General features: G+C 72.3%; 84 protein-coding genes, 1 pseudogene and 1 riboswitch. Of the genes and pseudogenes, 36 read left to right on the top strand and 49 right to left on the bottom strand.

Annotated features, from left to right (window positions below; genetic code table 11):
* Positions 1 to 321: 321 nt before the first annotated feature.
* Entirely contained in the window at positions 322 to 1,674 is a 1,353-nt protein-coding gene (locus tag ACFY30_RS38610) for a class II 3-deoxy-7-phosphoheptulonate synthase (protein WP_390849813.1), read from the bottom strand.
* Positions 1,675 to 1,786: 112 nt separating this feature from the next.
* Between ACFY30_RS38610 and ACFY30_RS38605 the strand changes: the two genes are divergently transcribed.
* Together ACFY30_RS38605 and ACFY30_RS38600 are read left to right on the top strand one after the other, a co-directional pair.
* Positions 1,787 to 1,843, top strand: a complete 57-nt coding sequence (locus ACFY30_RS38605; protein WP_078912442.1) for a trp operon leader peptide — start codon at positions 1,787 to 1,789, stop codon at positions 1,841 to 1,843.
* Between the two features lie 99 nt (positions 1,844 to 1,942).
* On the top strand, positions 1,943 to 3,823 hold the full coding sequence (locus ACFY30_RS38600) for an anthranilate synthase family protein (RefSeq protein WP_390849812.1): 1,881 nt from the start codon (positions 1,943 to 1,945) through the stop codon (positions 3,821 to 3,823).
* On the opposite strand, the gene ACFY30_RS38595 is transcribed toward ACFY30_RS38600, so the two are convergent.
* From ACFY30_RS38595 to ACFY30_RS38575, 5 genes are all read right to left on the bottom strand, one after another.
* A complete protein-coding gene (locus ACFY30_RS38595) occupies positions 3,775 to 4,770 on the bottom strand; it encodes a 2-hydroxyacid dehydrogenase (RefSeq protein ID WP_390849811.1) in 996 nt (331 codons plus the stop codon). The genes ACFY30_RS38600 and ACFY30_RS38595 overlap by 49 nt on opposite strands.
* A gap of 99 nt (positions 4,771 to 4,869) precedes the next feature.
* Entirely contained in the window at positions 4,870 to 5,898 is a 1,029-nt protein-coding gene (locus tag ACFY30_RS38590; protein WP_390849810.1) for a 6-phosphofructokinase, read from the bottom strand.
* A gap of 69 nt (positions 5,899 to 5,967) precedes the next feature.
* Positions 5,968 to 6,684, bottom strand: a complete 717-nt coding sequence (locus ACFY30_RS38585; RefSeq protein WP_390849809.1) for a response regulator — start codon at positions 6,682 to 6,684, stop codon at positions 5,968 to 5,970.
* Positions 6,681 to 7,904, bottom strand: coding sequence for a MacS family sensor histidine kinase (macS, locus tag ACFY30_RS38580; protein ID WP_390849808.1), 1,224 nt, complete (start codon positions 7,902 to 7,904; stop codon positions 6,681 to 6,683). Before macS ends, ACFY30_RS38585 begins: the two co-directional genes overlap by 4 nt.
* A gap of 31 nt (positions 7,905 to 7,935) precedes the next feature.
* Complete coding sequence (locus ACFY30_RS38575) at positions 7,936 to 8,694, bottom strand: lysophospholipid acyltransferase family protein (RefSeq protein ID WP_390849807.1); 759 nt, start codon at positions 8,692 to 8,694, stop codon at positions 7,936 to 7,938.
* A 158-nt stretch (positions 8,695 to 8,852) separates the two neighbouring features.
* On the opposite strand from ACFY30_RS38575, the gene ACFY30_RS38570 reads away from it, so the two are divergent.
* Complete coding sequence (locus ACFY30_RS38570) at positions 8,853 to 9,632, top strand: alpha/beta hydrolase (protein WP_390849806.1); 780 nt, start codon at positions 8,853 to 8,855, stop codon at positions 9,630 to 9,632.
* Positions 9,625 to 10,242 (top strand): hypothetical protein, encoded by a 618-nt coding sequence (locus ACFY30_RS38565; protein ID WP_390849805.1) that lies wholly within the window; start codon positions 9,625 to 9,627, stop codon positions 10,240 to 10,242. Before ACFY30_RS38570 ends, ACFY30_RS38565 begins: the two co-directional genes overlap by 8 nt.
* Here ACFY30_RS38565 and ACFY30_RS38560 read toward each other — a convergent pair.
* The 6 genes from ACFY30_RS38560 to ACFY30_RS38535 form a co-directional block, all read right to left on the bottom strand.
* On the bottom strand, positions 10,239 to 10,985 hold the full coding sequence (locus tag ACFY30_RS38560) for an endonuclease/exonuclease/phosphatase family protein (protein WP_390849804.1): 747 nt from the start codon (positions 10,983 to 10,985) through the stop codon (positions 10,239 to 10,241). The two genes, ACFY30_RS38565 and ACFY30_RS38560, sit on opposite strands and share 4 nt — an antisense overlap.
* 134 nt (positions 10,986 to 11,119) lie before the next feature.
* A complete protein-coding gene (locus tag ACFY30_RS38555) occupies positions 11,120 to 12,073 on the bottom strand; it encodes an ROK family glucokinase (RefSeq protein WP_390849803.1) in 954 nt (317 codons plus the stop codon).
* 119 nt (positions 12,074 to 12,192) lie between these two features.
* The gene (locus ACFY30_RS38550) at positions 12,193 to 12,690 is read right to left on the bottom strand and encodes a DUF5304 domain-containing protein (RefSeq protein ID WP_390849802.1); all 498 of its coding nucleotides are present in this window, start codon (positions 12,688 to 12,690) and stop codon (positions 12,193 to 12,195) included.
* Positions 12,691 to 12,772: 82 nt separating this feature from the next.
* Entirely contained in the window at positions 12,773 to 13,939 is a 1,167-nt protein-coding gene (locus ACFY30_RS38545) for an ArsA family ATPase (protein WP_390849801.1), read from the bottom strand.
* A gap of 173 nt (positions 13,940 to 14,112) precedes the next feature.
* Positions 14,113 to 14,550 (bottom strand): SRPBCC family protein, encoded by a 438-nt coding sequence (locus ACFY30_RS38540; RefSeq protein ID WP_390655801.1) that lies wholly within the window; start codon positions 14,548 to 14,550, stop codon positions 14,113 to 14,115.
* Positions 14,551 to 14,667: 117 nt separating this feature from the next.
* On the bottom strand, positions 14,668 to 15,423 hold the full coding sequence (locus ACFY30_RS38535; protein ID WP_390849816.1) for a metallophosphoesterase: 756 nt from the start codon (positions 15,421 to 15,423) through the stop codon (positions 14,668 to 14,670).
* 338 nt (positions 15,424 to 15,761) lie between these two features.
* Between ACFY30_RS38535 and ACFY30_RS38530 the strand changes: the two genes are divergently transcribed.
* Positions 15,762 to 17,558, top strand: a complete 1,797-nt coding sequence (locus tag ACFY30_RS38530; RefSeq protein WP_390849800.1) for an AMP-dependent synthetase/ligase — start codon at positions 15,762 to 15,764, stop codon at positions 17,556 to 17,558.
* Between the two features lie 17 nt (positions 17,559 to 17,575).
* On the opposite strand, the gene ACFY30_RS38525 is transcribed toward ACFY30_RS38530, so the two are convergent.
* Entirely contained in the window at positions 17,576 to 19,156 is a 1,581-nt protein-coding gene (locus ACFY30_RS38525) for a GMC oxidoreductase (RefSeq protein WP_390849799.1), read from the bottom strand.
* A gap of 127 nt (positions 19,157 to 19,283) precedes the next feature.
* Positions 19,284 to 20,426 (bottom strand): glycosyltransferase family 4 protein, encoded by a 1,143-nt coding sequence (locus ACFY30_RS38520; protein WP_390849798.1) that lies wholly within the window; start codon positions 20,424 to 20,426, stop codon positions 19,284 to 19,286.
* 131 nt (positions 20,427 to 20,557) lie between these two features.
* Between ACFY30_RS38520 and ACFY30_RS38515 the strand changes: the two genes are divergently transcribed.
* Complete coding sequence (locus tag ACFY30_RS38515) at positions 20,558 to 21,796, top strand: glycosyltransferase 87 family protein (RefSeq protein WP_390849797.1); 1,239 nt, start codon at positions 20,558 to 20,560, stop codon at positions 21,794 to 21,796.
* A gap of 102 nt (positions 21,797 to 21,898) precedes the next feature.
* Here ACFY30_RS38515 and ACFY30_RS38510 read toward each other — a convergent pair whose 3' ends face one another.
* The gene (locus ACFY30_RS38510; protein WP_390849796.1) at positions 21,899 to 23,227 is read right to left on the bottom strand and encodes an MATE family efflux transporter; all 1,329 of its coding nucleotides are present in this window, start codon (positions 23,225 to 23,227) and stop codon (positions 21,899 to 21,901) included.
* A gap of 85 nt (positions 23,228 to 23,312) precedes the next feature.
* On the opposite strand from ACFY30_RS38510, the gene ACFY30_RS38505 reads away from it, so the two are divergent.
* Positions 23,313 to 23,843, top strand: a complete 531-nt coding sequence (locus ACFY30_RS38505; RefSeq protein WP_390849795.1) for a PadR family transcriptional regulator — start codon at positions 23,313 to 23,315, stop codon at positions 23,841 to 23,843.
* On the opposite strand, the gene ACFY30_RS38500 is transcribed toward ACFY30_RS38505, so the two are convergent.
* The 5 genes from ACFY30_RS38500 to ACFY30_RS38480 all read right to left on the bottom strand — a co-directional run bounded on the left by ACFY30_RS38500 (position 23,831) and on the right by ACFY30_RS38480 (position 29,281).
* Positions 23,831 to 25,048 carry a hypothetical protein gene (locus ACFY30_RS38500; protein WP_390849794.1) on the bottom strand — a complete coding sequence of 406 codons (1,218 nt, stop codon included), beginning with the start codon at positions 25,046 to 25,048 and terminating at the stop codon, positions 23,831 to 23,833. The two genes, ACFY30_RS38505 and ACFY30_RS38500, sit on opposite strands and share 13 nt — an antisense overlap.
* A gap of 39 nt (positions 25,049 to 25,087) precedes the next feature.
* A complete protein-coding gene (locus ACFY30_RS38495) occupies positions 25,088 to 26,110 on the bottom strand; it encodes an NlpC/P60 family protein (RefSeq protein ID WP_390849793.1) in 1,023 nt (340 codons plus the stop codon).
* A 263-nt stretch (positions 26,111 to 26,373) separates the two neighbouring features.
* Complete coding sequence (locus ACFY30_RS38490) at positions 26,374 to 27,414, bottom strand: NlpC/P60 family protein (RefSeq protein WP_390655792.1); 1,041 nt, start codon at positions 27,412 to 27,414, stop codon at positions 26,374 to 26,376.
* A gap of 212 nt (positions 27,415 to 27,626) precedes the next feature.
* Complete coding sequence (locus ACFY30_RS38485; RefSeq protein WP_390849792.1) at positions 27,627 to 28,970, bottom strand: NYN domain-containing protein; 1,344 nt, start codon at positions 28,968 to 28,970, stop codon at positions 27,627 to 27,629.
* 71 nt (positions 28,971 to 29,041) lie between these two features.
* Positions 29,042 to 29,281: a hypothetical protein gene (locus ACFY30_RS38480; RefSeq protein ID WP_055541554.1), complete on the bottom strand. Its 240-nt coding sequence runs from the start codon at positions 29,279 to 29,281 to the stop codon at positions 29,042 to 29,044.
* Positions 29,282 to 29,461: 180 nt separating this feature from the next.
* Between ACFY30_RS38480 and ACFY30_RS38475 the strand changes: the two genes are divergently transcribed.
* Both ACFY30_RS38475 and ACFY30_RS38470 read left to right on the top strand, forming a co-directional pair.
* The gene (locus ACFY30_RS38475) at positions 29,462 to 30,196 is read left to right on the top strand and encodes a rhomboid family intramembrane serine protease (protein ID WP_390849791.1); all 735 of its coding nucleotides are present in this window, start codon (positions 29,462 to 29,464) and stop codon (positions 30,194 to 30,196) included.
* A complete protein-coding gene (locus ACFY30_RS38470; protein WP_089101146.1) occupies positions 30,193 to 30,474 on the top strand; it encodes an Lrp/AsnC family transcriptional regulator in 282 nt (93 codons plus the stop codon). The genes ACFY30_RS38475 and ACFY30_RS38470 overlap by 4 nt, the downstream gene beginning before the upstream one ends.
* A 55-nt stretch (positions 30,475 to 30,529) precedes the next feature.
* Here the strand turns inward: ACFY30_RS38470 and ACFY30_RS38465 are convergent, their stop codons facing one another.
* From ACFY30_RS38465 to ACFY30_RS38440, 6 genes are all read right to left on the bottom strand, one after another.
* Positions 30,530 to 31,891 (bottom strand): aminotransferase class V-fold PLP-dependent enzyme, encoded by a 1,362-nt coding sequence (locus ACFY30_RS38465; RefSeq protein WP_390849790.1) that lies wholly within the window; start codon positions 31,889 to 31,891, stop codon positions 30,530 to 30,532.
* 165 nt (positions 31,892 to 32,056) lie between these two features.
* Positions 32,057 to 32,173: riboswitch (SAM riboswitch) on the bottom strand.
* Positions 32,174 to 32,249: 76 nt separating this feature from the next.
* On the bottom strand, positions 32,250 to 33,314 hold the full coding sequence (trpD, locus tag ACFY30_RS38460; RefSeq protein WP_390849789.1) for an anthranilate phosphoribosyltransferase: 1,065 nt from the start codon (positions 33,312 to 33,314) through the stop codon (positions 32,250 to 32,252).
* 143 nt (positions 33,315 to 33,457) lie between these two features.
* Entirely contained in the window at positions 33,458 to 35,095 is a 1,638-nt protein-coding gene (locus ACFY30_RS38455; protein ID WP_390849787.1) for a cytochrome bc complex cytochrome b subunit, read from the bottom strand.
* Positions 35,092 to 36,153 carry a Rieske 2Fe-2S domain-containing protein gene (locus ACFY30_RS38450; protein ID WP_390849786.1) on the bottom strand — a complete coding sequence of 354 codons (1,062 nt, stop codon included), beginning with the start codon at positions 36,151 to 36,153 and terminating at the stop codon, positions 35,092 to 35,094. The genes ACFY30_RS38455 and ACFY30_RS38450 overlap by 4 nt, the downstream gene beginning before the upstream one ends.
* Positions 36,150 to 36,962 (bottom strand): c-type cytochrome, encoded by an 813-nt coding sequence (locus ACFY30_RS38445; RefSeq protein WP_390849784.1) that lies wholly within the window; start codon positions 36,960 to 36,962, stop codon positions 36,150 to 36,152. The genes ACFY30_RS38450 and ACFY30_RS38445 overlap by 4 nt, the downstream gene beginning before the upstream one ends.
* A 76-nt stretch (positions 36,963 to 37,038) precedes the next feature.
* Entirely contained in the window at positions 37,039 to 37,659 is a 621-nt protein-coding gene (locus ACFY30_RS38440; protein ID WP_390655784.1) for a heme-copper oxidase subunit III, read from the bottom strand.
* Positions 37,660 to 37,837: 178 nt separating this feature from the next.
* Between ACFY30_RS38440 and ACFY30_RS38435 the strand changes: the two genes are divergently transcribed.
* On the top strand, positions 37,838 to 38,239 hold the full coding sequence (locus ACFY30_RS38435; RefSeq protein WP_390655783.1) for a hypothetical protein: 402 nt from the start codon (positions 37,838 to 37,840) through the stop codon (positions 38,237 to 38,239).
* Positions 38,240 to 38,244: 5 nt separating this feature from the next.
* Here the strand turns inward: ACFY30_RS38435 and ACFY30_RS38430 are convergent, their stop codons facing one another.
* The 4 genes from ACFY30_RS38430 to coxB form a co-directional block, all read right to left on the bottom strand.
* Positions 38,245 to 39,507: an Ig-like domain-containing protein gene (locus ACFY30_RS38430; RefSeq protein ID WP_390849783.1), complete on the bottom strand. Its 1,263-nt coding sequence runs from the start codon at positions 39,505 to 39,507 to the stop codon at positions 38,245 to 38,247.
* A gap of 131 nt (positions 39,508 to 39,638) precedes the next feature.
* Positions 39,639 to 40,037 (bottom strand): cytochrome c oxidase subunit 4, encoded by a 399-nt coding sequence (locus ACFY30_RS38425; RefSeq protein WP_390655781.1) that lies wholly within the window; start codon positions 40,035 to 40,037, stop codon positions 39,639 to 39,641.
* Positions 40,034 to 41,770 (bottom strand): cytochrome c oxidase subunit I, encoded by a 1,737-nt coding sequence (gene ctaD, locus ACFY30_RS38420; protein ID WP_390849782.1) that lies wholly within the window; start codon positions 41,768 to 41,770, stop codon positions 40,034 to 40,036. The genes ACFY30_RS38425 and ctaD overlap by 4 nt, the downstream gene beginning before the upstream one ends.
* The gene (gene coxB, locus ACFY30_RS38415; RefSeq protein ID WP_390655779.1) at positions 41,767 to 42,726 is read right to left on the bottom strand and encodes a cytochrome c oxidase subunit II; all 960 of its coding nucleotides are present in this window, start codon (positions 42,724 to 42,726) and stop codon (positions 41,767 to 41,769) included. Before coxB ends, ctaD begins: the two co-directional genes overlap by 4 nt.
* 272 nt (positions 42,727 to 42,998) lie before the next feature.
* On the opposite strand from coxB, the gene ACFY30_RS38410 reads away from it, so the two are divergent.
* Complete coding sequence (locus ACFY30_RS38410) at positions 42,999 to 44,351, top strand: cysteine desulfurase/sulfurtransferase TusA family protein (protein ID WP_390849781.1); 1,353 nt, start codon at positions 42,999 to 43,001, stop codon at positions 44,349 to 44,351.
* A 148-nt stretch (positions 44,352 to 44,499) separates the two neighbouring features.
* On the opposite strand, the gene ACFY30_RS38405 is transcribed toward ACFY30_RS38410, so the two are convergent.
* The gene (locus tag ACFY30_RS38405) at positions 44,500 to 45,474 is read right to left on the bottom strand and encodes a carbohydrate kinase family protein (RefSeq protein ID WP_390655777.1); all 975 of its coding nucleotides are present in this window, start codon (positions 45,472 to 45,474) and stop codon (positions 44,500 to 44,502) included.
* A gap of 130 nt (positions 45,475 to 45,604) precedes the next feature.
* Between ACFY30_RS38405 and ACFY30_RS38400 the strand changes: the two genes are divergently transcribed.
* Together ACFY30_RS38400 and ACFY30_RS38395 are read left to right on the top strand one after the other, a co-directional pair.
* The gene (locus ACFY30_RS38400) at positions 45,605 to 45,814 is read left to right on the top strand and encodes a hypothetical protein (RefSeq protein ID WP_390849780.1); all 210 of its coding nucleotides are present in this window, start codon (positions 45,605 to 45,607) and stop codon (positions 45,812 to 45,814) included.
* Positions 45,815 to 45,933: 119 nt separating this feature from the next.
* Positions 45,934 to 47,712 (top strand): hypothetical protein, encoded by a 1,779-nt coding sequence (locus ACFY30_RS38395; protein WP_390849779.1) that lies wholly within the window; start codon positions 45,934 to 45,936, stop codon positions 47,710 to 47,712.
* 71 nt (positions 47,713 to 47,783) lie between these two features.
* Here the strand turns inward: ACFY30_RS38395 and ACFY30_RS38390 are convergent, their stop codons facing one another.
* Positions 47,784 to 48,140 (bottom strand): iron-sulfur cluster assembly accessory protein, encoded by a 357-nt coding sequence (locus tag ACFY30_RS38390; protein ID WP_030582488.1) that lies wholly within the window; start codon positions 48,138 to 48,140, stop codon positions 47,784 to 47,786.
* A 287-nt stretch (positions 48,141 to 48,427) separates the two neighbouring features.
* Here ACFY30_RS38390 and nadA point away from each other — a divergent pair, with 287 nt between their 5' ends.
* The gene (gene nadA / locus ACFY30_RS38385) at positions 48,428 to 49,624 is read left to right on the top strand and encodes a quinolinate synthase NadA (RefSeq protein ID WP_390849778.1); all 1,197 of its coding nucleotides are present in this window, start codon (positions 48,428 to 48,430) and stop codon (positions 49,622 to 49,624) included.
* A gap of 15 nt (positions 49,625 to 49,639) precedes the next feature.
* On the opposite strand, the gene ACFY30_RS38380 is transcribed toward nadA, so the two are convergent.
* The 6 genes from ACFY30_RS38380 to ACFY30_RS38355 form a co-directional block, all read right to left on the bottom strand.
* Positions 49,640 to 51,865, bottom strand: a complete 2,226-nt coding sequence (locus tag ACFY30_RS38380) for a serine/threonine-protein kinase (protein ID WP_390849777.1) — start codon at positions 51,863 to 51,865, stop codon at positions 49,640 to 49,642.
* A 118-nt stretch (positions 51,866 to 51,983) separates the two neighbouring features.
* Positions 51,984 to 55,112, bottom strand: coding sequence for an efflux RND transporter permease subunit (locus tag ACFY30_RS38375; RefSeq protein ID WP_390849775.1), 3,129 nt, complete (start codon positions 55,110 to 55,112; stop codon positions 51,984 to 51,986).
* Positions 55,113 to 55,272: 160 nt separating this feature from the next.
* Positions 55,273 to 55,956 (bottom strand): response regulator, encoded by a 684-nt coding sequence (locus tag ACFY30_RS38370; protein WP_390655771.1) that lies wholly within the window; start codon positions 55,954 to 55,956, stop codon positions 55,273 to 55,275.
* The gene (locus tag ACFY30_RS38365) at positions 55,953 to 57,176 is read right to left on the bottom strand and encodes a sensor histidine kinase (protein ID WP_390849774.1); all 1,224 of its coding nucleotides are present in this window, start codon (positions 57,174 to 57,176) and stop codon (positions 55,953 to 55,955) included. The genes ACFY30_RS38370 and ACFY30_RS38365 overlap by 4 nt, the downstream gene beginning before the upstream one ends.
* Positions 57,177 to 57,286: 110 nt before the next feature.
* The gene (locus ACFY30_RS38360; protein WP_390849773.1) at positions 57,287 to 57,565 is read right to left on the bottom strand and encodes a hypothetical protein; all 279 of its coding nucleotides are present in this window, start codon (positions 57,563 to 57,565) and stop codon (positions 57,287 to 57,289) included.
* Positions 57,566 to 57,603: 38 nt separating this feature from the next.
* Positions 57,604 to 58,401, bottom strand: coding sequence for a PspA/IM30 family protein (locus tag ACFY30_RS38355; protein WP_390849772.1), 798 nt, complete (start codon positions 58,399 to 58,401; stop codon positions 57,604 to 57,606).
* A 310-nt stretch (positions 58,402 to 58,711) separates the two neighbouring features.
* Between ACFY30_RS38355 and ACFY30_RS38350 the strand changes: the two genes are divergently transcribed.
* The 3 genes from ACFY30_RS38350 (at position 58,712) to ACFY30_RS38340 (ending at position 61,241) form a co-directional block, all read left to right on the top strand.
* On the top strand, positions 58,712 to 59,308 hold the full coding sequence (locus tag ACFY30_RS38350) for a DUF3043 domain-containing protein (RefSeq protein WP_390849771.1): 597 nt from the start codon (positions 58,712 to 58,714) through the stop codon (positions 59,306 to 59,308).
* An 83-nt stretch (positions 59,309 to 59,391) separates the two neighbouring features.
* Positions 59,392 to 60,102: a class I SAM-dependent methyltransferase gene (locus ACFY30_RS38345; protein ID WP_390655767.1), complete on the top strand. Its 711-nt coding sequence runs from the start codon at positions 59,392 to 59,394 to the stop codon at positions 60,100 to 60,102.
* Between the two features lie 68 nt (positions 60,103 to 60,170).
* Positions 60,171 to 61,241 carry a S1C family serine protease gene (locus ACFY30_RS38340; RefSeq protein ID WP_390849770.1) on the top strand — a complete coding sequence of 357 codons (1,071 nt, stop codon included), beginning with the start codon at positions 60,171 to 60,173 and terminating at the stop codon, positions 61,239 to 61,241.
* A gap of 49 nt (positions 61,242 to 61,290) precedes the next feature.
* Here ACFY30_RS38340 and ACFY30_RS38335 read toward each other — a convergent pair whose 3' ends face one another.
* Entirely contained in the window at positions 61,291 to 61,503 is a 213-nt protein-coding gene (locus tag ACFY30_RS38335) for a hypothetical protein (protein WP_055633266.1), read from the bottom strand.
* A 114-nt stretch (positions 61,504 to 61,617) separates the two neighbouring features.
* Here ACFY30_RS38335 and ACFY30_RS38330 point away from each other — a divergent pair, with 114 nt between their 5' ends.
* Entirely contained in the window at positions 61,618 to 62,826 is a 1,209-nt protein-coding gene (locus tag ACFY30_RS38330; RefSeq protein WP_390849769.1) for a bifunctional adenosylcobinamide kinase/adenosylcobinamide-phosphate guanylyltransferase, read from the top strand.
* A gap of 32 nt (positions 62,827 to 62,858) precedes the next feature.
* Here the strand turns inward: ACFY30_RS38330 and ACFY30_RS38325 are convergent, their stop codons facing one another.
* A complete protein-coding gene (locus ACFY30_RS38325; protein ID WP_390849768.1) occupies positions 62,859 to 63,782 on the bottom strand; it encodes a class I SAM-dependent methyltransferase in 924 nt (307 codons plus the stop codon).
* A gap of 150 nt (positions 63,783 to 63,932) precedes the next feature.
* Here ACFY30_RS38325 and cobT point away from each other — a divergent pair, with 150 nt between their 5' ends.
* The 3 genes and pseudogenes from cobT to ACFY30_RS38310 all read left to right on the top strand — a co-directional run.
* The gene (gene cobT / locus ACFY30_RS38320; protein ID WP_390849767.1) at positions 63,933 to 65,033 is read left to right on the top strand and encodes a nicotinate-nucleotide--dimethylbenzimidazole phosphoribosyltransferase; all 1,101 of its coding nucleotides are present in this window, start codon (positions 63,933 to 63,935) and stop codon (positions 65,031 to 65,033) included.
* 62 nt (positions 65,034 to 65,095) lie between these two features.
* Positions 65,096 to 66,826 (top strand): phosphatidylglycerol lysyltransferase domain-containing protein, encoded by a 1,731-nt coding sequence (locus ACFY30_RS38315; RefSeq protein WP_390849766.1) that lies wholly within the window; start codon positions 65,096 to 65,098, stop codon positions 66,824 to 66,826.
* Positions 66,823 to 67,518 (top strand): annotated as a pseudogene (locus tag ACFY30_RS38310) (hypothetical protein); the annotation flags it as partial. The gene ACFY30_RS38315 and the pseudogene ACFY30_RS38310, both read left to right, overlap by 4 nt.
* A 13-nt stretch (positions 67,519 to 67,531) precedes the next feature.
* Here the strand turns inward: ACFY30_RS38310 and ACFY30_RS38305 are convergent.
* Positions 67,532 to 68,287 carry a hypothetical protein gene (locus ACFY30_RS38305; RefSeq protein ID WP_390849765.1) on the bottom strand — a complete coding sequence of 252 codons (756 nt, stop codon included), beginning with the start codon at positions 68,285 to 68,287 and terminating at the stop codon, positions 67,532 to 67,534.
* 73 nt (positions 68,288 to 68,360) lie between these two features.
* On the opposite strand from ACFY30_RS38305, the gene ACFY30_RS38300 reads away from it, so the two are divergent.
* Complete coding sequence (locus tag ACFY30_RS38300; protein ID WP_390849815.1) at positions 68,361 to 69,140, top strand: adenosylcobinamide-GDP ribazoletransferase; 780 nt, start codon at positions 68,361 to 68,363, stop codon at positions 69,138 to 69,140.
* A 103-nt stretch (positions 69,141 to 69,243) separates the two neighbouring features.
* On the opposite strand, the gene ACFY30_RS38295 is transcribed toward ACFY30_RS38300, so the two are convergent.
* From ACFY30_RS38295 to ACFY30_RS38280, 4 genes are all read right to left on the bottom strand, one after another.
* Entirely contained in the window at positions 69,244 to 70,071 is an 828-nt protein-coding gene (locus ACFY30_RS38295; RefSeq protein ID WP_390849763.1) for an endo alpha-1,4 polygalactosaminidase, read from the bottom strand.
* Positions 70,068 to 71,528 carry a hypothetical protein gene (locus tag ACFY30_RS38290; protein ID WP_390849814.1) on the bottom strand — a complete coding sequence of 487 codons (1,461 nt, stop codon included), beginning with the start codon at positions 71,526 to 71,528 and terminating at the stop codon, positions 70,068 to 70,070. Before ACFY30_RS38290 ends, ACFY30_RS38295 begins: the two co-directional genes overlap by 4 nt.
* Positions 71,529 to 71,581: 53 nt before the next feature.
* Positions 71,582 to 73,120, bottom strand: coding sequence for a GT4 family glycosyltransferase PelF (gene pelF / locus ACFY30_RS38285; protein ID WP_390849762.1), 1,539 nt, complete (start codon positions 73,118 to 73,120; stop codon positions 71,582 to 71,584).
* A gap of 151 nt (positions 73,121 to 73,271) precedes the next feature.
* Positions 73,272 to 75,308 (bottom strand): hypothetical protein, encoded by a 2,037-nt coding sequence (locus ACFY30_RS38280; protein ID WP_390849761.1) that lies wholly within the window; start codon positions 75,306 to 75,308, stop codon positions 73,272 to 73,274.
* A gap of 408 nt (positions 75,309 to 75,716) precedes the next feature.
* Between ACFY30_RS38280 and ACFY30_RS38275 the strand changes: the two genes are divergently transcribed.
* The 7 genes from ACFY30_RS38275 to ACFY30_RS38245 all read left to right on the top strand — a co-directional run bounded on the left by ACFY30_RS38275 (position 75,717) and on the right by ACFY30_RS38245 (position 86,344).
* A complete protein-coding gene (locus ACFY30_RS38275) occupies positions 75,717 to 77,255 on the top strand; it encodes a leucyl aminopeptidase (protein WP_390849760.1) in 1,539 nt (512 codons plus the stop codon).
* A gap of 379 nt (positions 77,256 to 77,634) precedes the next feature.
* Entirely contained in the window at positions 77,635 to 79,023 is a 1,389-nt protein-coding gene (lpdA, locus tag ACFY30_RS38270) for a dihydrolipoyl dehydrogenase (RefSeq protein ID WP_390655755.1), read from the top strand.
* Between the two features lie 59 nt (positions 79,024 to 79,082).
* Positions 79,083 to 80,846: a 2-oxoglutarate dehydrogenase, E2 component, dihydrolipoamide succinyltransferase gene (gene sucB / locus ACFY30_RS38265; protein ID WP_390849759.1), complete on the top strand. Its 1,764-nt coding sequence runs from the start codon at positions 79,083 to 79,085 to the stop codon at positions 80,844 to 80,846.
* A 241-nt stretch (positions 80,847 to 81,087) separates the two neighbouring features.
* Complete coding sequence (locus ACFY30_RS38260) at positions 81,088 to 81,711, top strand: GntR family transcriptional regulator (RefSeq protein ID WP_390655753.1); 624 nt, start codon at positions 81,088 to 81,090, stop codon at positions 81,709 to 81,711.
* Positions 81,712 to 81,983: 272 nt separating this feature from the next.
* Complete coding sequence (gene aceE, locus ACFY30_RS38255; RefSeq protein ID WP_390849758.1) at positions 81,984 to 84,686, top strand: pyruvate dehydrogenase (acetyl-transferring), homodimeric type; 2,703 nt, start codon at positions 81,984 to 81,986, stop codon at positions 84,684 to 84,686.
* A gap of 77 nt (positions 84,687 to 84,763) precedes the next feature.
* Positions 84,764 to 85,768 carry a helix-turn-helix transcriptional regulator gene (locus tag ACFY30_RS38250; protein ID WP_390849757.1) on the top strand — a complete coding sequence of 335 codons (1,005 nt, stop codon included), beginning with the start codon at positions 84,764 to 84,766 and terminating at the stop codon, positions 85,766 to 85,768.
* 57 nt (positions 85,769 to 85,825) lie between these two features.
* Complete coding sequence (locus ACFY30_RS38245) at positions 85,826 to 86,344, top strand: DUF4240 domain-containing protein (RefSeq protein WP_390656189.1); 519 nt, start codon at positions 85,826 to 85,828, stop codon at positions 86,342 to 86,344.
* A 16-nt stretch (positions 86,345 to 86,360) separates the two neighbouring features.
* Here the strand turns inward: ACFY30_RS38245 and ACFY30_RS38240 are convergent, their stop codons facing one another.
* Entirely contained in the window at positions 86,361 to 86,609 is a 249-nt protein-coding gene (locus tag ACFY30_RS38240; protein ID WP_390849756.1) for a hypothetical protein, read from the bottom strand.
* Between the two features lie 72 nt (positions 86,610 to 86,681).
* Positions 86,682 to 87,560 carry a peptidoglycan recognition protein gene (locus tag ACFY30_RS38235; protein WP_390849755.1) on the bottom strand — a complete coding sequence of 293 codons (879 nt, stop codon included), beginning with the start codon at positions 87,558 to 87,560 and terminating at the stop codon, positions 86,682 to 86,684.
* 190 nt (positions 87,561 to 87,750) lie between these two features.
* Here ACFY30_RS38235 and ACFY30_RS38230 point away from each other — a divergent pair, with 190 nt between their 5' ends.
* Entirely contained in the window at positions 87,751 to 88,935 is a 1,185-nt protein-coding gene (locus tag ACFY30_RS38230) for a MarP family serine protease (RefSeq protein ID WP_390849754.1), read from the top strand.
* 3 nt (positions 88,936 to 88,938) lie between these two features.
* Here ACFY30_RS38230 and ACFY30_RS38225 read toward each other — a convergent pair whose 3' ends face one another.
* Positions 88,939 to 89,433: a GNAT family N-acetyltransferase gene (locus ACFY30_RS38225; protein WP_390849753.1), complete on the bottom strand. Its 495-nt coding sequence runs from the start codon at positions 89,431 to 89,433 to the stop codon at positions 88,939 to 88,941.
* Between the two features lie 71 nt (positions 89,434 to 89,504).
* Here ACFY30_RS38225 and ACFY30_RS38220 point away from each other — a divergent pair, with 71 nt between their 5' ends.
* Both ACFY30_RS38220 and ACFY30_RS38215 read left to right on the top strand, forming a co-directional pair.
* On the top strand, positions 89,505 to 90,404 hold the full coding sequence (locus ACFY30_RS38220; RefSeq protein WP_390849752.1) for a TIGR01777 family oxidoreductase: 900 nt from the start codon (positions 89,505 to 89,507) through the stop codon (positions 90,402 to 90,404).
* 672 nt (positions 90,405 to 91,076) lie between these two features.
* A complete protein-coding gene (locus tag ACFY30_RS38215; protein WP_390849751.1) occupies positions 91,077 to 92,534 on the top strand; it encodes an NAD(P)/FAD-dependent oxidoreductase in 1,458 nt (485 codons plus the stop codon).
* 86 nt (positions 92,535 to 92,620) lie between these two features.
* Here the strand turns inward: ACFY30_RS38215 and ACFY30_RS38210 are convergent, their stop codons facing one another.
* Complete coding sequence (locus ACFY30_RS38210) at positions 92,621 to 94,114, bottom strand: regulator (protein ID WP_390849750.1); 1,494 nt, start codon at positions 94,112 to 94,114, stop codon at positions 92,621 to 92,623.
* Between the two features lie 245 nt (positions 94,115 to 94,359).
* On the opposite strand from ACFY30_RS38210, the gene lipB reads away from it, so the two are divergent.
* The 4 genes from lipB to ACFY30_RS38190 all read left to right on the top strand — a co-directional run bounded on the left by lipB (position 94,360) and on the right by ACFY30_RS38190 (position 97,603).
* Complete coding sequence (lipB, locus tag ACFY30_RS38205; protein WP_390849749.1) at positions 94,360 to 95,178, top strand: lipoyl(octanoyl) transferase LipB; 819 nt, start codon at positions 94,360 to 94,362, stop codon at positions 95,176 to 95,178.
* Between the two features lie 134 nt (positions 95,179 to 95,312).
* Complete coding sequence (gene lipA, locus ACFY30_RS38200) at positions 95,313 to 96,299, top strand: lipoyl synthase (RefSeq protein WP_390849748.1); 987 nt, start codon at positions 95,313 to 95,315, stop codon at positions 96,297 to 96,299.
* A gap of 288 nt (positions 96,300 to 96,587) precedes the next feature.
* Positions 96,588 to 96,791 carry a hypothetical protein gene (locus ACFY30_RS38195; RefSeq protein WP_390849747.1) on the top strand — a complete coding sequence of 68 codons (204 nt, stop codon included), beginning with the start codon at positions 96,588 to 96,590 and terminating at the stop codon, positions 96,789 to 96,791.
* Between the two features lie 110 nt (positions 96,792 to 96,901).
* Positions 96,902 to 97,603, top strand: coding sequence for a DUF4191 domain-containing protein (locus ACFY30_RS38190; protein WP_390849746.1), 702 nt, complete (start codon positions 96,902 to 96,904; stop codon positions 97,601 to 97,603).
* Positions 97,604 to 97,756: the final 153 nt, after the last annotated feature.

Raw genomic sequence — 97,756 nt, 5'->3', positions numbered from 1 at the left:
CACCCCCCTGGGTGTGGGGCTCCTCTTCCTGCGCAACGGCCTGCTGCTCACCGCCGCCCTCAGCGCGGCCGTGGGCCGGTGGCGCTCGACGGTGCCGAAGTCCACCCCCGCGCCCCCCCCCCCGGGCCCCCCCCCCCCCCGCGGGGCCCCCCCCCCCCCAAACCGCCCCCCCCCCCGGGTTTTTGTTTTTTTCCGGCGCTCTGTTTTTTGGTTTCCAAAAACCAACCCCCCCCGGGGCCGGCTTTTTTTACTTGGGGGGGGGGGGCGTGTTTTGTTTGCCCCCCCCCCCCCCACTTCATGTCCCGGTGACGGACGCGACCGTCACTGGTCCCTGTACATCTCCGCGACGAGGAACGCCAGGTCGAGGGACTGGCTGCGGTTCAGCCGCGGGTCGCAGGCCGTCTCGTAGCGCTGGTGGAGATCGTCGACGAAGATCTCGTCGCCGCCGCCGACGCACTCGGTGACGTCGTCACCGGTGAGCTCGACGTGGATGCCGCCCGGGTGGGTGCCGAGGGCCTTGTGGACCTCGAAGAAGCCCTTGACCTCGTCGAGCACGTCGTCGAAGCGGCGGGTCTTGTGACCCGAGGCCGCCTCGAAGGTGTTGCCGTGCATCGGGTCGGTCACCCAGGCCACGACCGCGCCGGAGGCGGTGACCTTCTCGACCAGCTCGGGCAGCTTGTCGCGGACCTTGTCGGCGCCCATGCGGACGATGAAGGTCAGCCGGCCGGGCTCGCGGTCGGGGTCGAGGCGCTCGATGTACTGCAGCGCGTCCTCGGCCGTGGTGGCCGGGCCGAGCTTGATCCCGATCGGGTTGCGGATCTTCGAGGCGAACTCGATGTGCGCGTGGTCCAGCTGGCGGGTGCGCTCGCCGATCCACACCATGTGCGCGGAGACGTCGTACAGCTGCCCGGTGCGGGAGTCGACGCGGGTGAGCGCCGACTCGTAGTCCAGCAGCAGCGCCTCGTGCGAGGAGTAGAACTCGACGGTCTTGAACTCCTCCGGGTCGGTCCCGCAGGCCCGCATGAAGTTCAGCGCGTTGTCGATCTCCCGGGCGAGCTGCTCGTAGCGCTGGCCGGAGGGGGACGACTTCACGAAGTCCTGGTTCCAGGCGTGGACCTGGCGCAGGTCGGCGTAGCCGCCGGTGGTGAAGGCACGCACCAGGTTCAGCGTGGACGCCGAGGCGTGGTACATGCGCTTCAGGCGCTCGGGGTCCGGGACCCGGGCGGCCTCGGTGAAGTCGAAACCGTTGACGGAGTCGCCGCGGTAGGTCGGCAGGGTGACGCCGTCGCGGGTCTCGGTCGGCTTGGAACGCGGCTTGGAGTACTGGCCGGCGATCCGGCCGACCTTCACGACCGGCACCGAGGCGGCGTACGTCAGCACGGCGCCCATCTGGAGCAGCGTCTTGAGCTTGTTGCGGATGTGGTCGGCGGACACCGCGTCGAAGGCCTCGGCGCAGTCGCCGCCCTGGAGGAGGAACGCCTCTCCCTTGGCGACGGCCGCCATCCGGGCGCGCAGCTGGTCGCACTCGCCCGCGAAGACGAGCGGCGGATACGACTCCAGCTCCGCAACGACTGCGCGCAGAGCCTCGGGGTCGGGGTACTCGGGCTGCTGCGCCGCGGGCAGGTCTCGCCAGGTGTTGCCAGCGCCGGGGCTGGTCTTAGCGTTCACGGTCACGCCCTCAACATTACGGGGTCGTGTCGCGTCGTTTTCTCCCGGCTCGACAGGTGAGACGGTGTCCCGCTCACCTGTGGACGCGACCCGCCGCCCATGGGGTAGGGTGCGGCGCATGTTCGCGCTTTCGACCCAGAACTGGTGGTGGACCGCTCATCCGGCGGCCCACTGACTGCGCGTACGCAAGACTTCGCGAAGGCCGCCCGAGGGGCGGCCTTCGGTGTTTCCGGGGTCGTTCCTCTCCACCTCCCAGCGAGAGAGACCCCGACCGATGAACCTTCAGGACCTGCCGCACGACACCCGCCCCTTCGCCCTCCTGCGCCGCCGCACGCCCGGCCACGACGAGCACACGGTCGAGCTGCTGATCGGTCCGGTCGCCACGTACGACCGTCTCGCCGACCTCCCCGACGAGGGTCTGGCCCTCGTGCCGTTCCGCCAGATCCGCGAGCGCGGCTTCGACGTCCGGGACGACGGCACGCCGCTGTCCGTCCTCGTCCCCGAGGAGCGCCACGCCGTCCCGCTCGCCGAGGCGCTGGACCGGCTCCCCGCCCATGACGTGCGGGTCGAGGGCGGGGGCTTCGACGTCGCCGACGAGGAGTACGCCGAGATCGTCGGACGGGTGCTGCGGGACGAGATCGGGCAGGGCGAGGGCGCGAACTTCGTGATCCGCCGGACGTACGAGGGTGAGATCCCGGGGTTCTCCCGCGGAGACGCCCTCGCCCTCTTCCGGCGGCTCCTCGAAGGCGAGCGCGGCGCCTACTGGACGTTCGTCGTGCACACCGGGGAACGGACGCTCGTCGGGGCCAGCCCCGAGGTGCACGTGCGGATGTCCGGCGGCACGGTCGTCATGAACCCGATCAGCGGAACGTACCGCTATCCGGCCGGGGGACCCTCGCCGGAGCAGCTGCTCGGCTTCCTCGCGGACGGCAAGGAGATCGAGGAGCTGTCGATGGTGGTCGACGAGGAGCTCAAGATGATGTGCACGGTCGGCGACATGGGCGGGGTGGTGATCGGGCCCCGGCTGAAGGAGATGGCGCACCTCGCGCACACCGAGTACGAACTGCGCGGGAAGTCCTCGCTGGACGCCCGGGAGGTCCTGCGGGAGACGATGTTCGCGGCGACCGTGACCGGCTCGCCGGTGCAGAACGCCTGCCGGGTCATCGAGCGCCACGAGGTCGGCGGGCGCGGCTACTACGCGGGCGCCCTCGCGCTGCTGGGCAGGGACTCCGGCGGTGCCCAGACCCTCGACTCCCCCATCCTCATCCGGACCGCCGACATCGACGCGGCCGGGCGGCTGCGGGTGCCGGTCGGCGCCACGCTCGTACGGGGTTCGGACCCGGCGGGCGAGGTCGCGGAGACGCACGCGAAGGCGGCCGGGGTGCTGGCGGCCCTCGGCGTACGGCCGGGCAGGCCCCGGTCGGAGCACACCCGTCCCCGGCTGGCCGACGATCCCCGGGTGCGGGCCGCGCTGGACGGTCGGCGGGCCGCGCTGGCGCCGTTCTGGCTGCGGATGCAGGAGCGGACGCACGACCTTCGCGGGCACGCGCTCGTCGTCGACGGCGAGGACACGTTCACCGCGATGCTCGCGCACGTGCTGCGCTCCAGCGGCCTCGAGGTGTCCGTCCGGCGCTACGACGAGGCCGGGCTGCGGGAGGCGGTGCTCGCGCACGAGGGGCCGCTCGTGCTGGGCCCCGGCCCCGGTGACCCGTGCGACCTGACCGACCCGAAGATGCGCTTCCTGCGGGAGCTGACCTCCGTGGTGCTCCGCGGGCACCGGCACGGTGTGCTCGGCGTCTGCCTCGGCCACGAGCTGATCGCGGCGGAGCTGGGGCTGGACATCGTGCGCAAGGAGGTGCCGTACCAGGGGGCGCAGACGGAGATCGACCTGTTCGGGCGGCCCGAGACGGTCGGCTTCTACAACAGCTTCGTGGCCCGCTGCGACGACGAGGCGCTGGTGGAGCTCGCCGCGCACGGCGTCGAGGTGAGCCGGGCGGAGAACGGGGAGGTGCACGCGGTACGGGGCGCCGGGTTCGCCGGTGTGCAGTTCCACCCGGAGTCCGTGCTGACGCTGGACGGGGCCTCGGTCGTACGGGAGCTGGTGGCTCAGGTGCGCGGGACGAGCACGTTCTCCGAGCGGCGGCCCGCCTTGTAGTCCAGGACGTTCCTCACCGTGGCGTCGACGATCTGGCCGACGGCGTCCTCGGTGTAGTACGCCTGGTGGGAGGTGACCAGGACGTTCGGGAAGGTGACGAGGCGGGCCAGGGTGTCGTCGTCGACGGCCTCCAGGGACCTGTCCTGGAAGAACAGGCCCGCCTCCGCCTCGTAGACGTCCAGGCCGATGCCCGTGAAGCGGCCCTCGCGCAGCTCGGCGACGAGGGCCGCGGTGTCGATCAGTCCACCGCGGCTGGAGTTCACCAGGATCGCGTCGTCCTTCATGGCCTTCAGGGCGTCGGCGTCGACGAGGTGCCGGGTCTCGGGCATCAGGGGGACGTGCAGGGTGACCAGGTCGGACTCGGCGAGGAGCCGCTCCTTGGCGACGTACTTCATGCCGAGTTCCATGCAGGCGGGGTTCTCGGCGACGTCCCAGCCGAGCAGGCGCATGCCGAAGCCGTGGGCGATCCGGGTGAACGCCTCACCGATCTTTCCGGTGCCCAGCACACCCACGGTGCGGCCGTGCAGGTCCCGGCCCATCAGTCCGTCCAGACGGAAGTCGAAGTCGCGGGTGCGGACGGAGGCCCGCACGATCCGGCGGTTGACGGCCAGGGCGAGGGTCCAGGCGAACTCGGCCACCGCGTACGGCGAGTAGGACGACACCCGCGCGACCGTCATGCCGAGGCGCTCGGCGACGGCGAGGTCGATGTTGTTGAAGCCGGTGGAGCGCTGGGCGATCATCCGGGTGCCGCCGGCCGCCAGGATGTTCAGGACATGGCGGTCGAGGACGGCGTTGACGCTGGTGGAGACGGCCTCGTAGCCGGCCGCGATGGGGGCGGTGTCCTCGTTCAGGAAGACGTCCACGCAGCGGACCTCGTGGTGACCGGCGAAAGCCCGCTCGATCAGGGGTTTCTCGTCGGCCTGCACACCGAAGACGAGGATCTCCACAAGGCCCTCCGCAGCATTTGAGCGCATTTGTCCGGCTCTGGCGACTATACGGGGACGGGGCCCGTGCGGTGCGGGGCGCCTGCCGGAGCCGCCCGGACGTCAGCCGAAGAACACGCCCGCCTCGGCGTACAGCCACGGGTCCACGGTCTTCAGCGGCCCCGTCGCCTCCGCCAGCGGTACGCGCACGATGTCCGTGCCGCGCAGGGCGACCATCGTGCCGAAGTCGCCCTCGTGCACGGCGTCGACGGCGTGCAGGCCGAAGCGGGTGGCGAGCCAGCGGTCGAAGGCGCTGGGGCTGCCGCCGCGCTGGACGTGCCCGAGGACCGTGGTGCGGGCCTCCTTCCCGGTCCGCCGCTCGATCTCCCCGGCCAGCCAATCCCCCACCCCGGACAGCCGGGCCCCGCCGGCCGCGTAGCCCGGCCACGGCCCGGGCGCCACCGAGCCGTCCCGGGGGACGGCCCCGTCGGCGACCACGACGATCGGCGCGTACGACGCCCGGAAGCGGGAGGTGACCCAGGCGCACACCTGGTCCACGTCGAAGGGCTGCTCGGGGATGAGGACGACGTTCGCGCCGCCGGCCAGGCCGGAGCGCAGGGCGATCCAGCCCGTCTCACCACCCATCACCTCGACGACGAGCACCCGCTTGTGGGACTCGGCGGTGGTGTGCAGCCGGTCGATCGCCTCGGTGGCGACACCGACGGCGGTGTCGAAGCCGAGGGTGCAGTCGGTGCCGGGCACGTCGTTGTCGATGGTCTTGGGTACGGCGACACAGGGCAGCCCGTGGTCGGCCGCCAGGCGCGCGGCCGTGCCGAGCGTGTCCCGCCCGCCGATCGTGATCAGCGCCCCGACCTCGTGCTTGGCGAGGTTGTCCCGGATCCGGCGGACACCGTCCGGCTGCCGCAGCGGGTCCGTGCGCGAGGACCCGAGGATCGTGCCGCCCCGCGGCAGGGTGCCGCGCACCGCCGGGATGTCGAGCGGGACGGTCTCCCCCTCCAGGGGGCCGCGCCAGCCGTCGACGAAGCCGACGAACTCGAGGCCGTACTCCTGTACACCCTTGCGGACGACGGCCCGCACCACGGCGTTGAGCCCCGGGCAGTCGCGGCCTCCGGTCAGTACTCCGACGCGCATGCAGGTCCCCTCCGCCGGTCCTCCGCTTCCCGGCCCCACGCTAGCGGCGCGGAAGGCCCCGCCGGGCGGTTACGCGTCGTCCAGTCCCCGTTCTATCGCGTACCGCACCAGCTCCACCCGGTTGTGCAGCTGGAGCTTGCCGAGGGTGTTCTGCACATGGTTCTGGACCGTGCGGTGGGAGATGACCAGGCGCTCGGCGATCTGCTTGTAGCTCAGCCCCTTGGCGACCAGCCGCAGCACCTCGGTCTCCCGGTCGGTGAGTCGGGGCGCGTCCGGCTCGTCGCCGCCGGACGCGGGGCCGGGGTCGGAGGCCAGACGGCGGTACTCGCCGAGGACCAGTCCGGCGAGGCCGGGGGTGAACACCGGGTCGCCGGCCGCCGTGCGGCGCACCGCGTCCAGCAGCTCCTCCGTGGACGCCGACTTCAGCAGGTAGCCCGTGGCACCGGACTTGACCGCCTCCAGCACATCGGCGTGCTCACCGCTCGCGGAGAGCACGAGGACGCGCAGCGCCGGGTTGGCGGCGACGACCTCCTTGCACACCTGCGCCCCGGGCTTGGCGGGCAGGTTGAGGTCGAGGACGAGCACGTCGGGCGTGGTGGCCCGGGCGCGGCGCACCGCCTGCTCGCCGTCGCCCGCGGTGGCGACCACGTCGAAGCCGGACGCGGCCAGGTCGCGGGCGACCGCGTCGCGCCACATGGGGTGGTCGTCGACCACCATGACCTTGATCGGCCCGCCGGCCCCCGCCCGCCCGTCGCCGGTTCCCGCCCCGCCCTGGTCCTGGCTCATCGCAGTCCTGCCTTCCCCCGCTTCGCGTGTTCCTTCGGTACCGTCAGCTCGACCTCCGTGCCCTGCCCCGGAGTCGAGATCAGCTCGGCGCGGCCGCCGAGGTCGCGCAGCCGGCCCCGGATCGACTGGGCGACCCCGAGCCGCCCCTCGCCCTCGGCCTGCGCCAGCCGCCCCTCCGGGATCCCGGGCCCGTCGTCCCTTACCGAGACGATCACCTCGTCGGGCTCGTCCTCGACCAGGATCCAGGCCCGGGCGTCCGCCCCGGCGTGCCTGCGCACATTGTCCAGGGCCGCGCCCACGGCCGCGGCCAGCTCCCGGGCCGCGGCCTGCTCCAGCAGCACCGGCGCGCCCGGCTCGGCGAGGCTGACCCGCGCGGCGGCGTACGGGGCGAGCAGCGTGCGCAGGTCGAGCGGACCGTCGCTCTCCTCGGGCTCGTCGACCAGGCGGACGACGGCCCCCTCGGCGGCGTCCTCCGACACCCGGGAAACCGGTACCAGCCCCCCGGAGACCAGGGTGCGCAGCGCGACCTCCTGCTCCCCGGCCAGCCGGCCCAGCTCGGCCGCCTCGCCGCCGATGACCGCGCCGCGCCGCTGCACCATCGCCAGCACCTGGAGCACACCGTCGTGGATGTCCCGGGCCAGCCGCTCCCGCTCCCGGGTGGCGGCCTCGATCTCCAGGGCGCGGGCGAGGGTGCGCTCGGAGGCGCGGGCGACCTCGACGACGTAGCCGATGGCGATGGAGGCGACCCAGACGAGGATCACGTTGTGAACGGTGTCGCGGGCCGGATGGCCCCGCTCGATCAGGTTCGCGGCGGCGACGGGCGTGGAGGCGAACGCGGCCCAGCGCCAGCCGCCCTTGATGGCGAACGCGAGGACCGAACCCGCCGTCCAGATCGAGGGCAGGGTGGGTCCGCCCGCCAGGATGTGCCGGTCGGTGACGACGAGCGGGGTGAGGACGATGCCGGTGAGCGCGACGGCCAGGTCGACGGCGAGGAAGCGCTTGGTGCAGGCCGCCGCGTTCTGCACCCGGGGCACGGTGGCCAGCGTCCAGACGAACAGGACGGCGAAGTAGGTGATGGCGATGCCGGGCCGGTCGTAGTCGTCGTAGGCGGCGGCGAACAGGCCGACCGCGTACAGCATCGTCAGCACCCGGTAGCCGGTGAGCGCACGCCACAGCGGCAGCTCGACCGACATCCTCATGACTTTCTCGCGCCTGGCCATCCGACCCGTCCCCCCGCCCCCGGAGCGCCGCCTACTGCTCTTTTTCCTTCTTGGCCTGATCCTTCTCGGCCTGCGCGAGCGCCGCCTTCGCGGCCTTCTCCGCTTCCCTGCCGGCCTTCGCCGCCTCCGCGATCTGCCGCTTGGCTGCGGTCGCGTACATGTCGACGTACTCCTGGCCGGAGAGCTTCATGATCTCGTACATGACCTCGTCCGTCAGCGCGCGGAGCACGAAACGGTCGTGGTCCATGCCCTCGTACCGGCTGAAGTCCAGCGGCCTGCCGATCCGGATGCCGGGCCGCATCAGCTTGGGCATCACCTTGCCGGGCGGCTGGATCTTCTCCGTGTCGATCATCGCGACCGGGATGACGGGCGCGCCGCTGGCGAGCGCCACCCGGGCGAGGCCGCCCGGCTTGCCCCGGTAGAGGCGGCCGTCGGGCGAGCGGGTGCCCTCCGGGTAGATCCCGAACAGCTCGCCCTGCTCCAGCACCTCTATGCCGCTCCTGATCGCGGCCTCGCCGGCGCCGCGCGCGCCGGAGCGGTCCACCGGGAGCTGGCCGACGCCCTTGAAGAAGGCGGCCGTCAGCCGGCCCTTCACGCCGGGCGTGGTGAAGTACTCGGCCTTCGCGATGAACGTGACCTTGCGGTCCAGGACCGCGGGCAGGAAGAACGAGTCCGAGAACGACAGGTGATTGCTCGCCAGGATCGCGGGCCCCTCGGCGGGAATGTTCTCGAGGCCTTCCACCCAGGGCCTGAAGGTGACCTTCAGCGGTCCCCCGATAGCGACCTTCATCGCGCCGTACAACACCCGAGTGCCTCCTGTATGTGTCCTCAGACCTTAACCCGGAGCGGCGCCAAAGGCTCCGACGGCCCTGGTCGGTGTCGGTGCGGTCGCGTACCGTGAAGCACACGTCCCTCCCACCATGAACAGACGAAGACAGGAGACCGAAGGTGCCGGTCCTTCCTGGAGCCGAGCCGTACCGCCACGAGGGCGGGGAGGTCGGGGTCCTCCTCTGCCACGGCTTCACCGGTTCCCCGCAGTCGCTGCGCCCCTGGGCCCGGTTTCTGGCCGACCGGGGTCTGACCGTCTCGCTGCCCCTGCTGCCGGGTCACGGCACGCGCTGGGAGGACATGACACTCACCGGCTGGCCCGACTGGTACGCGGAGGTGGACCGCGAGCTGCGCGCCCTGCGCGAACGGTGCTCCCGGGTGTTCGTGGCCGGGCTGTCCATGGGCGGTGCCCTGGCGCTGCGGCTGGCCGCCAAGCACGGCGAGGACGTCGGGGGCGTCGTCGTGGTGAATCCGGCGAACCGGGTGCACGGGCTGTCCGCGTACGCGCTGCCGGTGGCCCACCACTTCGTGAGGTCGACGAAGGGGATCGTGAGCGACATCGCGAAGGAGGGTGTCGTGGAGACGGGCTACGAGCGGGTGCCGCTGCGGTCGGCGCACTCCCTGCGGGGCTTTCTGCGGCAGGTCGACGGAGAGCTTCCGCAGGTCACGCAGCCGTTGCTGCTGCTGCGCAGCGTCCAGGACCATGTCGTTCCGGCCGCCGACCCGGCCCGGGTCCTGAGCCGGGTGTCGTCCGTGGACGTGACCGAGATCCTCCTGGAACAGAGCTACCACGTGGCAACGTTGGACCACGATGCGGACCGGATCTTCGAGGAGAGCTACGCGTTCATCGCCCGGCTCGCGCCCAGTGTCGGCAAGGAAGGGACGGCCGTAGGTGGCTGAGCACGACTCCGACCGCGAGGACCGGGAGAACCGGGAGGAGCGGGACGGCCCGGACGCCCGCCGGGGCCGGGAGCCGGAGGAGCAGAGCGTGCCCTTCGACGAGGACGCCGCGTGGGCGGCGATCGTCGCGGGGTACGGCGACGAGCCGCCGGACCCGCCGGGGGCCAAGCCGTTCAAGTCGGTCGAGGACCTGGCACTCCTGGAGTCCAGGACGAACGAGGACGAACCCCGTGACCCGGGTGAGGAACAGGAGCCGAAACCGGCCAAGCCGCTGGGCAGTTCCGTCTCCTTCGCGCCCGGCGTGGGTCCCCGCGACCACTCCGCACCGGAACCGGCCGAGGAGGACTTCGACGAGGACGACGAGGGTCACTTCGTGCCGCCGGAGCCGCCGCCGCTGCCGGCCGCCGACACCACGGCCAAGTTCGCCTGGCTCGGGGTGATCGGCGGGCCGCTGCTGCTGTTGCTGGCGGTGCTGCTCGGCTGGGACATGACGTGGTGGCTGACGACGGTCTCCATCGGCGGCTTCCTCGGCGGCTTCGCCACCCTGGTGGTGCGGATGCGGCCGGACGACGAGGACGACGGGGACCCGGGGCGGGGAGCGGTCGTCTAAGCGGCGGGGATTTTGAGGGCGGCGAGGACCGGGAGGTGGTCCGTGGCCGCCCTCAGGTCGTTCTCGGTGACGCCGGGGAGGCCGAGAGGCACGCCGCAGCCCAGTACCTCCACGCCCTTCGTGGCGAAGACCGCGTCGATACGGCGGTCCGGCGCGGTGGAGGGGAACGTGTGCTCGGCGCCCCAGGGGGCGGTGGTGCGGCAGTCCCGCAGGGTGCTCGACAGCAGGCCGAAGGTGCGGCCCTCGGGCCTCTCGTTGAGGTCGCCGCCGGCGACGGCGTGTTCCGCACCCAGGCCGGCGAGGCGGTCGAGCAGCATGCCGCCCTGGTCGTACCGCTCGTCCTGGCGGAGGCCGAGGTGACAGCTGATCACGCCGAGGCGGGCGCCCCCGAAGCGGACGACGGCGGTGGCGAGGCCACGGCGGTGCTCACCGGGGGTGAGCGGGAGCAGGACGTCCTCGGTGCGTTCGACCGTGGCCCGCAGGGAGCACAGGACGGCCGGCCCGGCCGCCGTGCCGCCGCCGGTGAGGATCACCTGGCCGGAGGCGGCCGCGAGGCGGGCGAGTTTCTTGCGCCAGCGGAAGAAACGAGGGGCTTCCTGGACGAGGACCAGGTCGGGGGCGCAGGCGGTGATGACACGGGCGAGCGCGTCGGTGTCGTCGCGCATCGAGCGGATGTTGTAGCTCATGACCCGGATGACGGCCGAACCGTCGGACTCGGTGCGGGAGTTGGGGAGCTGCGGCATGTGGATCAATTTACGCCCGATGCGGCGGGGCGCGAGGTTTGTACGCGACTGCCGGTTGTCCGTCAGTCGCGTACACGCGGCGGAGCCGCACGGTGACACAGCCCCGCGCCCCTCAGAGGTCGGCCCCCCGGGCCTCACATGATGGGATCCGGCTCTCTCGCCAGGTCCGCCGCGCCCACCAGGCCCGCCTTGTTGCCCAGCTGGGCCGCGATGACATCGGCCACCGGACGCCAGTTGCCGCCGACCAGCCAGCGCTTGTAGGACTTGCGGATCGGGTCGAGGACCAGTTCGCCCTCGTCGGAGAGACCGCCGCCGACGATGAAGGCGGAGGGGTCGAAGAGGGAGGCGAGGTCGGCGAGGCCGGCGCCGGCCCAGCGGGCCAGTTCGCGGTAGGAGTCGACCGCGACCGGGTCGCCCTGGCGGGCGGCCATGGAGATGTGCTTGCCCTCGATGCCGTCGGGGGTGCCGTCGCCCAGGCCGAGGAGGACCTCGGCGTGCTCCGGGGTGGCGTTGGCGCGCTGCTTGGCGTAGCGCACCAGCGCCCGGCCCGACGCGTACTGCTCCCAGCAGCCCTGGCTGCCGCAGCCGCACAGCAGGCCGTCCGGGACCATGCGGATGTGGCCGAACTCGGCGGCGACGCCGAAGTGGCCGCGGCGCAGCTTGTTGCCGATGATGATGCCGCCGCCGAGGCCGGTGCCGAGCGTGATGCAGATGACGTTGCGGTGGCCCTTGCCGGCACCGAACTTGTACTCGCCCCACGCGGCGGCGTTGGCGTCGTTCTCGACGACGACCGGAAGGCCCACGCGGGCCTCGACCTTGTCCTTCAGCGGTTCCTGGCGCCAGTCGATGTTGGGTGCGAAGTAGACGGTGGAGCGCTGCCGGTTGACGTAACCGGCCGCTCCGATGCCCACGCCGACGATCTCGTGGCCCGCGCGGGCGCCCTCCACCGCCGAGGCGATGGCGTCCACGATGGCCTCGGGCGTGGTGGGGGTCGGCACCTTGAAGGTCGAGAGGATGTTGCCTTCCTCGTCGACCACGCCGGCCGCGATCTTCGTGCCGCCGATGTCGACGCCGATGGTGAGTCCCATGAATCCCTCAGTTTCGGTCGAGCCCCGCTACGGCCAACGGTACCCGAGCCACTGCCGTCGGATTCGCGTCGTCCGCCCGGCGGACAGGGCGCACGGCACGGGGGGCTCGCCTTCGAGGGTCAGTCCAGGTCGATGCGCTGTCCGGGGCCGGTTCCCTCGCCGCCGTCGCGGGGGTCGTGCTCGTCACGCGTGTCCTGCGTACGGCTCGTCCAGCGCTGTTCCTGGTGCTGGACCGCGGAGCGGTAGGCGGCGAGCAGTTCACCGCCGGCCGCCGCGAGATGGTCGAAGACGTCGGGGTTGCGCTCGATGACGGGTTCGACGGCGGCCTTGGCCTGCTGAACGGCCTGCCGGAGCATCTGCTGGGCGGCGCCGCCCGCGACCGCGCCGAGCAGCGGGGACTGGATGCCGGAGAGCTTGTCGGCGACGGCGTCGACGAGCTTGCGCAGTTCCTCGGCGGCCGAGCCCTCCGGCCGGCCCTGCTCGGCGCGGTGGCGGGCCTTCTCCCGGGCCAGGTCCTCGGCGCAGGCGGTGGCCCAGGCGTCGGTGTCGGTCGCGCGGGGCTCCTCGGCGACGGCCTCGTCCCGGGCGGCGTCGGGCGTGGGGCGCTCTTCGCTCATGACGGACTCCTGATGGCTCCTGGTGGACGACGCCTCATCACGGGTCGTCCCCTCCGACGTTACCCGAACGGGGGTATGCCGTTCACCGTCCCCGCGGCCAGAGACCGGGATCCGGCGTGAACCGGATGCGCAGCTCGCCGTCGCGCAGGGAGGCGCCGCCGACGGCGCAGCGGCGCAGGGCCGAGGGGAGCGGGACGATTCGGCGGAAGGGTCCGGCGGCGAGGACGAGTTCGTCGCCGCGCCGGACGAGGTCCAGCTCGTCCCGCAGGGCGCCGGGCAGCGGGATGTGCCAGACGAGCACGCCGTCCTCGGCGAGCCGGTCGGCGACGGGCCACTCGACCGGGGCGGTGTCCTGGTCGACCGGGGGCACGGCGAGGGCCGTGAGGTCGTCGGCGCCCCGGGGGTCGTGGCCCAGGTGGGCGACGGTCCGCGCCGGGCCGCCCCACTCCCCGAGGGCCTTGCGCTGCTGGGTGACCAGCCGGCCGAGCCATCCGTCGTCGGCCGCCGCCTCCGGCAGGACGCGGTTGGCGATGAGCGATTCGACGGGCAGCGCGCGCAGGGCGAGGCCGAGGCGGGCGTCCCGGACGGCTTCGGCCCCGGCCGGGCCGGGTTCGGCGACCAGCCGTACGGCGGTGTCGCGGTCGGCGAGGACCGCCTCCACGGCGGCCAGTTCCACGTCCCAGCGGGCGGTGGTCTCGTACAGCCACTCGGCGGGCATCGGCACCCCGGCGAGGCGGCCGAGGACGGGGCGCAGGGCGCGGGCGGCCTGGCGTTCCGGCGGGAGCAGGCGGCGCAGGTAGCGGCGCAGTTCCTCGGGGAGGGCGAGCAGGGCGAGGGCCTGGGCGGTGGGCGGCAGGTCGACGACGAGCAGGTCGTGCGCCTCGGCGAGGGCGACGTCCCGCAGCGCGCGCAGCAGGGTCAGTTCCTCGGCGCCGGGGAGCGGAGTGACCTCCTCGGGGTCGAGCCGGGCGGCTCCGAGCAGGTCGAGGACGGTGGAGGCGCGCTCCTGGAAGCCGGCGAGGTCGTCCCGGAAGCCGGCGGTGGCGTCGGGCCGCCAGGCGGTGAGGTTCGGCGCCGTGTGCAGCGGCTTCGCCCCTGTCCGCACCCCCAGCGCGGCGCCGAGGGTGTCGGTGCGGTCGGCGCTGAGGACGAGGGTGCGGGTGCCCGCGGCGGCCGCGTGGAGGGCGGTGGCGGCCGCGACGGTCGTCCGGCCGCTGCCGCCGGGGCCGGTGATCAGGATCGTGCGCATGGGGGTGAACCGTACCGTCGCAGGAGTGCGGGCGGGTCGGGCCGTGGCCCGGTGCCGGGGGTGGGCTGCGCGGCCCGGCGCGCGCGGGGTGCCACCCGGGCCCGCCCTCCCCCGCTCCCGGCGTCGCCCGGGCGGGGGACCCCCCTCGCCCCGGCGGCATGTCTGCCCGCGGGTTACGCCGACTCGACGCGCTTCTTGAGCCCGGCCAGGGCCCGGTCGATGATGACCTTCTCCGCCTTGCGCTTGATCATGCCGAGCATGGGGATCTTGACGTCCACCGTCAGCTGGTAGGTGACCTCGGTGGCGCCCGCGCCGGCCGGCCTGAGGAGGTAGGAGCCGTCGAGCTGGCGCAGCATCTGGGACTTCACCAGCGTCCAGGACACCTCGTGTTCGCCGGTCCAGGTGTAGCCCAGGACCTGGTCGTCCTTGATGGCACCGGCGTCCATGACCAGGCGGACCTGTTCGGCGCGGCCCTGCTCGTCCTTCTTGAGGACCTCCGCCTGCTTCACCTCGCCCGTCCAGTCCGGGTAGCGGGCGAAGTCCGCGATCACGGCCATGACGTCGGCCGGGGCCGCCTCGATCGTGATGCTCGAGCTGGTGTGTTCCGCCATCGCCGTGACTCCTCCGGATACGGGCCCGTAAAGGTACGTGTGTGCAGCGTGAAGGCTACCGCGCGGCCGACCTGCCGAGTTCACCCGGCGTCAGGTCGCCGTCGGGTCCCGGCCGGGTCACCACTCCAGCGCCCACGGCTCTCCGCTCCCCGCGAAGTGCCCGACGTTCACGCACTCGGTCGCGCCGATCCGCATCCGCCGGGCCAGTGGCTGGTGGACGTGTCCGAAGAGGGAGTAACGGGGGCGGGTCCGGCGGATCGCCTCCAGCAGGGCGCGGCTGCCCCGTTCGAAGCGGCGCGCCACCGTGTCGTAGACGAGTTCGGGCACCTCGGGCGGGATGTGGGTGCACAGCACGTCGACCTCGCCGACGGCCTCGATCTTCGCCGCGTACTCCTCGTCGCTGATCTCGTAGGGGGTGCGCATCGGCGTGCGCAGCCCGCCGCCGACGAAGCCGAAGACCCGGCCGCCGATCTCCACCCGCTCGCCGTCCAGGACCGTGGTGCCCGGTCCGGCGAACTCCCGCCACAGCTGCGGCATGTCGACGTTGCCGTAGGTGGCGTAGGTCGGGGTGGGGAACGCCGGGAACAGTTCGGCGTACTGTCTGCGCACGGCCTGTTCGATGAGCGTGGCCCGGTCGCCGTCGATGCCGCCCCACAGACGGCGCCCGAGCTCGCGGGCCTCCTCGAAGCGGCGGGCGGTGCGCAGCTCGACGATCAGGTCCGCGTTCTCCACGCCGAAGAGGTCGGGGAAGATCCCGCGGGAGTGGTCGGCGTAGTCCAGGAAGAGGACGAGATCGCCCAGACAGATCAAGGCGTCCGCGCCCTCTCCGGCCCGGGCCAGGTCACGGGCGTTGCCGTGCACGTCGCTGACCACGTGGATGCGTGTCCTGCGGTTACCGGAGGGTGTGGATGCCATGTCGATCAAGAGTAGGCGTGTGCGGCATACGTGAACAGTGGCGACGGGAATAGCGGTTACTGGCCAGTCAGTAAAGGGGTGGACTACTGTGCGCGGGAAAGCACCAATCTGTGTGACGCAGCGAACATCTCGTCGGGACCCCCTGTCAAAGAAGCCATACCGGCGGGTAACGTCCGGGCAGTCCAGTCGTGCTCAGGATTTCAACGGTTGAAACCCTGAGCGCCAGCCCGAGCCTTGGACCGCACCGTCGCATCACACAACGTCGTGGCGCCGGCGCCCTATGAGGAGCAGCAGTCTTGCGCGAGTTCAGCCTTCCGGCTTTGTACGAGGTCCCTGCGGACGGCAATCTGACCGACATCGTCCGCAGAAACGCCGCGCAGCACCCTGACGTCGCCGTCATCGCCCGCAAGGTGGGCGGCGTCTGGCAGGACGTGACCGCCACGGCCTTCCTGGCCGAGGTGCACGCCGCCGCCAAGGGGCTCATCGCCTCCGGTGTCCAGCCGGGCGACCGGGTCGGCCTGATGTCTCGCACCCGCTACGAGTGGACGCTGCTCGACTTCGCGATCTGGAGCGCGGGCGCGGTCACCGTGCCGGTGTACGAGACCAGCTCGCCGGAGCAGGTGCAGTGGATCCTCTCCGACTCGGGCGCGACCGCGATCGTCGTCGAGCTGGACGGCCACGCGGCCGCCGTCGAGTCGGTGCGCGAGACGCTGCCCGCCCTGAAGCACGTGTGGCAGATCGAGGCGGGCGGTGTCGAGGAGCTCGGGCGGCTCGGCCAGGACGTCGCGGACCAGACGGTGGAGGAGCGCAGCTCGCTCGCCAAGGCCGACGACCCGGCGACCATCGTCTACACCTCCGGCACGACCGGCCGGCCCAAGGGCTGTGTGCTCACCCACCGCAGCTTCTTCGCCGAGTGCGGGAACGTCGTCGAGCGCCTGCGTCCGCTGTTCCGTACGGGCGAGTGCAGCGTGCTGCTCTTCCTGCCCCTCGCGCACGTCTTCGGCCGGCTGGTGCAGATCGCTCCGATGATGGCGCCGATCAAGCTGGGCACGGTCCCGGACATCAAGAACCTCACCGACGAGCTGGCGGCCTTCCGGCCGACGCTGATCCTCGGCGTGCCGCGCGTCTTCGAGAAGGTCTACAACTCGGCCCGGGCCAAGGCGCAGGCGGACGGCAAGGGCGCGATCTTCGACAAGGCGGCGGACACCGCGATCGCGTACAGCAAGGCGCTGGACACCCCGTCCGGCCCGTCGATCGGTCTGAGGATCAAGCACAAGGTCTTCGACCGGCTGGTCTACAGCAAGTTGCGCGCGGTGCTCGGCGGCAGGGGCGAGTACGCGATCTCCGGCGGCGCGCCGCTGGGCGAGCGCCTCGGCCACTTCTTCCGCGGCATCGGCTTCACCGTGCTGGAGGGTTACGGCCTGACCGAGTCCTGCGCGGCCACCGCCTTCAACCCCTGGGACCGGCAGAAGATCGGCACGGTCGGGCAGCCGCTGCCGGGTTCGGTGGTGCGGATCGCGGACGACGGCGAGGTGCTGCTGCACGGCGAGCACCTGTTCAAGGAGTACTGGAACAACCCCGGCGCGACCGCCGAGGCGCTGGCCCACGGCTGGTTCCACACCGGTGACATCGGCACCCTCGACGAGGACGGCTACCTGAGGATCACCGGCCGCAAGAAGGAGATCATCGTCACCGCGGGGGGCAAGAACGTCGCCCCGGCCGTGATCGAGGACCGGATCCGCGCGCACGCGCTGGTCGCGGAGTGCATGGTGGTGGGCGACGGGCGGCCGTTCGTGGGCGCGCTGGTCACCATCGACGAGGAGTTCCTGGGCCGTTGGGCCGCCGATCACGGCAAGCCGGCGGGCTCCACCGCGGCGTCGCTGCTCGAGGACCCGGACCTGCTGGCCGCGATCCAGTCGGCGGTCGACGACGGCAACGCCGCGGTGTCGAAGGCGGAATCGGTGCGGAAGTTCCGCATTCTCTCCTCCCAGTTCACGGAGGACTCGGGCCATCTCACGCCGTCGCTGAAGCTCAAGCGCAACGTCGTGGCGAAGGACTTCGCGCCGGAGATCGAGGCGATCTACGCGAAGTAGTCACGCGAGCGGCACGATCATGGTGCGGTGTCCTCGGCGAGGACCCGCGCCATCGTGCGTTCGGCGAGCGCGGTGATCGTGACGAACGGGTTGACGCCGATGTTGCCCGGCACCAGCGAGCCGTCGGTGACGTAGAGCTTGGAATACCCCTTCACGCGTCCGTAGTTGTCGGTGGACCTGCCCAGCACACAGCCGCCGAGCGGGTGGTACGTGAAATCGTCGGCGAAGATCTTGCCGGACGAGCCGAAGAGGTCGTACCGGTAGATCGTCGCGTTGGCGGAGTTGATCCGGTCGAAGAGTTTCTTCGCCATGCTCACGGAGACCGCGCTCTGGGCGGCGCTCCAGTTCAGCCTGAGCGCGCCGTCGGTCCAGGAGAAGGCGGCCCGCTCGGGGTTCTTCGTGATCGCCAGATAGAGGCTGACCCAGTGCTCCAGGCCGGTCGGCAGCGGGGCGATCTCGGCGAAGACGGGGTTGTCGGCGTTGGCCCAGTCGTCGATGCCCAGGACCGGCATGGTCGACTGGTTGGCGCCGACCGTGTCCCACAGGTGGTTGGCCCGGCCGAGCATCACATTGCCGTTGGTGCCCCAGCCGGTGCCCACGCTCGCGTCCAGCGCCGGGAGCGCGCCGGTCTGCCGTGCCCGGACCAGGAGTTCGCTGGTGCCGAGGCTGCCCGCGCCGAGGAACAGATAGGTGCAGCCGTACTGTTTGGTCTCGACGACGGCGCCGGTGTCGTCGATGCGCTGGGCGGTCAGCAGCCAGGTGCCGTCGCTCGCCCGGCTGATCGCGGTCACCTTCTCCATGGTGTGGAGGGTGACGTTCCCGGTGCCGAGCGCGGACGCCAGATAGGTCTTGTCGAGGCTCTTCTTGCCGTGGTTGTTGCCGTAGATGACCTCCTGTCCGAGGGCGGACTTCGTGGCGGTGCCGGCTGCCTCGCGCTGCATGTGGCCGAAGTCGTAGACGCTGGGCACGAAGGTGGTCTTCAGACCGGTGTTGGCGGCGGCCTTCCGGGAGGTGCGGCTGAACCGGTACCACTCGGTCGACTCGAACCAGGCGGGGTCGATCGTGTTGACGCCGAGCATGGCGCGGGCGCGCGGGTAGTACGTGGCGTACATCTCGGTGACGTCGACGGTCGGGAACTGCTCGGCGAAGTAGGACTGGAGCGGGGTGACCGCCATCGAGCCGTTGACCAGGGAGCCGCCGCCGACCCCGCGGCCCACGAAGACGGACATGTTGTCGAAGTGGACCCGGTCCAGGACGCCGGGGTAGGGGCTGATGTCCTTGTTGACGACGTCCAGCCAGAGGAAGGTGGCCAGCGGCGCCTCGGTGCGGGTCTTGAACCACATGGAGCGCTGGTCGGGGCTGGCGGTGTTGCAGAAGATCTTGCCGTCGGCGCCGGCGGTGTTCCAGAGCCGGCCCATCTCGAGGACGAGCGTGCGGATGCCGGCCTGGCCGAGGCGCAGGGCGGCGACGGCGGCTCCGTAGCCGGAGCCGATGACGATCGCGGGCGCGGACTCGACCGCGGCGGGCTGGTCCGCGCGGGCCGACTGGAGGCCGACGCGGGTGAAGCCGAGGGCGGCCGCCGTCTGGAGGGCGGCCATACCAAGAATGTGACGTCTCGTCAGCTGACGCTGCATCAGTTTGGCTGTCATGTGCGCAGCATCAGCGGATTCCGGCCGTCCGGCTAGAGCCCGCGGCAGGGTTTGCCCAGACCTTTGAAGCGGGCCGCTACAGCAGCGTCTTGAGCTTCTCCGCCAGCAGGTCCCAGCGCCACTTCTCCTCCACCCACTGCCGCCCCCGCTCTCCCATCCGGCGGCGCAGCCCGGCGTCCCCGAGAAGCACGACGATGCGCTCGGCGGCCTCGGCCGGGGAACCGCCCCGCACGACCCAGCCGGTCTCCCCGTCGAGCACGGCGTCGGGCGCCCCGCCGGAGTCGCCGGCGACGACGGGCAGCCCGGTGGCGGACGCCTCCAGGTAGACGATCCCGAGCCCCTCGACGTCCAGCCCGCCCCGCCGGGTCCGGCACGGCATCGCGAACACGTCACCGGCGCCGTAGTGCGCGGGCAGCTCGCCCCAGGGCACCGCCCCGGTGAACCGCACGGAGTCCGCGACACCGGTCTCGCGCGCCAGCCGCCGCAGATCCCGCTCGTAGGGCCCGCCGCCGACGATCAGCAGCACCGCGTCCGGCTCCGCGGCCAGGATCCGGGGCATGGCGAGGATCAGCGTGTCCTGGCCCTTGCGCGGCACGAGCCGCGAGACGCACACCACCACCGGCCGCTCGGTCAGTCCGAGCCGGGCCCGCACCTCCTCGCCGCCCGAGCCCGGGTGGAAGGTCTTCTCGTCGACGCCCGGCGGCAGCTGCACCATCCGCGCGGCCGCCTCGGCGCCGAGCGCGGTCGCTATCCGCGAACGCGTGTACTCGCCCAGGTAGGTCATCGTGTCCGTGGTGTCCCCGATCCGGCCCAGCAGCCGGCGGGCCGCGGGCAGCTGCGCCCATCCCGCCTCGTGCCCGTGGGTCGTCGCCACGAGCCGCTCGGCGCCCGCCCTGCGCAGCGCGGGGGCCATCAGCCCGAGCGGCGCGGCCGCCCCGAACCACACGGACGTGCACCCGTGCTCCCGCAGCAGCCCGACGGCCCGCCGGGTCGCCCCGGGCGTCGGCAGCAGCATCGTCGTGCGGTCCCGTACGACGGTGAAGGGCTGCTCGGCGTCGAAGGCGGCCGTCGCCTCGGCGCCCTCCCGGCCGCGCTTCCAGGTGGAGGCGTACACGACGAGGCGGTCGGGGTCGAGCCGGAGCGCCATGTTGTGCAGGAACGCCTGGATACCGCCGGGGCGGGGCGGAAAGTCGTTCGTCACGATCAGGGTCTTGTGCATCGAGGCCGACCTTATCCAAACGCCCTTCACAGCCGCGCGGGGCCGCGCTTCACAGACGACCGGAGGATCATGGGCCGCACGGACGGACAGTTCCGGACAGACGACCACAGAGACTGACAGGACGGACACCGGTGGAGATCACGGAGGCGGGACGGCCGCTCACCTGGCTGTCGGCGACCTGGGGCGTGACACGGCTCGTCCTGCTGCTCTTCGTCTTCAAGGTGCTCGTCTTCCCCGGCCCGGACGTGACGACCGACGTGTCGTCCATCTACCAGGGCTGGTACGACGTGCTGCGCACCGGGAGCTTCCCGCGGACCGACGTCACCTGGCAGTACCCGCCCGCCGCCGCGCTCGCGATCCTCTCCCCCGCTCTGCTGCCCTTCCTCGGCTACGCGCAGGCCTTCTTCGTCCTGGCCTTCCTGGCCGACCTGGCCGTCCTCCTGCTGCTCCTGAACGCCGGCCGGCGCCCCGGCCGCTCGCTGCGCGGCGCCGGGGTGTGGGTGGCGGGCGTGCCGCTGCTCGGCCCCACGGTCTACGCCCGCTACGACGTGATGGTCACCGCCGTCGCCGTGGCCGCCCTGCTCGCGGGCGCCCGGCATCCCCGGCTGATGGGCGCGCTCACCGGCTTCGCCGCGCTGCTGAAGGTCTGGCCCGTGCTGCTGCTGGCGGGCGCGGTGCGGCGCCGGGCGTGGGCCGCCGCGGCGGCGACGGCCGCCGCCGTGGCCGCGGTCTTCGCCCTGGCCATGCCCGGCGCGTTCGCCTTCCTCACCTTCCAGCGCGACCGGGGCACCGAGGTGGAGTCGCTGGGCGCCCTCGTCTTCCATGTCGCGCGGCAGTTCGGCTGGCAGGGGCAGGTGCTGCTGAACTACGGCTCGGTGGAGTTCCTCGGCCCGTACGTCCCGGTGGTGAGCGACCTGGCCCTGGGCCTGACCGCGCTCGCCCTCGGCTGGCTGCTGCTGTGGCGGCTGTCGGCGAAGCGCCTCGCCGCGCACACCCTCGCCGAGGCGGCGCTCACGGCGGCGCTGCTGTTCACGGTCACCAGCCGGGTGATCAGCCCGCAGTACCTGGTGTGGCTGGTCGGCCTGGCCGCGGTCTGCCTCTGCTCCCGCGCGAGCCGGATGACCGGCCCGGCCGTGCTGGTCCTGGCCGCGGCCTTCGTGACGGTGCTGGAGTTCCCGGTCTTCTTCGCGGACGTCGTCAACAGCACCCCCCTGGGTGTGGGGCTCCTCTTCCTGCGCAACGGCCTGCTGCTCACCGCCGCCCTCAGCGCGGCCGTGCGCCTGTGGCGCTCGACGGTGCCGAAGTCCACCCCGGCTCCCGCCCCCGGTCACCCCACCCGCACCGGCGAGACCGCCCGCACCTTCTCCTGACGCCACGCGCGCCGCACCACCGCCCCCGGCCCACCGCCCCCCCACCCACCCCGGCGCCGCCACCTGCGGCGCCCGACCACGCACCCGAGACCGCTCCCGCGATCAGACCACCCGCACGAACGCGGGCGCCCCCGCCTCGTCCTGACGCCAGGAACGCCGCGACACCGTCCCCAGGACCGCGCACTGCACCCCCATGGCGAGCGCCAGCGCCAGGCACACCCCCGGCAGCCCGAGCCCCGACAGCGCGTACGCGAGCGGCAGCTGGACCGCTGTGCCGAGCAGGGTCACCCGCAGCAGCACGGGTGCTCCCCCGCTGCCCTCGAAGACCCCGCCGAGCGCGATGAAGCCGGCCATCAGCAGCAAGTAAGGCCCCACGCAGCGCAGGAACGACACGCCCTCGTGGGCCACGGCGGGCCCGGCGCCGAAGGCCGCCATGATCCAGGGGGCGGCGGCGCACAGCAGGACGGCCGCCGCGAGCCCGGCGCTCCCGGACACCACCAGGGTCTGGCGCCCGATCTCCCGCCGCTCGTCCCTTCCCCCGCCCCGGGTGTGGGCGGTGTGGATGGAGGCGGCCTGGCGCACGGCGTAGAAGGCCATGGTCGCCACGTACATGACCTTGTAGGCGATCGCGTAGGCGGCCACCGCCGTCACCCCGAGGCGTGCCACCACGGCCACCAGGCCGAGCGCCCCGGCCTGCCGGACGGTGAAGTCGGCGGACATGGGCAGCCCCGCGGCCAGGGTCCGCCGCAGCGCGGTGCCGGCGGAGACGACGGGACCGGACTTCCGGGCGGCCGCCCGCAGCAGGGCGTTCCGGCGCAGTGCGACGAGCCCGGCGACGAGGGCCAGGCACCGGCACAGCACGGTGGAGGCGGCGGCGCCCCGGACGCCGTGGAGGTGGATGAGGAACGGGTCGCAGACGAGGATCAGACCGTTGGCGAGCAGGGCCAGCCGCATCGGTGTCCTGGTGTCCCCGGCGCCCTTGAGGATGCCGTCGACGAGGTTCTGGGCGAAGAAGACGGCCGTGCCCGGCATCGAGATCGCGAAGTAGGCGACGGCGAGGGGCAGCGCCGGGCCGCCGTGGCCGCCCAGGACGAAGCGGGCGAGCGGCTCGCGGAGCAGGAACCCGCCGGCCGCGACGAGCGGGGTGACGACCGCGCACAGCGCCCAGCCCCCGCGTACGGCCGCCCGCACGGCCCCGGGGTCCCGGGCGCCCCTGGCGTGCGCGACCAGCACGGTCGTCCCGGAGGCGAAGACCAGGGCGATGCCGAGCAGCACGTTCTCGGTGTTGGTGGCGACCGCGACGGCGGCGACCGCCGGCCCACCCAGCCGGGAGACCCAGACGGTGTTGATGATCCCGGCGGCGACGGAGGCGAGGAGCGAGAAGTAGACGGGGTGGGCGAGCGAGACGAGCTGCTTGCGATGGGCGTTCACTGGGTCCCCTCTTTTCGAGCTACCTCGATTCGAGATAGCTCGAAAAGAGTTAGCATGGCCGTGTCACCCACCGCAAGGGAGAACCATGCTGGAGCTGTCGATCCTGGGCTTCCTGGCCGAAGAGCCGCTGCACGGCTACGAGTTGAAGGAGCGGATCACCGCTCTGAGCGGCCATGTCCGCCCGGTCAGCGACGGCGCGCTCTACCCGGCGATCACCCGGCTGGTCACCGCCGGCAAGCTCGACCAGCGCACCGAGGACGGGGCGGGCGCGGCCCCGCGCCGGGTGCTGTCGCTCACCGCGAAGGGCCGGGAGGACCTCCTGGAACGCCTCCGCCGCCCCAAGCAGGTCGAGATCACCGACCAGGTCCGCTTCAACACGCTCCTGGCGTTCCTGCGCCTCCTGCCCGACCGCCGGGAACAGGCGGCCGTGCTGCGCCGGCGGCTGGACTTCCTGGAGTTGCCCACGAGCTTCTTCTACGCCGCGGACGGCCCCGTGAGCGCCGAGGAGGCCGGAGACCTGTTCCGGCAGGGCATGCTCCGGGTGGCACGGGCGACGGGGCAGGCGGAGCGGGCGTGGCTGACGGAGGCGATCGAGGTGCTCGATCAGCCGAGCTGAGTCCGCAGATACGCCCGCCAGTCCCCTGTGAACCGCTCCAGGGAGACGTCCAGCACGCTCTCCAGCGCCCCCTCGACCGCTCCGGCCCGCTCCTGGTGGGCGCCGACGGCCCGGTAGAAGGCGTCCAGCTTCACCTCGCCCCAGCGCTCGGCGATCATCCGGCAGGCCAGCCAGCCGCCCTCGTACGCCCGGGCCAGCCGGGCCGGGTCGCCGGAGAAGCCGAAGTCGGCGTCGGTGGGCAGTCCGGCCGGCCCGCGGTCCTCGGTGACGGCGCTCCGGAGTTCGGGCGCGACCTGGCGCGGGGTGCGTCCGGTGTCCCGGTAGCCGACCCAGTCGGCGTACCCCTCGGACAGCCACAGCGGGGTGGCGGCGTTGGTGTGGGCCCGGGTGGCGACATGGGTGGTCTCATGGGTGAGCACGACCTGGCGCCCGACCGAGCCGAGCATGGCGTACGCCTCGGGGTTGACGACCACCCGGTCGGCCGGCGCCGGATCTCCGCCGCCGGCCCGGCCACCGGTCTCACCGGTGGTGACGCCGGCGATGCCCCGGTAGGAGGAGGCGGGCGAGCCGAGCAGCCCCGCCATGCCGTCCAGCGACTTCGGTACGAGGACGACCACCCGCCCCGCCCAGTCCGTGCCCCAGGCCGCCGACACCGCCGGGACGGCGTCGTCGGCGAGACCGGCGAAGGAGCGGAGCCGCGCGACGGGCTGTCCGGCGCCGAGCACCAGGCTGTGCTCGCCGCGTACGACGGTCACCACGCCCTGGTCCCACAGCTGTTCCCCCGCCTTCCTCGCGGGCTTCTCGGAGGCCACCGCCCACCGCCCGGCGGCGTCCCGGGTCAGCCGCAGGGTGCGGCCCACGGTCACCGGGGCCCCGTCGTAGCCCCGGATGCGGTAGCTCAGCTCGGCGTCGGCGGTCGCGGAGTCCCCGTCCCGGCGCACCGCCTTCACCTCGTAGGACCAGGCCGCCAGCGGCACCGCCTCGAGACCGGCCCAGCCCGCGCGGGTGCCGGTGGCGGCGTAGGCACGGGCGTCGTGGCGCAGGACGGCCGCCGCCCGCCGGTCCAGCACCCGCTGCACATCGGCCGTCGCGGTGTCGGGCGTGGGCCGCCCGCCGCAGCCGACCAGGACGAGGCCGGCCAGGGAGACGAGCAGCACCCCGCGCCCCGGGACCCCGGATCCGCGCACCCGCCCACGACCAGCCATCCTCCCGATCGTACGGCGCCCCGCGGGGGCGGGCTCCGGTCAGGGCCTGGTGACCGAGGAGACCGGCATCATCCCGACCGGGTCGTAGCGCACCGCGGCGCCCGGGTAGGGGGCGTGGATGACCTGGCCGTTGCCGGCGTACATGCCGACGTGACTGGCGTCGGAGCGGTAGGTGACGATGTCGCCGGGCCGGGCCTGGGAGAGCGGGACGCTGCGTCCGGCGTGCGCCTGGGCCTGCGAGGTGCGCGGCAGGGCGACCCCGGCCTGCGCGTAGGACCACTGCATCAGGCCCGAACAGTCGAACCCGGAGGGGCCGTTGGCGCCCCAGACGTACGGCTTGCCGAGCGCGGAACGGGCGGCGGCGAGGGCGGCGGCCGCACGGCCCGAGGCGGGGACGGCGCCCGCGAGGTCGGGCATGGGGAAGCGGCCGGAGCGGGACGCCCGGTCGAAGGCGGCGCGCTCGGCGAACGGCAGGGCGTTCAGCATCCGCCTCGCCCGGGCGAGCTTGCGCTCGACGGTCCTCTTGTGGCCGGCGACGGCCTTGCGGCTCTTCTCCAGCTCGGCGAGCGTGTGGGCGGTCTCGGTGCGCTCCTGGGCGAGCGCGCGCATCGCGTCCTGGAGTTCGGTGAGTTCGCCGGCCTGGTGGGCGGTGATCCGGTCGAGGACGGACGCCTTGGAGAGGTACTCCTCCGGGTCGTCGGAGAACAGCAGGGCCAGAGAGGGGTCGAGGCCGCCGGACCGGTACTGGGCGCCGGCCAGCGAACCGAGCCTCTCGCGCAGGTCGTTGATGCGCCCCTGCTGCCGGGCTACCCGGTCCTGCGCGTCACCCACCGCACGGCGCAGGGCGCCGACGCGCTCGTCGGCCTTGTTGTACGCCTCGGTGGCGTGCTCGGCCTCCTCGTAGAGCCGGTCCACCTCGGCGCGGGTGTCGTCGTGCGGGGCGGCCGAGGCCGGTACGGCGGTCAGGGCGCCGAGTGCGGCGGCCGCCGCGGACAGCACGCTCAGGGGGCGGGCGGCGCCCCGGTCGGACCCGGACGGTGCAAGGCGGCGATGGGACCCCACGGGAAGCCGCGCTCCTTCCACTGGCGGACAGAGACCGTCCCCCGTGGGCGGACCCCGGGGAAACGCGGCAGACAGTAGCCCTGTGTCCGGGGGGTGACCAAAGACCTCCGCGGGCACACACAGTGACGCCCCGCCGCTGACGCAGGTCACCGGCGGGGCGCGGGGTCACTTCGGGTAGTCGTAATTCCCCCGTTCGGGCGGTGCCGTGTCCTGATCTTGGAACGGCCCCGTGGGGGTGACGGCCGGGCGTCCCGGCCGAAGGGTCAGACGCGGACGCCCCACATGAACGGGCCGCCGATCGTGCTCATCGACTCGTAGCGGACGACCGTGCCCGTACGCGGGGCGTGCAGGATCTGGCCGTTGCCGGCGTAGAGGCCCACGTGGTGCAGGTCGTTGAAGAAGAACACCAGGTCGCCGACCTTGAGGTCGCTGACGGAGTAGATCTTCGTGCCGTAGCCGGACTGGGCCTCGGAGGTGCGCGGGATGGACACGCCGGCCTGGGCGTAGGCCCAGGAGGTCAGACCCGAGCAGTCGAAGGAGGACGGGCCGGAGGCGCCGTAGACGTACGGCGAGCCGATCTTGGACTGGGCCGCGGAGAACGCGGCCGCGGCGCGGCCGGAGGCGGTGCCCGTGTCACCGAGGTCGACGCGCTCGGAGGAGGAGCGGTTGGCGCGGTCCTGCTCGGCCGCGAGGGCCGCCTTCTCCTTGGCCGTCAGGGAGTTGAGGAGCTTCTGCGCCTCGGCGAGCTTGCCCTGGACCGCCTTCTTCTGCTTGGCCAGTTCGGTGCGGGTGGAGGCGAGGTCCTTGAGCTTGTCGGAGGCCTCGGCGCGCTCCTGCGCGAGTTCGCGCTGTTTCTCCTGGATCTTCTTCAGCGCCTCGACCTGCTGGGCGCTGAGCTGGTCGGCGGTGGACGCCTTGTCCAGGTAGTCGTCCGGGTCGGACGACAGGAAGAGCTGGAGGGAGGAGTCGATGGTGCCGGTGCGGTACTGCGCGGCGGCCGCCAGGCCTATGGAGTCGCGCAGTTCGTTGAGCTCCTCCTGGCCGCGGGCGACGTTGTCCTGGATGGTGGAGATCTCCTTCTGGAGCTTCTCCTGCTTCTCCGTGGCCCCGTTGAGCTTCTCGGTGGCCTGCTCCGCCTGCTCGTAGAGCTTGTCGACCTTGGCCTTGACCTCGTCCTTGCCGAGCTTCTCGGTGGGCGCCGCGTTGGCGGCCTGGGAGCTCAGGGCGACGGCAGCGGCGGCTGCGGTGGTCAGCACGGTCACGCGCGCGCGACTCGGCTGCTTGGGTCGACGGTGGGACGCCACGGAGACGGGCTCCTTCTTTTGAGTGATCACCCGTGTGGAGGTTCGAGCACCAGACCTTAGTGACCCCGCTGTGATCAGTTCAAATCCCCGGGGCCAAAAATCGCATCACGCAACGCAGTTTTTTCACGCAACTCACGGGGAGTGAGGCGGGCTTGACACTACGTTGCGTGACGATCCCGCCAATTCGGGCATTAAACCTGCAACATCGACCTTCAGGACAGCCGCTTCAGAAGTACCGCGGAAGCCACGGGCCGGGCGCCCGCCTTCGCGACGCCGTCGGCGACCTCGCGGTCGGTCGAGGCGACGATGACCGGCCGGCCCGGCGGCTCGGCGCGCACCAGCTGGCGGATCAGTTCGTCGGCAGTGACACCCGGCTTCGAGAACAGCACCCGCACCCCGCGCGGCGGCGCGAGCAGCACCGGAGCCGCGAGTTCGGCCCCGTCGAAGACGCAGGTGACCTCGGCGCCGGTCTGCGCGGCGAGCGCCGACAGCTGCCCGAGCAGCCGCAGCCGCTGCTTCTCCAACGGCATCTGCGGATAGCCGGTCTTGGTGACGTTGTAGCCGTCGACGACCAGATGCGCCTGGGGCAGTGCGAGCAACTGATCGAGAATGGCCGGATCGTGCTCCGACAGGGCGCGCGCGGCGATGTCCTTCGGGGTCATTCGTCCCGGTTCGACCGCGTCGACCGTCTCCGCCGGACGCACGGACACCGGCGGCAACGCCAGTTCGCGGCGCAGCCCTTGGGCCGCGTCGAGCACCGTGTCCAGCAGCAGCCGGACCCGCATGTCCTCGACGCTGCGTCCCTCGCGGGCCGCCCGCCGGGTGGCCTCCAGGGCGGCCTCGGCCTCCCCCAGGCGCGCCTTCAGCCGCCGGGTCTCGCTCTCGGCGGCGGACACCTGGGCCTGTCCCTCGGCGCGTACGGCCTCGATCTCGCCCTGCAGTTTGCGCAGCGCGGCCTCGCCGCGCTTGACGTCGCTGTGGGCCGAACGCAGCTTGCGGTGCAGCGATTCCGCTTCCTTCTTCGCCGCGTCCAGTTCGGCACGCAGCCGCTCGGTGTCCGCGCGGGTCTGCTCGCGTGCCTGCACGAGATCCGCGCGCAGGCGCTCCAGTTCGGCGCGGTTCTCGTCGTCGGCGCGCTCGGCGTCCGCCCGCTGGGCCTCCTCGCCGGCCGCGGTCACCAGCTTCACCCAGCCGGCGGGCCGCAGCACATAGGCCGCGGCCGCCACGTCGAGCGGGTCCGCGGCCGGAGTCGGCGAGCCGGAGTCGAGAGCGCCGGAGAGCTCCGGCTGGGCCTCTCTGTACTTCTCGGCGATGCGCTGCCGGAACAGCGGATCGGTCTCCAGCGCGGCCGCCATCGCGTTGCCCGCGAACTTCGCCCGCCGGTTCGGGGCGAACCGGGCGTACTGCCGCAACTGGGCGGGAAGTTCGCCGACGGTGAGGCCGCCGAAGCCGTCGGAGACGATCTGCACGACCCGGCGGCGCACGCCGTCGGGCAGCGGACGGTCGAGCACCTCAGCGGCGCCGTCGCCCGGCCCCCCGCCTGCGCTCTCCACCATCCGTCACACCCCAATACTGTCCGGGGCCCTCCCCCGCTCTCGATCGCGCTCGAGCGGGGGGACCCCCGTCGTCAGGAACCGGCGCCCGGCCGATCCACGAGTTCCACCTGATCCACGGCGTTGCACCAGCGGCACCGCACCGACTCGATGGTCTCACTGACCACCTCGCGCTCCTCGACCTTCGGTTCACCGGCGAGGTCGAGGTGGACGTACTCGACGACCTTCGACGAGCGCGTCACGTCGAACCGGGTGAGGTTGCCGCAGAGGGTGCAGCGCCACCGCGTCGTGGCGGTCGGCAGGGGAACCGTCATCGTGACTGTCCGCTTCCTTCTAGTGTCCGTCTTCCAGTCGGGTCGCGCCGGAGGCTCCCCGCTGTGCATGGCTCGTAACCCTACGGCCTGGCGCGTACTCGACGCCCATCCGTCCCACGGGCCCGTCCGGCGGCGAGGCGGTCTGTGCGGGTGCGTCCCGTTACGTCATGCTCTGTATTCATGATCGGCAACTGGAGCGGGACCGTCCGCAGAGCCCTCCGCAGCCCCTCGGCGCCGGTGACGTACGGACTGATCACCCTGTGCTGTCTGATCTTCGCGATCGGCCCGGCCTCGGGCCTCAGCCCGGCGTACGGCTCCGGGGACGAGCTGGTGGCCGCCCAGCGGGCCTGGTTCCGCCGGTGGGGCGTGGTCCCGGCGGAACTGTTCGAGGGCTCCGCACGCGCCGTCCTGGAGCCCGCCACGGCCCTCTTCGTGCACGGCAGCTGGGTGCACCTCCTGGGCAACATGCTCTTCCTCTACGTCTTCGGGGCGATGACCGAGGACCGGATGGGCCGCGTCCAGTTCACGCTGTTCTACGTCGGCTGCGGCTATCTGGCCCTGGTGGGGTACGCGACCGCCCACGCCGGCTCCCCGCAGTCTCTGGTGGGTGCCTCCGGGGCGATCTCGGCGGTCCTCGGGGCGTTTCTCTACCTGTTCCCCCGGGCCCGGGTGACCAGTCTCCTGCCGTTCCTGTTCTTCCTGCCGCTGCGGTTCCCGGCGTGGGTCGTGCTGCCGTTCTGGGCGGCGCTGCAGTGGGTGGCGGCGGGGCAGGCCGACCAGGGGCCCGGGGTGGCGTATCTGGCGCACCTGGTGGGCTTCGGGCTCGGCTTCTGCTTCGCGTGGGCCCGTTTCGGCCGTACGACTAGAGTGAGGGCCGCCCCAGCAACGGCTCCCGAGGGAGAGAACCAGCCGTGATCACCGCGATCGTCCTCATCAAGACCAGCGTGGACCGGATCCCCGAGATCGCGGAGCGGATCGCCGCGCTGGACTCCGTCAGCGAGGTCTTCTCCGTCACGGGCACCTACGACCTGATCGCCATGGTGCGGGTGAAGCAGCACGAGGACCTCGCGGAGGTCATCCCCGGCAGCATCAGCAAGATCCCGGGTGTGGAGGCGACGGACACCCACGTGGCGTTCCGTACGTACTCGCAGCACGACCTGGAGGCCGCGTTCGCCATCGGGCTCGACTCGTAAAGACGTTCGCCCGGACGTCCGGGGGCGTGGGCGCCCCCGGCGCGCGCCTCTCGCGTCACACCGCGGGGACGCAGCGGCCGTCCTCCGTCCGGTACGTCCAGCGCGCACCCTCGGTCACCAGTTCCCGCACCGCCGCGACGAAGCGCTCCACGTGCTCGTCGGGGGTGCCGGCGCCGAAGCTCACCCGGATGGCGTTGAGGGACTTCTCCCCGGGGGCCGCCTCGGGGGCGCCGCACTCGCCCTGGGTCTGCGGGTCGCCGCCCAGCAGGGTGCGCACCAGCGGGTGGGCGCAGAAGAGGCCGTCGCGGACGCCGATGCCGTACTCCGCGGAGAGGGCGGCGGCGAAGTGGGAGCTGTTCCAGCCGTCGACGACGAAGGAGATCACCCCGACCCGCGGGGCGTCGTCGCCGAAGAGGGAGAGCACGCGGACCTGCGGGACCCCGGCCAGGCCCGCCCGCACCTTCTCGACCAGGTACTGCTCGCGGGCCACCAGCGTGTCGAAGCCGGCCTCCGTCAGGGCCTTGCAGGCCGACGCGACGGCGTAGGCGCCGATCACGTTCGGGGAGCCGGCCTCGTGGCGGGCCGCGCTCTCGTGCCACTCCACGTCCACTCCCCCGTCCTCGCGCCGGGTGACCTTGCGGCTGGCGCCACCGCCCGCGAGATACGGCTCCGCCGTGCGCAGCCAGTCGGCACGGCCGGCCAGGACGCCGGAGCCGAACGGGGCGTACAGCTTGTGACCGGAGAAGGCGATCCAGTCGACGTCGAGGTCGCGCACCGAGACCGGGTGGTGGGGGGCCAGCTGGGCCGCGTCCAGCACGATCCGGGCGCCGTGCGCGTGCGCGGCCGCCGCGAGCTCGCGCACCGGCCACAGCTCGCCGGTGACGTTCGAGGCGCCGGTGACGCAGACCAGGGCCGGGCCGTAGGGGTCGCGGCCGGCCAGGGCCTTCTCCAGGGTCTCGACGGCCTGCCGCGGGGAGCGCGGGGCGTCGAGCCAGGTGACCCGGGCGTCCCTCCAGGGCAGCAGCGAGGCGTGGTGCTCGGTCTCGAAGACGAAGACCTGGCAGTCGGCGGGGAGGGCCGCCGCCAGGAGGTTGAGGGAGTCGGTGGTGGAGCGGGTGAAGATCAGCTGGTCGTCGGCCCGGCAGTCCAGGAACCCGGCGACGGTCCCGCGGGCGTTCTCGAAGAGGTCCGTCGACAGCTGGGAGAGGTAGCCGGCGCCGCGGTGGACGCTGCCGTAGTACGGGGCGTAGGCCGCCACGTCGTCCCAGACGCGCTGCAGGGCGGGGGCGCTGGCCGCGTAGTCGAGTGCCGCGTAGGCGACCTCGCCGCCCGTGACGAGCGGGACGGTGACATCCCTGCCCAGAACGGGCAGTGGGGCACAAACGGTACGGGCGGTGGCAGCGGTGGAGACAGACATGGGGAACTCCCGTGAGAGGCAAAGGAGAACCACCGTGCGGGCGGCTGTGGCTCCGGCACGGAGGAAGGAGAAAAGGGGATGCGGAGGCGGGGCTCGACGCCCTAGCGCATTCGCTTGCTCACGGAAGACTCCCTCGGACGACCCAGGACCCCTGGTTTCGCGAGGGGTCCGCGCTTGCCGGGGACCTTGCTGTCCACGGCCTGGTCTTCACCCGGGGCACCCCGCCACGGACGGAGGGTTGCCGGACAGTCGGCCGGGGCCTCATGACTGTCACTCATGACCTGGTACAGGAACGTACGTGAAGTGATCGTCGTCCCGCAACCCGAGTCCGGATGGCGGGACGACGTCGGGGTGGCCCCTAGGCGTTGCTGGCGGCCACCCAGCGCTCCAGAGTCCGCTTCGCCGCGCCCGAGTCGACCGACTCGGCCGCCCGGTCCATGCCGGCCCTGATCTGCTCCGCCAGCGTTCCGCCGCCCGGCTCCAGGGCGACCAGCGCGGCCGCCGAGTTCAGCAGGACGGCGTCCCGGACCGGGCCCTGCTCGCCGTCCAGCAGGCGGCGGGCGACCTCCGCGTTGTACGAGGGGTCCCCGCCCCGCAGGGCCTCCACCGGCACCAGCTCGATGCCGACGTCACGCGGGTCGAAGCTCTCCTCGGTGACCTTGCCGTCGCGGACGACCCACACCCGCGAGGTGGCCGTCGTGGTCAGCTCGTCGAGGCCGTCGTCGCCGCGGAAGACCAGGGACGAGTTGCCGCGCTCGGCGAACACGCCCGCGACCACCGGCGCCATGCGCGGGTCCGCGACCCCGACCGCCTGGGCCCGCACCCGGGCGGGGTTGGTCAGCGGGCCGAGGATGTTGAAGACCGTGCGGATGCCCAGCTGACCGCGGGCGGCACCGGCGTGGCGCAGCGCCGGGTGGAACTTGATCGCGAAGCAGAACGTGATCCCGGCCTCCTGGGCCACCTCGGCCACCCGCCGCGGGGTCAGCTCCAGGTTGACGCCGAGCTTCTCCAGGACGTCCGAGGCGCCGGAGGCGGAGGACGCGGCCCGGTTGCCGTGCTTGACGACCGTGGCGCCCGTTCCGGCGACGACGATCGCCGACATCGTGGAGATGTTGACGGTCTTGGCGCCGTCGCCGCCGGTGCCGACGATGTCCACGGTCCGCCCGGGCACCTCGATCACGTTGGCGTGCTCGTACATGGCCCGGACGAGCCCGTTGATCTCCTCGACGGTCTCGCCCTTGGCCCTGAGGGCCACCACGAACCCGGCGATCTGCGCGTCCGTCGCCTCGCCGCGCATGATCCGGTCCATCGCCCACGCCGTGGCGTCCGCGCTCTGGTCACGGCCGTACAGCAGGGCGTTCAGCACGTCGGGCCAGGAACGGCCCGCCGCGGTGTCGCCTCCAGCGGGGGTCACAGCGCTCATCAGCCGCTCCTGGGTTTCGTACGGATCAACGGACGCTCTCGTCGGAGCGTGTGATCCCACCCTATCCAGCCGGGAGCACGGCGAAGGGCCCCGTCCGAACACCGGACGGGGCCCTTCGGCCGTGGCGTGGCGACGCCGGACGATCAGTGGTGGCCGTGGCCGCTCGTGATCTCCTTGTACTCCTCGACGGTCGGCTTCGGGATCTGCTGGTCCTCGCCGAAGTACGCGTTGCTGATCTTGGCGCGCAGCTTCTCGGACCGCTTGATCTTGCGCTCGACGCCGTTCTCGTCGACGGCCGGGCCGATCGCGGCCGGCTCGTACTGCTCGTGCGCCGTGAGGGTGTGGAGCTGCTCCTGGCTGAGCGGCTCGTGGACCTCGATGAACTCACCGTGCGGCAGGCGCTTGATGGTGCCGGTCTCGCGACCGTGCAGCACCTTGTCCCTGTCGCGGCGCTGCAGGCCGAGGCAGATGCGCTTGGTGAGGATGTACGCGATGACCGGTCCGACGAAGAAGAAGATCCGGACGAACCAGGTGATCGAGTTGATCGACAGGTGGAAGTGCGTGGCCCACAGGTCGTTGCCGCCACCGACCAGCGTGATCATGTACATCGTGACCCAGGCGGCGCCCAGCGCGGTGCGCGTGGGGGCGTTGCGCGGACGGTCCAGGATGTGGTGCTCGCGCTTGTCGCCCGTGATCCACGACTCGATGAAGGGGTAGAGCGCGAGCGCCGCGAGGACGACACCGAACAGGACCAGCGGGATGAACACGCCGAGGACCAGGGTGTGGCCCCACAGGTTGACCTCCCAGCCCGGCATGAAGCGGATCAGACCCTCGGCGAAGCCCATGTACCAGTCGGGCTGGGCGCCGGTGGACACCTGGTCCGGACGGTAGGGGCCCATGGCCCAGATCGGGTTGATCTGCGCGACCGCGGCGATGACCGCGATGACACCGAAGACCAGGAAGAAGAAGCCTCCGGCCTTGGCCATGTACACGGGCAGCAGCGGCATGCCGACGACGTTCTTGTTGCTCTTGCCGGGACCCGCGAACTGCGTGTGCTTGTGGTAGAAGACCAGAATCAGGTGGGCCACCATCAGACCGAGCATGATGCCCGGCAGCAGCAGGATGTGGATCGAGTAGAACCGCGCCACGAAGTCGTGGCCCGGGAACTCCCCGCCGAACAGGAACATCGAGATGTACGTGCCCACGATCGGCATCGACAGGATGGCGCCCTGGGTGAAGCGGACGCCGGTGCCGGAGAGCAGGTCGTCCGGGAGCGAGTAACCGGTGAAACCGGTGAACATGCCGAGGACGAACAGCAGGAAGCCGAACAGCCAGTTGATCTCACGCGGCTTGCGGAACGCGCCGGTGAAGAACACGCGCATCATGTGCACGAACATGCCGGCGAGGAAGATCAGCGCCGCCCAGTGGTGGATCTGCCGGATGAGCAGACCGCCGCGCACGTCGAAGGAGATGTGCAGGGTCGAGCTGAACGCCTCGGACATCAGCTGTCCCTGGAGCGGGACGTAACTGCCGTGGTACTCCACCTCGTTCATCGACGGGTGGAAGAACAGCGTCAGGTACACACCCGTCAGGATGATGATGATGAAGCTGTACATGCACACTTCGCCCAACATGAACGACCAGTGGTCGGGGAAGATCTTGCGCATGTTGGCCTTGGCCAGGGAGTAGATCCCCAGCCGGCCGTCGGCCCAGTCGGCGATCCGCTCGCCGGCCGGCGCCTTCCCGCGTTCGCGGGACTCGTGGTTCTCGTTCGTGCTCATCCGCGCTCCCAGAAAGCAGGACCGACGGGCTCTTCGAAGTCGCCGAGCGCCTCGAGGTAGCCCTCGTCGTTCACGCCGATGCGCAGCTGCGGCAGGGCGTGACCGGCGGGGCCGAAGATCACTCGGGCACCGTCGGAGAGGTCGAAGGTGGACTGGTGGCAGGGGCACAGCACGTGGTGCGTCTGCTGCTCGTACAGGGAGATCGGGCAACCGACGTGGGTGCAGATCTTCGAGTACGCCACGATGCCCTCGTGCGACCACTCGAGCTCGCGCTTGTCCTTGATGTTGTCCGGCTGCAGCCGGACGATCATCAGGGCCGCCTTGGCGATCTCGTTCTGGAAGTCCTCGTCGTGCTCCTCCAGGCCCTCGGGCTTGCAGAAGGTGAGCGAACCGACGGCGACGTCCGAGGGACGCAGCGGCTCGTTCGTGTTCATGTTGACGAGGAGCTTGCCCTTGGCCCACAGCGTGTGGCGCAGCTTGTCCTCGGGCAGCGGGCCGAGGTCGCGCAGCAGCACGACACCGGAGAGCGGCACCAGGGCGAGGGCACCGAACATCGTGTTGCGGATCAGCTTGCGACGGCCGATCACCGATTCCTTGGCGCCCTGCTTGAAGTCCGCGTGGACCTTCGCGCGGACCTCGGGGGACGCCGCGATCGGGTGACGGTCGTCGGCGACCTCGACGTCCGACATCAGGGTGCGGGCCCAGTGGACCGCGCCGGCGCCGATGGTGAACAGCGCCGTGCCCAGGGTCAGACCCAGCGCGAAGTTCAGCGCGCTGAGGTGGCCGATCGGGAACACGAAGATCGACTTGTCGGCGGGGATCGCCACGAACGAGGCGATGAAGCCGACCGTGGCCAGCATCGACACCGTGAACAGCAGGGCGACCACACGCTCGGACCGCTTGGCGGCCCGCTCGTCGATGTCCTGGATCCGGTGCTCGTGGGGCGGCAGCCCGGGGTCGGCGAACGGGTTCTTCTCGTCCGCGACGCCTACGGCCGTACCGTGCGCGTGCTCCTGCTCAGCGGGCAGGTTCTCTTCTGGAGTGTCTTGGCTACTCATGACTTCTTGGCCTTTGCGGTCCGAGCGGCGACCCAGACGGCGACCGCGATCAGGGCGCCGAGACCGAAGATCCAGGCGAACAGGCCCTCGCTGACCGGGCCGAGGCCGCCCAGCTCCAGACCACCGGGGTTCTCCGTCTCGTCACCGTTGACCGCGTGCAGGTACGCGATGATGTCCTTCTTGTTCTGCTCCGACATGGTCGTGTCGGGGAAGGAGGGCATGTTCTGCGGGCCGGTCTGCATGGCCTCGTAGATGTGCTTCGGGTCCACGTCCTCGAGGCTCGGAGCGTACTTGCCCTTGGTGAGGGCACCGCCCTTGCCGGTGAAGTTGTGGCACTGCGCGCAGTTGGTGCGGAACAGCTCGCCGCCCTTGGCGATGTCGGCGCCCTCCGAGCCGTACTCGGCCTCGGTCGGGATGTTCGGGCCGGCGCCCAGGGAGGAGATGTACGCGGCCAGCTGGTCGATCTGGGCCTGCGTGTAGATGACCTTCTTCTTGGGCACCTGCGCGCCCTGGGAGGTCGCGGCGGGCATACGCCCGGTGCCGACCTGGAAATCGACGGCCGCGGCGCCCACGCCGACCAGGCTCGGACCGTCGGAACTGCCCTGACCGCCGGTGCCGTGGCAGCTGGCGCAGCCTACGGCGTACAGCTTCTTGCCCTCGTCGATGGCGAGGGACTGGGCGGTTTCATCTGCCTGCGCCTTGCTCGCGGGCGCGAACGCGGCGTACAGCCCCCCCGTGCACGCCAGCGCGAGGAGTAGGACGACGAGCGCCGCCAGCGGATGGCGTCGTCGTGCGGAGAGCTTTTTCACGGATTACCCCGGTGTCAGGATCTTCAGCGTCGATGCTTCTGGGATGTGCGCTTCTGGGCGCGTGGAACGGGCCCGGCTACTTGATCATGTAGATCGTGGCGAAGAGGCCGATCCAGACGACATCGACGAAGTGCCAGTAGTAGGACACGACGATCGCGGCGGTCGCCTGCTCGTGGGTGAACCTCCTGGCCGCGTAGGTGCGCCCGAGGACCAGCAGGAAGGCGATGAGGCCGCCCGTCACGTGCAGTCCGTGGAAGCCGGTGGTCAGGTAGAACACCGAGCCGTACGGGTCGGAGGAGAGCGAGAGCCCGTCCTTCTTCACCAGCTCCGTGTACTCGTAGATCTGACCGCCGATGAAGATCGCGCCCATGATGAAGGTGATGATGAACCAGCCCCGGAGCTTCTTCACGTCACCGCGCTCGGCGGCGAAGACGCCGAGCTGGCAGGTGAGCGAGGAGAGCACCAGGATCGTGGTGTTCGTGGCCGAGAACGGGAAGTTCAGGGCCTCGGCCATCTCCTTCCAGTGCTCGGGACCCGTCACCGAACGCAGGGTGAAGTACATCGCGAAGAGGGCCGCGAAGAACATCAGCTCGGAACTCAGCCAGATGATGGTTCCGACGCTGGTGAGGTTCGGCCGATTGACCGACGGGTGCGCGTGCCCGGTTTCTACTGTCGTTGCTGTCGCCACGACCGACATTATGTCGGTCGCTTATCCCGCCCTCACTCCGGGGGGTGCCGTTCGGAGTGTTCCCAGCGTGTGTACTGCCCGGATGGCCCATCGAAGTGATGTTCCAAGCGGTGTTGACGGGGTGTTCAGGGGGGTAGCATCCGCCGCAACGGTTCTGTCCGTACGACGCTGATGTCACGGAGGAAGCATGCAGGCGACCGCGACGGTGCTGGTCTACAGCGACGACTCCAACACCCGGGAGCAGGTCCGGCTCGCGACCGGGCGCAGGCCGGCCCCGGACGCCCCCCTGGTGGAGTTCGTGGAGTGTGCGACGCCCGCGGCCGTCGTCAGGGAGCTGGACAAGGGCGGGATCGATGTCTGCGTCCTGGACGGCGAGGCCGTGCCGATGGGGGGCATGGGACTGTGCCGGCAGATCAAGGACGAGGTGTTCGCCTGCCCGCCGGTCCTGCTGCTCATCGCCCGGCCCCAGGACGCCTGGCTGGCCACGTGGAGCCGTGCGGAGGCGGCTGTGACGCTCCCGGTGGAGCCGGTGGAGTTCGCCGCCGCCCTGGCGTCCCTGCTGCGGCAGAAGCGGCTGCTGAGCGCCTGAGGGGTTCACACCGCGGCCGGCCGGAGCGTGGAGGTGTCCGGCCGGGTCTTCTGGCCGCCCGTGGTCAGCGCGCTGCCGTCGCGCCACTTCGCCCAGTCCACGTTCCAGTCGCCGAAGCCGTTGCCGAACGGCTCCATCGTGCTGCCCTTGCTGTTGATCACCTTGACCACGTCGCCGGGGCGGACGTGGTCGAAGAACCAGGCCGCGTTGGACGTGCTCATGCCGGTGCAGCCGTGGCTGACGTTCTCGTAGCCCTGCGACCCCACCGACCAGGGGGCGGCGTGGACGTACTCGCCGCTCCAGGTCACCCGGGTGGCCCAGTAGACCGGCAGGTCGTACGACTCCGACGAGCCCTCGGCGATGCCCACCGTGGTGCTGCGCATCCGGACGAACTGCTCCTTGCCCAGGACCACCTTGACCCCGTTGCGGGTGTCGAAGCCGGGCTTGCCGGTGGTGACCGGGATGGTGTTGATCACTTCGTCGTTCTTGTAGAACGTCATCGAGTGGGCCGAGGCGTCGGTGACGGCTATGACCCGGTCGCCGATGGCCAGCTTCACGTCCTTCGACGTGGTGCCCCACAGCCGGTCGCCGATCCGGATGCCGCTGAGGTTGCTGTGGGCGCGGATCGTGGCGTGGGCGGGCCAGTACTCCTGGGGGCGGTAGTGGAGTTCCTTGTCGTCCACCCAGTGCCAGGCGCCCTGCACGGCGGGCGTGGAGTCGACCTTGAGGCCGCGTTCGACCACGGCCCGCTGGGCCGGGTCCTTGACGGGCTCGCTCAGCTTGGCGGTGACGGGCTGGCCGACGCCGTAGGTGCCCGGTTCCGGGCCGAACTCGACCGCCAGGCGCTTCTTTCCGCTGGGCTTGCCGGTGTCGAAGGTGATGACCCGGCGGCCGGGCGCGCCGTCGGTGTCCTCGGTGCTCACCCGGACCGTGTAGTGGGCGTCCGCGGCCAGCGGCTCGGTGCTGTGCCAGCGGCTGCCGTCGGCGGAGAGTTCGCCCGCCACGTAGCGGCCTGAGGCGTCCACGGCGGTGACGTCCGTGATGGGCTCGTCGGCGTCCTCCGCGAGGACCTCCAGGGGCTTGTCCGGGTCGGCCTTCTTTCTGCCGTCCCCGTCGGGACCGTTGAAGGAGATCTGGTCGCTCGCGTCGTAGGGGCGTTCGGCGAGGGGGTTGCCGTCCGAGCCGCAGGCGGTGACGGCGCCCGCGCCGAGGGCGATCACCAGCAGCGTGCAGCCGACGACGGTACGGGGGCGGGGTGTGTGGCTCATGGCTTCACGCTAGGGAGCCGCGTCAATCGCGGCGCGCTGGGCGCCACGGATGGAGGACAGGGATTACGGCAGACGAAGGAGCCCGGACCCTCCTTGACGGAGTGTCCGGGCTCCCGTGCGCTCAGCGCGTGCTACTGGGTGCGGTTCTCACCGCGGTAGTACTCGAAGACCCAGCCCCAGATGCCGACCAGGATCAGCGGGGCGGAGAAGTACAGCAGCCACCAGCCGACCGCCACGCCGAGGAAGGCGAGGGCGCCGCCGATGCCGAGCGCCAGCGGCTGCCAGCTGTGCGGGCTGAAGAAGCCCAGCTCGCCGGCGTCGTCCGCGACGTCGGCCTCCTTGTTGTCCTGGGCGCCCGCGTCGACCCGCCGGGCCGTGAAGCCCAGGTAGAAGCCGACCATGATGGCCAGGCCGAAGGCCAGGAAGAGGGCCGTGGTGCCGGCCGGCTCCTTCGACCACACGCCGTAGACGATCGCCATGACGAGCAGGAAGACGCTCAGCCAGATGAACAACCTGCCTTGGACCTTCACTTGCCGGCCTCCTTGCTGCCCGAGACGGCGGGGGCACCGTGACCGGCGTGCTCGAGCTGCTCGAGCGCGGCGATCTCAGGGTGGTGCAGGTCGAACGCGGGGGATTCGCTGCGGATCCGCGGCAGGGTGAGGAAGTTGTGCCGCGGCGGCGGGCAGGAGGTCGCCCACTCCAGGGAGCGGCCGTAGCCCCACGGGTCGTCGACGTTGACCGGCTTGCCGTACTTGGCCGTCTTCCACACGTTGTAGAAGAACGGCAGGATCGACAGACCGAGGATGAACGAGCTGATCGTCGAGATCGTGTTCAGGGCGGTGAAGCCGTCCTGCGCCAGGTAGTCGGCGTAGCGGCGCGGCATGCCCTCGGCGCCCAGCCAGTGCTGGACCAGGAAGGTGCCGTGGAAGCCGATGAACAGCGTCCAGAAGGTGATCTTGCCGAGGCGCTCGTCGAGCATCTTGCCGGTGAACTTAGGCCACCAGAAGTGGAAGCCGGCGAACATCGCGAAGACGACGGTGCCGAAGACGACGTAGTGGAAGTGCGCCACCACGAAGTACGAGTCCGAGATGTGGAAGTCCATCGGAGGCGAGGCCAGGATGACGCCGGTCAGACCGCCGAAGGTGAAGGTGACGAGGAAGCCCGTCGCCCAGAGCATCGGGGTCTCGAAGGACAGCGAGCCCTTCCACATCGTGCCGATCCAGTTGAAGAACTTCACACCGGTCGGGACGGCGATGAGGAACGTCATGAAGGAGAAGAACGGCAGGAGCACGCCACCGGTGACGTACATGTGGTGCGCCCACACCGTCACCGAGAGACCGGCGATGGCGATGGTCGCGGCGATCAGGCCCATGTAGCCGAACATCGGCTTGCGGGAGAAGACCGGGACGATCTCACTGATGATGCCGAAGAACGGCAGGGCGATGATGTACACCTCTGGGTGTCCGAAGAACCAGAAGAGGTGTTGCCACAGCAACGCGCCGCCGTTGGCCGCGTCGAAGACATGGGCACCGAACTTGCGGTCCGCCTCCAGGGCGAACAGCGCGGCCGCCAGGACCGGGAAGGCCAGCAGGACCAGGACACCGGTCAGCAGGACGTTCCACACGAAGATCGGCATGCGGAACATGGTCATGCCCGGCGCGCGCATGCAGATGATCGTGGTGATGAAGTTGACCGAGCCGAGGATGGTGCCGAAGCCGGAGAAGGCCAGACCCATGATCCACATGTCGGCGCCGATGCCCGGGCTGCGGACCGCGTCCGACAGCGGGGAGTAGGCGAACCAGCCGAAGTCGGCCGCACCGTCCGGGGTGAGGAAGCCGCCGACGGCGATCAGCGAGCCGAACAGGTACAGCCAGTAGGCGAACATGTTCAGCCGCGGGAACGCGACGTCGGGAGCGCCGATCTGGAGCGGCATGATCCAGTTCGCGAAGCCGGCGAACAGCGGCGTCGCGAACATCAGCAGCATGATCGTGCCGTGCATCGTGAACGCCTGGTTGAACTGCTCGTTCGACATGAACTGCAGGCCCGGGCGGGCGAGCTCGGCGCGCATGAGGAGCGCCATGACGCCGCCGATGCAGAAGAACGCGAACGACGTGACCAGGTACATCGTACCGATGGTCTTGTGGTCGGTGGTGGTGAGCCACTTGACCACGACATTGCCGGGCTGCTTGCGCCGGACCGGCAGCTCGTTCTCGTAGGAGTCTTCAGCTGCCGCGGCACCCTGGGGTTCGTTGAGGATGCTCACAGGTTGTTCGTCTCCCGGTTCTTCTCATGGGCGGTCTGCTCGATGCCCGCGGGAACGTAACCGGTCTGCCCCTTCTTGGCGAGGTCCTTGAGGTGCTGCTCGTAGCGCTCGGGCGAGACGACCTTCACGTTGAACAGCATCCGCGAGTGGTCGACGCCGCAGAGCTCGGCGCACTTGCCCAGGAAGGTGCCCTCCTTGTTGGGAACCACCTGGAAGGCGTTGGTGTGGCCCGGGATGACGTCCTGCTTCATCAGGAACGGCACCACCCAGAAGGAGTGGATGACGTCACGCGAGGTGAGGACGAAGCGGACCGTCTTGCCCTTGGGGAGCCAGAGGGTCGGGCCCGGGTTGTTGGTCTGCGGGTTCCGCTCACCGGGGACACCGCAGGTGTAGACGCCGCCCGCGTCGGCCGGGAAGTCCTTCTTGTACCGGTCCGGGATCGCGGCCAGGTTCTCGTCGGTCTTCGCGTCACCGGTGGAGCCGTCGACGTTCTCGATGTAGTTGAAGCACCAGCTCCACTGGAAGCCGACCACGTTGACCGTGACGTCGGGCTTCTTCTCGAGGCTGAGGAGCTTCGACTCGTCACGGGCCGTGAAGTAGAACAGCACCGAGACGATGATGATCGGGACCACCGTGTACAGCGCCTCGATGGGCATGTTGTACCGGGTCTGCGGAGGAACTTCGACCTTTGTGCGGCTGCGCCGGTGGAAGAAAGCACTCCACAGGATCAGGCCCCACACCAGCACGCCGGTGGCCAGCGCGGCAGCCCAGGATCCCTGCCACAGGGAGAGGATCCGCGGAGCCTCTTCTGTGACCGGGGTGGGCATGCCAAGGCGGGGGAAGTCCTTGTATGTGCAACCGGTGGCGGTCGCCAGGACCAGGCCCGCGGTCATTGCCTGCAGCAGCTTCCGCCGCATCGGGCGCCGCGGCGAGCGGTCGGAGCCGTTGGGACTCACGTAGCGCCTTCCCGAGAGTCTCGCCCGCGCGGATCGGCTGCGGCCTTCTCGCTGGTCGGTCGCCGCCCTGCGTCGGGCAGGGGTTTGGATGTTTATGCGGACCAAACCCTAGCCGACGCCCTCCGGGGGTTCGCGGGGAGGGTGGGTTACGCGCCGCCGGGTAGCCGAATGCGCCTAATAGCTCGCCGAGTGCGGGTGATTCGGCGCGTGCGGGTGGTTCGTGGTCACTCGCGCAGTTCCCCGCGCCCCTTCCGGGCGCTTAGCGTTGCCGTGTGGTCTACTTCGACGCTGCTTCCGCCGCTCCCCTCCATCCCGTCGCCCGTCAGGCGCTGTTGGCCGCTCTCGACGAGGGGTGGGCGGATCCCGGGCGGCTGTACCGGGAGGGGCGGCGGGCCCGGCTGCTGCTGGACGCCGCCCGGGAGGCCGCGGCGGAGGCCGTCGGGTGCCGGCCGGACGAGCTGGTGTTCACCTCGTCCGGGACACGGGCGGTGCAGACGGGCGTCGCGGGCGTGTTGGCGGGCCGGCGGCGGGCCGGGCGTCACCTGATCGTGTCATCCGTTGAACACTCGTCGGTGCTCCATTCGGCGGAGGCGCACGAGGCGGACGGCGGGACCGTGACGCGGGTGGACGTCGACCGGCTGGGGGCGGTGGACGCCGGGGCGTTCGCGCAGGCCCTGCGGCCGGACACCGCGCTCGCGTGTCTGCAGTCCGCCAACCACGAGGTGGGCACCGAGCAGCCCGTCGCGGCGGTGGCCGAGGCGTGCCGTGCGGCCGGGGTGCCGTTGCTGGTGGACGCGGCGCAGTCGCTCGGGTGGGAGCGGGTGGCCGGGGACTGGTCGGTGCTGACGGCCAGTGCGCACAAGTGGGGCGGGCCGTCGGGGGTCGGGCTGCTCGTGGTGCGCAAGGGCGTGCGGTTCGCGGCGCGGGAGGCGGAGGAGTTCCAGAGCCTGCCGGCGATCGTGGCGGCCGCCGCGTCGCTGCGCGCCGTGCGGGCGGAGGCGGTCCAGGAGGCCGTGCGCCTGCGGGAGCTGACGCAGCGCATCCGGGTCCGGGTGCCCGAACTGGTCCCGGACGTCGAGGTCGTGGGGGATCCGCGGCGGCGGCTGCCGGGGATCGTCACCTTCTCCTGTCTCTACGTCGACGGGGAGGCGCTGCTGCACGAGCTGGACCGGGAGGGGTTCTCGGTGTCGTCGGGGTCGTCCTGCACCAGCAGCACGCTGACGCCGAGCCATGTGCTCCGGGCGATGGGGGTGCTGAGCGAGGGGAACGTGCGGGTGTCGCTGCCCGCCGGGGTGCCCGAGGAGGAGGTGGAGCGGTTCCTCACCGTGCTGCCGGGGGCCGTGGCGGGGGTGCGGGAGAAGCTGGGGGCGCCGTCCGCCGGGGTGGCGGAGCCACGCGCGGACGAGCTGGTCGTGGACGCCCTCGGCAGGCGGTGCCCGATTCCCGTCATCGAGCTGGCGAAGGTCATCGGGGAGGTGCCGGTGGGGGGCACGGTGCGGGTGCTGTCCGACGACGAGGCGGCCCGGCTGGACATTCCGGCGTGGTGCGAGATGCGCGGGCAGGAGTACGTGGGTGAGGAACCGGCGGACCGCGGTGCGGCCTATGTGGTCCGCCGGGTGGCTTAGGGCCCTTCTGATGGATCTCCGTGGGAGAAGGAGCGGCGTCCGGTGCGGCGAGAGTGCGTGCCGGGCGTCGCGACGCCGCGGAGATCCATCAGAAGGGCCCCCTGGAGGGCCTGCCCGGCGGACAGGCCCCGGCGCCGGGTGAGCGGGCTCAGGCGAGGTGCTTCTGGACCTCGGTGGCGGCCTCGTCGCCGTACGCCTTGCGGAAGCGGTCCATGAAGTGGTTGCGCCGCAGCTGGTACTCCTGCGTGCCGACCGTCTCGATGACGAGGGTGGCGAGCATGCAGCCGATCTGGGCGGCGCGCTCCAGGGAGACGTCCCACGCCAGGCCGGAGAGGAAGCCGGCACGGAAGGCGTCGCCGACGCCGGTGGGGTCGGCCTTGCGCTCCTCGTCCGGGCAGCCGACCTCGATCGGGTCCTCGCCGTCGCGCTCGATACGGACGCCGCGCGCGCCGAGGGTGGTGACGCGGTGGCCGACCTTGGCGAGGATCTCGGCGTCGGTCCAGCCGGTCTTGGACTCGATGAGGCCCTTCTCGTACTCGTTGGAGAACAGGTACGTGGCGCCCTCCAGCAGTATCCGGATCTCCTCGCCCTCCATGCGGGCGATCTGCTGGGAGAAGTCGGCGGCGAAGGGGATCGAGCGGGAGCGGCACTCCTCCGTGTGGCGGAGCATCGCCTCCGGGTCGTCGGCGCCGATCAGGACCAGGTCGAGGCCGCCGACGCGGTCGGCGACGGTCTTCAGCTCGATCAGGCGGGCCTCGCTCATGGCGCCCGTGTAGAAGGAGCCGATCTGGTTGTGGTCGGCGTCCGTGGTGCACACGAAGCGGGCCGTGTGCAGGGTCTCGGAGATGCGGACCGACCCGGTGTCCACGCCGTGCCGGTCCAGCCAGGCCCGGTACTCGTCGAAGTCCGCCCCCGCGGCGCCGACCAGGACCGGCCGGGTGCCGAGCTGTCCCATCCCGAAGGCGATGTTCGCGGCCACTCCGCCCCGGCGCACGTCCAGGTTGTCGACCAGGAAGGAGAGCGAGACCGTGTGGAGCCGGTCCGCGACGAGCTGGTCGGCGAAGCGGCCGGGGAACGTCATGAGGTGGTCGGTTGCGATGGAGCCGGTGACTGCGATGCGCACGGCGTGGACTCTCCTGAGGGGAGGGGGATTGACAGTTCACGCTACCCGGTCGCGAGGCGCCACTGAAGCAGCTGAAACTACCCGATAGTAGATCTTTCTTCGCGGGCTCGTGCGTGCTTACGGTTCCGCTATGACGAACCTCGAGTTCCACGCCCCCGCTCCGGCCGACCCCGACGGCGGCCTCGCCTCGCTGCGGGGTGACTGCGCCCGGATGGTTCCGCACTGGGCGGCCCCGGAGAAGATCTCTTCCCGTCCGGTCTCCCCGTCACGCATCCATGGCGTGACCGTCCCTGCGAGGTCCGCGCGACTGCTGGAGGCCATGCCGGACTACGGCAACTAGGGGTTTCTCCTCGGTACGGCGCTCGGAAGGGAACCGTGCGCTCCCCCGGCGCGTCCCATCGCTGTCCCCCGTAGAGGGGATGTGAGGTACGACAGCAGGGCAGCCGAAGGAGCGATGCGGTGAACACCGAGCGACCCGAGAACGACGACGCCGCGCGCGAGCCGGAGAAGTCGGGTTCCGCCGAGCAGACCGAGGAGTCCGCGCCGGCCGAGCAGGTCGCGCCGGCGGAGAGGGCCGAGCAGGCGGAGGAGGCCGAGCAGGCGGAGGAGGCCGAGCAGGTCGCGCCCGCCGAGAAGGCCGAGCAGGCCGAGAAGGTCGCTCCGGCCGGGAAGGCCGACCGGGTCACGGGGGGCGACAGGGCCGAGAAGGCCGAGAACGCCCCGGGGACCGGCAAGGCCGACGAGCCCGCCGCGGCCGACGAGGCGGTACGGGGCCTGGACGAGGGCGGGCCGGCCGATCAGCGTGCCGAGGAGCCCGCCGTCTCCTCCTCCGCGCCTCGGCGGCGGTCGCCCCTCCTCGTCGCCTCCGTCGCCGCCGCCGTGCTGCTGGTCGGGGGCGGTGGCGCGTACCTCAGCGCGCAGGCCGCCGGGGGCTCCGGTGCCGGGGCGCCCTCCGGTGACGGCACTCCCGCGCCGCTCGCGCTGGACGACTACCAGGGGGGCGGTTCCGACGGGGGTACGAACGGCATCGCGCCCGGCGAGCCGAACCCGTACGGCGTCACCTACAAGGCCGAGGGCACGCTCCCCGAGGGCCCCGGTTCCGCGCCCGTCCACTGGGCGAGGGGCGAGGTCGGCAAGGCCGAGGTGACCCGGCTGGCGAAGGCGCTCGGCGTGGACGGGACGCCCGTGGTGGACGGGGAGGCCTGGAAGGTGGGCTCCGGCCAGGACGGCTCGGGTCCGGTGCTGCGGGTGAACCGGCAGGCGCCGGGCATGTGGACGTTCAGCCGGTACGCGCCCGGCACCGACAACTGCAAGGGCGGCATCGCCAAGTGCACCCAGGATCCCGGGGCCCCGGCCGCCGACCCGGTGAGCGAGGCGGCCGCGAAGAAGGCGGCGGCGCCGATCCTCAAGGCCGTGGGGCAGGACGACGCCAAGGTGGACGCGAGCCAGGTCATGGGTGCCCAGCGGGTCGTGAACGCGGACCCGGAGATCGGCGGCCTGCCCACCTACGGCTGGACCACCGGGATCAGCGTCGGCGCCGACGGGGCGGTCATCGGCGGCAACGGGCAGCTGAAGGCGCCGGCCGAGGGGGACACGTACCCCTTGCTGAGCGCCGGGGAGGCCCTGGAGGCGTTGAACGCGGCGCCCGGGAGCGACCACCGGATGGGCATCGGCGGGTGTGCGAGCCCGGTGCCGCTGAAGGACCGGCTGGAGAGCCCGTGCGGCTCGTCGTCCACGGGCGCTCCCCAGGGGGAGACCGTGACGGTCGGGGACGCGGTGCTCGGGCTCGCCCCGCACACCTCGGGCGGACGGCAGGTGCTCGTCCCGTCGTGGCTGTTCGACGTGAAGGGGACGGGGGCCGCGGACGGGTACCGGGTGACCCAGCCGGCGGTCGACCCGGCGTATCTGAAGGCGGCGACGACGCCCGCGCCGAGCGCCAGCTCGGCTCCCCGTGACGTGCAGGTGGACGGCTACACGGCCGAGGGCAGTGAGCTGGTCGTGAGCTTCACCGGCGGGGTGTGCGCCGACTACGAGGCGTCGGCGAAGGAGAGCGGGGACGAGGTGACCGTCACCGTGACCGAGACGCCGTGGCCGGACAAGGTCTGCATCATGATCGCCAAGGAGTACCACCGGACCGTACGGCTCGACGAGCCGCTCGGCAGCCGGAAGGTGGTCGACGCGGACGGCAGGGCCGTGCCGCTGGAGAAGGACGGGGCGCGGCTGCCCGACGTCCAGTAGGCGCCCGGACCACGACGAAGGCGGCGGCCCCCCCGGGAGGGGGCCGCCGCCTTCGTACGCGCCGTCATGGCTTAGCTGAAGGAGTCACCGCAGGCGCAGGAACCGGTCGCGTTCGGGTTGTCGATCGTGAAGCCCTGCTTCTCGATGGTGTCCACGAAGTCGATGGACGCGCCACCCAGGTACGGGGCGCTCATGCGGTCGGTGACGACCTTGACGCCACCGAAGTCCTTGACGACGTCGCCGTCGAGGGAGCGCTCGTCGAAGAAGAGCTGGTAGCGCAGGCCGGAGCAGCCGCCGGGCTGCACGGCGACACGCAGGGCCAGGTCGTCACGGCCTTCCTGGTCGAGCAGGGCCTTGACCTTCGCCGCCGCGGCGTCGGACAGGATGATGCCGTCGGTGACGGTGCTGGTCTCGTCCGATACGGACATCTACATCTCTCCCGGGTTGTACGGAGACTGCTTGCCGACGGTTGCAACCGACGGGGCCGCGGATTCATTCCGGGCCGGGCACTTTCTCTTTCGTCTGTTCCTTCATGCTCGCACACCGGCGGCGAAGCGAACAGCGACCGCCCGGGCCGCCCGCCGGCGGGCCGTGCCGCTCTCCGTGGCGGGACCGGGATTCATGTCACATCGACGCGATGACCATCGTCAAAGTGACACGAAGCAAGCTATCATAGATAGCGTCAGATCGACGAAAAGTAGAAAGGGTGCGTGTCGTGACCACCGCCCAGACCACGGAGCTCGACGTACAGCCGACTCCGCTCGCCCTGTTGCTGCTCGGCCGTGAGGCCGACCCGAAGAGCGAGCGGGGTGTCGAGTGCCCCGGCGACCTGCCCTCGCCCTCCGACCCGGACCTGGTCGAGCGCGCCCGCGCGGCCAAGGAGAAGCTCGGTGACAAGGTCTTCGTGCTCGGCCACCACTACCAGCGCGACGAGGTCATCCAGTTCGCCGACGTCACGGGCGACTCCTTCAAGCTGGCCCGGGACGCGGCCGCCCGCCCGGAGGCCGAGTACATCGTGTTCTGCGGTGTGCACTTCATGGCCGAGTCCGCCGACATCCTGACCTCGGACGACCAGAAGGTGGTCCTCCCCGACCTCGCCGCCGGCTGCTCGATGGCCGACATGGCGACGGCCGAGCAGGTCGCCGAGTGCTGGGACGTGCTGACCGAGGCCGGCATAGCCGAGCAGGTCGTGCCCGTCTCGTACATGAACTCGTCCGCGGACATCAAGGCGTTCACGGGCAAGCACGGCGGCACGATCTGCACCTCCTCCAACGCCCGGCGCGCCCTGGAGTGGGCGTTCCAGCAGGGCGAGCCCTCGACGACGAAGGTGCTGTTCCTGCCGGACCAGCACCTGGGCCGCAACACGGCCGTCCGGGACATGGGCATGTCCCTGGAGGACTGCGTCGTCTACAACCCGCACAAGCCGAACGGCGGGCTGACCGCCGAGCAGCTGCGCGACGCGAAGATGATCCTGTGGCGCGGTCACTGCTCGGTGCACGGCCGCTTCAGCCTGGAGTCGGTCGAGGACGTCCGCGCCCGCATCCCCGGCGTGAACGTGCTGGTGCACCCCGAGTGCAAGCACGAGGTCGTGGCGGCGGCGGACCACGTCGGCTCGACGGAGTACATCATCAAGGCGCTGGAGGCGGCCCCGGCCGGCTCGAAGTGGGCCATCGGCACCGAGCTGAACCTGGTGCGCCGCCTGGCGAACCGTTTCGCGCCCGAGGGCAAGGAGATCGTCTTCCTCGACAAGACGGTCTGCTTCTGCTCGACCATGAACCGCATCGACCTCCCCCACCTGGTCTGGGCCCTGGAGTCCCTCGCCGAGGGCAAGCTGGTCAACCGCATCGAGGTCGACAAGGAGACCGAGGCCTTCGCCAAGCTGGCCCTGGAGCGGATGCTGGCGCTGCCGTAACCTCCGGCACCCGCCTCACCCCGAGTCGGGCTTGCGCTCGGGGTGGGCGGGGTCGAGACCGAAGACGGTGCCGTCGGGGACCAGCACCACCAGGGCGCCCTCGTCCGGGAAGACCTTCGACGCGTAGGGAACGCCGACGACCTGGTCGGCCCTCGGGGAGGACTCCCACAGCAGGGTGCCCTCGCCGGCGTCGAGGGCGGCGACCCGCCCGCTGGCGCTGGACACGTACACCGTGCGCCCCTGGTCGTCGGCGACCGGCGTGCCGGGCTGCTGCAGTGTCGTCGAGGTCTGCCACAGCAGCTCGCCCGTCCTGGGCGAGACGGCGGTCGTCCGCCCGCTGGAGGAGGCGAACAGGAGCACACCGTGCACCAGGGCCGCCTCCCCGCGCGGGCTGCCCTCCAGTGTCCTCTTCGTCCGCACGGTCCCGGTGTCCGGGTCGATCAGCAGCACGTGGGTGTATGCCGTCTCCGCGGCGCTCACGGAGTCCTGGTCGGCGTACTCCGCGAAGACCAGGTCACCGTCCAAGGTGCCGAGTTGAACACCGTTGACGCCCGGGACCTCCGCCCGCCGCATGGTGCCGTCGTCCGGGTCGATGGCGAGGAGCACGTCGTCGACGCCCTCCTGCCCCAGGTCGGTGCATGCCGCGTACGGGCGGCCGTCGACGTCGAGGAACTCACAGCCGTAGCCGGACGGGAGGGTCGCGGTCCAGCGCGCCTTGCCGTCCCGCGGCGACCGGGCGGTCATGCGGTCGCCGTCCGGGGTCAGGACCAGGTCGCCGACGACGGCCGCCTCGAAGCCGTTCCCGTGCACGGGGCGTGACCACAGCCGCTTGCCGCTCTCGGCGTCGAGGGCGACGACACTGATCGTCTCGCCGTCCCGCTCGTCGTTCATGACCCCCTGGGTGTGCAGCAGCACCCCGTCGACCACCCCGAGCATCGCGCTGCTGTAGGCCTCACGCTCCACCCCCGGCGGCTGGGAGTCCGACCGCCACGCGATCCTGCCCGTCACGCCGTCCACGCGGACCGGGAGAGTCCCGTCTCCCCCGCAGTAGAGGGATCCCCCGCCCATCTCGCAGGACAGCGGACCGCCGTTGGCCGCCCCTCCGCCTCCGCCCTCCAGCGCCTTGGCCACCCCGCTCTCGGCAGTCCCGTACACGGTCGTCCGCCAGGGCCGCCAGCCGTCGGGAAGGGTGCCCCACCGGCCGGCCCGGGACGTCTGCTCGCTCCGGCTGTCCGGCAGCCCCGGTCCGAGGAGCAGGTAGGCCGTCAGTGCGAGGGCCAGCGCGCCGACCGCGCCGGTCGCGGTCAGCAGGGAGCGACGGGTACGGCCGGGGCGGCTGGAGACCGCCGGACGGGCCGCGCTGCCGGCCCGTCCGGCGGTCTCGTCCGACGCGTCCGGGCCCAGTGTCACGGTGGGCAGGTCGCCCGGGGACGCTTCGGGCAGGGCGGCCGCGAAGTCCCGTGCCAGTTCGTCGAGTTCCGGTCGCTTCCCCGCCTCCTTGGCCAGGCAGCGCTCCAGGATCTCCCGCAGCGGCTGCCCCACGCCGTCCAGCACGGGATCGTCGTGGACCACCCGGTAGGCCGTCAGATAGGGGCTGTCGGCGTCGAAGGGACCTCGCCCGGTCGTGACGTACACCAGCAGTGCGCCGAGCGAGAAGACGTCCGAGGCCGGGCCGACGGTGCGGGCGTCGGTGAGTTGTTCCGGGGACATGAAGGGCGGGGTGCCGATCATCTGGCCGGTCTCGGTCAGGGTGTGGTTCTCCGCCGCGCGGGAGATGCCGAAGTCGATGACGCGGGGGCCGTCCTCGGCCATCAGGACGTTCGCCGGTTTCAGGTCCCGGTGCACCACCCCGGCCCGGTGGATGTCACGCAGCGCCTCCACCAGCCCGAGGGCGAGGCGGCGCAGGTCGCCGCCCTTCAGCTGGCCCCGGTCCCGCAGTCGCTGGGCGAGGGAGCGTCCGGGCACGTACTGCGTGGCCATCCAGGGCCGTGCGGCCTCCGGGTCGGCGTCGACGACGGGTGCGGTGAAGGCTCCGCTCACCCGGCGGACGGCCTCGATCTCCTGGCGGAACCGGGTGCGGAAGACGGCGTCCTCGGCGTACTGGGCGTGCACCACCTTGACGGCGACATCCCGTCCCGACCGCGATCTGCCCCGGTAGACGACCCCCATGCCCCCGGCTCCCAACCGGTCGACCAGCTTGTACCCGCCGACCGACCTCGGGTCGTCCCTGTGCAGCGGCACGGCCGAACCCCCTTCCCCCGTCGAGCAGTTCGAGCCACAGGATACGTAACGACGACGACGGCCGGGCTCCCGGACCCTTCGAGGTCCCAGAACCCGGCCGCCGTGAACTCACGGTCCGTCAGACGTTCGCCGGTTCCGGCTCGTCCGAGGCCGGGGTGACGTCGGCGGAGCCGCCCGCCTTCTTCTCCCGCTTCGCCGCCCGCTTCTTCGCGCGCCGTTCCTTGCGCAGTTCGAGCATCGCGTAGAGCGTCGGGACGAGGAGCAGGGTGAGCAGCGTCGAGGTGATCAGACCGCCGATCACGACCACCGCCAGCGGCTGGGCGATGAAGCCGCCCTCGCCGGTGACGCCCAGTGCCATCGGGAGCAGGGCGAAGATGGTGGCGAGCGCGGTCATGAGGATGGGGCGCAGACGGTGCCGGCCGCCCTCGACCACGGCCTCCACGACGCCGTAACCCTGCTTGCGGTACTGGTTGATGAGGTCGATCAGCACGATCGCGTTGGTCACCACGATGCCGATGAGCATCAGCATGCCGATCATCGCCGGGACGCCCATCGGGGTGCCGGTGGCGAGGAGCAGGCCGATCGCGCCGGTCGCCGCGAACGGGACGGAGACCAGCAGGATCAGCGGCTGGGCGAGCGACCGGAAGGTCGCGACCAGCAGCATGAAGACGATCGCGATGGCCGCCAGCATCGCCAGGCCGAGGTTGGCGAAGGCGTCGTCCTGGTCCTGGCTGACACCGCCGATCTCCGCCGTGGCACCGGCCGGCAGCTTCAGGGCATCGATCTCGGACTGGAGCTCGGTGCTCACCGCGCCCGTGTTGTCGCCGGTCGGGCGGGCGGTGACGGTCGCCGCGCGCTGCCCGTCGATCCGGGTCATCGACACGGGCCCGTCGACCAGTTCGACGGTCGCGATGTCACCGAGCCGCACCGGGCCGAGGCGCAGCGCCTTGAGCTGGGCGAGGGTCTCGGCGGGCTTCGCCGACCGGATGACGACGTCACGCTCGGTGTCGTCGAGGACCGCCTTCGCCGCCGTCGTCCCGCGCACGGCCTGGGTGACCGCCGCGCCCAGCGTCTGCTCGTCGAACCCGGCCGCCGCGGCCTTGGAGTTGGCCGTGACCGAGATGCGCGGCACGCTCTGCGAGAGGTCGCTGGTGACGTCGGTGACGTGGTCCAGCCCGGCGACGGCCTTGCGGACCTGCTCGGACGCGGTGCGCAGGACACCCGCGTCGGAGGCCTTCACGACGACGCTCAGGTCCTGGCTGCCGAAGCCGTCACCGGCGGCGACGGTGGTGGTGCCGATGCCGTCGAGCTTGCGCAGCCCGTCCTCGATCCGGTCCTGGACGTCCTCGTAGGACGCCGAGTCCTCCAGCATCACCTGGTACGACGCCTGGTTGGTGTCCGTGCCGCCGCCGAAGGCCGCCATGAAGCCGGAGGAACCGACCGTGACCTGGTAGTCCCGCACGCCCTCGGTGCCGGCGAGCAGCCGCTCGACCTTCCTGGCCCGGGCGTCGGTCGCGGCGAGGCTGGTGCCGGGCTTCAGTTCCTGCTTGACCGTCAGGACCTGCTGCTCGCCCTGGTCGAAGAAGTTGGTCTTCAGCAGGGGTGCCATGCCGAAGGTGCCGAGCAGCACGACGACCGCGAGGGCCACGCTGGTCAGCCGGCGCCGGGTCGCGAACCGCAGGACGGGGACGTAGAAGCGCTGCAGACGGCTCCTCGCCTCCTTCTCCTCGGCCGCGCGGCGGGCTTCCTCGGAGTCCTCGGGGGTGCCCTTGGGGGCCCGCAGGAACCAGAACGACAGGACGGGCACGACCGTCAGCGAGACCAGCAGGGACGCCAGCAGGGCCGCCGTGACGGTGAGGCTGAACGCGCCGAACAGGGCGCCCACCATGCCGCCGACCAAGCCGATCGGCAGGAACACGGCGACCGTGGTGAGGGTGGAGGAGGTGACCGCGCCGGCCACCTCCTGGACGGCCGTGATGATCGCCGTGCGGCGTTCCTCGCCGTAGCCGAGGTGGCGCTTGATGTTCTCCAGGACGACGATCGAGTCGTCGACGACCCGGCCGATCGCGATGGTCAGCGCGCCCAGGGTCAGCATGTTGAGCGACAGGTCGCGGGTCCACAGGACGATCAGGGCGAGCACCACGGACAGCGGGATGGAGACCGCCGTGACCAGCGTCGAGCGGACCGACGCCAGGAAGACCAGGATGACGAGGACCGCGAAGAGCAGGCCGAGCGCGCCCTCGGTCGTCAGGCCGTCGATGGCCTTGGAGACGGCCGGGCCCTGGTCGCTGACGACGGTGATCGTGGCGCCGGAGCCGAGGTCCGCGCGCAGGTCCGGCAGCAGGTCCTCGACGGCGTTGGAGATGGCGACCGCGCTGCCGTCGTGGTCCATGGTGACCATCACGGCGAGGCTGGGCTCGCCGTTCGTGCGGGTGAGGGAGTCGGCCCGGGCCTCCTCCTGCTTCACCGCGGCCACGTCACCGAGACGGACCGGCTTGCCGCCGCCGGCGCCGGGGATCCGCAGGTCCTCGATCTGCTGGACGGAGGTGTAGCCGCCGCCGACCCGTACGGTCCGGTTGCTGCCCGCCTCGTCGAAGGCGCCGGCCGGGACGGTCGCGCCGCCCGCCTGCAGGGCCTGGGCGAGGGACTGCGTGGTCAGGCCGGCCTTCGCGAGCTTCGCGTCGGCCGGGGTGACGGTGACCTGAAGGTCGCGGACGCCGGTGACGGTGACCTGGCCGACGCCGTCGATGTCCTTCAGGGCGGGCACCACGGTGGTGTCGAGCTGGTCGGCGAGCGCCTGCTGGTCCCGGCCGGAGGTGACCGCGAGGACCACGGTGGGCATGTCGTCCGTGGAACCGGCGACGACCTGCGGGTCCACGGAGTCCGGAAGCTGGACGCGGGCCCGGTTGACGGCCAGCTGGACGTCGGCGACCAGCTGCTCGGTGTCGTTGCCGTAGTCGAAGGACGCCACGATGAGGGCGTTGCCCTCGCTCGCGGTGGAGGTGACGCCGGTGATGCCGTCGACGCCCTCGAGGTTGTCCTCGATCGGCTCGATCACCTGCTTCTCGACGACGTCGGGCGAGGCGCCCTGGTAGGGCGCGAGCACGGAGACCATCGGCAGTTCGATGGTGGGCAGCAGCTGCTGCTTGAGCTGGGGGATGGCGATCGCGCCGAAGACCAGCGCGACGAGGGACATCAGGCCTATCAGGGCCCGTTGGGCGAGGCTGAACCTGGACAGCCAGGACATGGGTTACGGATCTCTCTTCTGTGAGCGGCAGAAGCGGGTGCGAAGGCACAGATGAGCGCCGACCCCTACACCCTGAGCCATCGCCGCGCCCCGATCCGTAAGCCCCAGGTCCATTTCCTTATCCGGCTCATACTCCGGCCGCAGTACGGGCGGGCGGGGCTCAGTCCACCCTCGGGCGTACCAGCCCGGACTCGTAGGCGATCACCACGAGCTGCGCCCGGTCGCGGGCGCCCAGCTTGGCCATGGCCCGGTTGACGTGCGTCTTCACGGTCAGCGGGCTGACCTCCAGGCGTTCGGCGATCTCGTCGTTGGAGTGGCCGCCGGCGACCTGGACGAGCACCTCCCGCTCGCGCACGGTGAGCGCGGCGAGGCGCTCCTCGCGGGCGGGGTCGCGGTCGTCGCCCAGCGCGTCGCCCTGGGCGAGGAAGCGGGCGATCAGGCCCTTGGTGGCGGCCGGGGAGAGCAGGGCCTCGCCGCCGGCGGCGATCCGGATCGCGTTCAGCAGCTCCTCCGGCTCGCTGCCCTTGCCGAGGAACCCGGAGGCGCCCGCGCGCAGCGACTGCACCACGTAGTCGTCGACCTCGAAGGTCGTCAGGATCACCACCCGGACGTGGGCGAGATCCGGGTCGGCGCTGATCAGCCGGGTCGCGGCGAGACCGTCCGTGCCGGGCATCCGGATGTCCATCAGCACGACGTCGGGGCCCTCCTGCCGGGCCAGCCGCACCGCCTCCGCCCCGTCGGACGCCTCGCCGACCACCTCCATGTCGGACTCGGAGTCGACGAGCACCCGGAACGCGCTGCGCAGCAGCGCCTGGTCGTCGGCGAGCAGGACACGGATGGTCATACGGGGTCCTCGGCTGTGCGGGTGCGGGTCTTGACCGGCAGGATGGCATGCACGCGGAAGCCGCCCCCGTAGCGGGGACCGGTGGTGAGGGTGCCCCGCAGGGCGGTGACGCGTTCCCGCATGCCGAGGAGGCCGTGTCCGCCCCCGGTCACCGGGGTCTCCTCGGTCGCGGGGCGGCCGTCGTCGAGGACCGTGATCTCGATGTGGGGTCCCACGCGTACGACGCTGACCTCGGCCTTGGCGTCCGGTCCCGCGTGCTTCTGGACATTGGTGAGGGCCTCCTGGACGACCCGGTAGGCGGCCAGGTCGACGGCGGCGGGGAGCGCCGTGTCCTGGTCGCAGCGGGCCACCTCGACCTGGAGGCCGGCGCTGCGGAAGGTGCCGGCCAGCTCGTCGAGGCGGTCCAGGCCCGGGGCCGGTTCGGTGGGGGCCTCCGGGTCGCCGGACTGCCGCAGCAGGCCGACGGTGGCGCGCAGTTCGTTGAGCGCGGAGCGGCTGGCCTCGCGGACGTGCGCGAGGGCCTCCTTGGCCTGGTCGGGCCGCTTGTCCATGACGTGCGCGGCGACGCCGGCCTGGACGTTGACCAGGGCGATGTGGTGCGCGACCACGTCGTGCAGGTCGCGGGCGATGCGCAGGCGCTCCTCGGCGACCCGGCGGCGCGCCTCCTCCTCGCGGGTGCGTTCGGCCCGCTCGGCGCGGTCCCGGATGGCCTGGACGACGGCCCGGCGGCTGCGGACGGCGTCCCCGGCGGTGGCGCCGATGCCGGTCCAGGCGAGGATGCCGAGGTTCTCCTGGGCGTACCAGGGCAGCGGGCCCGCGAGCATCGCCGCGCTGGTGAGGGCCGTCATGGTGAGCAGGCCGGCGCGCACCGTGGTGGGTCGGTCGGTGGTGGCGGCGACGGTGAAGAGGGCGACGACGGCGGCCATGGCCACGGGGGCGCGGGGGTCGCCGGTGACGCACTCGACGACGGAGAGGGTGCCGGTGACGGCGAGGACCGTCATGGGCGCGCTGCGGCGGAAGACGAGGGCGACGGCGCCGAGGGTCATCAGCAGAAGGCTGAGGGGGTCGGGGGTGCGGACGCTCCAGCTGACGGAGTGGCCGCTGTGGGGGTCGACGAAGGAGCCGGCCAGCATGCACAGGAGGACGCCCGCCGCGAGAGCCGCGTCCAGGGCCAGGGGGTGAGCCTGCAGCTGGCGCCGGGCTCGGGCGAGGGGGGTCACTTGTCTGGTTACCGTCGCTTTCCCTGCCGTAGCCGGGGGCTGCCGCCCCCGGACCCCCGCTTCGGCCCGGAACGGGCCCCGTCCTCACCCGCCGGACGGGCCGGGTGATCTCACCCCGGGATCAGCCCGCCGTCGCTCAGCATCGACCGGACCTCCTCCAGTGTCGCGTCCGGGGACGGGAGGATCAGTTCCGACGGTTCGAGGGATTCGTCCGGCAGCGGCTCGCCGAGGCGGCGGACCGCGTCCAGCAGGGCACCGAGGGTGCGCTGGAAGCCGGACGCGTCGCCGCCCTCCATCTCCGCCAGCAGTTCGTCGTCCAGCTTGTTCAGCTCGGCGAAGTGGGAGTCGGCCAGCACCCACTGGCCCTCCCCCATGATCCGCACGATCATGTCGGCCCTCCTCGGCTCCGGTTCCCGGCGCCGGGCTGTCACTGCTTGTCGAGGCGCGGGGTGTCCTGCGGCTGCTGCTGGGGCTGCGCCTGGTTCGTGCCGCCTTCGATGGCCTGCTGGCCGGATGAGGTGCCTCCGGCGAGCTCCGCCTTCATGCGCTGCAGCTCCAGCTCTACATCCGTACCACCGGAGAGCCGGTCCAGCTCGGCCTGGAGGTCGTCCTTCGCGATGCCGGTGGGGTCGTCCAGGGCGCCGGAGGCGAGCAACTCGTCGAGGGCGCCGGCGCGGGCCTGGAGCTGGGCGGTCTTGTCCTCGGCCCGCTGGATGGCCAGGCCGACGTCGCCCATCTCCTCGGAGATGCCGGAGAAGGCCTCGCCGATGCGGGTCTGTGCCTGGGCGGCGGTGTAGGTGGCCTTGATGGTCTCCTTCTTCGTACGGAAGGCGTCGACCTTGGCCTGCAGGCGCTGGGCCGCGAGAGTGAGCTTCTCCTCCTCGCCCTGCAGCGTCGCGTGCTGCGTCTCCAGGTCGGTGACCTGCTGCTGGAGGGCGGCGCGGCGGGAGAGCGCCTCGCGGGCGAGGTCCTCCCGGCCGAGCGCGAGCGCCTTGCGGCCCTGGTCCTCCAGCTTGGAGGACTGCGACTGCAACTGGTTGAGCTGCAGCTCGAGGCGCTTGCGCGAGGTGGCGACGTCGGCGACGCCGCGACGGACCTTCTGCAGGAGCTCCAGCTGCTTCTGGTAGGAGTAATCGAGGGTCTCGCGCGGGTCCTCGGCCCGGTCAAGGGCCTTGTTCGCCTTCGCGCGGAAGATCATCCCCATACGCTTCATGACACCGCTCATGGGCTTCGCGCGCCCCCTTCTGACGTCCAGCTCCAGCTCTGCGACAGAACCCACAGTACGGGCCCTGCATCCATTGACGCACTGTTCGGGGACGGATGCGCTCCTCCCCGAGGACGACTGACCGTGGGCCTGCTCCGGCGTGAGGAGTAGGTGGCCCTCAGGGTCAGCGGTGGCTCACCCCCCTGCGTCCCCTCTTCCCGGGGTTTCCCCCCATCCGTCCCGGTCCGTCTTCACTACAGACGACTGGTGTTGCCGGATCGTTCCCCGCGGGGCTGGGGTCCATGCCCGCGAGCGCTTACCCTTGGGTTTTGTGTTCCGTAGCCGTGCCAAGGAAGAGAAGGCCCCCGCCGACAAGGCGGCCGTGACCGACTCCAAGCAGCCCCGTGACCCGCAGGCCCCCAAGGGCCGGCCGACCCCCAAGCGCAGTGAGGCCCAGTCCCAGCGCCGCAGCGTCGCCAACACGCCGACCTCGCGCAAGGAGGCGTCCAAGCGTCAGCGCGACGAGCGCCGCGCCCAGCTGGAGCGTCAGCGCCAGGCGCTGGCGGGCGGCGACGAGCGGTACCTGCCGGCCCGTGACAAGGGCCCGGTCCGCAAGTTCGCGCGCGACTTCATCGACTCGCGGTTCAACGTGGCGGAGTTCTTCCTGCCCATGGCCGTGGTCATCCTCCTGCTGAGCCTGGTCCGGGTGGCCTCGCTGCAGACGATCGCGCTGCTGCTGTGGCTGGTCGTGATCGTGCTGATCGTGCTCGACTCGCTCGTCACCGGCTTCCGGCTGCGCAAGCGCCTCACGGAGCGCTTCCCCGACCAGAACCGCCGTGGCGCGGTCGCCTATGCGCTCATGCGCTCCCTGCAGATGCGTCGGCTCCGGCTGCCCAAGCCGCAGGTCAAGCGCGGAGAGCGGCCCTGAGCACGACGGCTTTCTCCGGGGGAGCGGCCGCGGCCTGGCTGAGCAGGCTGGGCGGGCTGCGCGATGTCGTACGGCAGGAGCTGGTGGCCCGGCAGCTCGACGAGCAGATCGCGGGACGCTATCCGGTCGGGCAGCGGCTGCGGGTGCTCGACGTCGGGATGGGGCAGGGCACGCAGGCACTGCGACTGGCCCGGCTCGGCCACCAGGTGACCGGCCTGGAGAAGGACGCGACGATGGTCGCCGCGGCCCGCGAGGCCCTGTCCGGGGAGCCGGAGGGCATCCGGGAGCGGATGCGGATCATCGAGGGCGACGGCCGGGACACGGGCGTGCACTTCCTGCCCGGCAGCTTCGACGTGGTGCTCTGCCACGGCGTGCTGATGTACGTCGAGGAGCCGGACGCCCTGCTGGCGGGACTGGCGCGGATGCTGGCCCCGGGCGGGCTGCTGTCGCTGCTGGTGCGCAACGCGGACGCGCTGGCCATGCGGCCGGGACTGGCCGGCGACTGGGCGGGGGCGCTGGCCGCCTTCGACACCGTGGCGTACACGAACCGGCTGGGGCTGGACGTGCGCGCGGACCGGCTGGCGACGCTGACCGACACACTGGCCGGGATCGGGGCTCCGCTGCAGGCCTGGTACGGCGTGCGGGTGTTCACCGACACGGCGGCGGACGGGACCGGGATCCCCGGGGACCCGGAGGACGCCGAGGCGCTGCTGGCCGTCGAGGAGCGCGCGGGGCGGACCGATCCGTACCGGAGCGTGGCAGCGCTGCTGCATCTGTGCGGGGTACGCGGCTGACCGGCGCGGTCCGCTCGTTCGGGTGAACCGGACAAGCCGGGCCTTCACCCCGAGGAGAGACTCGGGGCATGGACGCTTCCCCCACTCGTGTCCGGGGACTCGCCGCGCTCGCGTGCTCCGTCGCCCTGCTCGCGGGGTGTTCCGCGGCCGGTCCGCCGCCGGCGAGGACCACGACCACGCAGGCCGCGCCCCGGGCCACGACGGCTCCCCGGCAGCCGGGGAGCGAGTTGCAGCGGGCGTACCAGAAGGTGATCAAGGACGTCCTGCCGTCGGTCGTGCAGGTGCAGTCCGCCGACGGCCTGGGGTCGGGTGTCGTCTACGACGGCAAGGGTCACGTCGTCACCAACGCGCACGTCGTCGGCGGCGGGCGGACCTTCCGGGTCACGACCGCCACCAGCGAGGAGCCGCTGCGCGCCACCCTCGTCTCCTCCTACCCCGAGCAGGACCTGGCGGTCGTCAAGCTGGACAAGGTGCCGGACGGGCTGAGGGCGGCCGAGTTCGGTGACTCCTCGAAGGTCGAGGTCGGGCAGATCGTGCTGGCGATGGGCTCGCCCCTCGGCCTGTCGTCGAGCGTGACGCAGGGCATCGTCTCGGCGACCGGACGGACCGTCAGCGCGGGCGACGGGGACGGAGGGCCGGGGGTGACCATCGCGAACATGGTGCAGACGTCCGCGCCGATCAACCCGGGCAACAGCGGCGGCGCGCTGGTCGGCCTGGACAGGCGGGTCATCGGCATTCCGACGCTCGCCGCGACCGACCCGGGCCTCGGCGGGGCCGCGGCCGGCATCGGGTTCGCGATCCCCGCCTCGATGGTGCGGACCGTCGCCGGACAGATCGTCAGGAACGGCAGGGTCACCGACTCGGGCCGGGCGGCGCTCGGGATCACCGGGCGCACCTTCGTGGACGCGGGCTTCCGGCCGGCCGGGGTCGCGGTGGTGGAGGTGCGCGAGAAGAGCGCGGCCGACAGGGCGGGCCTGCGGGCCGGGGACGTCGTCACCGCGCTGGGCGGCAGGTCCGTCACCACCGTCACCTCGCTGACGGAGGCGCTGGCCGAGGAGAAGCCCGGGGCGCGCACGACGGTGACGTTCACCCGGGACGGGGACGAGAAGAAGGCGGACGTGACCCTGGGCGAGCAGTGAGACGGGGGCCGCCCCGGTGCGCGGCGTCCCCCGTCCTACGGCTGTGCGGCTACGCCTCGTTCGCGTGCAGGCTCATGGGACCGTAGATCTCGGTGGAGTCCTCGAAGAGCCGCACCTGGTCCGCGCCGCCTTCGAGCAGGGCCTTCCACTGTTCCCCGATCCAGGACTCGGCGTCCCCCTGGGTGGTGAACTCCTCCGGCTCCACCGCGGGCTGGACCTCCGTCCCGTCGGCCTTCTCGAACCGCCACGTCCATGCCGCCATGTACGCCTCCCTGATATGAACACGTGCAGAGCAGAAGCCGGATCTTGGTCCGGCTCCTGCCGTGCAGCCTAGTCGGATGCGCAAGACCAGGTCAGACACGCGAAAATCAGGTTCGTGGACGTCACTCTGCTCGGTACCGGTGCCCCCGCGGGACTGCCCCGCCCCGACTGCCCCTGCGCGGTGTGCGCGACCTCGCTGGGTCCGCGCGCGCGTGCGGCGACCTCGTTGCTCGTGGACGGGGCGCTGCTGCTCGATCTGACGCCGGGGGTGGCGTTCGCGGCGGCGCGGGTGGGGCATTCGCTGGGCGGCGTACGGCAGGTGATGCTGTCGCACCCGCACGACGGGCCGCCGGTGGAGGTGCCGGCCGGGCTGCCGCAGCCCGGCCGGGTGTCGGACGGGCGGGAGCTGGCGCTGCTGACGGGGCATCGGGTGCGGGCGGTGGCGATGGACGCGCCGGGGACCGGGTACGCGGTGACCGGTCCCGACGGGCAGCGGCTGCTGTACCTGCCGCCGGGGGGCGCTCCGGCCGGCCTCGAGGAGGGGGCGGAGCCCGCCGAGCGGTACGACATGGTCCTGGCGGATCTCGTGGGGCGGCCGGACGCGCTGGCGAAGCTGCGGGCGGTGGGTGCGGTGGGGCCGACGACGGACGTCGTCGCCGTCCACCTCGACCATGACGTGCCGCCGGGCGCGGAGTTGACGCGGCGGCTCGCGGCGGCGGGGGCGCGGGCGGTGCCGGACGGGGCGACGCTCGTGGTCGGGGTGTACGAGGACGTGCCGGACGTCCCGCGCCGGACGCTGGTGCTGGGCGGGGCGCGGTCGGGCAAGTCGGTGGAGGCGGAGCGGCGGCTGGAGTCGTTCCCCGACGTGCTGTACGTGGCGACGGGGGGTTCGCGGGGCGGGGACACCGAGTGGGCGGCGCGGGTGGCGACGCACCGGGAGCGGCGGCCGGGGTCGTGGCGTACGGCCGAGACGTGCGACCTCGTGCCCCTGCTGGCGGAGGACGGGGCGCCGTTGCTGATCGACTGTCTGTCGTTGTGGCTGACGGACGCGATGGACTCCGTGGGGGCGTGGGACGACGCGGAGTGGGCGGACGGGGGTGAGCGGGCGCTGCGCTCGCGGATGGCCGAACTGACGGCGGCGGTGCGGGGGGCCCGGCGGACCGTGGTGCTGGTGTCGAACGAGGTGGGGTCGGGAATCGTGCCGGCCACGGCGTCGGGGCGGCGCTACCGGGACGAGTTGGGGCGGTTGAACGCGGCGGTGGCGGGCGAGTGCGAGGAGGTCGTGCTGGTGGTGGCGGGGCAGGCGGTGGTGCTGCGGGGGTGAGTCCTCCGCAGCACCCGTCGGCGGGCCCTCGGTCAGCCGGGACGTCTGCGGGCGATCACCCGGTAGGCGTTGGAGAAGCGGGTGCGGCTGAGGACGGGGGCCAGGGTGCGGTCCAGGACGGCCGCCACGGCCGCCGCGGGGAGGGCCGCGTGGTGCAGGCGGGTCCGGGTCAGTCCGCGGAAGACGGCCACGGAGAGGTCGTGGGGGGTGTGCGGGGAGCTGCGGTCCGTGGTGACGATGTCGCAGCCCCGCAGCTCCAGTTCCGTGCGGAGGTTGGCCAGGGGGATCAGATGGAGGTGGCGGGGCTGGTCGTAGGCGTGCCACCACTTGCCCAGGACGGCCGCGGACGCGCTGGCGGGGTCGGCGAGTTCCAGCAGCAGGTGGCCGCCCGGGCGCAGGGCCGTCAGGGCCGCGGCGAGTTCTTCCCGGGGCTCGCGGGTGTGTTCGAGGTGGTGGAGCATGCTGACGACGTCGTACCGGCCGCGCAGCCGGGCCAGGAGCTCGGGGCTCGTCAGCCGGCCCTGGTGGGCTTCGTCCAGCCGGCCCGCCGCCGCGGCCCGCCGCACCCTGGGGGTCGGGTCCACCCCGTCGAACGCCGTGTAGGCGAAGAGTTCCCTGGCCGTCGCCGGGAAGGCGGCGCTCCCCGTGCCGACGTCGAGCCAGCTCTCCGGCTCGGGGAACGGCAGCATCGCGCGGGCCGTCGCCCGCAGGCGCCTGCGGCTGAACCGCTCCTCGCCCCGGACGTCGTACAGCGCCAGGCCCTCGGGGGTCAGGCGCGGGTTCTGGAAGGCGTGGGCGCAGTCCCGGCACTCGTCGAGCACGAAGGTGCCGGGTCTGCGATGCCGCAGGTCCGGTGCGCGCAGCCGGGTGCGCAGGCGCTTCGAGCCGCACCAGGGGCAGTCGTCGCGGCGCGGATCGTGGACCGGCCTGGGCACGGTTCTGGGCCTGGAGGGCATGAGCGGCTCCGGAGAACAGAGAACAGGAGCTACGACATTCCGCAGCAAAGCGGAACGTATGGGATACCGATCTTGGGTGCAAAGACGTCGCGGGGGTGTGGTGCCGATGTGGCGCCGGACCGCCTGGCGGGGGCCGGTACTGTTCGGCGAATGAGCTCGCTTAATCTCGACGACTTCACCGATCTGATCGAGCGCCCCGACGGCGGCGTGCGCCGCGACGCGGAGGCCCGCCGGGAACGCCAGATCGTGCCGCCCGGATCGTTGGGGCGCCTGGACGAACTGGGTGAGTGGCTGGCGGCGGCGCAGGGCGCGGTGCCCGTGCGGCCGGTCGTACGGCCGAGGGTGGTGCTGTTCGCCGGCGACCACGGCGTCGCCGGGCTCGACGTCTCGGCCCGGCCGGCGGGCAGCGCCGCGGAGTTGGTGCGGGAGATCCTGGAGGGCGCCCGCCCGGTCGCGGTGCTGGCGCGCCGGCTCGACGTGCCGGTGCGGATCGTGGACATGGCTCTGGACTGCGAGCCCGGCACCTTCCCGGAGGACGTCGAACGGCACCGGGTGCGGCGCGGCAGCGGCCGCATCGACATCGAGGACGCCCTGACCGCGGAGGAGGCCGAGGCGGCCTTCCGGGCGGGCGTGGCGGTCGCGGACGAGGAGGCCGACTCCGGTACGGACCTCGTCGTCCTCGGCGATGTGAGCGTCGGCGGGACCACGGCAGCCGGGGTACTGGTCGCCGCGCTGTGCGGAACCGACGCCTCCGTGGTGACCGGGCGGGGCGGCGAGGGCATCGACGACCTGGCGTGGATGCGCAAGTGCGCGGCGATCCGGGACGCGCTGCGGCGGGCGCGGCCGGTGCTCGGGGAGCAGCTGCAACTGCTGGCGACGGTGGGCGGTGCCGACCTCGCCGCGATGACGGGCTTTCTGCTGCAGTGCGCCGTACGGAAGGTGCCGGTCGTCCTGGACGGTGTCGTCGCGGCCGCCTGCGCGCTCGTCGGGCAGCGGATCGCGTTCCGGGCGCCGGACTGGTGGCTGGCCGCGCACAAGAGCGGTGAGCCGGGGCAGGCGAAGGCGCTGGACCGGATGGCGCTGGAGCCGCTGCTGGACCAGGGTGTGAAGGTCGGCGAGGGCGCCGGGGCACTGCTGGCGCTGCCGCTGGTGCAGGCCGCGGCGGCTCTGGCGGCGGAACTGCCCGAGAAGCCCGAGGCGGCCCCCGAGAAGCCGGAGCAGGACACCGGGACCACCGAGGACATCACCTAGCGAAAGGGACAGGCGACCCAAAAGAGCGGTTTCCGTGAAGTGCGGCCATATGATCACCGCTCATGGGAAACCCCCGGGTCGCCGCCGTCCTCGCCGTCTGGTATCTGCGTGCCGTCGCCTTCGTCAACTTCCTCAGCGCGGTGTGGGTCTCCCTGGGACAGGACGTGCGGCGGCACAACCAGGAGGACTTCTTCACGCCGTATCTGCTGACGGCCGGGTTCGCGTCCGGGGTGTTCACCGCGTTCCTGGCCGTCACCATGCGGCGGCGCAAACGGGCCGCCTGGATCCTCAACCTCGGCCTGAGCGGGGCCTTCCTGGCGCTGTTCGCGCTGGCCATGGCGTTCCCCGAGATCCGCCGCCACCCGCAGAACTGGGTGTCGCTCGTCCTCACCGCCGCCTTCGTGACCGCGCTGCTCGTCGGCCGGACCGAGTTCTACGCCAAGGGCGACCGCGCCAATCCGCGGCTCGCCGCGGCCGTCGGTCTCGGCGGACTGCTCGTCACCTCGCTGCTCGCCGCGCTGCTGGTGACGCTCACCGACCGGGCCCCCGCCCCCTCCACGTTCCTGGAACGCTGGCGGTACGGCGCGCTGCGGCTGGTCTCGGTGGCCGCCGACGACTACCGCGTCCCCGGCATCGCCCCGCCCACCTGGGTCGACGTCACCGTCAACGTGCTGAGCACGGTCCTCGTCCTGGCCGTCCTCTACGCCGCGTTCCGTTCCCGGCGCGCCGTCGACCCGCTCACCGAGGACGACGAGAAGCGGCTGCGGGAGCTGCTCGACCGGCACGGAGAGCGGGACTCGCTCGGGTATTTCGCGCTGCGCCGGGAGAAGAGCGTGTGCTGGTCGCCGACCGGGAAGGCGGCCGTCGCCTACCGGGTGGTGGGCGGGGTGTCGCTGGCGTCCGGGGATCCGATCGGGGACCCGGAGGCCTGGCCGGGGGCGATCGAGCCGTGGCTGGCCGAGGCGCGGGCGCACGGGTGGATCCCGGCGGTGATGGGGGCGAGCGAGGAGGCCGGGACGGTGTACGCGCGGCACGGACTGGACGCCCTGGAACTGGGGGACGAGGCGATCGTCGAGGTCGCCGAGTTCACCCTGGAGGGCCGGGCCATGCGGACCGTCCGGCAGGCGTACAACCGGGTGCGCCGGGCCGGGTACACCGTGCGCGTACGACGGCACGAGGACATCCCGGCCGACGAGATGGCGTACCTGCTGCGCCGCGCCGACGACTGGCGGGACGGGCCGACCGAACGCGGGTTCAGCATGGCGCTGGGGCGGCTCGGGGACCCGGAGGACGGCCGCTGCGTGATGCTGGAGTGCGCCGACGCCCAGGGGCGCCTCAGGGCGCTGCTCTCCTTCGTGCCGTGGGGCCCGCACGGGCTCTCCCTGGACCTGATGCGGCGCGACCGGGACTGCGACAACGGCCTGATGGAGTTCATGGTCATCGAGCTCCTCCGGCGCGCCCGCGAGATCCGGATCACCCAGGTGTCGCTGAACTTCGCCATGTTCCGCTCGGTCTTCGAACGGGGCGCGCGTCTGGGCGCCGGGCCGGTGCTGAGGCTGTGGCGGTCGCTGCTGAGCTTCTTCTCCCGCTGGTGGCAGATCGAGTCGCTGTACCGCGCCAACGCCAAGTACCGGCCCATCTGGGAGCCCCGCTTCCTGCTCTTCGAGAAGAGCGCGGACCTGCCCCGCATCGGACTCGCGTCGGCACGCGCGGAGGGGTTCCTGACGACCCCGCCCACGGCGCCGGGGCTGCCGAAGTGGCTGCACCGCGAGCGCCTGGAGACCCACCGGTGAACCCGATCGCCCGCTGGGCCCGCACCGAGTGGGGGCCGCTGTACGAGGCCGTGCGCCAGCCCCTAGTGGAGCGGCGGTGGCGGGCGGCGCCGATGACCCTGGGCGCGGTGTGCCTGACGTCGGTCCTGCAGGTGGCGCAGAACCAGCCCTGGGGCTACGGGCCGGTGCAGGGCCTGGGCGCGGTCCGGGCCGAGGACCCCTTGTGGCTCGCCCTCCTGCGCACCCCGCTGTCGCTCTTCGTCCCCGCCCTCGACCTGCCGGTGTGGGGTGCGCTCGCCCAGATCCTGCTGGTGTTCGGCCTCGCGGAGCTGTGCCTGGGCTGGTGGCGCACCCTGGCCGTCGGGTACGCCGCGACCCTCGCCGGCACCCTGTACGCCCGTGCGGGCATCGCCCTCGGCGCGCTCCCCGTCGCCGACGCCCAGGTGGTGGACACCGGCCCCTCGGCGGCGGTGGTGGGCCTGGCGGTGTTCCTGGGCCGGCGTCATCGGGCGTACGGGACGGCGGGGGCGGTGATCGTGGCGATGGTGGTGGAGGTCCTGCTGAAGGACAACCTGGCGGGCAGGGAGCATCTGGCGGCGATCGCTGGGGTGGCGGTGCTGTGCGCCTGCCGTCGCGGGCCGGGGCGCCGGGTCCGCGGGGCGTGGGGGTCCGCGCGACCGGCCGCGTCGGCCCCGGGCGCGCCCCGCAGCAGGCCCGCCCGTCCCCCTAGGCGCCGCGTTCCAGCTCCGCAGTCGTCTTGCCGCCCAGCCAGTCCCCCACCACCCGGCGGGGCCCCGCCCATCGCCGGTCGTGCCGGTAGGCCCGCAGAACCGCCTTCGCCCGGGTCTTCGGCCGCCGCCGGTAGAAGCGGCGGGCCCACGGGGACCCGGGCCGCGCCACCCGTGCCAGGCCGATCAGGCCGAAGAACGGGATGAAGACACTGAAGACCGCCATCTTGACCTTGCCCTTGAACAGCACGGCCAGCGAGAAGAGGAAGTTGACCGCGACGGTCGCGAGGACGCTCCCCCGGTCCTGGAGCTCGTCGTCGCTCAGGCCGTCGACGCCGAACGGCGCGGCCCCCACCAGCAGCAGTCCGACGAGGGCGGCCGTCAGCACGACGGCCTCCACGCTCTTGCGCCCCGCCTCCGTCCAGTACACGTCGTCGAGGTGCAGGATCAGCGCGAACTCGTCGAGCACGAGGCCCGTACCGATCCCGAAGATCACCGCGAAGGCGGCGGAGCCGAACCCCTGCCGGCCGCTGGCCACCGCCCCGAAGCCGCCCGTGACGGTCAGCACGACCCCGGGCACGACGTGGTGGATGTGCACCCCGCCGGAGCTGATGTTGCCGAAGGGCCCCCTGCCCGCCCGGATGAGCCGGGTGACGGCCCGGGTGATCAGGAAGGTGAGGACGAACGCGGTCAGCGCGAGGAGCAGGGGGAGTTTTCCCGGTTCCACGATGTTGCGCTGCAGCCAGTGGCCCATGTCCCCAGTCTCGCGGGGAGCGGGGTGGGCCGCCTCGCGGGAAGGGCGTCCGGGCTAGTCTGCCGACGTGTTCATGACCTCGGCCGTCGACGGTCTCCGCTTCGCCTTCGGCACCCTCACCGTCCTCCCCGTCAGGGTGACCCGCTGGGACCGGGAGGCGGCGCGCGGCGGCATGCTGAGCGCCCCCGTGGTCGGGCTGGTCGTCGGGTGCTGCGCGGCCGGACTCGGTCTGCTGCTGCTCCTGCTGGGCGCGAGCCCGCCGCTGGCCGCCGTCGCCTCCGCCGCCGTACCCGCGGTCCTCACCCGCGGACTGCACCTCGACGGGCTCGCCGACACCGCGGACGGACTGGGCAGCGGCAAGCCCGCCGAGGACGCGCTGCGGATCATGAAGCAGTCGGACATCGGTCCGTTCGGTGTGCTCACGCTCGTGTTCGTGCTGCTGGCGCAGGTGGCCGCGCTGGCGCAGCTCTACGGCGAGTCCTGGGCCCGGGGTGCCGTCGCCGCCGTCACCTCGGCCGTGGCGGCCCGGCTGGCGCTCACCCTGGCCGCCCGCGCCGGCGTCCCGGCCGCCCGTCCGGAGGGGCTGGGCGCGGCGGTCGCCGGGGTGGTGCCGGTGCCGGGCGCGCTCGCGGTGACGGCCGTGTGCATCCTCGGCCCGGCGGCCTGGGGGGCGTTGTCCGGCGGGTACGGCGGTGTCCGTACGGCCGTCGCGGTCGTCCTGGCGCTCGCCGCCGCCGAACTCCTCCTGCGCCACTGCACACGCCGCTTCGGCGGGGTCACCGGGGACGTGTTCGGCGGCCTCGCGGAGACGGCGGCGACGACCGCGCTCGTGGTGCTGGCCCTGGCCGGCTAGTGCCGCGCCAGGGGTGCCGTCGCCCGCGGCGGGCGCCACCGTCGCACGAGCCCCAGGGGGTGTTTCGAAAGTCCCGCACAGCACCCGCGGCGCACCGACCGCCCTAGCAGGCCCTGCGCCAGGCGCCCAGTTCGTACTTCTTGAGCAGGGAACTCAGCTTCAGGCGCCTGGACTCGGGGCAGAAGCGGCTGGTGGGGAGTTCGTACTCGACGTGGAAGACCGCCTTGTCCGCCTCGGTGAAGGGGGTCAGCTCCTCGCACTCGCCGTACTGGGCGCACTGCTCGTTGACCGCGAAGTCGAAGTCGTCGACGAGGGCGGGGATCTGGTCGAGGTCGTTCTTCAGGCCGACGGACATGCCCCGCTCGTGGGCGAGGCGGGCGATCAGGCGGTTGTAGCGGAGCTGGTCGGCCGCCGTCAGCGGGAAGCCGGTGGTGTTCTTGTAGCCGTCCATGTTGTCCGGCTCGACCGCGTCGAAGCCCTTGTCGCGGCACATGTCGAGACGGGCCGCCATCAGGGGTTCGAGGACGTCGGTGCGGCGGATGTCGAGCCAGCTCTCGCCCTCCCAGCCGTTGCCCTTGCCCCGCACCGCCTCGGGGAAGTCGCCGGCGTCCGGGCGCCAGTCCTCCCAGGCGCCGGTGGAGAGGTAGCAGATGACCTTGCGGCCGTCCGCGTGCAGAGCGTCGACGGTCTCCTCTCCGTGGTCGAAGCCGTCGATGTCGTACACCGGGACGTCGACGGAGGTGTCCAGCTTCCCGCTGAGCTGCCACTGCCAGTCGGTGCCGGCCCGGGGCCGCCAGCGCGTCCCCGGGTCCGTCTCCGCCGACTCCGCCGTCTGCGTCCCGCCGCCCCCCGGCTTGTCGTCGGGGGGCGGCGTGCAGCCCGTGAGCAGCAGGAGGAGGGACGCGGCCGCGAGGAGGGTGCGCGTGTTCATCGGTGGGCCGTCGCCCTTCCCAGGAGTGTGCGGACCAGCAGCGCCTGGACGGCGGCCGCCGTTCCGTACACCGTAAGGGCAAGGTGGTGCGGGTCCGCCGCGTGGGTGCGCAGGGCGACGGTCTGGGCGAGGGCGGCCGCGCAGCAGACGGCGGCCGTGCCGCGGACGGCGCCGAAGGACTGCAGCAGCAGCCCGGTCCACAGGACCACGCCCAGCAGGAGCAGGCCCGCGAGGCGTACGCCGGTGAGGCCGGGCGCGTCCGGCCACAGGGCCGTGGCGGCCAGCCCGAGGGCCAGCAGGACGAGCAGGTAGCCGGACAGGCACTCGGCGCCGGTGCGCAGCGCGGCCCGCCGGAAGGCGCCCGGGGTGCCGGTGGAGCGCAGCCCGGCCAGGCTGCCGCTGCGGAAGCGGTACAGCAGCCATTCGGCGGGGCCCATGCTGAGGGTGAGCGCAACGGCGGCGGGTGCGGCCAGGGCGCTGTGCTCCTCCCCCGCCAGTACGTCCCCCAGCGCCGCGTACAGGACGAGGGCGCCGGTGCCGAGGCCGAACAGGGCGTACGGGAGGGAGCCGGAGAGCCGGGGCCCGTCGCCGGACCGGGAGAACGGGCGCCGCCACTCCTTCGCCGAGGGCGCCACTTCCCACAGGCCGAGCAGCATCACCGCGGCCAGGGAGCCCAGCAGCAGGGTCAGGCCGGCCGGCGCCGGGAGTGGACGGACCAGCGACAGCAGGGCGCCCGCCGTCATCGGCGCCAGGGCGGCCGGCAGGGCGCGTTCGCGGCCCAGGACGAGCAGGGTGGTGGACGCGCCGAGGTAGCAGGACTGGCCGGCGGCGAACGCCACGGCCGTCCCGTCGGCGGGCCCGGCCACGGCCAGGGCGGTCAGCACGCCGAGCAGGGCGCCCACCGGGGCCCCCACGAGGAGGCAGCGGCGGGCGGCCGGCCGGTTGCCGAGCCCCAGCCAGGCGTACGCCCGGTGGGACAGCCCCTGGTTCCAGGTCCAGCCCAGCAGCGCGCCGGCCAGCAGCGGGACCGTGCCCGCGGGGAGCCCGAGGGCGCCGGGCGGGCCGGTCAGCAGGGGGGCGCCGAGGACGTACGCGAAGCCGGGCAGGGCGAAGACCAGGCCGCGCAGGAGACACGCGCGCAGGCCCACCCGCCAGGGGTCGTCGGGCGGGCCGTCGGGTTCCGGATGACGGCGCGGGACGCGGGCGTAGAGCTCCTCGGCGAGCGCGAAGGAGTTCCGGGCGCCGTAGCGTTCGCGGATCCGGTCGTCGGAGAGGCCGTCGGACTCCAGCAGGGCGGCTATCTCGTCCGGGTGGACGGCGGCGGCCACGGACTCGTCGAAGCGCTCGGCGAGTTGGTCGACGGGGTCGGGGGCGGCCCAGGAGGGCGTCGTCGTGCGCTGCCGGGGGACGGCGGGCGGCCCGGCCGTGTCCCGGCGGGTCGTGTTCCCGCCGGTCAGGTTCCGGCCGGCGGTGCCCGGGCCGGTGGTGTCGCGGCCGGTGGTGTTCCGGTTCACCAGTCGGTCCCGTCCGTCGCGACGGCGCGGTACCACGGGTCGCGCAGTTCCTCGGTCCAGTCGGCGACCGTCTCGACCGTGGGTTCGTAGACCTCGGGCAGGCCGGCGAGCTCCTGGTAGATCGTGCGGAAGTTGTCGACCGAGCGGCGGAGCGTGAAGCGGTCGATGACCCGCCGGCGGGACAACTCCCCGAGTTCCAGGCGCTGCTCGTCGTCCTTGAGGAGGGTCAGGGCGGCCGCGGCCATCTTCTCCGGCTCGCGCGGCGGGACGACCAGACCGGTGTCGCCGACGGCCTCGCGCACTCCGCCGACGTCCGTCGACACCGTCGTACGGCCGCAGGACATGGCCTCGATGATGGAGAACGGGAAGCCCTCGGAGATCGACGACAGCATCACGACATGCCCGGCGGCGTAGGCGCGCCAGACCTCGGTGACCCGGCCCTCGAAGGTGAGGCCGTCGGTGACGCCGAGTTCGGCGGCGAGCTTCTCCAGACGGGTGGCGTACTCCTCGCCGCCGGGAGGCACCGGGCCGAACAACCTCAGCCGGGTCTCCGGGAGTTCGGCGCGGACCAGGGCGTAGGCGCGCAGCAGGGTCTCGAGGTCCTTGATGGGGTCCACGCGGCCGCACCAGGTCAGGGTGGGGACCTCGGGCTCGGGTCCGGCGTGCGGGAAGGCGTGCGGGTCGACGCCGTTGTAGACGGTGCGGATCTTGCCGGGGTCGGCGCCGCCGCGCTCCTCCCAGCGGCGGTTGTACTGGTTGCAGGGGGTGATGAGGTCGGCCGTCCGGTAGCCGAGGGAGTTCAGGGCACGGTGGAAGCCGAGCATGAAGGCCTTCACCGGCCAGCGGCGCACCTCGCGGCGGCTGCCGAGGTAGCGCTCGCGCAGGTAGATGCCGTGCTCGGTGAGGAGGAAGGGCACACCGTCGAAGTGCCGGGCGGTGAGGGCGGGGAGGGTGGCGAGGCCGCTGCTGACGGCGTGCGCGACGGTGCCCGCCGTGCCGTCGGCGGACCGCGCGATGCGGACGCCCAGCGGGCGCAGGGCGTGTTCCAGCAGGTCGGTGGCGGTGAGCGCGTCGTGCACGGTGGGGGCCGCGGCGGCCGTGGGCAGGTGCGGCATCGTCCATATCCACATCAGCGAGCGCAGCGCGGTCTCGCTGCGCAGGGCCGCCGACAGGCGTCCCGCCCGGGCGAGTTCGGCCAGCTCGAAGAGGCTCTCGCCGAAGTCGCAGGGCGCCTCGGGGTCGAGGAAGGACAGCAGGAGACGCTCGTAGGCGTCGGCGAAGCGGCGCAGATCCCTGCCGTACGGCGGGCGGTCGCGGCCGGGGCGCGGGCCCCAGGTGGGCACGGTGGTGTGACGGTGGACGTTGTGCGGCAGCTCCCAGGTCACGGGTTCCCGGCCGCTGCCGGAGATCGAGACGAGGTGGAAGTCCACCTCCGGCATGCCCTTGACGAGCTGGTCGCACCAGGTGCTGACCCCGCCGTGGACGAGTGGGTAGGTGCCTTCGGTGAGCATGGTGACATGACGGCCTGTGCGCATGGCTGCGCCGCTTCCCCCTGTGTGGTGCGGATGATGTGGGGGAACCGCGGACCGGATTCCGGCCGCGGGCCGTGGTGGCCGGTCGCGCGGTTCCCCGCGCCCCTTCAGGGCGCTCTCCCCCCGGGCTGTGCCCCTCGCAGGGCGCCGGTGTCTACGGCAGTCTGAGCGTGACCGAGGTCTGCAGGCCGGTCGGCGTGGTCCAGTCCGAGCGGCTGCCGGCGTACGGCGTGCCGAAGACGGAGCTGCCGATGAGCTGCTGCTTCTTCGTGCCCTCCGGTGCGGTGACCGGGATCTGGGTGCCGTTCGGCGCGGTGATCGTCACGGTCGTGCCGATGCGGTAGGCGGTCACCTTGTTGGCGGCGACGGCGGCCTGCCAGGCGGCGCGGCGCTGGAGTTCGGTGCCGATGGCGCTCTGGCGGAGGTTCTGCAGAGGGGTGTTGTCGGCGAAGAGCGCCTCGTAGTCGGTCAGCACCTTCTCCATGACCGGGTACAGCAGACGGTCCTCGGCCAGGTTGGACTGGTGCGCGTAGTGCGGCCGCGGGTCGTTGCTGATGGCGTGCCCCAGGTCGGTGCGGGCCTCCTGCGGGACGATGTGGTCGTCGTAGCCGGTGTCCGGGTCCAGCGGCTCGGCCAGGCAGGTGGAGGACGCGTTGTTCTCGCAGATGCCGCTGCCGCCGTCGGCCTGGGAGGTGTAGATCCAGTTGTACTCGTCGGCCATCTCGGCCTTGGTGCCCGTGTTGTAGTACACGTTCATCGGGTAGCGCGGCACGGTCAGCGCCCGGCCCACCGCCCGCTGCTCGGGCTCGCGCGAGTTGTCCGAGGCGATCCACCTGACGCCGTTGTCGGAGAGGGCGCCGGCCAGGTTCGGGTTGTCCTCGGGCTGCTGCGGCAGCGTCTTCAGGCCCGAGTGCTCGCCGGTGACCAGTTCGGTGCGGTCGATCGGCAGCCCCTTGGCGGCGGCCCAGTTGTCGTTGTCGCGGATCTGCGCGGAGATGTCGGCGCGGCTCATGTACTGGGTCGAGCCGTCGGCGTTCTTCGCGCAGCTCCACGGCACGGTGGAGGTGTCCTGGACGCAGCCGAGGAACGGGTGCGTGTAGGTGTGGTTGATCCAGCGGTACCTGGCCTTGTCGGCGAGGAGCCGGTCGGCCATGGCGTCGGTGCCGCCGTTCTCGGTCTTCCACTCCTCCCCGGCGCCGGCGTTGTACACCATGTCCATGGTGAAGCCGTTTTCCTGCTGCCACTGGGCGGCGTAGGCCGCGTCGGCCTCCGTCATCCGGATGGGCGTGCCGTCGTCGTCCCCGCCGCCCACGCAGTCGATGTCGCCGGGCGTGCAGTTGCGCTCGGCGTCCCAGCGGGCGTCGGGTGCGAAGACGTCGTCGACGTGGACCGCGAAGTAGTTGCGGGCCTGGCCCAGGTGGATGCCCTGGGTGAGCCACTCGACGATGCCCCGGGCCAGCAGCCGGAACTGCTGCTGGTACTGGTTGTAGGCGAACGTCACGACCAGCTCGCGGCGTCCGTCGTGGGCGTACTCGCCGACCAGGCTGCCGGTGCCGCCGTCACCGGGCAGGGGCGCGTCGACGTAGCTGGTGTAGCCGGCCCGGGGCGCCGCCAGGTAGCCGTAACTCTCGCCGATCGCCGGCGAGTTGTCCTCGAAGGTGAAGCCGCCGTCGAGATAGCCGAACCAGCCGGTCCGGCCGGCCGTGCTGACGGACGCCTGCTGCCCGTCGAGGGAGCCGGCGTAGGACGCGTAGTCCAGGCCGACCTCCGGGTGCGCCCAGGTGTAGGCGTCGACCTGCGGGATGCCGTACGTGTTCTCGTACGCCTCCAGCGCGGTCTGCTCGGCCGAACCCGCCCCGAACGGTGCCTCGTTGGGCAGCACGACGCCCTGGAACCTGGCCCTCGGCGTCCCGTTCACGGTGTCGGCCAGGAAGGCCGCGGTGATCGTCGGCCGGCTCGCGGAGTTGAGGTCGACGACGGTGTACGGGATGCCGGTGCTCTTGAGCTGGGCGGTGATCGCCTGGACCGGGCTGTCGCCGTTGTCCACGACCAGGACCCTCAGGTCGATCCGCGGCTCCCCCGCCGCGGCGGCGCCGGGTGCCGCCCCCAGACTCAGCGCCGTCAGCCCCGTGGCCGCCAGGAAAGCGGCGGCGTTTTTGGCGGTTCTCCACATGCGCGCGGGGTGCGCCATGGTGTGTCCTCCCCCAGAGATGGATCTCCTCGCGCGGGACATGGCTGTGCCGATGCGGCGGAGAATCCGTGGAAATCATGCGAAGCGGCGAAGTGATCTCCTCGCCGGAACCCGACGAGTGTGACTCAGGTCATGGAGTGCGAGGATCCAGAAGTGGCTACGACGCCACCGACAGGTGAACGCTCGCGTGCATGAGCGAATGCGCAGGCACGCGTACGCTCGTTGCGGGGTTCGTCACGCCGGTTCGCCGCGCCGGTGGGACCGACCCCGGACGCGACCGCTTCTCCGGCCGGGACCGGACCGTGCCGTCGGGACTCCGACAGCACGGTCTAGGGTCTGCTGCCGGGCCCGGTCGACCCACACATTCCGGCCACAGCAACTTCACATCGGAAGCGAGATTTCACCACCGTGACTGCTCTCACTCTCAGCACCGCCGCGGCGCCCGGCCTCCGGGCCGACGCGATCGTGATCGGTGTCGCCAAGGGCACTGCCTCCCCGTCCGGGGCCCTGATCGTTGCCCCGGGCGCCGAGCCCGTCGACAAGGCCTACGAGGGCCGCCTCGCCGGCGTGCTGGAAACCCTCGGCGCCACCGGCGCCGAGGGCGAGGTGACGAAGCTGCCCGCCCCGGCCGGCTTCAAGGCACCCCTCGTGCTCGCGGTGGGGCTGGGCGCGGAGCCCGAGAAGGACGCGTCCTTCGACTCCGAGGCGCTCCGCAGGGCGGCCGGCGTGGCCGCCCGCACCCTCACCGGGTCCAAGAAGGCCGCCTTCGCCCTGCCCCTCACGGACGCCGGCGACGTCGGCGCGGTCGCCGAGGGCGTGGTGCTGGGCGCCTACTCCTTCGACGCGTACAAGCAGAACGGCGGCGACGCCAAGGCCAAGAACGCCAAGGCGCCGCTCGCCGAGGCCGTCCTGCTCGGCGGGAAGCCGCGCGACGCCGCCCACAAGGCCGCGCTCGCCCGTGCCGCCGCCGTGGGCGAGGAGCTCAACCGGGCCCGCGACCTGATCAACATGCCGCCGAACGACCTCAACCCGGAGGCGTTCGCCGCCCTGGCGCAGACCGCGGCCAAGGAGCACGGCATCAAGGTGCAGGTGCTCGACGAGAAGGCCCTGGCCAAGGGCGGCTACGGCGGCATCCTGGGCGTCGGCGGCGGCTCCGCGGCGGCTCCGCGCCTGGTCAAGCTGTCGTACACCTCCTCGAAGGCGGACAAGCACCTCGCCTTCGTCGGCAAGGGCATCACCTACGACTCGGGCGGCATCTCGCTGAAGCCGGCCGGTCACAACGAGACGATGAAGTGCGACATGAGCGGCGCGGCGGCGGTCTTCGCCGCCGTGGTCGCCGCCGCGCGGCTGGGGCTCCAGGTCAACGTCACCGGCTGGCTGGCGCTCGCCGAGAACATGCCGTCGGGCACCGCCACCCGCCCGGGCGACGTCCTGCGCATGTACAGCGGCAAGACCGTGGAGGTGCTGAACACCGACGCCGAGGGCCGGCTGGTCCTCGCCGACGCGCTGTGGGCGGCGTCCCAGGAGAAGCCGGACGCGATCGTCGACGTGGCGACGCTGACCGGCGCGATGATGCTGGCGCTGGGCAGCCGGACGTTCGGGATCATGGCCAACGACGACGCGTTCCGCACGGCGGTGTACGAGGCCGCCGAGGAGGTCGGCGAGCCGGCGTGGCCGATGCCGCTGCCGGAGCACCTGCGCAAGGGCATGGACTCCGCCACCGCCGACATCGCGAACATGGGTGAGCGGATGGGCGGCGGGCTGGTCGCCGGTCTGTTCCTGCGCGAGTTCGTGGGCGAGGGGATCACCTGGGCCCACCTGGACATCGCCGGGCCGGCGTTCAACGAGGGGGGTCCCTTCGGGTACACGCCGAAGGGCGGCACCGGGACGGCCGTGCGGACCCTGGTGCGGCTCGCGGAGCTGACCGCCGCGGGTGAGCTGGGCTAGCCGCCTGGGCTGGGGAACTGTGCGCCTGATCACTCGGTTCCGTCCGTCCGTGTGGCGGGTGCGGGCCGTGTGTGGCCGGTCGCGCAGTTCCCCGCGCCCCTGGGTGGGACCCGTCACGCCCGTCACCAGGGAGGCCGTCCGGCCGCGCCCGCGCGGCGGGGCCGGGGGCCGATACGGCCCCGCGCTGCTGCGGGACGCTCATCTGAACGTGGGACGTCTCACACCCCGGCCCCGTGTCTCGTCGGCCTCCGACAAGTGCGAGGATGGGCGTCGGCAGGACAGGGCCCCACCACAGGGCCGAAGAAGAAGAGCGGCCGGACATCAGCCGCCGGCGGTCAGCGACGACCGGCGCACGGCGCACATGCATGGAGGACGTGACGTGGCGAACGACGCCAGCACCGTTTTCGACCTAGTGATCCTCGGCGGTGGTAGTGGCGGTTACGCCGCGGCCCTGCGCGGGGCGCAGCTGGGCCTGGACGTCGCCCTGATCGAGAAGGACAAGGTCGGCGGCACCTGCCTGCACCGGGGTTGCATCCCCACCAAGGCCCTGCTGCACGCGGGCGAGATCGCCGACCAGGCCCGCGAGAGCGCGCAGTTCGGCGTCAAGGCCACCTTCGAGGGCATCGACATCGCCGGGGTCCACAAGTACAAGGACGGCGTGATCTCCGGCCTGTACAAGGGCCTGCAGGGGCTCGTCGCCTCCCGCAAGGTGACGTACATCGAGGGTGAGGGCCGGCTGTCCTCCCCGACCTCCGTCGACGTCGGCGGACGGCGGGTCGAAGGGCGTCACGTGCTCCTCGCGACCGGCTCCGTGCCGAAGTCGCTGCCGGGCCTGGAGATCGACGGCGACCGGATCATCTCCTCCGACCACGCCCTCGTCCTGGACCGCGTGCCGAAGTCCGCGATCATCCTCGGCGGCGGTGTCATCGGCGTCGAGTTCGCCTCGGCGTGGAAGTCCTTCGGCGCGGACGTCACGGTCATCGAGGGTCTGAAGCACCTCGTCCCGGTCGAGGACGAGAACTCCTCGAAGCTGCTCGAGCGCGCCTTCCGCAAGCGCGGCATCAAGTTCAACCTCGGCACCTTCTTCCAGAAGGCCGAGTACACCGCCGACGGCGTCAAGGTCACCCTGGCCGACGGCAAGGAGTTCGAGGCCGAGATCCTGCTGGTCGCGGTGGGCCGCGGGCCCGTCTCCGCCGGTCTCGGCTACGAGGAGCAGGGCGTCGCGATGGACCGCGGCTACGTCCTGGTCGACGAGTACATGCGGACGAACGTCCCCACCATCTCCGCCGTCGGTGACCTGGTCCCGACCCTCCAGCTCGCGCACGTCGGCTTCGCCGAGGGCATCCTGGTGGCGGAGCGCCTGGCCGGTCTGAAGACCGTCCCGATCGACTACGACGGTGTCCCGCGGGTGACGTACTGCCACCCGGAGGTCGCCTCCGTGGGTATCACCGAGGCCAAGGCCAAGGAGATCTACGGCGCGGACAAGGTCGTCGCTCTGAAGTACAACCTGGCGGGCAACGGCAAGAGCAAGATCCTGAACACCTCGGGCGAGATCAAGCTCGTCCAGGTCAAGGACGGTGCCGTGGTCGGCGTCCACATGGTCGGCGACCGCATGGGCGAGCAGGTCGGCGAGGCCCAGCTGATCTACAACTGGGAAGCGCTGCCGGCCGAGGTCGCCCAGCTCGTCCACGCCCACCCGACGCAGAACGAGGCGCTCGGCGAGGCCCACCTGGCCCTGGCGGGCAAGCCGCTGCACTCGCACGACTGACCCTCGGTCGACGAAGCGACGACACAGACTTCCGCAACTCGTAAGGAGCAACCGAAACCATGGCGGTTTCCGTAACCCTTCCGGCGCTCGGCGAGAGCGTCACCGAGGGCACTGTCACCCGCTGGCTGAAGGCCGAGGGTGAGCGCGTCGAGGCCGACGAGCCGCTGCTCGAGGTCTCCACCGACAAGGTCGACACCGAGATCCCCGCGCCCGCCGCGGGCATCCTGGCCTCCATCAAGGTCGCCGAGGACGAGACCGTCGAGGTGGGCGCCGAGCTGGCGATCATCGACGACGGCACCGGCGCCCCGGCCGCCGCCCCGGCCCCGGCCGCCGAAGAGGTCGCCCCGCCGGCTCCCGAGCCGGCCCCGGCCGCCCAGCCCTCCACCGAGCAGGCCGCTCCCGCCCCGGCGCCCACCGCCGAGGCCGCCACCGGCGCCGGCTCCGCCGAGGGCACGGACGTGGTCCTGCCCGCGCTCGGCGAGTCCGTCACCGAGGGCACCGTCACCCGCTGGCTGAAGTCGGTCGGCGACTCCGTCGAGGCCGACGAGCCGCTGCTCGAGGTCTCCACCGACAAGGTCGACACCGAGATCCCCGCGCCCACCTCGGGTGTGCTGCTGGAGATCACCGTCGGTGAGGACGAGACCGCCGAGGTCGGCGCCAAGCTCGCCGTCATCGGTGCCCCGGGCGCGGCTCCGGCCGCCGCTCCGGCGCCTGCCGCCCCGGCCCCCGCCGCCGCTCCGGCGCCCGCCCCGGCTCCGGCGCCCGCCGCCCCGGCGCCCGCCCCGGCCGCCGCCGCTCCGGCCCCGGCCGCTCCGGCCCCCGCGCCGGCCGCTCCGGCTCCGGTCGCCCCGGCTCCGGTCGCCCCGGCTCCGGTCGCGCCCGCCGCCCAGCCCACCGACGAGGGTGCCTACGTCACCCCGCTGGTGCGCAAGCTCGCCGCCGAGAACGGTGTCGACCTGGGCTCCGTCAAGGGCACCGGCGTCGGCGGCCGTATCCGCAAGCAGGACGTCATCGCCGCCGCCGAGGCCGCGAAGGCCGCCGCCGCCCCGGCCGCCGCCGCTCCGGCCGCCGCGAAGAAGGCACCGGCCCTGGAGGCCTCCCCCCTCCGCGGCCAGACCGTGAAGATGCCCCGCATCCGCAAGGTCATCGGCGACAACATGGTCAAGGCGCTGCACGAGCAGGCCCAGCTGTCCTCGGTCGTCGAGGTCGACGTCACGCGGCTGATGAAGCTGCGCGCCAAGGCGAAGGACTCCTTCGCGGCCCGTGAGGGCGTCAAGCTCTCCCCGATGCCGTTCTTCGTGAAGGCGGCGGCCCAGGCGCTGAAGGCCCACCCGGTCATCAACGCCAAGATCAACGAGGCCGAGGGCACGATCACCTACTTCGACACCGAGAACGTCGGTATCGCGGTGGACTCGGAGAAGGGCCTGATGACCCCGGTCATCAAGGGCGCCGGCGACCTCAACATCGCCGGTATCGCCAAGGCCACGGCCGACCTGGCCGGCAAGGTCCGCGGCAACAAGATCACCCCGGACGAGCTGTCCGGCGCGACCTTCACCATCTCCAACACCGGTTCGCGCGGTGCGCTCTTCGACACGATCATCGTGCCGCCGGGCCAGGTCGCGATCCTCGGCATCGGTGCCACGGTCAAGCGTCCGGCCGTCATCGAGACCGAGGAGGGCACGGTCATCGGCGTCCGCGACATGACGTACCTGACCCTGTCCTACGACCACCGTCTGGTCGACGGCGCCGACGCGGCCCGTTACCTGACCGCGGTCAAGGCGATCCTGGAGGCGGGCGAGTTCGAGGTCGAACTCGGCCTCTGATCACCTCGTCAGACAGTACGGCGCCCCGCCCGGGCTTCCCGGGCGGGGCGCCGCTGTTCGGCACGGGCCGGCTCCGACCGCCCGGGGGCGCCCGGCCGCGGCGCCGCACACCGCGGTGTGCGCCTTGTCTCACCTGCGTAAAAGCGCCCCCGCGCGCCCCTCGGGAAAGCACTCGCGGCCGTATTGTCTAAACGTCAAACGCCCCCGGGGCCGATGGGCGGCCCCTCCTTAAGGAGCACTCATGACCGCGCCCGTCGTCCACTCGCTGCGCGAACAGATCCGCGAGCACATCGTGGAGGGGATCGTCAGCGGGCGCTGGAAGCCGGGCGAGCGGATCGTGGAGCGCCGGATCGCCACCGAGCTGGAGGTCAGCCAGACGCCGGTGCGGGAGGCGCTGCGCGAGCTGGAGTCGCTGCGGTTGATCGAGTCCGCGCCGAACAAGGGCGTACGGGTGCGGAATCTGACCGCGGCCGATCTGGAGGAGAGCTACCCGGTCCGGGCCGGTCTGGAGGCGATCGCGGCCGAGCTGGCGGCGGCGCGGCTGGCCGAGGACTGCTCGGCCCTGGAGCCGCATGTCGCCGCTCTCTACGAGGCCGACCGCAACGCCGACGGCACCGCCCAGGTGCGGCACACCGTCGGCTTCCACCGGGAACTGGTCCGGGCGGCCGGCAACTCGGTGCTGCTGCACACCTGGGAGGGCCTCGGCATCGAGGTGTTCACCGCCCTGTCGATCCGCTGGCTGGGGACGCGGCAACAGTCGTACGCCGAGGAGCACGAGGAGCTGGTCCAGGCGTTCCGGCGCCGGGACCCGCGGATCGCCGAGCTGGTGAAGGCGCACGTCCTCGGCTGCGCGCCGCGCGCGTAGTTCAGCGGAGCGTACCCACGCTCATACGTGGGCCCTCACCTGCGAAAACGCCCGATATAAGCGGCACCGGGTGCCTGCCCGAAAGACACCCCGTGCCGACTTTCTCGGAATCGAGAGGTTTTTCCCCTCAACCCTTTGATCGATCATCGATCAGGGAGCTACAGTCGCCGACGGACCTCCACCGAGGTCCTCGCCCTGTCCTGCCAAAGACCAAGGGCACCCCCGAACCCTTACCGATGAGGGAACCCCCTTCGACTGAGGAAGGCGGCGACATGACCGACCCCAACGCCATCCAGCCGAGCGAGCTCGACCAGCTCCCGGACCGCGACCCGGAGGAGACCGCCGAATGGCAGGCCTCGCTGGACGCGGTCGCCAAGGCGGCCGGCCCGCACCGTGCCGCGTACCTGATGCGCCGCACGCTGGAGCGCGCGGAGGCGGGCGGCATCGCGCTGCCGAAGCTTCTCGAGACCGACTACGTCAACACCATCCCCACCGTCGCCGAGCCGGGCGTGCCCGGTGACGAGGAGATGGAGCGGAAGATCACCGCCTGGAACCGCTGGAACGCGGCCGCGATGGTGACCCGCGGCTCCAAGTACGGCGTCGGCGGCCACATCGCCACCTTCGCCTCGGCGGCCTGGCTCTACGAGACCGGCTTCAACCACTTCTTCAGGGGCAAGGAGGCCGACGGCTCGGGCGACCAGCTCTACATCCAGGGCCACGCCTCCCCCGGCATCTACGCCCGCGCCTTCCTCGACGGCCGGCTGAACGAGTCCCACCTGGACAACTTCCGCCGCGAGTCCGGCGGCGACGGCCTGCCCTCCTACCCGCACCCGCGGCGGCTCCCCTGGCTGTGGGAGTTCCCGACGGTGTCGATGGGCCTCGGCCCGCTCTCCGCGATCTACCAGGCGCGCTTCAACCGCTACCTGACCAACCGCGGCATCAAGGACGTCTCCGCCTCCCACGTCTGGGCCTTCCTCGGCGACGGCGAGATGGACGAGCCCGAGTCCACGGCGGCGCTCGCGCTCGCCTCCCGCGAGGGCCTGGACAACCTGACCTTCGTCATCAACTGCAACCTGCAGCGCCTCGACGGCCCGGTCCGCGCCAACTTCAAGATCGTGCAGGAGCTGGAGGCCCAGTTCCGCGGCGCCGGCTGGAACGTCGTCAAGACGCTGTGGGGCTCGGCCTGGGACGAGCTGTTCCGGCTCGACACCACCGGCGCGCTCGTGCGCCGTCTGCGCGAGGTGCCGGACGCCCAGGTGCAGACGTACCAGACCCGCGACGCCGCCTACATCCGCCAGGACTTCTTCGGCAAGGACCCGGCGCTCGTCGAGATGGCGAAACTGCTGTCCGACGACAAGATCCTGGAGTGCTTCCACCTCTCCCGCGGTGGTCACGAGGCACGCAAGGTGTACGCCGCCTACAAGGCCGCCGTCGAGTTCAAGGGCGCGCCGACCGTCATCCTGGCCCAGACCGTCAAGGGCCACACCCTCGGCGAGGGCTTCGCGTCGAAGAACGCCAACCACCAGATGAAGAAGCTGACGGTGGACGAGTTCAAGACGATGCGCGACCTGCTCGAACTGCCCATCAAGGACAGCGACTTCACCGACGGCGTGGTTCCCTACGGCCACCCCGGCGCCGACTCCCCCGAGGTCCGCTACCTCCAGGAGCGCCGCGCGGCCCTCGGTGGTCCCGCCCCGGCCCGCCGCGTGCACCCGGTGGCCCCGCTGCCCGCCCCCGCGGAGAAGGCGTTCGCCTCCTTCGACAAGGGCTCCGGCTCCCAGAACGTGGCCACCACCATGGCCTTCGTCCGCCTGATCAAGGACCTGGTCCGCGACAAGGAGACCGGGAAGCGCTGGGTGCCGATCGTCCCCGACGAGGCGCGCACCTTCGGCATGGAGTCGCTCTTCCCGTCCCTGGGCATCTACTCGCCCAAGGGCCAGACGTACGAGCCGGTCGACCGCGACCAGCTGATGTACTACAAGGAGGCCCAGAACGGCCAGATCCTCAACGAGGGGATCACCGAGGCCGGTTCGATGGCCGACTTCATCGCCGCTTCGACGTCGTACGCGACGCACGGCGAGGCGATGATCCCGTTCTACATCTTCTACTCGATGTTCGGCTGGCAGCGCACGGCCGACCAGATGTGGCAGCTCGGCGACCAGCTCGGCCGCGGCTTCCTCGTCGGCGCCACGGCGGGCCGTACGACCCTGACGGGCGAGGGCCTGCAGCACGCCGACGGCCACTCCCCGGTCATCGCCGCGACCAACCCGGCCGCCCTCACCTACGACCCGGCGTTCGCCTACGAGGTCGCCACGATCGTCAAGGACGGTCTGCGCCGTATGTACGGCGAGGCCGCGCCGGACGAGGACCCGAACGTCTTCTACTACCTGACGGTCTACAACGAGCCGCTGCCGCAGCCCGCGAAGCCCGCAGGACCCGGCGTCGACGAGGGCATCGTCAAGGGCCTGTACCGCTTCAACACGGCGGAGTCGGCCGGCCTGTCGCCGGTCGCCAACGCCCCGCGCATCCAGCTGCTCGGCTCCGGCACCGCGATCCACTGGGTCCTCGAGGCGCAGAGGATGCTCGCCGAGGAGTGGGGCGTGGCCGCCGACGTGTGGTCCGCGACCTCCTGGACCGAGCTGCGCCGGGACGCGCTGGAGGCCGACGCCGGCCTGCTGCGCGGCGAGGAGCGGGTGCCGTACGTCCGCCGGGCGCTGCAGGGCGCCGAGGGGCCGGTGCTCGCGGTCTCCGACTACATGCGCCAGGTACCCGACCAGATCGCTCAGTGGGTCGAGCAGGACTGGTCCTCCCTGGGCGCGGACGGCTTCGGCCTCTCCGACACCCGCGAGGCGGCCCGCCGTCACTTCGGCGTCGACGCGGAGTCGGTGGTCGTCGCGGCCCTGGCCCAGCTGGCCCGGCGCGGCGAGGTCAAGGCGAGCGCGGTGAAGGAGGCGCGCGAGCGCTACGGCCTGTAGGTCACGGTTCGGGGAAGGGGGGTACGGCGGTCGCCGTACCCCCCTTCCCTGTCGGTGGGTCCCGGCATCATGACCGTATGCGCGCTGCCCGCCTGATCAAGATGGTGCTGCTCCTGCAGTCCCGCCCCGCCATGACCGGCGCCGAGCTGGCCCGGGAGCTGGAGGTGTCCGAGCGGACCGTCACACGGGACGCGCAGGCGCTGTCGGAGGCCGGGGTGCCGGTGTACGCGGAGCGGGGGCGGGCCGGGGGGTACCGGCTGGTCGGCGGGTACCGGACGGGGCTGACCGGGCTGGCCCGGGGCGAGGCCGAGGCGCTGTTCCTGAGCGGGGTGCCGGGGGCGCTGCGCGAGATGGGGCTGGAGGACGCCGCCTCCGCCGCCCGGCTGAAGGTGTCCGCCGCGCTGCTGCCCTCGCTGCGGGACGCCCCTCGCGCGGCGGCCCAGCGGTTCCATCTGGACGCGCCCGCGTGGTTCAGGGAGCCGCAGACTCCCGAGGCGCTGGCGGTGGTCGCGGGCGCGGTGTGGGACGACCGGTGTGTGCGGGCGCGCTACCTGCGGGGCGGTGACGGGGAGTCGCGGCGGGAGGTGGTGCGGGAGCTGGAGCCGTACGGGCTCGTGCTGAAGGCGGGGGTCTGGTACCTGTGCGCGCGGGTGCGCGACGACGGGGGCCGGGGCGGTGTCTTCCGGACGTACCGCATCGACCGGTTCGCCGGGGTGGAGGATCTGAAGGATCGTTTCTGCCGGGACGAGGACTTCGATCTGCCCGGGTTCTGGGCCGCACAGGCGGAGCGGTTCGCGCGCTCGATCCTGCGGGCCGAGGTCGTCGTACGGCTGTCGCCGGCGGGGCTGCGCGCGCTGCCGCACGCCGTGGACCCGGTGGCCGCCCGGGACGCGCTGGCGACGGCCGGGGAGCCGGACGGGCGGGGGTGGGTGACGGTCACGCTGCGGGTGGAGTCGGAGGACGTGGCGCACACCCAGCTCACGGCGCTCGGCGCCGAGGCCGAGGTGGTCTCCCCCGCGTCCCTGCGGCAGCGGTTCGCCGAGGAGGCGGAACGGCTGGCGGAGTTGTACCGGCGCCTGTGACAATCACCGGCACTCCGGGTGCGCCGCACACCTCCAGGCACGATGCTTGGACGCGTGATGGACGAGTTGGAGTTCTGGGAGCTGGTGGACGCCTCCCGTGAGGCCGCCGAGGGCGACCCCGAGGAGCAGGCCGACCTGCTCGTGGAGCGGCTGATCCGGCTGGACCCCGAGTCCGTGCTCGACTTCGCCCGGCATTTCGAGTCCCGCTACAACCGCGCCTACACCTGGGATCTGTGGGGCGCCGCGTGGGTGCTTCTGGACGGGGCGAGCGACGACGCCTTCGACTTCTTCCGGTGCTGGCTGATCGGGCAGGGCCGGGAGACGTTCGAGGGCGCGGTGCACGATCCGGACGCGCTCGCCGATCTGCTGGACGAGTTCGACGAGGAGATCGACGGGGACGGGGAGGAGCTCGGCTACGCGGCCGACGAGGCCTACGAGCAGCTCACCGGGACCGTCGCCCCGGACCTGGGCGTTCCGCCCGCTCCGTCCGAACCCGAGGGCACGCCCGTCGACTTCGAGAACGAGATGGCGCTCGCCGAGCGCTATCCCCGGCTGTGGGCGCGCTTCAAGGAGTGATCCGCCGTCGCGGGCCTCAGACCGCGGCCTTGCGGCGGGTGCTGTCCGCCGGGATGTACGCCTGCGTCTGGTCGGCGCGCACCGCGTGGTGCAGCGGCGCCTTGTTGGCCTGTTCGAGGGCGGACGCGGTGACCGCGGCCGGGCCGAGGACGACCGCGGCGACGGCGCAGAGGACCGTCCAGGGACCGCGGGCGGCCCTGGTCCATCCGGCGGCCGCGTGCTCCGAGCCGTGACCGCCGCTGCCCACGCTGTGGCTGCTGTTCATCGTCCCCACCTCCGGTCGGTTCCTGTTGCTCATGACCGTAGGCCCCGGGCATGGGAGAACTCTGAATCCCGCCTAAGGGGTTCCTGTGAGCGTCCCCGAGGGCGCCGTGGCGGCCGTGCGGCCCTGGAGACGGGCGGCCGTCGCGCGGATCTCCGGCAGGCGGGCGGTGAGGGCCGCGCCGGGACAGCTCGTCATGTAGCCGTCGTTGTGGCCGGCGAGGGCGGGCAGGGTGGCGGTGACTCCGGCGGCGTACCGGCTGAGGCTGTTGCTCGAGGTGAGGCGGACCATGTCGCGCGGGTCGACGCCGGCCGGGCCGAGCTTCCAGGCCGTCAGGGCGGCGATCGCGTCGACCATCGGCTGCGGCACGGGCACGCCGGCGGTGAACGTGCCGAGGGCCGCGATGCCGGCCGTGCGGTGGTTGAAGCCCTGGGTGTGGGCGCCGGTGACGGGACGGTCGACACCGCCCGCGCGGCCCTCGTAGATGGTCCCGCAGCGGTCGACGAGGAAGTTGTAGCCGATGTCGTCCCAGTCGCGGACGCCGGTCTGGCCCGCGTACAGGTAGCGGATGACGCGGGGCGCGTCGGCGCAGGCGTAGCCGTTGGGCGAGTCGGTGTGGTGGACGAAGACGGCGACGACCTCGTCGTCGTAGCGCGGCGGCGGCTGGTCGTGCCGGCTGCGCGCGTCGAGCCAGGCCGAGCGGGGCACGATGTGCGGCCGGGGCGCGGTGTACGCACCGGTCACCGTGCGGGCCGGGGTGGGACGGCCGGCGCGGGCGGCCAGGTGGGCCGAGGCGGCGCGGTCGACGCCGCCCGCGCACAGCACCAGCGCGGCGACGGCGGCGAGCCCGGGCAGGCAGCCCAGGAGTACGAGGAGCGGTCCCGGTATGCGCGCCGGGCGCCGCCGTCCTCGCGTTCCCCGGGTCCCGCGGGGCGCCGGTCGGAGGGCACACATGGACCCACTGTCGGCCGGTTCCGCTCCGCCCGCGACGTGTGCTGTGCCACCTGGTGGAACCATCGTCCCGGTCCGCGGCGTTTTTCTCGGTGTACGCACACGTGGCCGATTGCGTTCGGGCACGCGTGCGTGCGGCTGATCACTGGGCCCGTCCCCCACGTACTGAAGGGTCCAAGAGAAAGGCGGCTCCGTGGACCTGCTCGACATCCTGCTGGTGCTGGCGATCCTGGCCTACGCCGGTTCCGGTTACCGGCGCGGACTGGTGGCCGGCGGTGTCTCGCTGGCCGGGTTCGTGGGCGGCGCGGTGATCGGTGTGTGGGCGCTGCCGTGGGTGATGAACCTCGTGACACCGGGGACCACGGCCGCCACGCTGACCGCGGTCTTCACGGTCCTGGTCCCGGCGGCGTTCGGGCACGAGCTGGCGGGGCGCCTCGCGCTGCGGCTGCGGCGCGAGCTGGACCGGGGGCCGCTCAGGGTGGCCGACGGGATCGGCGGCGCGGCGGCGAACGCGGTGGCGGTGCTGATCGTGGCGTGGGTGGCGGCGAGCGTGCTGGCCGCGTCCTCCTCGCCGCTGGTGGCCTCCTCGATCCGGGACTCCAAGCTGCTGGGGGCGGTGCAGGACGCGATGCCGGAGACCACCCCGGCGTGGTTCTCCAACGCCACCTCCGCGCTGGCCGCGGCGGGCTTCCCGCAGGTCTTCAACCCGTTCGAGAACGAGTCGACGGCCCGGGTCGCCAAGCCCAGCGGCGACAGCGTCACGGCGCGGGCGACCAACGCGGCCAAGCTGAGCACGGTGAAGATCGAGGGCTCCTCGGGCGACCAGGGCCGCGAGGGCAGCGGGTTCGTGTACGCGCGCGAGCACGTGATGACCAACGCGCACGTGGTGGCCGGCATCGACCACCCGAGCGTGCGCGTCGGCGGCGTGGGGTCCTCCTACGACGCCCAGGTGGTGCTCTTCGACCCGGACAAGGACGTGGCCGTGCTGTACGTCCCCCGGCTGCGCGCCCCGGTGCTGCGCTTCGACGACACCGCGGAGCGGGGCGACGAGGCGGTCGTGGCGGGCTATCCGCAGGACGGCGACCTCGACCTCCAGGCGGCCACGGTCGCAGGCCGGGTGAAGGCGACCGGGCGCAACATCTACAACGACTCGACGGTCACCCGCGAGATCTACTCGATCCGCTCCACGGTCCGCCCCGGCAACTCCGGCGGCCCGCTGCTGACCACCGACGGCGAGGTGTTCGGCGTCGTCTTCGCCCGCTCCACCTCCGACGACGAGACCGGCTACGTGCTGACGGCGGCCGAGGTGGCCGACGACGCCTCGCGGGCGGCGAAGGCGACGGCGCCGGTGGACACGGGCGAGCTCACCGGTTCCTGAGCCTCACAGCCGGTGCCCCATGAGGACGTCGTCCACGTACTCCCCGCCGAGCAGCATCTCCTCCGGCAGGATCCCCTCCACCACGAACCCCTCGGACTCGTAGAGCTTGCGGGCGGGTGTGTTGTGGCCGAGGACGCGCAGCGTGAGGCGGCGGGCGCCGCGCCCGCGCGCCTCCTCCACGGCCGCCCGGAGCAGCGCCCGTCCGGCCCCCTCGCCGCGCGCCTCGTCGGCGACGGCGAGGCCCTGTATCTGCAGGACGTGCGCGTTGGCGGCGACGGGAGTGGGGCGGCCGAGGCGGATGTATCCCACGACCCGGCCGGCGAGTTCGGCGACCAGATGGTCCTCGGGGACATGGCGTTCGTCGAAGAAGGGCTCGTCGGGCCCCGGCTCGGGCATCACGGCGTGCAGATGCGACCACGTGAGCCGGTCGATCAGGGCGAGCGCCCCGTCGTCGGTGGACCGGGCGGCGCGGACACGGAGTGCGGAGGGCTCGGGCATGGGCGCCACCCTAAGGCGCGCGGCCGCCGTCCCGACCGGGGTTTTGTGCCCGCACCGGGCAGGATGGGCCCATGGAACAGCAACGTGCGCGAATCGCGGTGGCCGGTGCGTCCGGTCTCATCGGCAGCGCCCTGGTGCGGTCCCTGACCGCCGACGGGCACGAGGTGGTCCGGCTGGTGCGCCGTGCGCCCCGGGGCGCGGACGAGGTGCGCTGGGATCCGGAGCGCGGGCGGGTGGACGCGGCGGGGCTCGCGGGGTGCGACGCCGTGGTCAACCTGGCGGGCGCGGGGGTCGGGGACCGGCGGTGGACGGACGCGTACAAGCAGCGGATCCACGACAGCCGGGTGCATGCCACGGCCGGTCTGGCGAAGGCGGTCGCCTCGCTCGACGAGCCGCCGCGGGTGTTCGTCAACGGCAGCGCCATGGGCATCTACGGCGAGACCGGCGAGCGGGTCGTGGACGAGGGCGCGCCCGCCGGTACCGGCTTCCTGCCGGAGCTGTGCGTGGAGTGGGAGGCCGCCGCGTCGCCGGCCCGGGACGCCGGCGTCCGGACGGTGTTCACCCGCACCGGTCTGGTCGTGTCGCGCGGCGGCGGGGCGTGGGGGCGGCTGTTCCCGCTCTTCCTGTCGGGCCTCGGGGGGCGGATGGGCGACGGGCGGCAGTACTGGTCCTACATCGCGCTGCACGACGAGGTCGCGGCGATCAGGCATCTGATGGACCGTGACGATCTGTCGGGGCCGTTCAACCTGACCGCGCCCGAGCCGCTGACGAACCGTGAGATCACGGAGGCGATGGGGCGGGTGCTGCACCGGCCGACGCTGTTCGCGGTGCCGGCGCCGGTGCTGCGGACGGTACTGGGCGAGATGGCCCGGGACGTGCTGGGCAGTGCGCGGGTGGTGCCGAAGCGGCTTCTGGAGTCCGGCTTCACCTTCGCGTTCCCGGGCATCGAGGACGCGATCCGCGCGGCGTGAGACGCGGCCTGCGCGGCGTGAGACGCGGGAGGCGGTCCCCGGGACGCGGGTCCGTAGGGCGAGGGGCGCGGTCCGTGAGGCGTGGGACGCGGTCCGCGCCGACGCGGTCCGTGGGGCGCGGGACGTCGTGCGTGCAGGCGTGGCCCTGGGGCGCGCGGACGCGGTCCGTGAGGCGCGGGACGTCGTGCGTGCGGACCTGGCCCCGGGGTGCGGGACGTCGTGCGTGCAGGCGTGGCCCTGGGGCGCGCGGACGCGGTCCGTGAGGCGCGGGACGTCGGGCGTGCGGACCTGGCCCCGGGGTGCGGGACGTCGTGCGTGCAGGCGTGGTCCTGGGGCGCGCGGACGCGGTCCGTGGGGCGCGGGACGTCGGGCGCGAGGGCGCGGTCCTGGGCGGGTGGGAGGCGGGCCCGGGGTGGGCGGGACGCCGTGTGTGCGGTGTGCGAGATGCCACGGGTGCGGCGGGAGTGCGGGGTGGGCGGGTCCGTACGGCGGTGTGCGACCAGGTGTGCTCACCCCCGGCGACCGTATGCGACCGCCGTGCGACCGTGCCCTGTCCATGCGCGACTGCCCCTGACCGATCACGGCCCTACCCTCGATCCGAACTCGGGTATCCCGGACGCCAGTTGGGGGCATGACGTCTCCACCGGCCGCGCAAACCTCGAGGAGGGGCACGTGCTTGAGCCCGCGTACCAGGCAGACGTCGTCGTCGTGGGAGCCGGAATCGCCGGACTCTCCGCCGCACATCGGCTGACCAGCGCAGGAATAACGACCGCAGTCCTGGAGGCCGCCCCTTACCCAGGCGGCCGCATGTCGACCGAGAAGGTCGACGGCTTCCGGCTCGACCGCATCGGGCAGTTGCTGTCCACGGCGTATCCCGAACTGGCCCTGACCCCGGGGCTGGACGCGCTGGTGCTGCGCTCCTTCTCCCCCGGCGTCCTGCTGCACAGCGACGGGCGCCATCACCGCGCCGGCGCGCAGGCGGGCGCGGGGAGCGCACGGGGCGCACTCCATGCCGTACGCGCCCTGGCGAGCGCCCCACGGCCGGGTGCGCTGCCCCGGCCCCGTACGGGCGTCTCCCGGGCGGTACCGCTGTCCGGGGGCCGGAGCATGTCCCTGCCCGGGGGCCGGGCGGGCGCGCCGGGGCAGGCCGTGCCGCCGCCCCGGGTCCGGCCCGGCGCCCCGCTGGGCACGGCCGTGGACCAGGCCCGGCTGAGCGCCGCGCTCACCCGGATCGCGGCCACCTCCACCGAACGGCTGCTGCGCCGCCCGGAGTCGGCGGCCGCCGAGGCGCTGGCGGCGCGCGGGCTGCCCGCCCGCACGATCGACGGCTTCCTGCGTCCGCTGCTCGCCGCGCTGCTCTGCGACCCGGACCTCACCACCTCCAGCCGGTGCGCGGACCTCGCGCTGCGTGCCTTCGCGGCGGGCCGGCTGTGCGTACCGGAGGGGGGTGCCGAGGTGTTGCCGGAGCTGCTCGCGCGGACGCTGCCGCCGGGCACCGTGCACACCGGGGTGCGGGTCACCTCGGTGTCCACGACCTCGGTGACCACCGCCGAGCACGGCGAGTTCCGCTGCCGCGCGGTCCTGGTGGCCACCGACGCCCGCACCGCCGCCGAGCTGCTGCCCGGCCTGCGTGTGCCCGACTTCCACCCGGTGACGGTCGTCCACCACACGACGGACGAGCCGCTGGCGACCGGCGCGTCCCTCCTGCTCGACGCCGACCGGGGCGGCCCGGTCGCGCACACGACGGTGGTCAGCTCCGTGGACCCGTCCCGCGCGCCCGAGGGCCGGGCCCTGATCTCCTCCACGGTCCTCGGCCCCCCGCCCGACGGCGTCGACACGGCCGTGCGGATGCACCTCGCCCGGCTCTACGGCACCTCGACCGCGCGCTGGGAGACCCTCGCCGTCCACCACACCGCCGAGGCCGTCCCCGCGATGCGCCCGCCGCACGACCTGCGGCGCGCGGTGCGGCTCCTCGCGGGCCTGTACGTGTGCGGCGACCACCGGGACACCAGCACCGTCCAGGGCGCCCTGCACTCGGCGCACCGGGCCGCCGCGGCGATCGTGGCGGACCTGGGAGCGGCGGGGTCGATGCACCGGGCGGACCCGGAGCCCGCGGCGGAGGCGGCCTGAACCGCCCCCGAGGCCCGCGGGGCACCGCGCGAGGGGCCACGAAGGCGCCGCGCGGGTCCCGCGGGCGGTGGAGCCACCCCCTCCGCCTACCCGAACGCGGCGACCTTGTCCCGGTACGTCCGCACCGGCGCCGCGTCCTTGTACGGCTCCAGCCGGCGCTCGAAGTCCCTGATGTACTCCACCGCCCGGACCGACCGCATCTCCGCCGCCTGTCCGGCCGCCTCGGCGGCCAGCTGGCAGGCCTGGTCGAGTTCGCCGAGGCCCAGACGGGCGGAGGCGAGGACGACCCGGCAGAACAGCCGGCTGCGGGCGTAGGCGGCGGGGCGCAGCTGGAGGGAGCGTTCGGCGTGCTGGGCGGCGGCCCGGAACTGCTGGAGGTCGCGGTGGCAGTGCCCGAACTCGTCGGCCAGCTGCCCCTCGTCGAAGAACCGCGCCCAGTACGGCACCTCGTCCCCGCCCCTGGCCGCCTCCAGGGCGCGCTCGGCCCGCACCAGGGCGGCCGTGCAGGCCCGCACCTCGCCGAGCACGCCGTGCCCGCGCGCCTCGGCCGCGTGCAGCAGTGCCTGGACGACGGGCGGGGCGCCGCCGCCGACGCCCTGCTGGGCCACCCGGGCGAGCTGGACGGCCTCGCGGCCGTGGCCGAGGTAGACGGCCTGGCGGCTCATGGTGACCAGGACGAAGGAGCCGTACGCCCGGTCCCCGGCCGCCTGGGCGAGGCGCAGGGCCTGGACGAAGTAGCGCTGGGCGAGGCCGTGCGCGGCGATGTCGAAGGAGGTCCAGCCCGCGAGCCGGGTGAGGTCGGCGGCTGCGCCGAACAGACGGCGGCCGGTCTGCTCGCCGTAGACGCCACGCAGCATCGGCTCGCACTCGTGTTCGAGGTAGCGGACGAGTGCCTGGCGCGCGTGGCCGCCGCCGTACATGTTGTCGAGGGTGCGGAAGAGCTCGCCGACCGAGCGCAGGGCGGAGATGTCGCCGCCGGTGACCCGCTGACCGGGGCCGCGTTCGCTGCCCTGGCCGCGCTGGCGCGGGACGGCGGGGGGCGCGGCGGGCGCGGCGGGCGCGGGCTTCAGGCCCGTCGCCCTGGGCGCCGGCCGGCTCTGGACCGGCACCCGGGGAGCCTGCTCGCCGCGGGCGACCTTCTCGTCGGGCCGCCCGATCAGCCAGTCCCGGCTCGGGACGACGAGCCCCGCCGGGGTGAAGGCGATCTTGCGCAGCTCGGCGTGGCTGCCGGAGTCCTTGCGCCACAGCCCTCCGACGATGTCGATGGCCTCCTCGGGGGTCCCGGCGAACTCCAGTCCCGCGTAGACCGGGGCGCAGGCGTCCAGGCCGAGGTCCTGGGCGGTCAGCCGGCGGCCGAGGCGGCGGGTGAAGACCTCGGCGATGAGGGCGGGGGTGGTGCCCCGGGGCTGCTGCCCGCGCAGCCACCGGGTGACGGAGGTCTTGTCGTATCTGAGGTCCAGCCCGTGCTCGAGGCCCAGCTGATCGACGCGTCGGGCCAGACCCGCGTTGGAGAAGCCCGCTTCTGCGATGAGCGCGGCGAGCTGGCGGTTGGGCGTGCGCTGCGCGGGTCGTTCCGTCATCTGCGGTTGGGTCTCCTGCCTCCCGGGCCTCCGACGTGCCCGGATGAAGTGCCCTGAGGGCTGTGATCAGGCCTGATGCCTCGTGAACGGCGCGAATGTAGCGGAGCGTAAGCGGCCGGTCGCACATCTCGACCTTCATTCATCCGATCGTGTGAGGATTGGCCGTGCGGCTGACGCGGAGAGCGCGGACGTACAGTGGCTTGGGCGCGTTTCGTGCCTTACGACCTTCCAGGGAGGCGCTTGCCGTGAGTGAGTTGCGGTTCGTCCGTATGGGTTTCGGTGCCGGGGCCGTGGAGTACCAGGAGGCCTGGGACGAGCAACGCCGGGTGCACGCGGCCCGGTTCGCCGACGAGGTCCCCGACACCGTGCTCCTCCTGGAACACCCGCCGGTGTACACCGCCGGCCGGCGCACGGCCGACGACGAACGCCCCCTCGACGGCACCCCGGTCGTCGACGTGGACCGCGGCGGCAAGATCACCTGGCACGGCCCCGGCCAGCTGGTCGGCTATCCCATACAGAAGCTCCCGCGCCCCGTGGACGTGGTCGCGCACCTGCGCCGCCTGGAGGAGGCGATGATCCGCGTCTGCGCGGAGTTCGGCGTCGCGACCAGCCGGGTGGAGGGCCGGGCCGGCGTCTGGGTCCTGGGCGACCCGGTGGACCGGCGCCCCGCCCTGGGCGGCCTCTCCCTCGACTTCGACCCCCGGCTGACCGACGAGGAGTTCGACCCCCGCCTCAACGGCCCCGAGTACGCCCCCTCCAACGCCGGCCAGCGCCGCGAGGACCGCAAGATCTGCGCCATGGGCGTGCGGGTCGCCAAGGGCGTGACCATGCACGGCTTCGCCCTGAACGTGAACCCGGACACGTCCAACTTCGACAAGATCATCCCCTGCGGCATCCGTGACGCGGGCGTCACCTCCCTGGCGTACGAGCTGGGCCGCGAGGTCACCATCGACGAGGTACTGCCGGTCGCCGAGCGCCACCTGACGGACGTCCTGGGCAACGCCGAGCTCAAGCCGCGCCTCGTCGAGGAGACACCGGCCCCGCTCAGCCCGTCCGGCGTGTGAGGACGAGGCCCCTCCGGGGCCGGAGCGGGGCCCCGGGGGCGGCAGCCCCCAGGGAGGCCCACACCCGCGCCGGGTTTCAAATCAACGGGCGTACGCTTGACGACGCCGAAGAATCAATCGCTAGGGAGCCGGTCGTGTCCGCAGTCTCACCCGACGGACGCAAGATGCTGCGCCTGGAGGTCCGCAACAGCCAGACCCCCATCGAGCGCAAGCCCGAGTGGATCAAGACCCGGGCGAAAATGGGCCCCGAGTACACGAAGATGCAGAACCTCGTGAAGAGCGAGGGGCTGCACACCGTGTGCCAGGAAGCCGGCTGCCCGAACATCTACGAGTGCTGGGAAGACCGCGAGGCGACCTTCCTCATCGGCGGCGACCAGTGCACCCGGCGCTGCGACTTCTGCCAGATCGACACCGGCAAGCCCGAGGCGCTGGACCGCGACGAGCCGCGCCGGGTCGGTGAGTCCGTGGTCACCATGGACCTGAACTACGCCACCATCACCGGTGTCGCCCGCGACGACCTCGAGGACGGCGGCGCCTGGCTGTACGCCGAGACGGTCCGCCAGATCCACGAGCAGACCGCCTCCCGCGAGGCCGGCCGCACCAAGGTCGAACTGCTCGCCCCCGACTTCAACGCGGTCCCCGAGCTGCTGGCGGAGGTCTTCGCCTCCCGCCCCGAGGTCTTCGCGCACAACGTCGAGACGGTTCCCCGCATCTTCAAGCGGATCCGCCCCGGCTTCCGCTACGAGCGCTCGCTCAAGGTGATCACCGACGCCCGCGACCACGGCCTGGTCACCAAGTCCAATCTGATCCTCGGCATGGGCGAGACCCGCGAGGAGGTCAGCGAGGCGCTGAAGCAGCTGCACGAGGCCGGCTGCGAGCTGATCACCATCACCCAGTACCTGCGCCCCTCGGTGCGCCACCACCCCGTGGAGCGCTGGGTGAAGCCGCAGGAGTTCGTGGAGCTGAAGGAGGAGGCCGAGCAGATCGGTTTCTCCGGGGTGATGTCCGGACCGCTGGTCCGGTCCTCGTACCGCGCCGGACGCCTCTACCGGATGGCCGTGGAGCAGCGGTCCGCCGCTCCGCTGCCGGGAGACGCCGTCGTCGCCTCGCAGGCCGTGTGACCTGGGCGACATCCGCCGACATGCTTGCGCCATACGGGCGCCGGTCAAGCGTGTGAACTCGCGCACAAGATGCTACTGGCCAGTAACGGCCGAATCGACGCGGTCCCGACCGTCCTCGCAGATGAGGGCCCCGGCCGGGACCGCGTCGGCGTACGGAGACCCCCGAATGCCCCGCATCAAGGCTTCATGGGCGTTTGACCGGTCGGTCACGCCCTGGTAACACCAAACAGTGACGCTGGTATCACACCACGTAGAACCCACCCGAAGCCGCCGAGGGGGACTTCCACCATGCAGGCCGCGCCCGTTCGCGCCACCGCGATCCCGTCCTTCACCACCGCCCTGCGCGCCGTCGAGTCGCTGCTCATGAGCAGCGGACAGCGCACCGCCCGCCGCAACGCCTGGACCTCCGTACTGGAGGACCGCCGTCGCGCCAAGGACCGTGTCGAGGCGCAGCGCGTCTTCGAAGCGGTCGGCTCCGCCCGCACCTCCTGACCGACCCCGCGCCACCCCGCTCCACCCTCTCCCCATCCCCACACCCTTCCCGTCCCCCCTCCCGGACACTGCCGTCGTGGGCACTTCCGGGGCCACGTAGACTTCGTGGCATGGCGAGAAGTGACAGCGCGGCGGACGCCGCGAACCCCGGGCGACTGAAGCAGATCGCCCTGACGTACAAGATGACCCGCAAGGCCGACAAGACGATCGGCCTCGTGCTCGCGGGAGTCTTCCTCCTCATCTTCGGTGTCTTTCTCGCGATCGGTTTCCTGATCGGCCACCCCGTCTACCTGGGCATCCTGGGCTTCCTGCTCGCCTTCCTCGGGACGGCGATCGTGTTCGGACGCCGGGCCGAGCGGGCCGCCTTCGGTCAGATGGAGGGCCAGCCGGGCGCCGCCGCGGCCGTGCTCGACAACATCGGCCGGGGCTGGACGACGACCCCCGCGGTGGCGATGAACCGCAGCCAGGACGTGGTGCACCGCGCCGTCGGCAAGGCGGGCATCGTGCTGGTCGCCGAGGGCAACCCGAACCGGGTGAAGGGCCTCCTGGCCGCCGAGAAGAAGAAGATGAACCGCATCGTCGCGGACGTGCCGGTGCACGACGTGATCGTCGGCACGGGCGAGGGCCAGACCGAGCTGAAGAAGCTGCGGACCACTCTGCTGAAGTTCCCCCGCGTCCTCACCGGCCCGCAGGTCACGGCGACCAACGACCGGCTGCGCGCGATGGGCGACCTGATGAGCAACATGCCGCTCCCGAAGGGACCCATGCCCAAGGGGATGCGCCTGCCGAAGGGCGGGCCCAGGGCTCGCTGACCTCGCACCCACGCGTACGACGAGGGGGGGGCCCCGGGGGGACCCGGGGCCCCCCCCCCCCCCCCCCCCCGCGAACCCCGGTAAAACCCAAGAAGCGCCCCCCCACCCGGCGGGGCCGCCCGGCGGGGCACCCCCCCCCCCCCCCCGCCCCCA

It is taken from the genome of Streptomyces sp. NPDC000345, assembly GCF_042898825.1.
In the GTDB taxonomy this organism is placed as follows: domain Bacteria; phylum Actinomycetota; class Actinomycetes; order Streptomycetales; family Streptomycetaceae; genus Streptomyces.
Note: the sequence above shows the minus strand (reverse complement) of the source record. Positions and strands in the feature narration are given on the sequence as shown.

Bases quoted from the DNA above. Each gene is read 5' to 3' on its own strand.
- ACFY30_RS38600 (WP_390849812.1), top strand. From the start codon at position 1,943: ATGAACCTTCAGGACCTGCCGCACGACACCCGCCCCTTCGCCCTCCTG.
- ACFY30_RS38590 (WP_390849810.1), bottom strand. From the start codon at position 5,898: ATGCGCGTCGGAGTACTGACCGGAGGCCGCGACTGCCCGGGGCTCAAC.
- ACFY30_RS38585 (WP_390849809.1), bottom strand. From the start codon at position 6,684: ATGAGCCAGGACCAGGGCGGGGCGGGAACCGGCGACGGGCGGGCGGGG.
- macS (WP_390849808.1), bottom strand. From the start codon at position 7,904: ATGGCCAGGCGCGAGAAAGTCATGAGGATGTCGGTCGAGCTGCCGCTG.
- ACFY30_RS38575 (WP_390849807.1), bottom strand. From the start codon at position 8,694: ATGAAGGTCGCTATCGGGGGACCGCTGAAGGTCACCTTCAGGCCCTGG.
- ACFY30_RS38560 (WP_390849804.1), bottom strand. From the start codon at position 10,985: ATGCCGCAGCTCCCCAACTCCCGCACCGAGTCCGACGGTTCGGCCGTC.
- ACFY30_RS38555 (WP_390849803.1), bottom strand. From the start codon at position 12,073: ATGGGACTCACCATCGGCGTCGACATCGGCGGCACGAAGATCGCGGCC.
- ACFY30_RS38550 (WP_390849802.1), bottom strand. From the start codon at position 12,690: ATGAGCGAAGAGCGCCCCACGCCCGACGCCGCCCGGGACGAGGCCGTC.
- ACFY30_RS38545 (WP_390849801.1), bottom strand. From the start codon at position 13,939: ATGCGCACGATCCTGATCACCGGCCCCGGCGGCAGCGGCCGGACGACC.
- ACFY30_RS38540 (WP_390655801.1), bottom strand. From the start codon at position 14,550: ATGGCGGAACACACCAGCTCGAGCATCACGATCGAGGCGGCCCCGGCC.
- ACFY30_RS38525 (WP_390849799.1), bottom strand. From the start codon at position 19,156: ATGGCCGCCCTCCAGACGGCGGCCGCCCTCGGCTTCACCCGCGTCGGC.
- ACFY30_RS38520 (WP_390849798.1), bottom strand. From the start codon at position 20,426: ATGCACAAGACCCTGATCGTGACGAACGACTTTCCGCCCCGCCCCGGC.
- ACFY30_RS38505 (WP_390849795.1), top strand. From the start codon at position 23,313: ATGCTGGAGCTGTCGATCCTGGGCTTCCTGGCCGAAGAGCCGCTGCAC.
- ACFY30_RS38500 (WP_390849794.1), bottom strand. From the start codon at position 25,048: ATGGCTGGTCGTGGGCGGGTGCGCGGATCCGGGGTCCCGGGGCGCGGG.
- ACFY30_RS38485 (WP_390849792.1), bottom strand. From the start codon at position 28,970: ATGGTGGAGAGCGCAGGCGGGGGGCCGGGCGACGGCGCCGCTGAGGTG.
- ACFY30_RS38480 (WP_055541554.1), bottom strand. From the start codon at position 29,281: ATGACGGTTCCCCTGCCGACCGCCACGACGCGGTGGCGCTGCACCCTC.
- ACFY30_RS38475 (WP_390849791.1), top strand. From the start codon at position 29,462: ATGATCGGCAACTGGAGCGGGACCGTCCGCAGAGCCCTCCGCAGCCCC.
- ACFY30_RS38465 (WP_390849790.1), bottom strand. From the start codon at position 31,891: ATGTCTGTCTCCACCGCTGCCACCGCCCGTACCGTTTGTGCCCCACTG.
- trpD (WP_390849789.1), bottom strand. From the start codon at position 33,314: ATGAGCGCTGTGACCCCCGCTGGAGGCGACACCGCGGCGGGCCGTTCC.
- ACFY30_RS38455 (WP_390849787.1), bottom strand. From the start codon at position 35,095: ATGAGCACGAACGAGAACCACGAGTCCCGCGAACGCGGGAAGGCGCCG.
- ACFY30_RS38450 (WP_390849786.1), bottom strand. From the start codon at position 36,153: ATGAGTAGCCAAGACACTCCAGAAGAGAACCTGCCCGCTGAGCAGGAG.
- ACFY30_RS38440 (WP_390655784.1), bottom strand. From the start codon at position 37,659: ATGTCGGTCGTGGCGACAGCAACGACAGTAGAAACCGGGCACGCGCAC.
- ACFY30_RS38435 (WP_390655783.1), top strand. From the start codon at position 37,838: ATGCAGGCGACCGCGACGGTGCTGGTCTACAGCGACGACTCCAACACC.
- ACFY30_RS38430 (WP_390849783.1), bottom strand. From the start codon at position 39,507: ATGAGCCACACACCCCGCCCCCGTACCGTCGTCGGCTGCACGCTGCTG.
- ACFY30_RS38400 (WP_390849780.1), top strand. From the start codon at position 45,605: ATGACGAACCTCGAGTTCCACGCCCCCGCTCCGGCCGACCCCGACGGC.
- ACFY30_RS38390 (WP_030582488.1), bottom strand. From the start codon at position 48,140: ATGTCCGTATCGGACGAGACCAGCACCGTCACCGACGGCATCATCCTG.
- ACFY30_RS38375 (WP_390849775.1), bottom strand. From the start codon at position 55,112: ATGTCCTGGCTGTCCAGGTTCAGCCTCGCCCAACGGGCCCTGATAGGC.
- ACFY30_RS38370 (WP_390655771.1), bottom strand. From the start codon at position 55,956: ATGACCATCCGTGTCCTGCTCGCCGACGACCAGGCGCTGCTGCGCAGC.
- ACFY30_RS38360 (WP_390849773.1), bottom strand. From the start codon at position 57,565: ATGATCGTGCGGATCATGGGGGAGGGCCAGTGGGTGCTGGCCGACTCC.
- ACFY30_RS38355 (WP_390849772.1), bottom strand. From the start codon at position 58,401: ATGAGCGGTGTCATGAAGCGTATGGGGATGATCTTCCGCGCGAAGGCG.
- ACFY30_RS38340 (WP_390849770.1), top strand. From the start codon at position 60,171: ATGGACGCTTCCCCCACTCGTGTCCGGGGACTCGCCGCGCTCGCGTGC.
- ACFY30_RS38335 (WP_055633266.1), bottom strand. From the start codon at position 61,503: ATGGCGGCATGGACGTGGCGGTTCGAGAAGGCCGACGGGACGGAGGTC.
- ACFY30_RS38325 (WP_390849768.1), bottom strand. From the start codon at position 63,782: ATGCCCTCCAGGCCCAGAACCGTGCCCAGGCCGGTCCACGATCCGCGC.
- cobT (WP_390849767.1), top strand. From the start codon at position 63,933: ATGAGCTCGCTTAATCTCGACGACTTCACCGATCTGATCGAGCGCCCC.
- ACFY30_RS38315 (WP_390849766.1), top strand. From the start codon at position 65,096: ATGGGAAACCCCCGGGTCGCCGCCGTCCTCGCCGTCTGGTATCTGCGT.
- ACFY30_RS38305 (WP_390849765.1), bottom strand. From the start codon at position 68,287: ATGGGCCACTGGCTGCAGCGCAACATCGTGGAACCGGGAAAACTCCCC.
- ACFY30_RS38300 (WP_390849815.1), top strand. From the start codon at position 68,361: ATGACCTCGGCCGTCGACGGTCTCCGCTTCGCCTTCGGCACCCTCACC.
- ACFY30_RS38295 (WP_390849763.1), bottom strand. From the start codon at position 70,071: ATGAACACGCGCACCCTCCTCGCGGCCGCGTCCCTCCTCCTGCTGCTC.
- pelF (WP_390849762.1), bottom strand. From the start codon at position 73,120: ATGCGCACAGGCCGTCATGTCACCATGCTCACCGAAGGCACCTACCCA.
- ACFY30_RS38280 (WP_390849761.1), bottom strand. From the start codon at position 75,308: ATGGCGCACCCCGCGCGCATGTGGAGAACCGCCAAAAACGCCGCCGCT.
- sucB (WP_390849759.1), top strand. From the start codon at position 79,083: ATGGCGGTTTCCGTAACCCTTCCGGCGCTCGGCGAGAGCGTCACCGAG.
- ACFY30_RS38260 (WP_390655753.1), top strand. From the start codon at position 81,088: ATGACCGCGCCCGTCGTCCACTCGCTGCGCGAACAGATCCGCGAGCAC.
- aceE (WP_390849758.1), top strand. From the start codon at position 81,984: ATGACCGACCCCAACGCCATCCAGCCGAGCGAGCTCGACCAGCTCCCG.
- ACFY30_RS38250 (WP_390849757.1), top strand. From the start codon at position 84,764: ATGCGCGCTGCCCGCCTGATCAAGATGGTGCTGCTCCTGCAGTCCCGC.
- ACFY30_RS38245 (WP_390656189.1), top strand. From the start codon at position 85,826: ATGGACGAGTTGGAGTTCTGGGAGCTGGTGGACGCCTCCCGTGAGGCC.
- ACFY30_RS38240 (WP_390849756.1), bottom strand. From the start codon at position 86,609: ATGAACAGCAGCCACAGCGTGGGCAGCGGCGGTCACGGCTCGGAGCAC.
- ACFY30_RS38235 (WP_390849755.1), bottom strand. From the start codon at position 87,560: ATGTGTGCCCTCCGACCGGCGCCCCGCGGGACCCGGGGAACGCGAGGA.
- ACFY30_RS38225 (WP_390849753.1), bottom strand. From the start codon at position 89,433: ATGCCCGAGCCCTCCGCACTCCGTGTCCGCGCCGCCCGGTCCACCGAC.
- ACFY30_RS38220 (WP_390849752.1), top strand. From the start codon at position 89,505: ATGGAACAGCAACGTGCGCGAATCGCGGTGGCCGGTGCGTCCGGTCTC.
- ACFY30_RS38210 (WP_390849750.1), bottom strand. From the start codon at position 94,114: ATGACGGAACGACCCGCGCAGCGCACGCCCAACCGCCAGCTCGCCGCG.
- ACFY30_RS38195 (WP_390849747.1), top strand. From the start codon at position 96,588: ATGCAGGCCGCGCCCGTTCGCGCCACCGCGATCCCGTCCTTCACCACC.
- ACFY30_RS38190 (WP_390849746.1), top strand. From the start codon at position 96,902: ATGGCGAGAAGTGACAGCGCGGCGGACGCCGCGAACCCCGGGCGACTG.